Annotated in this window: 134 protein-coding genes, 1 tRNA gene, 1 other RNA gene and 1 pseudogene (1 of these 137 cut by a window edge); 24 read left to right on the top strand and 113 right to left on the bottom strand. The window is 37.6% G+C overall.

From position 1 onward, the window contains the following. Window positions 1-655 carry the 5' portion of an SLATT domain-containing protein gene (locus ACQKII_RS09860; protein ID WP_427458727.1) on the bottom strand. Its footprint begins 14 nt before the window's first position, so 655 of the gene's 669 nt are visible here — the first part of the coding sequence; its start codon is at window positions 653-655; its stop codon lies beyond the left edge, outside the window. A 318-nt stretch (window positions 656-973) separates the two neighbouring features. On the opposite strand from ACQKII_RS09860, the gene ACQKII_RS09855 reads away from it, so the two are divergent. After that, the gene (locus ACQKII_RS09855; protein ID WP_427458746.1) at window positions 974-1,528 is read left to right on the top strand and encodes a recombinase family protein; all 555 of its coding nucleotides are present in this window, start codon (window positions 974-976) and stop codon (window positions 1,526-1,528) included. A 258-nt stretch (window positions 1,529-1,786) separates the two neighbouring features. Here ACQKII_RS09855 and ACQKII_RS09850 read toward each other — a convergent pair whose 3' ends face one another. The 10 genes from ACQKII_RS09850 to secG all read right to left on the bottom strand — a co-directional run bounded on the left by ACQKII_RS09850 (window position 1,787) and on the right by secG (window position 10,118). Then, complete coding sequence (locus tag ACQKII_RS09850; RefSeq protein ID WP_427458725.1) at window positions 1,787-1,918, bottom strand: hypothetical protein; 132 nt, start codon at window positions 1,916-1,918, stop codon at window positions 1,787-1,789. A 262-nt stretch (window positions 1,919-2,180) separates the two neighbouring features. Continuing rightward, on the bottom strand, window positions 2,181-2,639 hold the full coding sequence (locus ACQKII_RS09845) for a hypothetical protein (RefSeq protein ID WP_427458723.1): 459 nt from the start codon (window positions 2,637-2,639) through the stop codon (window positions 2,181-2,183). Between the two features lie 280 nt (window positions 2,640-2,919). Then, a complete protein-coding gene (locus ACQKII_RS09840; RefSeq protein ID WP_427458721.1) occupies window positions 2,920-3,585 on the bottom strand; it encodes a tyrosine-type recombinase/integrase in 666 nt (221 codons plus the stop codon). A gap of 179 nt (window positions 3,586-3,764) precedes the next feature. Continuing rightward, window positions 3,765-4,120: a transfer-messenger RNA gene (gene ssrA, locus ACQKII_RS09835) on the bottom strand. 276 nt (window positions 4,121-4,396) lie between these two features. Continuing rightward, window positions 4,397-5,113 (bottom strand): hypothetical protein, encoded by a 717-nt coding sequence (locus ACQKII_RS09830; protein WP_427458719.1) that lies wholly within the window; start codon window positions 5,111-5,113, stop codon window positions 4,397-4,399. 225 nt (window positions 5,114-5,338) lie between these two features. Then, entirely contained in the window at window positions 5,339-5,530 is a 192-nt protein-coding gene (locus ACQKII_RS09825) for a hypothetical protein (RefSeq protein ID WP_427458717.1), read from the bottom strand. Between the two features lie 151 nt (window positions 5,531-5,681). Next, window positions 5,682-6,149 (bottom strand): SsrA-binding protein SmpB, encoded by a 468-nt coding sequence (gene smpB, locus ACQKII_RS09820; RefSeq protein ID WP_427458715.1) that lies wholly within the window; start codon window positions 6,147-6,149, stop codon window positions 5,682-5,684. A 183-nt stretch (window positions 6,150-6,332) separates the two neighbouring features. Then, window positions 6,333-8,828 carry a ribonuclease R gene (gene rnr / locus ACQKII_RS09815; protein WP_427458713.1) on the bottom strand — a complete coding sequence of 832 codons (2,496 nt, stop codon included), beginning with the start codon at window positions 8,826-8,828 and terminating at the stop codon, window positions 6,333-6,335. A 40-nt stretch (window positions 8,829-8,868) separates the two neighbouring features. Next, window positions 8,869-9,615, bottom strand: coding sequence for an alpha/beta hydrolase (locus tag ACQKII_RS09810; RefSeq protein ID WP_427458711.1), 747 nt, complete (start codon window positions 9,613-9,615; stop codon window positions 8,869-8,871). Between the two features lie 275 nt (window positions 9,616-9,890). Next, the gene (gene secG / locus ACQKII_RS09805; RefSeq protein WP_427458709.1) at window positions 9,891-10,118 is read right to left on the bottom strand and encodes a preprotein translocase subunit SecG; all 228 of its coding nucleotides are present in this window, start codon (window positions 10,116-10,118) and stop codon (window positions 9,891-9,893) included. Between the two features lie 178 nt (window positions 10,119-10,296). On the opposite strand from secG, the gene ACQKII_RS09800 reads away from it, so the two are divergent. The 7 genes from ACQKII_RS09800 to dltD all read left to right on the top strand — a co-directional run bounded on the left by ACQKII_RS09800 (window position 10,297) and on the right by dltD (window position 18,126). After that, window positions 10,297-11,544: a transglutaminase domain-containing protein gene (locus ACQKII_RS09800; RefSeq protein ID WP_427458707.1), complete on the top strand. Its 1,248-nt coding sequence runs from the start codon at window positions 10,297-10,299 to the stop codon at window positions 11,542-11,544. Window positions 11,545-11,674: 130 nt separating this feature from the next. Further along, complete coding sequence (locus ACQKII_RS09795; protein ID WP_427458705.1) at window positions 11,675-13,330, top strand: alkaline phosphatase; 1,656 nt, start codon at window positions 11,675-11,677, stop codon at window positions 13,328-13,330. A gap of 580 nt (window positions 13,331-13,910) precedes the next feature. Beyond that, on the top strand, window positions 13,911-14,048 hold the full coding sequence (locus ACQKII_RS09790; RefSeq protein ID WP_143996056.1) for a teichoic acid D-Ala incorporation-associated protein DltX: 138 nt from the start codon (window positions 13,911-13,913) through the stop codon (window positions 14,046-14,048). A 17-nt stretch (window positions 14,049-14,065) separates the two neighbouring features. Next, a complete protein-coding gene (dltA, locus tag ACQKII_RS09785) occupies window positions 14,066-15,538 on the top strand; it encodes a D-alanine--poly(phosphoribitol) ligase subunit DltA (RefSeq protein ID WP_427458703.1) in 1,473 nt (490 codons plus the stop codon). Then, window positions 15,535-16,698, top strand: a complete 1,164-nt coding sequence (dltB, locus tag ACQKII_RS09780; RefSeq protein ID WP_427458701.1) for a D-alanyl-lipoteichoic acid biosynthesis protein DltB — start codon at window positions 15,535-15,537, stop codon at window positions 16,696-16,698. The genes dltA and dltB overlap by 4 nt, the downstream gene beginning before the upstream one ends. A 22-nt stretch (window positions 16,699-16,720) precedes the next feature. Continuing rightward, the gene (gene dltC, locus ACQKII_RS09775; protein WP_427458699.1) at window positions 16,721-16,954 is read left to right on the top strand and encodes a D-alanine--poly(phosphoribitol) ligase subunit 2; all 234 of its coding nucleotides are present in this window, start codon (window positions 16,721-16,723) and stop codon (window positions 16,952-16,954) included. Beyond that, window positions 16,951-18,126, top strand: a complete 1,176-nt coding sequence (gene dltD / locus ACQKII_RS09770; protein WP_427458697.1) for a D-alanyl-lipoteichoic acid biosynthesis protein DltD — start codon at window positions 16,951-16,953, stop codon at window positions 18,124-18,126. The genes dltC and dltD overlap by 4 nt, the downstream gene beginning before the upstream one ends. A 279-nt stretch (window positions 18,127-18,405) precedes the next feature. Here the strand turns inward: dltD and eno are convergent, their stop codons facing one another. The 12 genes from eno to ACQKII_RS09710 all read right to left on the bottom strand — a co-directional run bounded on the left by eno (window position 18,406) and on the right by ACQKII_RS09710 (window position 31,581). Beyond that, on the bottom strand, window positions 18,406-19,698 hold the full coding sequence (gene eno / locus ACQKII_RS09765; protein WP_427458695.1) for a phosphopyruvate hydratase: 1,293 nt from the start codon (window positions 19,696-19,698) through the stop codon (window positions 18,406-18,408). 2 nt (window positions 19,699-19,700) lie between these two features. Further along, on the bottom strand, window positions 19,701-21,242 hold the full coding sequence (gpmI, locus tag ACQKII_RS09760; RefSeq protein ID WP_427458693.1) for a 2,3-bisphosphoglycerate-independent phosphoglycerate mutase: 1,542 nt from the start codon (window positions 21,240-21,242) through the stop codon (window positions 19,701-19,703). Next, window positions 21,235-21,996, bottom strand: coding sequence for a triose-phosphate isomerase (gene tpiA / locus ACQKII_RS09755; protein WP_427458691.1), 762 nt, complete (start codon window positions 21,994-21,996; stop codon window positions 21,235-21,237). The genes gpmI and tpiA overlap by 8 nt, the downstream gene beginning before the upstream one ends. Before the next feature lie 69 nt (window positions 21,997-22,065). Continuing rightward, window positions 22,066-23,259, bottom strand: coding sequence for a phosphoglycerate kinase (locus ACQKII_RS09750; protein ID WP_427458689.1), 1,194 nt, complete (start codon window positions 23,257-23,259; stop codon window positions 22,066-22,068). A 303-nt stretch (window positions 23,260-23,562) separates the two neighbouring features. Beyond that, the gene (gene gap, locus ACQKII_RS09745; protein ID WP_427458687.1) at window positions 23,563-24,579 is read right to left on the bottom strand and encodes a type I glyceraldehyde-3-phosphate dehydrogenase; all 1,017 of its coding nucleotides are present in this window, start codon (window positions 24,577-24,579) and stop codon (window positions 23,563-23,565) included. Window positions 24,580-24,612: 33 nt separating this feature from the next. Continuing rightward, complete coding sequence (locus ACQKII_RS09740; protein WP_427458685.1) at window positions 24,613-25,641, bottom strand: sugar-binding transcriptional regulator; 1,029 nt, start codon at window positions 25,639-25,641, stop codon at window positions 24,613-24,615. A gap of 388 nt (window positions 25,642-26,029) precedes the next feature. Continuing rightward, window positions 26,030-26,152: a hypothetical protein gene (locus tag ACQKII_RS09735; protein WP_427458683.1), complete on the bottom strand. Its 123-nt coding sequence runs from the start codon at window positions 26,150-26,152 to the stop codon at window positions 26,030-26,032. A gap of 263 nt (window positions 26,153-26,415) precedes the next feature. Then, window positions 26,416-27,024, bottom strand: a complete 609-nt coding sequence (locus tag ACQKII_RS09730) for an FMN-binding negative transcriptional regulator (protein WP_427458681.1) — start codon at window positions 27,022-27,024, stop codon at window positions 26,416-26,418. A gap of 43 nt (window positions 27,025-27,067) precedes the next feature. Continuing rightward, complete coding sequence (locus ACQKII_RS09725; protein ID WP_427458679.1) at window positions 27,068-27,298, bottom strand: glutaredoxin family protein; 231 nt, start codon at window positions 27,296-27,298, stop codon at window positions 27,068-27,070. A 426-nt stretch (window positions 27,299-27,724) separates the two neighbouring features. Beyond that, window positions 27,725-29,995 carry a prolyl oligopeptidase family serine peptidase gene (locus ACQKII_RS09720; RefSeq protein ID WP_427458677.1) on the bottom strand — a complete coding sequence of 757 codons (2,271 nt, stop codon included), beginning with the start codon at window positions 29,993-29,995 and terminating at the stop codon, window positions 27,725-27,727. A gap of 237 nt (window positions 29,996-30,232) precedes the next feature. After that, a complete protein-coding gene (locus ACQKII_RS09715; protein ID WP_427458675.1) occupies window positions 30,233-31,000 on the bottom strand; it encodes a TPM domain-containing protein in 768 nt (255 codons plus the stop codon). Next, entirely contained in the window at window positions 31,000-31,581 is a 582-nt protein-coding gene (locus tag ACQKII_RS09710; protein ID WP_427458674.1) for a LemA family protein, read from the bottom strand. The genes ACQKII_RS09715 and ACQKII_RS09710 overlap by 1 nt, the downstream gene beginning before the upstream one ends. A gap of 160 nt (window positions 31,582-31,741) precedes the next feature. Here ACQKII_RS09710 and ACQKII_RS09705 point away from each other — a divergent pair, with 160 nt between their 5' ends. Continuing rightward, window positions 31,742-32,356 (top strand): spore coat protein, encoded by a 615-nt coding sequence (locus ACQKII_RS09705; protein ID WP_427458672.1) that lies wholly within the window; start codon window positions 31,742-31,744, stop codon window positions 32,354-32,356. A gap of 430 nt (window positions 32,357-32,786) precedes the next feature. Here the strand turns inward: ACQKII_RS09705 and ACQKII_RS09700 are convergent, their stop codons facing one another. The 3 genes from ACQKII_RS09700 to ACQKII_RS09690 all read right to left on the bottom strand — a co-directional run bounded on the left by ACQKII_RS09700 (window position 32,787) and on the right by ACQKII_RS09690 (window position 35,101). Next, entirely contained in the window at window positions 32,787-33,509 is a 723-nt protein-coding gene (locus ACQKII_RS09700; RefSeq protein ID WP_427458670.1) for an amino acid ABC transporter ATP-binding protein, read from the bottom strand. Then, a complete protein-coding gene (locus ACQKII_RS09695; RefSeq protein ID WP_427458668.1) occupies window positions 33,506-34,210 on the bottom strand; it encodes an amino acid ABC transporter permease in 705 nt (234 codons plus the stop codon). The genes ACQKII_RS09700 and ACQKII_RS09695 overlap by 4 nt, the downstream gene beginning before the upstream one ends. A 96-nt stretch (window positions 34,211-34,306) precedes the next feature. Beyond that, complete coding sequence (locus ACQKII_RS09690) at window positions 34,307-35,101, bottom strand: basic amino acid ABC transporter substrate-binding protein (RefSeq protein ID WP_427458666.1); 795 nt, start codon at window positions 35,099-35,101, stop codon at window positions 34,307-34,309. A gap of 1,526 nt (window positions 35,102-36,627) precedes the next feature. On the opposite strand from ACQKII_RS09690, the gene ACQKII_RS09685 reads away from it, so the two are divergent. The 3 genes from ACQKII_RS09685 to ACQKII_RS09675 are packed head-to-tail and all read left to right on the top strand — an operon-like array spanning window position 36,628 to window position 37,593. Next, complete coding sequence (locus ACQKII_RS09685; RefSeq protein ID WP_427458744.1) at window positions 36,628-36,972, top strand: ImmA/IrrE family metallo-endopeptidase; 345 nt, start codon at window positions 36,628-36,630, stop codon at window positions 36,970-36,972. 26 nt (window positions 36,973-36,998) lie between these two features. After that, complete coding sequence (locus tag ACQKII_RS09680; protein WP_427458664.1) at window positions 36,999-37,253, top strand: hypothetical protein; 255 nt, start codon at window positions 36,999-37,001, stop codon at window positions 37,251-37,253. Continuing rightward, the gene (locus ACQKII_RS09675) at window positions 37,240-37,593 is read left to right on the top strand and encodes a tyrosine-type recombinase/integrase (protein WP_427458662.1); all 354 of its coding nucleotides are present in this window, start codon (window positions 37,240-37,242) and stop codon (window positions 37,591-37,593) included. Before ACQKII_RS09680 ends, ACQKII_RS09675 begins: the two co-directional genes overlap by 14 nt. Before the next feature lie 379 nt (window positions 37,594-37,972). Here ACQKII_RS09675 and ACQKII_RS09670 read toward each other — a convergent pair whose 3' ends face one another. From ACQKII_RS09670 to ACQKII_RS09660, 3 genes are read right to left on the bottom strand one after another with little or no spacing between them, the layout of a single operon-like run. After that, on the bottom strand, window positions 37,973-38,506 hold the full coding sequence (locus tag ACQKII_RS09670; protein WP_427458660.1) for a hypothetical protein: 534 nt from the start codon (window positions 38,504-38,506) through the stop codon (window positions 37,973-37,975). 14 nt (window positions 38,507-38,520) lie between these two features. Next, window positions 38,521-39,117 (bottom strand): replication-relaxation family protein, encoded by a 597-nt coding sequence (locus ACQKII_RS09665; protein ID WP_427458658.1) that lies wholly within the window; start codon window positions 39,115-39,117, stop codon window positions 38,521-38,523. Next, complete coding sequence (locus ACQKII_RS09660; RefSeq protein WP_427458656.1) at window positions 39,056-40,354, bottom strand: FtsK/SpoIIIE domain-containing protein; 1,299 nt, start codon at window positions 40,352-40,354, stop codon at window positions 39,056-39,058. Before ACQKII_RS09660 ends, ACQKII_RS09665 begins: the two co-directional genes overlap by 62 nt. Window positions 40,355-40,619: 265 nt before the next feature. On the opposite strand from ACQKII_RS09660, the gene ACQKII_RS09655 reads away from it, so the two are divergent. The 4 genes from ACQKII_RS09655 to ACQKII_RS09640 all read left to right on the top strand — a co-directional run bounded on the left by ACQKII_RS09655 (window position 40,620) and on the right by ACQKII_RS09640 (window position 42,212). Beyond that, complete coding sequence (locus tag ACQKII_RS09655; RefSeq protein ID WP_427458654.1) at window positions 40,620-40,838, top strand: helix-turn-helix domain-containing protein; 219 nt, start codon at window positions 40,620-40,622, stop codon at window positions 40,836-40,838. A gap of 85 nt (window positions 40,839-40,923) precedes the next feature. Beyond that, window positions 40,924-41,460 carry a hypothetical protein gene (locus tag ACQKII_RS09650; RefSeq protein WP_427458652.1) on the top strand — a complete coding sequence of 179 codons (537 nt, stop codon included), beginning with the start codon at window positions 40,924-40,926 and terminating at the stop codon, window positions 41,458-41,460. Between the two features lie 123 nt (window positions 41,461-41,583). Beyond that, on the top strand, window positions 41,584-41,730 hold the full coding sequence (locus tag ACQKII_RS09645) for a hypothetical protein (protein ID WP_369436200.1): 147 nt from the start codon (window positions 41,584-41,586) through the stop codon (window positions 41,728-41,730). A gap of 233 nt (window positions 41,731-41,963) precedes the next feature. Continuing rightward, the gene (locus tag ACQKII_RS09640) at window positions 41,964-42,212 is read left to right on the top strand and encodes a DNA-binding protein (protein WP_427458650.1); all 249 of its coding nucleotides are present in this window, start codon (window positions 41,964-41,966) and stop codon (window positions 42,210-42,212) included. Window positions 42,213-42,253: 41 nt separating this feature from the next. Here ACQKII_RS09640 and ACQKII_RS09635 read toward each other — a convergent pair whose 3' ends face one another. From ACQKII_RS09635 to ACQKII_RS09625, 3 genes are all read right to left on the bottom strand, one after another. Further along, window positions 42,254-42,595, bottom strand: a complete 342-nt coding sequence (locus tag ACQKII_RS09635) for an aconitate hydratase (RefSeq protein WP_427458649.1) — start codon at window positions 42,593-42,595, stop codon at window positions 42,254-42,256. Next, complete coding sequence (locus ACQKII_RS09630; protein WP_427458647.1) at window positions 42,592-42,813, bottom strand: transcriptional regulator; 222 nt, start codon at window positions 42,811-42,813, stop codon at window positions 42,592-42,594. Before ACQKII_RS09630 ends, ACQKII_RS09635 begins: the two co-directional genes overlap by 4 nt. 135 nt (window positions 42,814-42,948) lie before the next feature. Next, window positions 42,949-43,221, bottom strand: a complete 273-nt coding sequence (locus ACQKII_RS09625) for a hypothetical protein (RefSeq protein ID WP_427458645.1) — start codon at window positions 43,219-43,221, stop codon at window positions 42,949-42,951. Window positions 43,222-43,302: 81 nt separating this feature from the next. Here ACQKII_RS09625 and ACQKII_RS09620 point away from each other — a divergent pair, with 81 nt between their 5' ends. Then, entirely contained in the window at window positions 43,303-43,890 is a 588-nt protein-coding gene (locus tag ACQKII_RS09620) for a hypothetical protein (RefSeq protein ID WP_427458644.1), read from the top strand. A gap of 135 nt (window positions 43,891-44,025) precedes the next feature. Here the strand turns inward: ACQKII_RS09620 and ACQKII_RS09615 are convergent, their stop codons facing one another. From ACQKII_RS09615 to ACQKII_RS09395, 45 genes are all read right to left on the bottom strand, one after another. Further along, a complete protein-coding gene (locus ACQKII_RS09615) occupies window positions 44,026-44,694 on the bottom strand; it encodes a M15 family metallopeptidase (protein WP_427458642.1) in 669 nt (222 codons plus the stop codon). Continuing rightward, entirely contained in the window at window positions 44,691-44,951 is a 261-nt protein-coding gene (locus tag ACQKII_RS09610; RefSeq protein WP_427458640.1) for a phage holin, read from the bottom strand. The genes ACQKII_RS09615 and ACQKII_RS09610 overlap by 4 nt, the downstream gene beginning before the upstream one ends. Then, window positions 44,941-45,228 carry a hypothetical protein gene (locus ACQKII_RS09605; protein ID WP_427458638.1) on the bottom strand — a complete coding sequence of 96 codons (288 nt, stop codon included), beginning with the start codon at window positions 45,226-45,228 and terminating at the stop codon, window positions 44,941-44,943. The genes ACQKII_RS09610 and ACQKII_RS09605 overlap by 11 nt, the downstream gene beginning before the upstream one ends. Before the next feature lie 117 nt (window positions 45,229-45,345). Continuing rightward, window positions 45,346-46,704 carry a polysaccharide deacetylase family protein gene (locus ACQKII_RS09600; RefSeq protein WP_427458637.1) on the bottom strand — a complete coding sequence of 453 codons (1,359 nt, stop codon included), beginning with the start codon at window positions 46,702-46,704 and terminating at the stop codon, window positions 45,346-45,348. Between the two features lie 4 nt (window positions 46,705-46,708). Beyond that, window positions 46,709-47,842 carry a GLUG motif-containing protein gene (locus tag ACQKII_RS09595; protein ID WP_427458635.1) on the bottom strand — a complete coding sequence of 378 codons (1,134 nt, stop codon included), beginning with the start codon at window positions 47,840-47,842 and terminating at the stop codon, window positions 46,709-46,711. After that, window positions 47,835-50,129, bottom strand: coding sequence for a hypothetical protein (locus ACQKII_RS09590; protein WP_427458633.1), 2,295 nt, complete (start codon window positions 50,127-50,129; stop codon window positions 47,835-47,837). The genes ACQKII_RS09595 and ACQKII_RS09590 overlap by 8 nt, the downstream gene beginning before the upstream one ends. Next, on the bottom strand, window positions 50,126-50,518 hold the full coding sequence (locus tag ACQKII_RS09585; RefSeq protein WP_427458631.1) for a distal tail protein Dit: 393 nt from the start codon (window positions 50,516-50,518) through the stop codon (window positions 50,126-50,128). Before ACQKII_RS09585 ends, ACQKII_RS09590 begins: the two co-directional genes overlap by 4 nt. A gap of 1 nt (window position 50,519) precedes the next feature. Beyond that, on the bottom strand, window positions 50,520-54,755 hold the full coding sequence (locus ACQKII_RS09580) for a tape measure protein (RefSeq protein WP_427458629.1): 4,236 nt from the start codon (window positions 54,753-54,755) through the stop codon (window positions 50,520-50,522). Between the two features lie 159 nt (window positions 54,756-54,914). Further along, window positions 54,915-55,385 (bottom strand): hypothetical protein, encoded by a 471-nt coding sequence (locus ACQKII_RS09575; protein WP_427458627.1) that lies wholly within the window; start codon window positions 55,383-55,385, stop codon window positions 54,915-54,917. Between the two features lie 55 nt (window positions 55,386-55,440). Then, entirely contained in the window at window positions 55,441-56,034 is a 594-nt protein-coding gene (locus ACQKII_RS09570) for a phage tail protein (protein ID WP_427458625.1), read from the bottom strand. After that, a complete protein-coding gene (locus ACQKII_RS09565; RefSeq protein ID WP_427458623.1) occupies window positions 56,034-56,447 on the bottom strand; it encodes a hypothetical protein in 414 nt (137 codons plus the stop codon). Before ACQKII_RS09565 ends, ACQKII_RS09570 begins: the two co-directional genes overlap by 1 nt. Further along, on the bottom strand, window positions 56,444-56,845 hold the full coding sequence (locus tag ACQKII_RS09560) for a hypothetical protein (RefSeq protein ID WP_427458621.1): 402 nt from the start codon (window positions 56,843-56,845) through the stop codon (window positions 56,444-56,446). The genes ACQKII_RS09565 and ACQKII_RS09560 overlap by 4 nt, the downstream gene beginning before the upstream one ends. Further along, window positions 56,808-57,191 (bottom strand): phage head closure protein, encoded by a 384-nt coding sequence (locus ACQKII_RS09555; protein ID WP_427458619.1) that lies wholly within the window; start codon window positions 57,189-57,191, stop codon window positions 56,808-56,810. The genes ACQKII_RS09560 and ACQKII_RS09555 overlap by 38 nt, the downstream gene beginning before the upstream one ends. Further along, window positions 57,169-57,465: a phage head-tail connector protein gene (locus ACQKII_RS09550; RefSeq protein ID WP_427458617.1), complete on the bottom strand. Its 297-nt coding sequence runs from the start codon at window positions 57,463-57,465 to the stop codon at window positions 57,169-57,171. The genes ACQKII_RS09555 and ACQKII_RS09550 overlap by 23 nt, the downstream gene beginning before the upstream one ends. Before the next feature lie 2 nt (window positions 57,466-57,467). Continuing rightward, window positions 57,468-57,785 carry a hypothetical protein gene (locus tag ACQKII_RS09545; protein ID WP_427458615.1) on the bottom strand — a complete coding sequence of 106 codons (318 nt, stop codon included), beginning with the start codon at window positions 57,783-57,785 and terminating at the stop codon, window positions 57,468-57,470. A gap of 12 nt (window positions 57,786-57,797) precedes the next feature. Beyond that, window positions 57,798-58,985, bottom strand: a complete 1,188-nt coding sequence (locus tag ACQKII_RS09540) for a phage major capsid protein (RefSeq protein ID WP_427458613.1) — start codon at window positions 58,983-58,985, stop codon at window positions 57,798-57,800. Between the two features lie 37 nt (window positions 58,986-59,022). Next, window positions 59,023-59,760 carry a head maturation protease, ClpP-related gene (locus ACQKII_RS09535; protein WP_427458611.1) on the bottom strand — a complete coding sequence of 246 codons (738 nt, stop codon included), beginning with the start codon at window positions 59,758-59,760 and terminating at the stop codon, window positions 59,023-59,025. Then, window positions 59,757-60,911 carry a phage portal protein gene (locus tag ACQKII_RS09530; protein WP_427458609.1) on the bottom strand — a complete coding sequence of 385 codons (1,155 nt, stop codon included), beginning with the start codon at window positions 60,909-60,911 and terminating at the stop codon, window positions 59,757-59,759. The genes ACQKII_RS09535 and ACQKII_RS09530 overlap by 4 nt, the downstream gene beginning before the upstream one ends. Window positions 60,912-60,923: 12 nt before the next feature. Then, window positions 60,924-62,573, bottom strand: a complete 1,650-nt coding sequence (locus ACQKII_RS09525) for a terminase large subunit domain-containing protein (RefSeq protein ID WP_427458607.1) — start codon at window positions 62,571-62,573, stop codon at window positions 60,924-60,926. Next, window positions 62,560-63,063: a P27 family phage terminase small subunit gene (locus ACQKII_RS09520; protein WP_427458605.1), complete on the bottom strand. Its 504-nt coding sequence runs from the start codon at window positions 63,061-63,063 to the stop codon at window positions 62,560-62,562. The genes ACQKII_RS09525 and ACQKII_RS09520 overlap by 14 nt, the downstream gene beginning before the upstream one ends. 149 nt (window positions 63,064-63,212) lie before the next feature. Next, window positions 63,213-63,521 (bottom strand): hypothetical protein, encoded by a 309-nt coding sequence (locus ACQKII_RS09515; protein WP_427458603.1) that lies wholly within the window; start codon window positions 63,519-63,521, stop codon window positions 63,213-63,215. Next, on the bottom strand, window positions 63,522-63,857 hold the full coding sequence (locus ACQKII_RS09510) for a hypothetical protein (RefSeq protein ID WP_427458602.1): 336 nt from the start codon (window positions 63,855-63,857) through the stop codon (window positions 63,522-63,524). 3 nt (window positions 63,858-63,860) lie between these two features. Further along, window positions 63,861-64,190: an HNH endonuclease gene (locus tag ACQKII_RS09505; RefSeq protein WP_427458600.1), complete on the bottom strand. Its 330-nt coding sequence runs from the start codon at window positions 64,188-64,190 to the stop codon at window positions 63,861-63,863. Next, window positions 64,174-64,746, bottom strand: coding sequence for a hypothetical protein (locus ACQKII_RS09500; RefSeq protein ID WP_427458598.1), 573 nt, complete (start codon window positions 64,744-64,746; stop codon window positions 64,174-64,176). The genes ACQKII_RS09505 and ACQKII_RS09500 overlap by 17 nt, the downstream gene beginning before the upstream one ends. Beyond that, on the bottom strand, window positions 64,734-65,036 hold the full coding sequence (locus ACQKII_RS09495) for a hypothetical protein (RefSeq protein WP_427458596.1): 303 nt from the start codon (window positions 65,034-65,036) through the stop codon (window positions 64,734-64,736). The genes ACQKII_RS09500 and ACQKII_RS09495 overlap by 13 nt, the downstream gene beginning before the upstream one ends. Before the next feature lie 18 nt (window positions 65,037-65,054). Then, window positions 65,055-65,339, bottom strand: a complete 285-nt coding sequence (locus ACQKII_RS09490) for a hypothetical protein (RefSeq protein ID WP_427458594.1) — start codon at window positions 65,337-65,339, stop codon at window positions 65,055-65,057. A 211-nt stretch (window positions 65,340-65,550) separates the two neighbouring features. Further along, window positions 65,551-65,949: a hypothetical protein gene (locus tag ACQKII_RS09485; protein ID WP_427458592.1), complete on the bottom strand. Its 399-nt coding sequence runs from the start codon at window positions 65,947-65,949 to the stop codon at window positions 65,551-65,553. A gap of 52 nt (window positions 65,950-66,001) precedes the next feature. After that, entirely contained in the window at window positions 66,002-66,145 is a 144-nt protein-coding gene (locus ACQKII_RS09480) for a hypothetical protein (protein WP_427458590.1), read from the bottom strand. Between the two features lie 63 nt (window positions 66,146-66,208). Further along, window positions 66,209-66,433: a hypothetical protein gene (locus ACQKII_RS09475; protein ID WP_427458588.1), complete on the bottom strand. Its 225-nt coding sequence runs from the start codon at window positions 66,431-66,433 to the stop codon at window positions 66,209-66,211. A 53-nt stretch (window positions 66,434-66,486) separates the two neighbouring features. Next, window positions 66,487-66,666 carry a hypothetical protein gene (locus ACQKII_RS09470; RefSeq protein WP_427458586.1) on the bottom strand — a complete coding sequence of 60 codons (180 nt, stop codon included), beginning with the start codon at window positions 66,664-66,666 and terminating at the stop codon, window positions 66,487-66,489. Window positions 66,667-66,704: 38 nt separating this feature from the next. Beyond that, entirely contained in the window at window positions 66,705-67,001 is a 297-nt protein-coding gene (locus tag ACQKII_RS09465; RefSeq protein WP_427458584.1) for a hypothetical protein, read from the bottom strand. Window positions 67,002-67,035: 34 nt separating this feature from the next. Next, window positions 67,036-67,317, bottom strand: coding sequence for a hypothetical protein (locus ACQKII_RS09460; RefSeq protein WP_427458582.1), 282 nt, complete (start codon window positions 67,315-67,317; stop codon window positions 67,036-67,038). Window positions 67,318-67,350: 33 nt separating this feature from the next. Next, window positions 67,351-67,707, bottom strand: a complete 357-nt coding sequence (locus ACQKII_RS09455; protein ID WP_427458580.1) for a hypothetical protein — start codon at window positions 67,705-67,707, stop codon at window positions 67,351-67,353. Between the two features lie 44 nt (window positions 67,708-67,751). Continuing rightward, the gene (locus tag ACQKII_RS09450; protein ID WP_427458579.1) at window positions 67,752-67,934 is read right to left on the bottom strand and encodes a hypothetical protein; all 183 of its coding nucleotides are present in this window, start codon (window positions 67,932-67,934) and stop codon (window positions 67,752-67,754) included. Window positions 67,935-67,964: 30 nt separating this feature from the next. Next, window positions 67,965-68,267 (bottom strand): hypothetical protein, encoded by a 303-nt coding sequence (locus tag ACQKII_RS09445; RefSeq protein ID WP_427458577.1) that lies wholly within the window; start codon window positions 68,265-68,267, stop codon window positions 67,965-67,967. 16 nt (window positions 68,268-68,283) lie between these two features. Further along, window positions 68,284-68,490 (bottom strand): hypothetical protein, encoded by a 207-nt coding sequence (locus tag ACQKII_RS09440; protein WP_427458575.1) that lies wholly within the window; start codon window positions 68,488-68,490, stop codon window positions 68,284-68,286. Then, on the bottom strand, window positions 68,490-69,026 hold the full coding sequence (locus tag ACQKII_RS09435) for a Holliday junction resolvase RecU (RefSeq protein WP_427458573.1): 537 nt from the start codon (window positions 69,024-69,026) through the stop codon (window positions 68,490-68,492). Before ACQKII_RS09435 ends, ACQKII_RS09440 begins: the two co-directional genes overlap by 1 nt. A 22-nt stretch (window positions 69,027-69,048) precedes the next feature. Next, window positions 69,049-69,306: a hypothetical protein gene (locus tag ACQKII_RS09430; protein ID WP_427458571.1), complete on the bottom strand. Its 258-nt coding sequence runs from the start codon at window positions 69,304-69,306 to the stop codon at window positions 69,049-69,051. A gap of 27 nt (window positions 69,307-69,333) precedes the next feature. Then, window positions 69,334-70,308, bottom strand: a complete 975-nt coding sequence (locus ACQKII_RS09425) for a ParB/RepB/Spo0J family partition protein (RefSeq protein WP_427458569.1) — start codon at window positions 70,306-70,308, stop codon at window positions 69,334-69,336. A gap of 35 nt (window positions 70,309-70,343) precedes the next feature. Beyond that, window positions 70,344-71,105 (bottom strand): ParA family protein, encoded by a 762-nt coding sequence (locus ACQKII_RS09420; protein ID WP_427458567.1) that lies wholly within the window; start codon window positions 71,103-71,105, stop codon window positions 70,344-70,346. Then, complete coding sequence (locus ACQKII_RS09415; protein WP_427458565.1) at window positions 71,077-72,006, bottom strand: rolling circle replication-associated protein; 930 nt, start codon at window positions 72,004-72,006, stop codon at window positions 71,077-71,079. Before ACQKII_RS09415 ends, ACQKII_RS09420 begins: the two co-directional genes overlap by 29 nt. 234 nt (window positions 72,007-72,240) lie before the next feature. Further along, window positions 72,241-72,396 (bottom strand): DUF6906 family protein, encoded by a 156-nt coding sequence (locus ACQKII_RS09410; protein WP_427458563.1) that lies wholly within the window; start codon window positions 72,394-72,396, stop codon window positions 72,241-72,243. A 134-nt stretch (window positions 72,397-72,530) separates the two neighbouring features. Further along, a complete protein-coding gene (locus ACQKII_RS09405) occupies window positions 72,531-72,866 on the bottom strand; it encodes a hypothetical protein (RefSeq protein ID WP_427458561.1) in 336 nt (111 codons plus the stop codon). 495 nt (window positions 72,867-73,361) lie between these two features. Further along, window positions 73,362-73,667, bottom strand: a complete 306-nt coding sequence (locus tag ACQKII_RS09400; protein ID WP_427458559.1) for a DUF771 domain-containing protein — start codon at window positions 73,665-73,667, stop codon at window positions 73,362-73,364. 15 nt (window positions 73,668-73,682) lie between these two features. After that, entirely contained in the window at window positions 73,683-73,844 is a 162-nt protein-coding gene (locus tag ACQKII_RS09395; RefSeq protein WP_427458557.1) for a hypothetical protein, read from the bottom strand. Window positions 73,845-73,982: 138 nt separating this feature from the next. Here ACQKII_RS09395 and ACQKII_RS09390 point away from each other — a divergent pair, with 138 nt between their 5' ends. Together ACQKII_RS09390 and ACQKII_RS09385 are read left to right on the top strand one after the other, a co-directional pair. After that, the gene (locus ACQKII_RS09390; protein ID WP_427458555.1) at window positions 73,983-74,360 is read left to right on the top strand and encodes a helix-turn-helix domain-containing protein; all 378 of its coding nucleotides are present in this window, start codon (window positions 73,983-73,985) and stop codon (window positions 74,358-74,360) included. Window positions 74,361-74,897: 537 nt separating this feature from the next. Next, window positions 74,898-76,019 carry a tyrosine-type recombinase/integrase gene (locus tag ACQKII_RS09385; RefSeq protein ID WP_427458553.1) on the top strand — a complete coding sequence of 374 codons (1,122 nt, stop codon included), beginning with the start codon at window positions 74,898-74,900 and terminating at the stop codon, window positions 76,017-76,019. A gap of 144 nt (window positions 76,020-76,163) precedes the next feature. On the opposite strand, the gene ACQKII_RS09380 is transcribed toward ACQKII_RS09385, so the two are convergent. Further along, window positions 76,164-76,235, bottom strand: a tRNA-Arg gene (locus ACQKII_RS09380). 318 nt (window positions 76,236-76,553) lie between these two features. On the opposite strand from ACQKII_RS09380, the gene clpP reads away from it, so the two are divergent. Next, a complete protein-coding gene (gene clpP, locus ACQKII_RS09375; protein WP_219364984.1) occupies window positions 76,554-77,144 on the top strand; it encodes an ATP-dependent Clp endopeptidase proteolytic subunit ClpP in 591 nt (196 codons plus the stop codon). Between the two features lie 86 nt (window positions 77,145-77,230). Here clpP and ACQKII_RS09370 read toward each other — a convergent pair whose 3' ends face one another. The 29 genes from ACQKII_RS09370 to ACQKII_RS09230 all read right to left on the bottom strand — a co-directional run bounded on the left by ACQKII_RS09370 (window position 77,231) and on the right by ACQKII_RS09230 (window position 105,438). Next, window positions 77,231-77,488, bottom strand: a complete 258-nt coding sequence (locus ACQKII_RS09370; protein WP_427458551.1) for an HPr family phosphocarrier protein — start codon at window positions 77,486-77,488, stop codon at window positions 77,231-77,233. 113 nt (window positions 77,489-77,601) lie between these two features. Beyond that, a complete protein-coding gene (gene whiA / locus ACQKII_RS09365) occupies window positions 77,602-78,549 on the bottom strand; it encodes a DNA-binding protein WhiA (protein ID WP_427458549.1) in 948 nt (315 codons plus the stop codon). A 79-nt stretch (window positions 78,550-78,628) separates the two neighbouring features. Beyond that, complete coding sequence (locus ACQKII_RS09360; protein WP_427458547.1) at window positions 78,629-79,612, bottom strand: gluconeogenesis factor YvcK family protein; 984 nt, start codon at window positions 79,610-79,612, stop codon at window positions 78,629-78,631. Between the two features lie 4 nt (window positions 79,613-79,616). Further along, window positions 79,617-80,510 (bottom strand): RNase adapter RapZ, encoded by an 894-nt coding sequence (gene rapZ, locus ACQKII_RS09355; RefSeq protein ID WP_427458545.1) that lies wholly within the window; start codon window positions 80,508-80,510, stop codon window positions 79,617-79,619. Window positions 80,511-80,519: 9 nt separating this feature from the next. Further along, complete coding sequence (locus ACQKII_RS09350; RefSeq protein ID WP_427458543.1) at window positions 80,520-80,987, bottom strand: NUDIX domain-containing protein; 468 nt, start codon at window positions 80,985-80,987, stop codon at window positions 80,520-80,522. 483 nt (window positions 80,988-81,470) lie between these two features. Then, complete coding sequence (gene trxB, locus ACQKII_RS09345; protein ID WP_427458541.1) at window positions 81,471-82,415, bottom strand: thioredoxin-disulfide reductase; 945 nt, start codon at window positions 82,413-82,415, stop codon at window positions 81,471-81,473. Between the two features lie 236 nt (window positions 82,416-82,651). Further along, entirely contained in the window at window positions 82,652-84,175 is a 1,524-nt protein-coding gene (locus ACQKII_RS09340) for a tetratricopeptide repeat protein (protein WP_427458539.1), read from the bottom strand. Between the two features lie 90 nt (window positions 84,176-84,265). Beyond that, window positions 84,266-84,883: a bifunctional phosphoribosyl-AMP cyclohydrolase/phosphoribosyl-ATP diphosphatase HisIE gene (hisIE, locus tag ACQKII_RS09335; protein ID WP_427458537.1), complete on the bottom strand. Its 618-nt coding sequence runs from the start codon at window positions 84,881-84,883 to the stop codon at window positions 84,266-84,268. Then, on the bottom strand, window positions 84,880-85,641 hold the full coding sequence (gene hisF / locus ACQKII_RS09330; RefSeq protein WP_427458535.1) for an imidazole glycerol phosphate synthase subunit HisF: 762 nt from the start codon (window positions 85,639-85,641) through the stop codon (window positions 84,880-84,882). The genes hisIE and hisF overlap by 4 nt, the downstream gene beginning before the upstream one ends. Then, window positions 85,635-86,267 carry an imidazole glycerol phosphate synthase subunit HisH gene (hisH, locus tag ACQKII_RS09325; RefSeq protein ID WP_427458533.1) on the bottom strand — a complete coding sequence of 211 codons (633 nt, stop codon included), beginning with the start codon at window positions 86,265-86,267 and terminating at the stop codon, window positions 85,635-85,637. Before hisH ends, hisF begins: the two co-directional genes overlap by 7 nt. Then, window positions 86,264-86,863, bottom strand: coding sequence for an imidazoleglycerol-phosphate dehydratase HisB (hisB, locus tag ACQKII_RS09320; RefSeq protein ID WP_427458531.1), 600 nt, complete (start codon window positions 86,861-86,863; stop codon window positions 86,264-86,266). The genes hisH and hisB overlap by 4 nt, the downstream gene beginning before the upstream one ends. Window positions 86,864-86,867: 4 nt before the next feature. Continuing rightward, the gene (hisD, locus tag ACQKII_RS09315) at window positions 86,868-88,142 is read right to left on the bottom strand and encodes a histidinol dehydrogenase (protein ID WP_427458529.1); all 1,275 of its coding nucleotides are present in this window, start codon (window positions 88,140-88,142) and stop codon (window positions 86,868-86,870) included. A 14-nt stretch (window positions 88,143-88,156) separates the two neighbouring features. Continuing rightward, the gene (gene hisG / locus ACQKII_RS09310) at window positions 88,157-88,780 is read right to left on the bottom strand and encodes an ATP phosphoribosyltransferase (protein ID WP_427458527.1); all 624 of its coding nucleotides are present in this window, start codon (window positions 88,778-88,780) and stop codon (window positions 88,157-88,159) included. After that, a complete protein-coding gene (locus ACQKII_RS09305) occupies window positions 88,773-89,945 on the bottom strand; it encodes an ATP phosphoribosyltransferase regulatory subunit (protein WP_427458525.1) in 1,173 nt (390 codons plus the stop codon). The genes hisG and ACQKII_RS09305 overlap by 8 nt, the downstream gene beginning before the upstream one ends. Window positions 89,946-90,217: 272 nt before the next feature. Then, window positions 90,218-90,760, bottom strand: a complete 543-nt coding sequence (locus ACQKII_RS09300; protein ID WP_427458523.1) for an acyltransferase — start codon at window positions 90,758-90,760, stop codon at window positions 90,218-90,220. A 4-nt stretch (window positions 90,761-90,764) separates the two neighbouring features. Then, entirely contained in the window at window positions 90,765-91,406 is a 642-nt protein-coding gene (ppaX, locus tag ACQKII_RS09295; protein WP_427458521.1) for a pyrophosphatase PpaX, read from the bottom strand. A 12-nt stretch (window positions 91,407-91,418) separates the two neighbouring features. Further along, the gene (gene lgt / locus ACQKII_RS09290; RefSeq protein WP_427458519.1) at window positions 91,419-92,240 is read right to left on the bottom strand and encodes a prolipoprotein diacylglyceryl transferase; all 822 of its coding nucleotides are present in this window, start codon (window positions 92,238-92,240) and stop codon (window positions 91,419-91,421) included. Between the two features lie 58 nt (window positions 92,241-92,298). Continuing rightward, a complete protein-coding gene (hprK, locus tag ACQKII_RS09285; RefSeq protein ID WP_143996093.1) occupies window positions 92,299-93,234 on the bottom strand; it encodes an HPr(Ser) kinase/phosphatase in 936 nt (311 codons plus the stop codon). 217 nt (window positions 93,235-93,451) lie between these two features. Beyond that, window positions 93,452-93,775, bottom strand: coding sequence for a cytochrome c551 (gene cccB, locus ACQKII_RS09280; protein WP_427458517.1), 324 nt, complete (start codon window positions 93,773-93,775; stop codon window positions 93,452-93,454). A gap of 52 nt (window positions 93,776-93,827) precedes the next feature. Next, window positions 93,828-94,676, bottom strand: a complete 849-nt coding sequence (locus tag ACQKII_RS09275) for a YitT family protein (protein WP_427458515.1) — start codon at window positions 94,674-94,676, stop codon at window positions 93,828-93,830. A 223-nt stretch (window positions 94,677-94,899) separates the two neighbouring features. Beyond that, on the bottom strand, window positions 94,900-96,129 hold the full coding sequence (locus tag ACQKII_RS09270) for an EAL and HDOD domain-containing protein (protein WP_427458513.1): 1,230 nt from the start codon (window positions 96,127-96,129) through the stop codon (window positions 94,900-94,902). Between the two features lie 464 nt (window positions 96,130-96,593). Beyond that, the gene (locus tag ACQKII_RS09265; RefSeq protein WP_427458742.1) at window positions 96,594-97,241 is read right to left on the bottom strand and encodes a VTT domain-containing protein; all 648 of its coding nucleotides are present in this window, start codon (window positions 97,239-97,241) and stop codon (window positions 96,594-96,596) included. A 432-nt stretch (window positions 97,242-97,673) separates the two neighbouring features. Then, the gene (locus ACQKII_RS09260) at window positions 97,674-99,221 is read right to left on the bottom strand and encodes a fatty acid--CoA ligase family protein (protein WP_427458511.1); all 1,548 of its coding nucleotides are present in this window, start codon (window positions 99,219-99,221) and stop codon (window positions 97,674-97,676) included. Between the two features lie 142 nt (window positions 99,222-99,363). Then, window positions 99,364-101,298, bottom strand: a complete 1,935-nt coding sequence (locus ACQKII_RS09255; protein WP_427458509.1) for an FtsX-like permease family protein — start codon at window positions 101,296-101,298, stop codon at window positions 99,364-99,366. Continuing rightward, window positions 101,270-102,046 (bottom strand): ABC transporter ATP-binding protein, encoded by a 777-nt coding sequence (locus tag ACQKII_RS09250; RefSeq protein WP_143996104.1) that lies wholly within the window; start codon window positions 102,044-102,046, stop codon window positions 101,270-101,272. The genes ACQKII_RS09255 and ACQKII_RS09250 overlap by 29 nt, the downstream gene beginning before the upstream one ends. A 12-nt stretch (window positions 102,047-102,058) precedes the next feature. After that, the gene (locus ACQKII_RS09245) at window positions 102,059-102,490 is read right to left on the bottom strand and encodes a hypothetical protein (protein ID WP_427458507.1); all 432 of its coding nucleotides are present in this window, start codon (window positions 102,488-102,490) and stop codon (window positions 102,059-102,061) included. After that, the gene (locus tag ACQKII_RS09240; RefSeq protein ID WP_427458505.1) at window positions 102,487-103,485 is read right to left on the bottom strand and encodes a sensor histidine kinase; all 999 of its coding nucleotides are present in this window, start codon (window positions 103,483-103,485) and stop codon (window positions 102,487-102,489) included. Before ACQKII_RS09240 ends, ACQKII_RS09245 begins: the two co-directional genes overlap by 4 nt. Further along, entirely contained in the window at window positions 103,485-104,189 is a 705-nt protein-coding gene (locus ACQKII_RS09235; protein WP_427458503.1) for a response regulator, read from the bottom strand. The genes ACQKII_RS09240 and ACQKII_RS09235 overlap by 1 nt, the downstream gene beginning before the upstream one ends. A 256-nt stretch (window positions 104,190-104,445) precedes the next feature. Next, window positions 104,446-105,438, bottom strand: a complete 993-nt coding sequence (locus tag ACQKII_RS09230) for a lipoate--protein ligase (protein WP_427458501.1) — start codon at window positions 105,436-105,438, stop codon at window positions 104,446-104,448. Between the two features lie 142 nt (window positions 105,439-105,580). On the opposite strand from ACQKII_RS09230, the gene yhfH reads away from it, so the two are divergent. Together yhfH and ACQKII_RS09220 are read left to right on the top strand one after the other, a co-directional pair. After that, a complete protein-coding gene (yhfH, locus tag ACQKII_RS09225; protein WP_069514604.1) occupies window positions 105,581-105,706 on the top strand; it encodes a protein YhfH in 126 nt (41 codons plus the stop codon). A 487-nt stretch (window positions 105,707-106,193) separates the two neighbouring features. Then, the gene (locus ACQKII_RS09220; protein WP_427458499.1) at window positions 106,194-106,322 is read left to right on the top strand and encodes a hypothetical protein; all 129 of its coding nucleotides are present in this window, start codon (window positions 106,194-106,196) and stop codon (window positions 106,320-106,322) included. 26 nt (window positions 106,323-106,348) lie between these two features. On the opposite strand, the gene ACQKII_RS09215 is transcribed toward ACQKII_RS09220, so the two are convergent. From ACQKII_RS09215 to ACQKII_RS09190, 6 genes are all read right to left on the bottom strand, one after another. Further along, window positions 106,349-108,538: a YhgE/Pip family protein gene (locus ACQKII_RS09215; protein WP_427458497.1), complete on the bottom strand. Its 2,190-nt coding sequence runs from the start codon at window positions 108,536-108,538 to the stop codon at window positions 106,349-106,351. 103 nt (window positions 108,539-108,641) lie between these two features. After that, the gene (locus ACQKII_RS09210) at window positions 108,642-109,211 is read right to left on the bottom strand and encodes a TetR/AcrR family transcriptional regulator (protein WP_010857357.1); all 570 of its coding nucleotides are present in this window, start codon (window positions 109,209-109,211) and stop codon (window positions 108,642-108,644) included. Window positions 109,212-109,332: 121 nt separating this feature from the next. Then, window positions 109,333-109,851 carry a FixH family protein gene (locus ACQKII_RS09205; RefSeq protein WP_427458495.1) on the bottom strand — a complete coding sequence of 173 codons (519 nt, stop codon included), beginning with the start codon at window positions 109,849-109,851 and terminating at the stop codon, window positions 109,333-109,335. 3 nt (window positions 109,852-109,854) lie between these two features. Beyond that, window positions 109,855-111,243 carry a sensor histidine kinase gene (locus ACQKII_RS09200; RefSeq protein ID WP_427458493.1) on the bottom strand — a complete coding sequence of 463 codons (1,389 nt, stop codon included), beginning with the start codon at window positions 111,241-111,243 and terminating at the stop codon, window positions 109,855-109,857. Then, window positions 111,240-111,923: a response regulator transcription factor gene (locus ACQKII_RS09195; RefSeq protein WP_427458491.1), complete on the bottom strand. Its 684-nt coding sequence runs from the start codon at window positions 111,921-111,923 to the stop codon at window positions 111,240-111,242. Before ACQKII_RS09195 ends, ACQKII_RS09200 begins: the two co-directional genes overlap by 4 nt. Further along, entirely contained in the window at window positions 111,920-112,888 is a 969-nt protein-coding gene (locus ACQKII_RS09190; protein ID WP_427458489.1) for a YncE family protein, read from the bottom strand. Before ACQKII_RS09190 ends, ACQKII_RS09195 begins: the two co-directional genes overlap by 4 nt. 187 nt (window positions 112,889-113,075) lie before the next feature. Between ACQKII_RS09190 and ACQKII_RS09185 the strand changes: the two genes are divergently transcribed. Then, window positions 113,076-114,152, top strand: coding sequence for a glycosyltransferase (locus ACQKII_RS09185; protein WP_427458485.1), 1,077 nt, complete (start codon window positions 113,076-113,078; stop codon window positions 114,150-114,152). A gap of 495 nt (window positions 114,153-114,647) precedes the next feature. Next, window positions 114,648-115,041: pseudogene (locus ACQKII_RS09180) on the top strand (collagen-like protein); the annotation flags it as partial.

Genomic DNA, 115,041 nt, shown 5'->3' with positions numbered 1-115,041 from the left:
ATATGTCTTTAACTATTATTAAGATCCCTAATATAGGAATTATGTATAGTATAGCCATAGAACAATAATAAGGATAAACATGGAAAATACGATACTTTAGTTTCATCTCTCCCGACGCCTTTTTAGCAACCACCAAGTGTTTTAATAAATCAACATTTGAATGATTTTCTGTTTTTGAGATTACATCTGTATAATTATCTCTACACTTTTTGTAATTTAATATTAAATCCGCATCAGTTATTTTTTCATCTAGTAATAGAATGTCTAATTTATTCTCTATACTATCTAATTCAATATGAGATAATTTGAATGCCAATGCTTTTTCTCTGTAACCATACAAACTAACAAATAAAGATACTCCAAATAAACCTATTGAAACTATTACACTCATTATCGAAATCACTTCACCTATACCGTATTTCAATCCCAATATAGAATAACAAAGAATAAAGAAAGTATAGTAGTTTACAAGTATTATTGAGTTTAAATTCTTTTTATTCATTCTTTCTTCAGCCATCATACGGATTTTTTTAGTAACCCAAAGTCGATTATATTTAAATTCAAAGATTTCATTTTTTATGGGGTTTATATACTTAGAAGGGGGGATTCTTTTACTAGCTGTATTCTTTTTATTTTTAAAGAAACAATAAAGCATATATTTTTCTCCTTGACCAAAGATTGGAGATACCGATGCTTAGGTAGGAATCTGCATATAGCAGCTAAAACGATACTTATGTATCCTTGATTAGGTTACTCCAAAAAGGAATCATTTGAATGAATCAAAAGGTATCTCCACCTTAACTATCTCATTTATTTCTAGGTTTTTCAATACTCACCATATTATCGTGATAAAATACATATCTTCAAAACTTATAAGAATTGACACCGTTTACTATATCCCTGTATTATCAAGGCATTAAAAGGTGTCATAACTTAGTATCATAAACAAGACACCAAAAGGGGCTAATACATAATAAAATATGGCTATGCAAGGGTATCAACAGCTTCACAAGATTTAGAAATACAATTACAAGCATTAGAAGGTGCTGGTTGTGACAAGATTTATCAAGAGAAATTTACAGGTACTAAGACAGATAGACCTCAATTCAATGAGTTACTACAGGTATTAAAAGAAGGTGGCACATTGGTTGTAACTAAACTAGACCGTATCGCACGTTCAGCCTCACAAGGAAGTGAATTAGTAAAACAGCTAATTGAAAGAGGGATAGCTGTTCACATCTTAAATATGGGTTACATGGATAACACCCCAGCGTCTAAGCTTATTAAGAATATCTTTTTTGCTTTTGCAGAGTTTGAAAGAGATATGATTGTAGAACGTACACAAGAAGGAAAAGCCATCGCTAGGCAACGTGACGATTTTAGAGAAGGTAGACCGAATAAGTATAGCCAAAAACAAATAGAACATGCTTTAGGATTACTGGAAAGCTACTCATACAAAGAAGTAGAGAACATGACAGGGATCTCCAAAAGTACACTGATACGTGCTAAACGAAGGGCTACACTCTAATTGGTGATAGCTTTTTTTAGTTCCTTTTTAGCATCTTCTATGTAACGTCCCTAAAAAGGGGTATTGTTCATCGGTCTTCTAATGTCTAGTGGATAGTGTTTAATCCATAATCCTGTGCAAAAAAAGTATGTAGGGGGACGTGTATATTGTGCATCTACTTGTTGTAGTATAGCTTAATTGCCCGCCACACTTGGTATCCACCAATTCTATAACTTTTTATTTGCATATTTTTACACAGCTTTTTCCGATTACCTTTTCTTATTTTACCATCAAATCACGCACCGCTATTGCTATTACATCATCTCTAGTTACTTGTTTACCTTCGATAACTGATTGATTTCTCATTGCTAATCTAATCATATTATCAAATACACCACTATTATATGTCATTCAATTACCCCTTTCTCTGTACTTCGATTCGCTACGTATGTGGACGTTTCACGCCCACACGCTTTTAAAGCTAATAGTATTAGTTATTTATTATCTAGTAGTAGAAGGACACGCTAGTGTTCTTCCTGAATAACTGGGGTAGATTTTTCTACCGCAGTTATTTAGCGAATTACTTATTACTTTTTTCTTTCTTTAAGAGAATGTTTTTAAAACCTTGATATATCAACGTTCGTAGAGTTATTTGCTACTTTTTTTATGCAAACTAAATCTCATTATTTAAGTACATTTCTAATAAAGTCCTCATTCTTTCAGATGGAATATAAACATAGATAGGTTCATCATTACGAATAGCACTACGGAATAACCATTGAAGTAATTCAGACAGTGCAAATAATGCATCATTTACTTTAATATCATGTGAATGAAAGAATTTTCTAATCATTGGATTCATATATCTATTCGCTAAATAAATACAGGTAGTAGCCGATGCATATTCATTTGTAGCCCTAGCATTTATAGGAACAAACCTTTTCTTTAGTCCCCTTGGTGTTAATACCTTTTGATGATCTTTAAATGTTGTCCAAATAACATATTTTGTAGAACAGTTCATTTTGTGACGGTAAAAGTTATAGCTATTCTTCTTAATCATATCTTTATAGTACTTATTTTTCAGATTGTCGTTTAAATAGGTTTTGCTAAAGGCATTACGTTTTTCGCCCACTTTGTTTATATCTCGATTATCACTTGGAGAGGAATAGTAAATGTTTATTAGTGATTTAAAACGCTTACGGTCTTCACCTTTTCTCCCTTATATTCTGTTAGATAATAACCGAGTTTAGTATCGTATCCTACGGATCGGCACGTAAACTTCATGTTAAATAAACGGTAATAGTAACACTGAATTTGTCCCTCAAACATATACGTTAAAATAAATACCTCGTTGAACGCTTTAAATATTTCTTTGGGGAATAACCAATACAGTTTACTTTCATCAAATAAAACTAAATTACCCGCATTAGCCAAGTTACGAATTGTTTGATAGTTACCTGAATCATATTCACTAGCAGCTTTAAAAACTTGTGATTTTTTAATGTTGAACCATCTAAATTTAGGCACTGGTGTTCAAAGTCAATATGCCTTTCCTTCAACTCACAAAGTGTATGGATACGGATTCCAGTTCTGTACATCAGCAAAATAGCAGTAACGTCTCTAAATCCGATAAAGGTCGATTTATCTATGAAGTGAACCAGTTTGAGAATATCGCCTTCTTTAGCTGCTGCTTTTACCTCTGTATCAACCTTAATTTGAATCTTTAGCCAGAACTTATCTTTCAGCCAATCATTGAAATGGAATTTTCCTAACACGGCTTTAATGGTCTTTAAACGTATTTTCTTCGTTTGCTGTGAAACATCTAGACCTTCTAAATAGCTATAAATTGTATCAATCGTAATTTCTTCTACATAGAGAATCTTGTTAGCTTCACAAAATCCCCGAAAAATATAATCATAGCTATCAATAGTACGAGGTCTATTGCCAGCGATGTTCATTTGCTTAAATACTATTTCTAATGCGTAATCAATTGGTATCCAATGATTGTTACTAGCTTTAAGATTAACTTGACGTGCATTTCCCATCGAAAACACACCATGCTTTCTGCTTTTATCCAAACAAAAAAACCCCCTATTCATTGTGTGAATTAGAAGGTTTATAAACGCAAGTATTCAATTAAATGTACCCTTAAAAACGAAAAAAGTTAGGGAGTCTTTTTGAAAGTTTAACACCTTCATCAAGTTACCCTAACTCTTATAAACGTTGATTTAACAGTATTTCTACTGCTAAATACTATGTATGGAGACGGCGGGAGTCGAACCCGCGTCCAAAGACTCCAATACTTTAGCTTCTACGCGTGTAGTTTGCCTATTCGCAATTCACGTAGCATTATGCCGACAAACAGGCGTCCTGTACGCTAACCTGGAAATCTCTTGCCGGTGACTCAGGTGGTACCACCGACCGTATCCCACTAAAGTTGGGCCCTACGTTATGCACATGGGCGATGCATAGGCAGAGCGCTTACGAGCTTACGCTGCGAAAGCTAAGTTTTGTTGTTTGCCAGTTATTATATAACTTCCGTTGATGACGGAGCCGAGACCTCCGACGCGCGACCAAAGCTTGAACCATCCCTGTCGAATCCGTAACGTCCCCTTGATTTGGCTTACAATACACATCATATGTCTTCGTCCATTTCACTCACTAGCATCCTCATGTACAGATGTACGCTGTGGCGCATGCTCGTTCATTTCCTTGAACTACTCGTGTCTTGAAACCTTTATAACTTTTCAAAAGAAAAGCTTTCAAGTAGGCTAGAATTTCTTCTAGTACGGTGGGAGCCAAAAGTACGCTTCCATTAAATCTGGCAATCAATAATTCATATTATAGAACAAAACGAGCGACACTTCAAGTGTGCCGCCTTGGAGTACTTTATTTCACTACTTTAAATTTCAGCTTTCTTAATTGTAAAAATAACTTTCCTATCATGGAGTCTGTGAGATAGCCAAAATAGACATCCACTTCTTGTCCACCGAAACCTAGTTTAAATTCTTTGATTTCTTCTTTGTTTGTCAAAGCACCGAAATCATAGCGCGCAAAGCCTCTGTTTCGGAACATCATAATGTTTTCCCAGAGTAAATAACGATTGGCAAATCGAATTTGTTGCTTTAAATCCGGTCGGTCTTTTATCCATGCAGCAGTACCTGTGTATAAATTTAGCACCATATCACCATCCACAATGTAAATACGATAGCAAAGTGCATCGCCTTCATTATTTTGCAACTTTGTATAGACCAATGCACCTTTTTCTCGGAGAAGTTTTAAAGTTTGCATATGAAACTTACGGACGCGGTTAGTATCCTTCATTTTTGCAAATGTATTGTAAAATTGCTGAAATTCCTGTAGCTCTAAATCTGTTGGATTTTCTTTAACAATCACTTGGTAAGGTTCCTTTTTTGCACGTCGAAGCATGTAGCGATTCATTTTAGATAAATCCGCTAATAACACGTCCTCATCTTGTTGCAAGATGATTTGTAATGTCGTATGGCCTTCAAGCTTGTGCTCTGGTCGCTTCGTTTGTGTATAGCAAACTAGCTTTTTTCTTTCTTTTACATCGTCACATTGTTCCGCAAAGTAAATATGCTCCATTTCCACAAACAACAGTTTACGCTTTATTGTAAGTATCGCTTCTCCTCCTTAGATCGCTATCTGCATTTTCGATTGTTCACGTTCTTTATTGTATTTTCCAGCCCTACTTATTTAGAACTTAAATGCGGAGCAATAAATTCGTCTATCTTCAAGTTCTATCCGTCAGTTACAGCTTTCTATCCATCAATTCTCTTATTCTATCCATCAGTTGCGGCTTTCTATCCGTCAGTTACAGCTTCTATCCATCACTTCTCTTATTCTATCCGTCAGTTGCGGCCTTCTATCCGTCACTTCTCTTATTCTATCCGTCAGTTGCGACCTTCTATCCGTCACTTCTCCTGTGCTATCCATCAGTTGCGGCTTTCTATCCGTCACTTCTCTTGTGCTATCCGTCAGTTGCGACCTTCTATCCGTCACTTCTCCTATTCTATCCGTCAGTTACAGCTTTCTATCCATCACTTCTCTTATTCTATCCGTCAGTTGCGGCCTTCTATCCGCCCCATCCACATTGCCATCGCCTCATCCAAACAAAAAAACTCACCACATCGTGTGGTGAGCTGTGATTCTATTAAACTTGATTTTTTGCCTTGAAAACACGTTCCATTTCGCGTTTTGCTTCTTTTTTGCGCATGTCGTTACGCTTATCGTAGTCTTTTTTCCCTTTACCAACGCCAATTAGGAGCTTGGCATAGCCGTCCTTAATATACATTTTTAGAGGGACAATCGTGTAGCCGTCACGCTTTACTGCACCGACTAGCTCGCCGATTTGCTTTTTATGTAGGAGCAATTTCCGGGAGCGCAGTGGGTCGTGGTTGAAACGGTTCCCTTGGTCAAATGGACTGACATGCATATTGCTAATCCATGCTTCGCCACCACTGATACGTACGTAGGAATCCTTTAATTGGACTTTGCCCGTACGAATTGATTTAATCTCTGTCCCAGTTAGGACCATACCCGCTTCAATTGTTTCTTCAATGAAGTAGTCATGCCCTGCCTTTTTGTTTTGTGCTAATACTTTTCCAGAACCTTTTGCCATATGATTCACCCTCTATTCAAAGGTGGAGCAGGTTGACCCTGCCCACTCAGGATTATAATCACACAAGCGAAATTGCCGTTTTGCGGGCACTTTCGCCTTGTGTTATTTTATCTTGCTTCGAGCACCCACCCGCGATGTTCATCATCCATTTCAAGTGAACGAGGTACTCTTCGCCTTTAGTTATCATCGTTTTGATTTTTTCTTTTTACCTTTTTTAGCGACGCCTTCGTAGAACTTTTGCTTTTGTTTTACGCCTTTTTTAGGACCTGGACTTGAGCCATCTTTGCGACGACCACGTGGATCGCGATCACTTTCGCGTCGCTCTCCAGGTTTCGATGCGTCGCTACGTTTAGATGAATCGCCACGTTTGCCTGAGTCTCCGCGTTTGCTTGAGTCTCCACGTCTTGAAGCATCACCACGTCCAGATTTATCATCCTCACGACGCCCTTTGCGGCTACTGCGTCCATCTTTGTTATCGTTATAATTTTTACGTGCATGAATAACGGTCGGTGTTGTTTTACGAGTACGTCCATATGACGTGACCATCCCGACGATTTCGAAGTCGATCGATGATTCCTCAATGATAACATTCGCTACACGTACTGTGACTTCATCGCCAATACGGAATTGACGGTTTGTACGTTCACCGATCATAATCATTTGACGATCATCGAAGCGGTAATAATCATCGGTCATATTGCTGATGTGTACGAGTCCTTCAATGGTGTTTGGTAGCTCAATGAACATCCCAAAGTTCGTAATGGAAGAAACAATGCCCTCAAACTCTTCACCGATTTTATCGGACATATATTGTGCTTTCTTCAATGCATCTGTATCGCGTTCTGCATCAACAGCACGACGTTCACGCTCAGAAGTATGGTCAGCAATTTCATCCATAGCCATGCCCCATTGTGCAACTGTCTCTCTTGACGTATCTTTATTAATTAAATACGTACGGATTAAACGATGTACCACTAAGTCCGGATAACGACGAATCGGCGAAGTGAAATGTGTATAGAAATCCGTCGATAGACCAAAGTGACCTATGCTTTCAGGATAGTATTTTGCCTGTTGCATCGAACGTAGGAGCATTGTCGAAATAACAGGCTCCTCTGGCATGCCTTCAATTGCCGATAAGACATCTTGTAATGCCTTTGGATGTACGGTATTGCCTGTACCTTTAATTAAGATACCGAAGTTCGTGACAAATTCAAAGAAGCGTTGTAGCTTTTCTGGCTTTGGATCTTCGTGTATACGATATAAGAACGGTACATTCATCCAATGGAAATGTTCGGCAACTGTTTCGTTGGCTGCCAACATGAAATCTTCAATTAATTTTTCTGCTACAGTACGTTCACGCAACTCAATATCGACTGGCCAACCATCCTCATCGACGATTACCTTCGACTCCTTAAAGTCAAAGTCGATTGCGCCACGCATTTCACGTTTATGGCGTAAAATTTTAGAAAGCTCGGCCATGTTTTTAAACATTGGCACAAGCGGTTCATAACGAGCAATAAGTGCTTCGTCCTGCTCCTCTAATATCTTGTAGACGTCTGTGTATGTCATACGTTCCGTAGTTTTAATAACACTTTGGAAAATTTCATGCGAAATCACATTACCATTTGCATCAATAATCATTTCACAGGACAGCGTTAAACGGTCTACCTGTGGATTTAATGAACAAATACCATTTGATAATCGATGTGGGATCATCGGAATAACGCGGTCTGTTAAATATACACTTGTCGCACGATCGTATGCTTCGATATCTAGTACGGAACCTTGTGTTACATAGTAGCTAACATCTGCAATATGTACACCAAGTTTGTAAGTACCGTCCACATTTTTCGTTACTGTCACCGCATCATCTAAGTCTTTTGCATCTGCTCCATCAATTGTGACAATCGTTTCATGACGTAAATCTCGGCGTCCTGCTAAATCCGCTTGTGAAATTTCATCTGGCACTCTTTGCGCAGCTGTAACCACTTCGTCTGGGAACTCAGGTGGAATGTCATGTTTATACAAAATCGATAGGATGTCCACACCTGGATCATTTTTATGCCCTAAAATTTTTGTAATAAAGCCTGTTGCTGATTTTAGATCTTCTGGCCATGTTGCAATTTCTACGACAACTTTATGCCCATCGACAGCTCCTAATGTGTCGCCCTTTGCGATGAAAATATCCATTGGTAGTTTTTTGTCGTCTAACACAACGAAGCCAAAACCTCGATTTGCTTGGAATGTACCAACAAATTTCGTTTGTCCACGTTCAACTACCTTGGTAATTGTTCCTTCACGGCGATCACCAAATGATTCCTTTAAAACACGAATAAGCACCGTATCTCCATTGATCGCACCATTTACTTCATGCGGTGGAATAAACACATCATCCATTCCTTCAAGATCAGGTGCCACAAAGCCAAATCCTTTTGCATGCCCGATAAATTTACCACGCATTAAATTCATACGCTCTGGTAAGCCATAACGATTTGAACGAGAGCGGACTACTAAACCTTGTCCTTCCAGACGCACAAGCGTTTTGACTAATTCTTTAAATTCTTCAGCATCCTCAAAGCCAAATTTGTCCTCGATTTCACCAACTGTTAATGGCTCATATTCTTCTTCACCAAAAAAATCGAGTAAACGACTTTGTAGTGAATCTTTATTTTCTGTCATACATATTCCCTCCTTCTTGTGAAAATCCTAACTCTTTATTTTAGTCTGCCCAATTTAAGCTTTCTAAAAAACAATAAATATCTTCATGTAATTGATCTTTTTCCTGGTCTAATGTAATAACATGTTTTGAGTTTTCATACCACTTGATGTGTTTTTCAAGTGACTCAGTTTGATTATATATAATGTTGGCAGATTCTGTCTCAATTACCTCATCATTTGTAGCTTGAACGACAAAAATTGGGGCATAAATCATATCGATTTCCTTACGTGTCTGCGCTATAAAGTCACGTAAATCTTGCAAAGAAGGCATTCCTTGCTCTGCAATTAAAGAAACTTCAGCATCAATTTGTGCTTCATTTTTTCCTTCAAATTTTTTATAGTCTTTTGCATATTTTAATACACCTTCGAACATAACATCGGTAGTCCGCATTGTCATGGGTGCACACATCGTAATTATGCCCTTTACAGGATGATTAAGGGCTACATTTAATGCCATTACTCCACCCAGTGAAAGTCCCGCTACAGCAATTTCTTGATAACCCGCTTCCTGTAATTGTTGATAGGCGGCTACAACATCCTGCCACCAGTCCGCTGGGCTTGTTAGGATGAGTTCCTCAGGTTCCACACCGTGACCTTTATAATGAGGTGCTAATGTAGTATACCCTTTTTTCTCTAAAAATCGTCCAAGCATACGCACATCTGCGGAGCTACCCGTAAATCCATGCAGTAATAGTACCGCACGCGATCCTGCTTGAAAGAAAAATGGCTGTGATAGTGATTTATTCATTGCAAGCTCTCCTTCATCATCAAACACCTATGTCTATTATACCCACATTCATTACGCATTTGCGTTATGCGACCGGATTTTGAATGGTGCAAGCTCCACTAACTCCTTTTCAAAATCCATGACATCCTCGGAGGGTTAACTTCACTTAACAAATTTATGTACACCCACCGGACAAGAATGACAATGACATACATCTCATCAGCGGGAGTCTTGTTCTGAAAGACTATAAAAGAAAACGCCCAACCATGCGAGGTTAGGCGATACATCTTCAACTATTAGATTTTTGTAATAGCGATTGCTAAAATAAAAAATAATACTGCTAACACAATTGTTACGCGGTGAAGAATTAAATCCATACCACGTGCTTTTTGTTTTCCAAATAGTTGTTCAGCTCCACCCGAGATGGCACCTGACAAGCCTGCACTTTTACTTGATTGAAGTAATACAACAACAACCAATGCTAATGATACGACAACTAATGATACTAATACTACTGTATGCATCTACTGCACCTCCCGAACTTTGAAACATCACAACACACCACATTATAACAAAAAAAGGGTACGATGACAATCTAAGAACGCAAAATCACAATATTTGTCTATGATTAGTAGATTTACATTACGCTACTCGCATTCTGGAATATAATGGATTTAACTGAAAAAAATAGGAGGTCCCTTGATGAAGAACAAAATATCGCTACTACTATTCCTTTGTATGATAAGCATACTTGTTGCTTGTGCAGATGATGTCGATACCACTCTAGCCGGAGAAATAGAAGTGGAAGATTTACCCGTTACTGATGAATCTACTGGAGAGCTAAAGCAACCTGAAAGTAAAGCATTATCCACAACGATTTCAACCACTGATCTTTTTTCTACCACATTATATGACGAAGATCCTGCACTGCTCCAATTCATCAAAAAAATAGAAAAGCATATTGCAAAATTTGATCAAAACTTTGAAGTAACATATACAGGTAAACTGAAGGGCGAAGATTTTGAGCAGCAACTTAATGATATGACGAGTTTACTCTCCTATGTTAACCCTTATACGGCAGGTTATTTCCTTGATTATGAGTGGACTTATTGGGAGGAAGATAAAAAATTTTCTGTTGAATTTAACATAACCTATTTAACCGATGCAAAAAAAGAAGCACAGATTGATGCGTATGTTAAAGAATTTGTGCATACATACATTTCAAATGATATGAACGATTTTGAACGAGCGAAGGCCGTGAATGATTACGTCGTTTTGCTCGCCACTTATACAGAAGACGGCGCTACAGAAGGTCAGACCGTTTATGAGCTCATTCAAGATGGCACTGGCGTTTGTCAAGCTTACGCATTATTAGCATATCGTTTATTTTTGGCAGCTGGTCTTGAAGCTGACTACGTATATGGCTATAGCGACGACGAATTACATGCCTGGAATTTAGTGAACGTCGATGGTGATTGGTACCATGTCGATACAACATGGAATGACGTTGATGCAAGTGAACCTTATACAGTTTCCTACGAATACTTTTTATTAAATGATGAAAAACTAAGGTCAGATCATCTTTGGCAAACTGAAAATTATCATGCTGCAACAAGTGATGCTTATGCTTTTATGCATGATATGTGGTATGCCGATACAGTAAATAACGTGATTTACTATAACGGTATTCAGGATGGCAAAGTTTATAAGTATGATTTAACAACGAGTGTCCATCAGCAAATTACAGAAACTTCTTGTTACTATTTAGCTGTCCATCATGATGCTATCTATTGTAGTGATTATGATAATGGAGGCTATTTAACAAAAATTCTTTCGAGTGATGGCAGTGAAGAAGTTTTGCTTGAACAGGAAGTACTTAATTTGCACACGAAAAATGATGTACTTTACTATGAAACAATAGATGGTGAGGTTATGGAACAAGGACTTTGATATGGAATCCTTTCTATTTAATAGCTATACTCTTTAACAAAATTACCATAATCTATTAACAAATATGTAATTATCTCTTCACATTACTCCTTTACAATTAACAATGAATTCACCTAAAAGGAGGCAAATTATGAAATACTCAAAAAAATGGGGCTCATTGTTTTTAGCAAGTGCTATTACCTTATCATCGCTTAGCATTACACAACCAGCAGTACAAGCAGCAGAGGTGAAGAAACCAACTAACGTTATTATGCTGGTGATGGATGGTAGTAGTAATAATGCCATCACTCTTTCCCGTTGGTATAAAGGTGAAGCCTTGGCAATGGACGAAATTTTAACGGGTGCTATGCGTACGTACTCAGCTGAATCAGCTATCACGGACTCAGCTCCTGCCGCAACGGCGTTAGCAACTGGACATAAATCCAATGATAAATATGTCGGTGTTTTACCATCTGTCATTAACTCTCCAGGGCTAGAACAGATTGCAAAAGAAGACGGCTTTAAACCTGTAGCCAATGTTTTAGAAGGAGCGAAGCAGCAGGGTAAATCAACTGGCTTAATTTCCACATCTGAAATTCAGCATGCAACACCAGCAGGCTTTTCTGCTCATGTTAACAATAGAAGTCAATACGGTGACATAGCTGAGCAACAGGTTTATCAAAACATTGATGTCGTATTAGGTGGAGGCTTAGAATCGCTCTCACCTGGAACGACTAAGAATGCTCGTAAAGATGGCGAAAATTTAGTGAACGTCTTACAAGAGAAGAATTACGCGATTGTTAAAACACGTGACGAGCTACTAAATAGCCATTCAGCTAAAATTTGGGGCAGCTTTGCACCAAGTGCTCTTGCTTATGATTTAGACCGCGCGAAAACAAGAGCCTCTGAGCCAACTCTTGCTGAAATGACAAACAAAGCAATAGATACGCTAAAAAAAGATGAGGACGGCTTCTTCTTATTTGTAGAAGGTAGTAAGGTAGACTGGGCAGCACATGCCAACGATACGATTGGCATGATTAGTGATATTTTATCGTTCGATGATGCTGTAAAAGAAGCAATTGACTTCGCTAAAGAAGATGGGAACACAATGGTCATCGCCGTAACAGACCACGGGAATAGCGGGATTACGATGGGCAATGCCAATACAACAAATACGTATTCAAGCATCCCTGTCTCTGCCTATATTGAGCCATTGAAAAAAGCAACGATGACAATTGAAGGTGCGCTTAGTCAATTAAAAGAAGACAAATCAAATCTGATAGAAGTCGCTGCATTATACGGTTTAGACAATTTAACAGAGGACGAGCTTTCAACGTTAAAATCAGCTAAAGACTTAAGCAGTGAAATGGTAAAAATGCTCGCTAACCGTGCAAACATCGGCTTTACAACTGGTGGACATACGGGCGAAGATGTATTCTTATACTCATTCGGTCCGTCAAAAGTGACTGGTCTAGTAGAAAATACTGATTTAGCTCATGCAATGGCTCAGTTTATGGACTTTGATTTAGCTAAGCTTACGGACAAGTTATATACACCTGCAACAAAAGAATTAACAGCAAAAGGCTTCACAACAAAAATTGACCTAGCTGATAAGGAAAACCCAAAATTTATTGCTAAAAAAGACGATATGACCGTAACCATTCCAGTTAACAAGAATATAGTGATTTATGATCAAATTTCAGCGAGTGGCGAAGTAACTTCAAAAACGCAAACTTTTGATACAATCAATGTTTACAATGGCTCAGAGTTCTACGTGTCAGAAAAAGTATTAACTACGATAAAGTGAAACTTCAATCCGTGGGGATTTTCTTCATCCCCACGGATTGTTAGTTGCACCAATCGGGCTTTTACGGTCAGTTGATTGACCACCGCGGGTATCTTACTGACCGTTAATGCGGGATAAAGTGAAGCTTCAATCAGTGTCCCACGGATTGTTAGTTGCACCAATCGGGCTTTTACGGTCAGTTGATTGACCACCGCGGGCATCTTACTGACCGTTAATGCCGGACAAATAAAAAATCATGCGCTATCATAAGTTGAGATAATCAACCGATGATAGCGCATTCTTTCTTCCCCATCTCATTGTCTTTCGTCGGATTTTCGTATAAAATGTAGCATAATATTTTCCCGAAAAAAACCCCTCATTCTCCTTCCTATCTATCTACTTCCAATGAACCTTAATTTAATCTTAATTTAATCTTATTATTTTATGAATTCGCTATTAATTAGCAACATTTTTCTACACATACCGTCAAAACAGTGTTAAAAAATAAATATACAAAAATAACTTGAAACCATAACAGGTAATCTAGTATATTTACACAAGTTGTTATAACTTACATTTATTAAAAATTGGAGGTGGATAGATGCAATCCATCAAAAAAAATGAGCATCTACGTTTTATCGGTTTGACACTGTTTTATTTCATCATCTTGGTATTGCTGTTTCTAATTCATGGCTTCCATGATATGAACGCTGGTCCATTTATATATACGGAATTTTAGAAAAAGGAGATTTTAATATGTTAAGTGTATTAGCCGCCATTCAAGATGTGGCCCTACAAAATCCTAATCATCCAGCTTACGAAACCAATAACGAGTCAATAACATATGGTGAACTTTGGGATTACTCGGATTGTTTAGCACATCATTTAATGGCTCTAGAAATAAAAAGACAACAACCTATTATTGTTTACGGACATATGTCCCCTTTACAGCTTGTTGCTTTTTTAGGCACTGTTAAATCAGGGCATCCTTATGTACCCGTCGATTCATCTACACCCGCGGAGCGCCTTCAAATCATTATAGAAGCATCTGAAGCTTGCCTGCTACTTACTACAGAGGAATTAAGTACGCCCCTATCAATTCCTGTAGCGGCTGTAAGCGACTTGTTGGCACAAAAAACAAACACGCTAACTCAGCCTACCACTTGGGTAAAAGATCAGGAAATTCATTACATCATTTACACATCAGGCTCTACAGGTAAGCCAAAAGGTGTCCAAATTACTGCACATAATTTAGCTCATTTTGTAGCTTGGATGAATGAGCACTTCCCTTTACAACAATCAGGTGTATTTCTAAATCAAGCGCCTTACTCTTTTGATCTGTCTGTGATGGATTTATATCCTGCATTAGTTGGAGGACACACGCTTTACGCCATTACGCATAATCAAATTTCAAATCCAAAATCATTATTCGATGATTTAGCGGGCTCTGGTATAGGTGTTTGGACTTCTACCCCGTCCTTTGCCAAAATGTGTTTGATGAATAAGGATTGGCATCAGGGATTAATGCCAGCTTTAAATACATTCTTGTTCTGTGGCGAGGTTTTACCTAAAACAGTCGTAAAAGAGTTAATGCTACGCTTCCCGCAAGCATCTATCTTCAATTTATATGGACCGACTGAAACAACAGTTGCAGTCTCATACGTTGAAGTAACAAAAGAACTTCTGCAACGATTTGAACAGTTACCGATTGCTCCTATGTCTGAGCCTAATTTATCTTTACACGAAAATGGTGAGATTATCATATCGGGGCCAACTGTGAGTGCAGGCTATCTTGGAGCACCCGAATTAACATCAAAGGCATTCCCTTCAATAGAGGGCTCTCGTGTTTATAAAACGGGGGATATTGGCTATGAAAAGGATGGTTACTTATTCTTTGCAGGCCGAAAAGATTTTCAGGTGAAATTGCATGGCTATCGATTAGAAATTGAAGAAATTGAAAAACAGGTTGGTGATTTATCGCCTGTTAATGGTTGTGTGGTCGTACCTATTTTAAAAAGTGATGAAATCGTCTCTCTAAGTGCTTATATCGTTCTCCGCGAACCGCTTCAAGAGTCAGCATTCCAGATGACGAAACAGCTTAAATCATTATTATCGGATCGTTTACCATCCTATATGATCCCAAAAAAATTCATATACATTGACACATTACCCTTAAATACAAACGGTAAGGTTGATCGTAAAGGATTGGCGGTTATGGAGAAAGTATGACGCCCTATGGAAATATAGTTTTTTTCATTCTAATTAGCTTTTTGCTAATGCCTACCATTCTGTTAGGATTAAGCGGAAAATCAGCCAAACGCTATAATATTTTTATTTCAATAATCATTTTAGCCATTATTTTTGGTCATTCAATCAATGGTACTGTATCACTTGTACTCTTCACATTATTTCAGTTAGTACTGATCATCACTTACCAAAAGTATCGATTGCAAAAAAACAGCGGTGTTGTCTTTGTCATAGCCGTAGTACTTTCTATTTTCCCACTGGTACTTGTGAAGGTGCTACCAATACTGGGGCTTCATCATTTATTCGGCTTTCTTGGCGTGTCTTACATTACCTTTAAAGCTGTGCAAATGATTTTAGAAACACGTGATGGCCTGATAAAAGACAAAATTTCTATGGTGGAACTTGCATACTTCTTATTGTTCTTTCCAACAGTATCATCTGGTCCAATTGATCGCTGGCGACGCTTTTATAAAGATATGCAAACAATGCCTTCTGCTAATGACTATCAAAAGCTACTGTTAAGTGGCATTAATTATATATTTGTAGGTTTTCTATATAAATTTATTTTAGCTTACCTCATTTATAATTATACGCTTATCTATTTACCCAACCATACGTATAACTATTTGACACCTTTTCAAGGACATATAGCGTATATGTATATGTATAGTTTTTATTTATTTTTCGATTTTGCAGGTTACAGTGCATTTGCTGTTGGTGTCAGCCGCATTATGGGCATTCAAACACCTATTAACTTTAACCGACCATTTACAAGTCGTAATATTAAAGATTTTTGGAATCGCTGGCATATGAGCCTTTCCTTCTGGTTTAGGGATTATGTCTATATGCGCTTTGTACTGTGGATGACGAAAAAAAAATGGATACAAAACAAGTACATCGTTTCATATATCGGCTTCTTTTTATTGTTCTTTTTAATGGGTATTTGGCACGGACTAGAATGGCACTATGTCGTGTACGGACTCTATCATGCCCTGTTAATTATTAGCTTCGATAAATTTGAACGCTGGAACAAAAAACATAAGCGCTGGCCGAAAAATAAATGGACACATGCAATTGGCGTATTTATCACGTTTAATGCGGTTTGTTTTGGTTTCTATATTTTTTCAGGTCAATTATTTTAAACACTAAAGGAGAATTATTAAAATGGAAAAACAACAAATACTAGAAATGCTCGTAGACTTATGTGAGGATGATGTAGTGTTAGAAAACCCTGACATTGATTTATTTGAAGAAGGGCTTCTTGATTCTTTTGGTACTATCAATCTATTAGTAGAAATTGAAAATCGCTTTGATATCTCTGTGCCAATCACAGATTTTGATCGTGAGGAATGGAACACGCCAAATCGTATTGCGGCGAAATTAGCTGAAAGACAATGATAAAAAAGGGTTTCTTATCACTTTTAGTAGCGTTTGTTCTATTTGCTGCCTTTGTTTTCTTCCCTAATTCTTGGATAAAGGCATGGATTTCAGATGCACGAATAGAGCAAGCGAAGACCAGTATGGCCCCCCTGATGTTTCAAGGCATGTATTTACAGGAGCGCATGTTACAAGCGTCTAATTCCATGCCATTATATGGCTCTTCGGAGTTAAATCGTTTTGATCCCTTTCATCCCTATAATTACGTGCGCGCTACGGATGCCCCATATTCCACATTTATGATTGGACGTGGAGGTATGCAATCCATTACACATTTTTTAAATTTTGCTACGCAAGAGAAAAATTTAAAGGATAAAAAAATCGTGTTTATCATTTCGCCACAATGGTTTACGGAAAAAGGGATGAGTGAGCTTCAATTCTCGCCTAACTATTCCATGCTACATGCCTATGATTTAGCATTTAACAAGGAAATTGATGCCACACTTCGAAATGATGCCATGGAGCGTTTACTACAATTCGATACGGTAAAGCGTGATCATCTTTTACAAGCGATGTACCAATATAAAATGTCTGATGGTAAGGAAAAACCAATTGTTGGACGTTTTGCAATGATGGCAGGACGTGTGCAAAAGGCTTTACTAGAAAAAAAGGATTTATATTACTCCCTTTTCTCTAGTAAGTCCCATAATTTAAAAAGTAATGACAAACTGATTACGAATCAAACATTTGAAGAGCAACTACAACATGCAGAGGCATATGGAGAGAAACGTGTATCCAATGAATTAATGATTGAAAATAAGTTTTACAAGCGACTTGAGCATTCTAACCTTAAAAAGTTAGAAGGCTTCCGTAAACATGAAGACTATACAGAATCACCTGAATATAAGGACTTTCAGTTGGTCATCGATGTGTTGAAAGATGCAGGTGCAAAGCCTCTGTTTGTATCTATTCCAGTCAATGGTCGCTGGTATGATTACGGACACTATCCACAAGATCGTCGTCAGGAATATTATAAAAAAATGGAGCAGGTTTTAACAGCGGCTGATGTACCTTATGTCGATTTCACTGACCATGAGTATGATCCATATTTTATTATGGATACGATTCATATTGCGTGGAAGGGCTGGGTATATCTAGATCAGGAACTAGACAAATATTGGCAACAATCTTAAACACAAACAGGGTCAGTCCTAAGTGATTTTTTATCACATAGGACTGACCCTTTCTTGTACAAATGAATGTGCCTCTTTATCTTTAGCGTAATACGGCTTTCACATAATGCGCCATTTGCCCACTGACATCACATAAGAGCTTGTGTATTACTTGTGTAAGACCTTATACGCTAAAAAAATTGCCTCAAAAGCATTGATATACTTTTGAGACAATTTATTTCGTGAATTTGCTCGACAATCGATATTACCGAGCAATTGTGTATTCACCTATACTTAAAGTTATTTTAAATTATAGAAAGAATTTAAACCAAGATACTCTGCTGTTACACCAAGTTGATCTTCGATGCGAAGAAGCTGGTTGTATTTAGCTACACGGTCTGTACGAGATGGAGCACCTGTTTTAATTTGACCAGCATTTGTTGCCACTGCGATATCAGCAATTGTAGCATCTTCAGATTCACCTGAACGGTGAGAGATAACAGCTGTATAACCAGCACGTTTTGCCATTTCAATTGCTTCAAATGTTTCTGTTAATGTACCGATTTGGTTTACCTTAATTAGGATGGCATTCCCTACACCTTGCTCAATACCAGCAGCTAATTTTTTTGTATTTGTTACGAATAGGTCATCACCTACTAATTGTACGCGAGAGCCAATACGATCTGTTAATAACTTATGACCAGCCCAGTCATTTTCGTCTAAGCCGTCTTCGATAGAGATAATTGGATACTTAGCAGTTAACTCATCGTACCAATCAACCATTTCCTCAGAAGTTTTCACAACGCCTTCACCATCTAAGTGGTATTTGCCATCTTCTTTGTTGAATAATTCAGATGAAGCAACATCCATTGCAAGTTTCACTTCTTCACCTGCTTTATAGCCAGCTTTTTCGATTGCTTCAAGAATTACTGTAATGGCTTCCTCGTTTGAACCAAGGTTTGGTGCAAAACCGCCTTCATCACCGACAGCTGTATTGTAGCCTTTGTCTTTTAATACGGCTTTTAAGTTATGGAAAATTTCAGCGCCCATGCGTAGTGCATGACGGAAACTTTCAGCGCCTACAGGCATTACCATGAATTCTTGAATATCTACGTTGTTGTCAGCGTGAGCGCCTCCATTTATGATGTTCATCATTGGAACTGGTAATTGTTTTGAGTTGAACCCACCAAGATATTGATAAAGAGGTACATCTAAATAATCTGCCGCAGCATGTGCAACTGCCATTGAAACGCCTAAAATTGCGTTAGCGCCTAGCTTTCCTTTGTTTTCTGTGCCATCAAGCTCGATTAAAGCTTTGTCGATCACAACTTGGTCAAGAACTGAGAAGTTACCTTCTAATTCTTGTGCAATTATTGTGTTTACATTTTCAACTGCTTTTAATACACCTTTGCCTAGGTAACGTGAGTTGTCACCGTCGCGTAATTCTACTGCTTCGTATTCACCTGTAGATGCACCTGATGGCACGATTGCACGGCCGAAAGCGCCTGATTCCGTAAATACTTCTACTTCTACTGTTGGGTTCCCACGTGAGTCTAATACTTCGCGCGCATAAACTTGTGTAATAAATGGCATAATTAATTCTCCTCTTTTTCAATTAATGATTTACCTGTCATTTCAATAGGTTGTGACACCTCTAATAATTCTAACATGGTTGGCGCCAAATCGGCTAAAATGCCACCATTTCTTAACAATAAATTTGGCTTTGTCACAGTCACTGGAACAGGGTTTGTTGTATGAGCTGTCATCGGCTGTCCTTCTAAAGTCATCACTTCATCAGAATTACCATGGTCAGCTGTAATAATAGCTGCGCCTCCTTTTGCAAGCAGGGCATCTACTACTTTACCTAGACATTCATCTACTGCTTCGATTGCTTTAATTGTTGGTTCTAACATCCCACTATGCCCAACCATATCTGGGTTAGCAAAATTTAATAGAATACCATCGAATTTATCAGCTGCAATCTCTGCAAGTAATGCTTCTGTTACTTCATAAGCACTCATTTCAGGTTTTAGATCATATGTCGCTACTTTCGGAGAAGCAATCAAAATACGTTCTTCGCCAGCGAATTTGTCCTCACGTCCACCACTCATAAAGAATGTAACATGTGGATACTTTTCAGTTTCTGCAATACGAAGCTGCGTTTTGCCATTAGAGGCTAGCACTTCCCCAATCGTATTTTTTAAGTTGTCATTTTCATAAGCAACTTGTGCATTCACTTCATCGCTATAATGAGTGAAAGATACCAATTTTAAATTTTTCGGATGTTTTGTCGATAAAGCGAAGCCATCGAAATCACTATTCGTAAACACTTTAGACAATTGAATCGCTCGGTCAGGACGGAAATTGAAGAAAATAACAGCGTCATTATCACCAATTGTGGCCACCGCTTCTCCATGCTCTTGAACACTAAAAGGTATAACAAATTCATCTGTTACCTCGCGTTCATAGGATTCTGTTACGCCACCTTTTGCACTCTCTGCTGATTGACCAACGCCATCCACTAATACGTTGTAAGTAAGTGCTACACGGTCCCAACGTTTGTCGCGATCCATTGCATAGTAACGTCCATGAATCGAGGCAAATTGACCAATGCCGATTTCAGTCATTTGCTTTTCTGTTTCTTCGATATAGGAGATGGCTGTTGTTGGACCAACATCACGACCATCTAAGAAACCATGAACTAACACATCCTCTAAACCTTGCTCTTTCGCCAATTTCAATAAGGCAAATAGATGCTGATAATGGCTGTGTACCCCACCATCTGATAGCAAGCCCATGAGATGTAGTTTCGAGTGATGTGCTTTGGCATGTGCCACCGCATCTAAAAACGCTTGGTTCGTAAAGAAATCACCTTCACGAATTGATTTATTTAGACGTGTTAAACTTTGGTACACAATACGGCCAGCCCCGATATTTAAGTGTCCAACTTCAGAATTCCCCATTTGACCTTCTGGTAACCCTACTGCTTCACCAGACGCGGTTAATGTTGCATGTGGGAACTGGTTCCAATAACGATCAAAATTTGGTTTTTTTGCTTGGGCCACTGCATTTCCGAATGTTTCATCACGAAATGCAAAGCCATCTAAAATAATTAATGCTACTGGCTTTTTAGGCATTTGCTGCCGCCTCCAATAATTTCAAATATGAATCTGGTTGTAAGCTCGCGCCACCAACTAGAGCACCATCGATATGTTCTTTCGTTAATAATTCTTTAATATTCTCAGGTTTCACACTACCGCCGTATTGAATGCGCACTGCCTCTGCTGTTTCAACGTCATAAAGTTCTTTCACAACTGCACGAATCGCTCCACATACTTGGTTGGCATCGTCCGCTGTTGCTGTTTTGCCTGTACCAATTGCCCAAATAGGTTCATAGGCGATGACCATATGCTCTACTTCTTGTGCAGAAAAACCGGCAAGTGCTGCTGTAATTTGACCAGCTACCTTTTGTTCTGTGATACCTGCCTCTCGTTCCTCAAGCGTTTCACCACAACATATAATTGGAACAATGCTATGCGTAAGAGCTGCTACGACTTTTTTATTGATCGCTTCATCTGTTTCATTATAAAATTCACGTCGTTCAGAGTGTCCTAAAATCACATAGTCTACTTCAACACTGGCAAGTTGCACTGGGCTAATTTCCCCGGTAAATGCACCTTCGTTTTCGTAATGCATCGTTTGTGCACCGATTGCTAGCTCTGATTCACTAGCTACCTGTACAAGTGTTGGCAAAAATAGCGCCGGTGCGCAAATAACAGCATCTACTTTGTCATTTGAAGGAAGTTTGTCCTGTACGGCATCGACAAACTGTATCGCCTCATCAAATGTTTTATACATTTTCCAGTTTCCTGCAATAATTGGTTTACGCATCGTTGGTGTCCCCTATCTTTTATTTTTCCCGCATTAACGGGTATTCAGTTTATGTGAAATCCTCACCGATTAAAATGCCACTTTATCACTTAAGGCAACAATACCAGGAAGTTCTTTACCTTCCATTAATTCAAGTGAAGCACCGCCACCAGTTGAAATATGATCCATGTTGTTTGCTACTTCAAATTTTTCCACAGCCGCAGCAGAATCACCGCCACCGATGACTGTATAGCCATCTGTTGTTGCCATTGCCTGTGCGACAGTTTTTGTACCATTCGCAAATTTGTCCATTTCAAAGACACCCATAGGGCCATTCCAGATGATTAACTTAGAATTTTTGATAACCTCAGCGTAGTTTTCAGCTGTTTTTGGACCTATATCTAGACCCATCCAATCTGATGAAATCGCATTTACATCTACAATCTGCGTATCAGCATCTTTTGAAAATTCGTTTGCTACTACTGCATCAATCGGCATATGTAATTGCACGCCTTTTGCGTTCGCTTTTTCAATGAAAGATTTTGCTAACTCAACTTTATCTTCTTCTAATAGAGACTTACCGATATCATGTCCCTGTGCTTTGATGAAAGTGAATGACAGACCACCACCGATAATTAAGTGATCTACCTTTTCTAATAAGCTTTCTATCACACCAATTTTATCTTTTACTTTGGCACCACCAATAATCGCTGTAAATGGACGTTCTGGATTAGATAATGCTTTACCAAGAACCTCTAATTCCTTTTCCATTAAGAAGCCGGATACAGCTGGTATATGCTTCGCAATTCCTTCTGTTGAAGCGTGTGCACGGTGTGCCGCTCCAAAGGCATCATTCACATAAATGTCCGCCACACTTGCAAATTGTTCTGCTAGTGCAGGATCATTTTTCTCTTCACCTGCGTGGAAGCGAACGTTTTCAAGTAGTATGATATCGCCATTTTGCATGTTCGCAACTGCTGCTTCTACTACTTCACCAATGGACTCATCTAATTTTGCAATTGGCTTGCCCATCAACATAGCTAGGCGAATACCCACTGCAGTTAAACGCATATCTTCCTTTACTTCACCTTTTGGACGACCTAAATGAGACGCTAAAATTACTTTAGCACCTTGCTCTACTAAGTACTCAATTGTTGGAATAGCTGCACGAATACGTGTTTCGTCTGTAATAGCACCTTCAGCCATTGGTACATTAAAATCCACACGTACGAAAACGCGCTTCCCTTTTACATCGATATCTTTCATTGTTTTCTTATTTAACATGAAGAAACCCCCTTCAAAGTTTTTTGGCTCGTGTGTCATGTGCTTCACCCATCTTGGTTCTGCACACTTTCTACTTACCCTTATTTTTGAAAATTAACTTTTACTAAATAGTAGCAAAAGTTACGTAGTATGTCTTATAAATGCTGTATTATTTTTTTATCTAAAAAAGGAGTAAGGGTAAACGTCCCCTACTCCCATTTCCCTTGTATATTATATCTTTTAGATATTATAAAGGCTATACTTTTTATGCGTAAAAAGCGGTATTATGTCACACTTTTTACTTCAAATTGCTAATTATGACACTTATTTATGATTTAAACCTTGTTCTGCAATATATAACGCTAAGTCCATTAAGCGAGTAGAGTAACCAATTTCGTTATCATACCACGCAAGAACCTTAACCATACTATTTTCTAATACCATCGTAGAAAGACCGTCAACAGTTGAAGAATTATGGTTACCATTATAGTCAATTGATACGAGTGGTAACTCATTATAGCCTAAAATATTTTTCAGCTCATTTTCAGAAGCTTCTTTTAAAGCAGCGTTGATAGCATCTTTTGTAACTTCTGCTTTTAATTCTACTACTAAATCCACACACGAAACATTCGGTGTAGGTACACGCATAGAGAAGCCATCTAATTTACCTTTTAACTGTGGTAATACTTTAGAAACTGCTACAGCTGCTCCGGTAGTTGTTGGAATCATTGATACAGCTCCTGCACGTGCTCGACGAGGATCAGAGTGCGGGAAGTCTAAAATACGTTGGTCATTTGTGTATGAGTGAATTGTTGTCATCATACCACGCTCAATACCAAACTTTTCATCCAATATTTTGGCTACAGGTGCGAGACAGTTTGTTGTACAAGAAGCATTAGAAATGACATCATCTGTTTTTGGATTGTAATCCTGGTGGTTTACACCCATTACAAATGTTGGCATGTCACCTTTCGCTGGTGCTGAAAGGATCGCTTTTTTTGCACCTGCTTCAATATGCTTACCTACTTCTTCCATTGAGCGGAATTTACCTGTACACTCAAGCACCACATCAACACCAAGTTCGCCCCAAGGCAATTGGACAGGATCCTTCTCAGCAAATACTTTAACTTTTTTACCATTTACTACGAAAGAATCGCCTTCTGCATGCACTTCAGCATCATAGACACCGTGTACAGAATCATATGTTAATAAATGCGCGAGCTGACCAGCATCTGTTAAATCATTTACTGCAACTACTTCAAATTCTTCATGCTTCATTGCTTCACGAAATACTAAACGACCAATACGTCCAAATCCATTAATTGCTAATTTTAATACCATTGTTAATTCCTCCAATAATGTTTGTATTTATGTTTACAGATAACGTTCAGCAATTGCTTTTGCTGCCGCTTCATCCGTTATAAAAATAGTCTGCTTCGGCGCTACCTTAAAATAAGAAAGCATCGCGTTCACTTTTTGTTTACCTGCAGCAACCGCAATTATGCGCTGACATTTCTCTACTTGTTCCAGCTGAATACCAATCGTGCGAATTCGATGCACAATTTCTCCTTCAGCATTAAAGTAATAGCCAAACGCTTCACTGACAGCTCCTTTTTCCTCGAGAATTCGTAAATCCTCCGGCGACGAATTACGGCGAATAGCCATTTCCTCCGCAGAGCCGATACCATGGATCACACAGTCAGCCTGATCATAATAAGCCATCATTTCAATAACCATTGGCTCTTTAAGCATCGCTTGATATGCTTGCTCACTTAAATGTTCCGGTAAAAACAAAGTTCGATGCTGGGCATTCATCTGCATCGCAAATGTTGCGACAAGTGTATTGGCTTGCATTTGCATTTCATGCCCAATCCCCCCACGTGCTGCAACAAATGTTATGTCCTGCTGGGCATCTATTGGTTGTAAAAATTGCGCAAGCGAAGCCACCGATTTGCCACCTGTGACAGCGACAACACGTTCACCAATAATGGTTGATAGGAATTGCTGAGCGGCCTCCTTACCAAGCAATGTTAATACCGTTTCATCGTCCTTATAATCACCTGGTACAACGATCACATGTTGCAATCCAAATCGTTTTTCGAGCGATTTAGCAAGCTGCGTAAGACCAGACCATTCGTAAACTAATGCGCGTAGCTGTTCAATAACTGCTATGCCATCACTCGTACATACCATACCCGACTTTTGAGTATCTAATAACCCTTGCTCACGTAAAATATCCGTTTCTTTTCGTATTTCACGCTCTGTCACTTTCAGTGATTCTGCAAGTGTACGTCGTCCAATGGGTTGCATTAGCTGAATCGATTGCAAGATGCGATATCTTGATTGAAGAAGCGGATACATTTCCGGAAGTAGTCTTTGTTGTGCCTCAGGTATGGTTAACATACGCATCTACTACCTTTCAATTATAATGGGACTGTTTTTATCCCACTATATAAAATTGTGTCCCACTTGTGATTTTATTATAATATGGATTTTAAAAAAGGGCAAGTAAATAATGGTATACCATTATTTATTGCCTTAGCAGAAAGGTGCAAATTATAATACAGCGTTTTTTATGGTTCTAACATTTTAAGAGCTGTAAATCATTATTAAGCTGTACGATATTGCTTATTCCTATGCATCAATCTGTTTTTTGCTCGTTCTCATCCTTCCACTTGAGATGGGCGTCTTGTACCTGACGCTTCGCTTTCGGAACAGATAAATTACTGACCGTTCATGCGGGAAAAAAAATCCCGTAACCTTCAAGTACGGTTACGAGATTCTGGTTTTATTAATTTGTAAAAGATAATACAGCGTTTTTCTTAAATCCTGCTAAAGCTTTTGTAGCCTCATTTTTGTTAGTGTATTCAAAAATACGAATATCCTTTTTCTCAAATACTGTAATAACCCACATTGTAAAATCTCCCTTCAAATTGTTTTTGTAATATAACAAACACTATAATGTGATATTTTCATATAAACTGTCTTATAACAACTTCTTGCTGATTCCTATTCTACTCCGATTTTTTAAAAAATAAAGCTTTATGTGAAGGTCTTCACAAACTGTTCATATTCAAAACGCTTTCATTGAACAAATTGTGAAAACTGCTATTTTGTGAGCATAAATAATAAAACACTCAGTTAAAAGATTGCTCCTCTAAACTGAGTGTTTATCGTTTACTTAATATTTTTCTTCATTAAATGGGCGATTTGTTGCTCGTTTGATTGCTCTATTTCTTCTAGCTGCTTAATGACTAATTGTTGGCGTTCCATTGAATGATTTTGACTTAATTTCTTTTTCCCTTCCATATGTGAAATCTTTACTTTAAAACCTTGAACCCCATTATTTAGATTTGTTATAAGTTTTGAGTTCACTTCAGCCAAGCGATACGGGCTATCGTTCCCTTCGTATTTTGCAATCATCTTGTTAAAGGACTTGACTAATTCCTCTTCATTTTCCATAAGCTCAATTTCTCCGTAAACATGTACCGCTACATAGTTCCATGTAGGGACAGCTTGATTTGTTTCATACCATGACGGAGATATGTAGCAATGAGGACCTTGGAAGACCGCTAAAACATCTTGCTGCTCGATGTTCTTCCATTGCGGATTGCCTTTTGCAAAATGGCCAATCAAACAATCCTGCGTTTCATTGAACAATAAAGGAAGATGAGTCGCATATGGCATGCCTTCATAAGTAGAAAACAATGTAGCAAAACTGTTCGTTTGTATCACCTCGATCATCTCAGCTCTATCTTTTATTTTAAATGCCGCTGGTATATACATGAGCAGAGCCCCTTCCTTATTATCATTTAGTATAAAATTTGAGTTATAAAAGCCCTTCAGTGAGGGTTGCATAATCTAAATTGCCATATTGTATTATATGGCCATCCTTTTCTACTACAGGAATCATCAGCATATATTTTTCATGGATCATTTCGTCCGTTTCGATGTCGATAATTTCTATATTAAATGCTATATCTTCTTGTACAAGCTTCAAAGTACGTAAGCCTTCTACACATAGTTCACAATTAGATCGACTAAAAAATTTCACGTTCATTCACTCCCCACCTCCTAAGGCTATTATAAAGTGAAACTTCAATCAGTGGGGGTTTTCTTCATCCCCACATTAAATAGAGGAACACAAGCTAAAACCTTCACATCCTGTGAAAAAGCTTGTGTGACCAACATCCTGTTGCTGCCGCTTCGCTTTCGCACATAAAACATCCTGTCGCTGCCGCTGCGCTTTCGCACATAAAACATTTGTTGCCCCGAACCAATCGGGCTTTTACGGTCAGTTGATCGCCCACTTAGCTAACTCGTTTTCATCCTTCCACTTGAGGTGGGCGGCTTGTACCTGACGCTTCGCTTTCGGAACAGATAAATTACTGACCGTTCATGCGGGATAAAACGCCATCATCTATTCTGTACTTGCTACCAAAAAAGACTGTGCAAGAAAATTACTTCCCGCACAGTCTAGCTATTGTTATTTTAAATGACTATCTAAGAATTTAACCATTGCATTATAGAATTCAATGCGATTTTCTTCGTTGTGGAAACCATGTCCTTCATTTTCCTTCAACATGTACTCCACATCGACGCCTCTTTCACGTAACGCTTTAACGATTTGATCAGACTCTGCCTGATTTACACGTGGGTCATTAGCCCCTTGAGCTACAAATAAAGGTGTTTTAATTTTATCAACGTGGAACACTGGTGAAGCTTCTGTTAATAACTCTTTATCTTTTTCAGGATGCCCAACTCGCTCATAGAACATGTTACGCATTGTTTCCCAATATGGTGGAATTGTATCTAACAATGTGAAGATATTTGATACACCTACATAGTCAACTGCGGCTGCATATAAATCAGGTGTCTTCGTAATACCTGCTAATGTTGCATAACCACCGAATGATGCACCGTATATACCGACACGCTCAGGATCTGCTATACCTTGATCAATAGCCCATTGTACGCCATCTGTAATATCGTCTTGAATTTTCAGACCCCATTGCTTATTACCAGCATCTAGGAATTCTTTACCATAACCTGTAGAAGAGCGGAAATTCACTTGTAGTACCGCGTAGCCACGGTTTGCAAGTAACTGAACTTCTGGGTTAAAGCCCCATACATCACGTGCCCATGGACCTCCATGTGGATTCACGATAAGTGGTAGGTTTTTAGCATCTTTGTTTTTCGGTAATGTTAAATAACCGTTAATAGTTAGTCCATCTCGGCTTTTATATGAAATAGGGTGCATTTCTGCTAACTCTTCTGGGTTTAACCACAGGCTCAAAGTTGCCAGCTCTGTTAATTCATCTGTTGTTGAATCGTAGTAATAATATTTACCGTACACAGTGTCACTTGACACACTGACAATGAATTTTGTCATTTCTTTATTGTAATCGTTGATGCCTAATTCGCTTTCTTCAACATTTAATTTAGTTTGTATCTTACGGAATAGTTCCTCAAAGCTTTTATCGAAGAATTGATAATGCGGTTTATCTGTTAAATAAGCGCCATATAGTAATTTATCCTGCTCAGCACTATACAATACCCCCGCTACATCTACCTCTGCGTTAGACATAATGACTTCTTCCTTGCCTTCTAAATCATATTTTACGAATTCTACTTTGTCTCTTCCTTTATTAGTAGTTGCGTAAATATGCTTATTATCTTTAGAGAATGCAAGTGGTGTTACTTCATCTCCTGCTGCCATTTCAATAAATGGTTTGAATTCATCTTTTTCTGTCTCACGATATAAAACAGTACCCTCTACACCATCTGAAGCAACAGCAATTCGAATATTGCCATCGCGATCAGCTAGCCAGCTCGCAATATTACCTGGGTTTTTAGCAACATGTTTTGTCTCGCCAGTTTTTACATTTAGTTTGTACACATCAAACACTTTTGCATCTTCTTTGTTCATCATAATTAGAATTTCATCTTTAACGCCTTGTAAATCACTTAATAATCCAACTGTTACATTTGGATATGGTGTTAAATCCTTTTCTTCATTGCCATTAAATGATGTTGAATAAATGTGGAAGTTTTCATCGCCACCTTTATCCTTTAAATATAGTAAATTATTATCTTTCCAGAAGGATCCAGCAATATCACGATCCGTTGCGCTAGATACACGTACTGGCTCGCTATCATCATTCATTTTTTTCACGAAAACATTTGAACGATTTTCCCATGCAGCGGAATAAGTAATATAATTACCGTCTGGTGAAAGTGAATAGCCAAAGCTTCCTGGATTTTTCATGAAATCTTCTACGGAAATTTCTTTCACGCCTTCATTACTAACACCGTTTTTCACATTTTTAGCATTGTTTAAAATTTTGACTGCATCTTGTTTAGAAATCGATTCACTATTTGAAAGACCGTTAAATAAACCAAGCTTATTGGCTTTTTCTTGATACTCAGCAAGTGTAGCTTCTTTTTCCTCTTTATTTAAAGCTCTTACTAAAATACGTGCTGCTTCATCACGTTTAATATGAAGACTTAAATCTTTTAATTCTTCGCCTTTTACCCACTTATCAATGGTTTGCTGACGCATTGTCTCTGAACCATGTTGGAATGTTAGAGCTGTTACCGTTAAACCTAGAAAATCCTTAGCAGATAGACTTTCCTCTTTTACTTCTACTTGACTACTAGTTTCATTGGCAGCGCGTACTTCCTGCATCGAAACAGGATAGACAGCAGATGCTGTTAAAATGACCGCTAATGAAGCTGTTAAAAATCTTTTTTTCAAAATAACTCCTCCTTATATCAGTTCGCGTTATATCGTTTATCGATATATTAAAATTATAACAATTTCAGCATTTTTGTCAATAAATGATAATAATTAAAGAAAATTTCCTTTTTAACCAATTTAAAAAGTGACCTGCCTTTAGACAAGTCACTTTTAAATAATGATGAAAAAACAGGTAGTTGGATCTACTATTAGAATTAAATTAATGGCATCTCAACGTAAATGATGCTAGCTCATTTAAAATTTCCTACTTGCTCCGCCACCTGCGGATGAGCCACCTCCAAAACCACCAAAGCCACCGCCGCCGCGTGAACCACCACTACCAAAACCTCCACCGAATCCACCTGGATAACCTCCACGTCCTCTTGAACGCGGGCCACCACCGCCACCATTAGATGAAAACGTAATGACAATGAGCACAATAATAATAAGTAATATCAAGACCCATGTGGGCATCGATTCATCCGCTTCCTGTTGGTCTGGCTTATCGCCCTCCCAATTATATTCTTCTGCCACGCTTTGAAATACTTCTGCGTAGGTTGCTTGAAAGGCTTTACCGATTTCTCCAGCACTTGCATATGGATAAAAAGCCGAATCCAAAATTCGTCCTAATTTACCGTCTGGTAAAGCACCTTCTAGGCCTTGCCCCACACCAATAACAACATCATTATTTCCTTCTCCTTGACCAAATGTGGCTAATATAAGGACACCGTTATTTTTAACTTCATCACCAATGCCCCATTCTCTAATCATCTTTGTTGCGTACATTTTAGCCTCTTGCCCATTTAAGGAATCTAATGTCACGACCATTATTTCCGCTCCTGTGTCATTGTCTAACTGCTCAGAATAATGGTTCAGCTCATCTTCTACTGGAGTTGAAAGTACATTCGCAAAATCATGGATGTACGTATTGTTCATTGGTTTTGGCATCGCTGCTTGTGTGATGTCTACGTTCACTGTAAAGGCAAAAAAAACGATTGCAAGTAACAATGTACAACGTGTCATTATTGTTTACCTGATTCACTAAAATCTACTGATGGAGCAATTTCAGCTCCCGCAGCTGCTTTAAAATATTCCTTTTGTTCAAAGCCAAACATACCCGCAATTAAATTTCCTGGGAATCGCTTAACAATTTTATTAAACCCTTGCACTTCATTATTGTAATCTTCACGTGCTACTGCTAAACGATTTTCTGTTCCGGCTAATTCGTCCATTAGTTGACGGAAATTTGCATCTGCTTTTAAATTCGGATAATTTTCCACAACTACTAACAATCGGCTCAACGCTCCATTTAACGCATCATTTGCTGCTGCCTGTTCTTCTGGCGTGTTAGCGCTACCCATCTGTGCACGTGCAAGAGTAATACTTGCAATGACTTCTTGTTCATGGTTGGCATAACCTTTTACTGATTCCACTAAATTCGGGATTAAATCATAGCGACGCTGTAACTGATTTTCGACCTGCGCCCATTTCGAATCAACATTTTCTTCTGCTGTCACAAGGCTATTGTATTTTGGTATAAATAATAACGCTACTACAACAAGCACTATAATAATAATTCCCACGGGTCCAAGGTATTTTTTCATTTGTATACCCTCCTCTACTTTCTTATCTTTACCACTAATGTGTTGCTAAAAAAACATCACTATTCTCTATATATGCAAAAGTATTTATTTCGTATGAAATATATCTAAATAGACATACTAAATACTGCAAAACAAAATATGACTTAGAGGAGGAATTTTTTTGTCACAATCATTTTATAATGAGTCATCTGACCCAACATCATTCAACCAACAACAAAGCCTAAATCATGGTGGACACGAAGTAATGGACATGCATGAAACAATTGGTGAAATCATTGCAGGACTAAATCAATGCATTATTCTACGTCCACAGGTTCAAGATCCTGAACTATTAAGCATTTTGGATCGCCAATATAATTTCACCCTAGGTATGTACAACACGATTGTTGAATCCTTTAAAACAGGACATGATCCATCTGTTCCTACGGGGCGCTATCAAATGGAGACCGGAAATGATTTTAAATATGGCTTAACACCTTCACAACCGAAGAAACCCATGCAAAATGCGAATGAAATTAATGATGAAACAATTTCTGGCTTTTTACTTGGCGCACAAAAAGGTGCAGCAAAGTGTATGACTGCTGCAGCAACGGAAACAACAAACCCTGTTGTGCGACGTGTTGTTGCTGATAGTATTCCCAACTGCATTGAGATGGCATACGAATTATCCATTTACCAAAATAAGCATGGCTACTATCAAGTGCCTCAATACTCACAACAAGATATGCGTGCTATGCTTGATTCCTTTGCTACTACCACAAATCCCCTTCATTAAATACAAAAAAGTGCAGTCCCAAAAGGTGATGAAAAATCACTAGGGACTGCCTTCTTTGCATGAATGAAACAACCGTAACGTGTACAATTAAAATTTATAGAAACACTTTTCGATTTTATTATCCTATTTTTTAGATTTATCGCCCACCTTTTTGAAATTATCGATATCTTCCTTACAAAGCACAAAAAAACGAACGATAATGTTCGTTTCAGATTGAAGACAAAAGGTTTCGGGAATGCTAGGCATTCCCGAAACCTTTTGATTTTTTCTGTGATTTTCATTCAGCATGTTCGTTTGTAAGGTCAGTGTCACTTCCGAGCACTGCTTACACTGCTTACTTCTATTTTAAAAGAAAAAAGACTGTAGACAAACTCGAAATTTTTTGAGTTTGTCTACATTCTGAACGAACGATAATCATTCTTTTTTATTATTAAAGAACTTTTCCCAAAAAGGCTTTTGTACGTTCATTCTGTGGATTACCGAAAAGCTCTTCGGGTGTCCCTTCCTCTACAATATAACCACCGTCCATGAACACAACTCGATCACCCACTTCACGTGCAAAGCCCATCTCATGTGTCACGACAATCATTGTCATTCCTTCAGCAGCTAGATTTTTCATAACATCTAACACTTCTTTTACCATCTCTGGGTCAAGAGCTGAAGTTGGTTCATCAAATAGAATTGCTTTTGGCTTCATTGCTAATGCACGAGCAATCGCAACACGTTGCTGTTGGCCACCTGAAAGTTGTTCAGGATAATTGTATGCCTTGCTATCTAGACCCACTTTTTTCAAAAGCTCATGTCCCAGTGCCTCAGCTTCTGGACGCTTTAAATTGCGAATTTGCATGGGCGCCATTGTCACATTATCTAGCACTGTCATATGAGGGAACAGATTGAATTGTTGAAATACCATCCCAACTTCTGCTCGAATTGCATTAATATCCGTTTTTGGATCGTTAATTTTTACATTCTCTACATATATTGCACCGTCTGTCACTTGCTCTAGCATATTGATGCAACGTAAAAAGGTACTTTTCCCCGAACCTGATGGCCCAATTACACATACAACCTGCTTCTCCTGTATTTCATAATCAATGCCCTTGAGTACCTCTAGCTTACCAAAATATTTGTGTAAGTTTTCAATTTTAATCATCTTGCTTCCCGCCCTTCTACTTTACGAGGGACATAGCTATTACTGAAACGCTTCTCTATATAGGCTACAACCTTTGTTACACCATACGTTAAGATTAAATATAACAATGCGGCTACAATATAGGGCTCCCAGAAACGGAAGCTTGCACCTGCCACTACTTTACTAGCATATAAAATATCCGGTGCCGCAATAACTGTTACTAAAGATGAGTCTTTTAATAATGCAATGAATTCGTTGCCAAGTGGCGGTATCATACGTCTGAAAGCTTGTGGCAAAATCACTTTACGCATTGCTTGATTATGAGTTAGACCAAGTGAACGTGCCGCCTCCATTTGCCCCTTATCAATACTTTGAATACCTGCACGGAATATTTCTGCATTGTAAGCTGCACAGTTTAAAACCAGTGCGGTAATACCTGAAACCATATATCCTAATGAATGCCCAAAAATCGTTGGAATCACCGCTAAGTGAATTAACAAGATTTGCACAAGCATCGGTGTCCCACGGAATAAATCTACATAAAGTTTACTTGGCCAGTAAATCCATTTTTTCGTTGATAATTTCCCTAACCCTAACAGTAAACCTAAAATGATACCTCCAAAATAACCACTGAGCGTTAAAATGATTGTTACACCAATACCACGTACAAACATATCACGGTAGTTCCAGACTATGTCCCAGCGTAAGTCAAAGATGTCCATCCGAACCCCTACTTTCCCTTTCAAATTCCCCTAATGAATTACCTTAAAAAATCAAACGAGCCGCTAGCATGATTAGGCTAGCGGCATCATACTGCATTACTTAAATTCTGAACCAGTAATTTCTTTTAACTTACCGTTGTCTTTAATTTTTTGTAAACCTTCATTCAGTATTTTTAGTAATTCTTCATTACCTTTTTTCACCATGAAGCCATAGTATTCTTTTTCAAATGCATTATCTTTAATTACTTTTAGTTTCGCTTTTGGATTTGCCTCCATGTATTCATATATAACCGCATTATCACCAATTGTTGCATCTACGTTCCCATTTAACATTTCTTGAATGGCAACAGGTTGATTTTCAAATGCCATGATGTTGGTACTTGCATCACCTTGTAATTTTTTCGCAGCCATATGACCAGTTGCATTAATTTGTACTGAAATCTTTTTATCTTTTAAATCAGCTAATGACTTAATTTTCGAATCTTCTTTTACCACGATTAATAATTGAGATTCATAATACGGCTCTGTAAAGTCAAATGATTCTTTACGTTCTTCATTAATCGTAATACCTGATGCACCGATATCCGTTTCACCATTTTTAATTGTTTGGAATACTGGTTCCCAACCGATATTTTGCCAATCTACTTCAAAGTCCATTTCATCAGCAATTGCTTGCAGTACATCTACGTCAATCCCAACAATGTTTCCTTTATCGTCTACTGATTCAAATGGTGCAAAGGTAGCTTCTGTACCTACCTTATATACTTTCTTACCTGAATCATCACTAGACGCACCATCACTTGACGATGTATTATCTTTTGCGCCACAGCCCGCTAGTACTAGCGTAAATGCTGCCACGACCATTAGTAACGTCCATATACGTTTTTTCATAGTTGTTCCCCCTAATAGTATTAAATAATATTCCGAACACTTCATTTTTCTCAATTCTGAAATGTTAGACTATTAGGTCAATTATATTAATAATAGACTCTATATACAATACATTAATGCATAAAAGTAATAATAATTTCATAATAATAAATTTAATATTCCTCTTTTAGAAAAATAATGCACAAAGTAGTGATTTAACAACATTAAATGAATACCCATACATTATCGAGATACTATTTATCCAAAAATAAGATAATTTTGGACACAAAAAAAGAATCCCCCTCAGAAAAGGATTCTTCTTTTGGACTAGCGTGCTAGCCTCACGTTCAGTTATGTTCACTAAAAAAATAATTTGGAGTTGTTGCTTTTTTGAAGGTTTGAAAGGAATAAATACGGGAATAATGCCAAATAGGCGATAGTCCCATTATTTCCCTCTCGTTCTCCGCTAAGCAGGCTGCTAAGCTACTTATTAGAGAGTCGAGCTATAAAAATCATGATATAAGTGCGTTACATCAAGGTTTTATAATACAATTGTGTAGTATAGAAAAATCAGTGATTATTTATTGCACTTAATAACACCTCTAATACTTTACTAATAATCTTTAGCTTTAGCAATAGGAAAATGCATTTTGTTTTTAAAACTTAAAGTGGGTTTTATAGAAATATAATATTTACACTTTTAATAAATAGAAGAAAGCCACTCATTATTTATCGAACGATACAAAAACAAACATTCCCTAGCACCCTCCTTATATCCATTTTTTTCATAAAGTACCAATCTTCACTGCATTCTGAATTGCATTAAATTTGTAACGTAACGAAAACAATCTCTTGATAAAGATAAAAATCAAAGGCAATAAAAATTTTTCACTAAGTAAAAGATAGATTTTTATTGCCTTTCAGATTGTTTACGTATTATTGATACTGCGTTTCCCCCCCAGAATTCATTAAAAAGGGGGCTTGGTTAAAGTATTATTAAGATCCTGCTAATATTCCTGTATTCATTATTGCGTTCTCTGAAGCCCAACTAAGACTTTGTGAAGATCTAATAGATTGTTTAGCATTATTTGAGTTGTAGTATTTAACATCAACTTGGTGTTGGATTTATAGTTAAAGAATGTAAAAATATAATATTTACAAATAGGAGGTGTAACATGAATTTGTTGAAATTAAACATGAAGCAGTCTATTTTCACAAGTATTATTATGATAGCTTCGGTAATACTAGCTTTAATAATATTGCCCTGGAAGGAATATGAATATTTAGATGTAGTATTGTATACTTGCATTATTTCAGTTTTAGCAGCATTCATTGGTGGAATTATATCCAAAATCTTTTTTAAATAGTCAAAATTATTTATGAATTACACTACGCACACTGAAGATTTTGTTAAAAAATTGTATACCCGTATGGGGATTTTGAAACCCAATCAACTGGATTATATGTACATTGCTAATGAGCTCGGCATAAAGGTTTTTCCTGTTCCCTATGAAAATGGTACAAGCTAGGCATTATTTGCTTACGAAATACCTTTTATTTTTTTAGCACAAAACTTTACCGTTGCACAAAAGTGGCAGGAATTTTGCCATGTACTACAGCACACTGGCAATCACAGCGTAATGCCACCCTCTGGGATCGGGCATCAAGAAAACAAAGCAAATAATTTTATGTATCATGCTTGTATACCAACATTTATGTTGAATAGGTTAGAAATCTATAGTGGCAATGTAATTACCGTGCTACATATACAACATCTTTTTAATGTCGAATACGATTTTGCAGAAAAACGTCTCGAACAATACATAAGCAACAAATATAATATGCTGAATTGGTATAAAACTACACATGACCACGTGTCACTATATGAATAACAATCGAATTGGAGGTTTATAAAGATATGGCCAGTGTGACGAAGTATGGGGAAAAGTGGCAGTATACAGCATATAGATATACGAATGGCAAGTTTAATTCAGTGACGTTTACAACAAAAAAAGAAGCACAAGTTGCTGCTCCAGCAATAAAAATGCGTTTACAAAAAGGTACAAATATCTTAACGCGAGACAGGGTATTTGTGGAGTATTTTGAGTCCTGGATAGAAAAATATAAAACCAATAAGTATAAAAACACTTATCGTCATTATGAGGACTCTTGAGGATTTTATAAATCAGTCTGAAGACAATGAAAATGGTTTAATTTTCTATACAGATGGGAACGTTAAAGTAGTAAGCAACGAAGATGCCAATAAAAGGTTGAAAGAAATATTAATTGATTTAGGTATTCAAGAAATTACCTGCCACGGCTTAAGGCATACTCATGCTAGCGTATTATTATATGAAGGCGTAAATACGCAGTATGTCTCTGAACGATTAGGTCATGAGTCCATTTTTACTACAATGCATACCTATGCACATGTTTTGCGAGAATTACGTACTAGAGAAGAACAAAAAGCGTTAAGTATTTATGAGAATATGTTGGATAAAGAAGATGTGTAGTGTGTAGTATTTGTGTAGTGTGTAGTATTTGTGTAGTGCAGTTTCTTTTTCTATCGTTTTTTAACGACTTCTTGATTGTTACGATAAAATAGAAAAACCTCACAAACGTTGGTACAATAACGTTTACAAGGTTTCCCTTTTATATCACAAGGTTTCTTAAAAAGTAAAATGGCGCCCTCGGAGGGAATCTAATTACCCTCACAAAAGCATGATAGTATGGGATTTCGCGACATCCATGTGTAACATTTGTGCAAAGTTTTATTTTTTACTCAAAAATTATAGATGAAGTTCAATCAACGTTAGTCATTCTAGCATAGTTACATTCAATAATACAACCCTTAATTTGACCGCCTCTAACAAGGTGGTCTTTCTTCCTTTGTTAAATAGCTTCGCCAATGGATTTTAAAATTTCTAAAAATAATGGTGACATCTGAATTAATACATAACCTAGCCCCGCATTCATAATCATGCTCCAAGCTTTCTCGTTATTTCCAAACATAAAGAAGAAACATGCACCCACCATAATCACGCTTGCAATCGGGAATGAAATTGCGACTAATACCTGGACGACAGGATCTAAAATAGTGGCCAACATTTCTAACGACTTATCTGCAATCACTCCTACAGGTTGCGCTATTGCATTAGTAGGCAATACAGAAGGTATTTGGGCTATTACTGGCTCTGAAATCGGCTGTTGAACTGGAACATTAACAGGAAGAATTGTGGAGGAATAAGCATTCTTGAAATTGTTATACATAAACAATCCTGTACCAACAGCTGTAACGGCAGGGACCGAAGCAGCTATTACCACATGCATTAAAGTCGCATATTTTTCATCACCCATAAATCGGTCTGAAAAATCCGTGTACTCATTCGCTGATACAACCTCTGTTTTAATACGCTTTTTAAACATTTTCATTCCTCCTCTTATTTAATATCATCAATCGTGTAAACTTTAAAATTCGGTAATCCATTACACGCTTCTGTTAACTGTTTTCTTCTTAACTCTGTTGTGGTCATCCACAATAACACAGGGTAATGCCCTAACTGCAACGCAATGTTCGGCATCAACTCCTTGTACCTAGATACCTTCGAACGATTTTCTTGCATGGTTTGCAAGTGATCCACCTCTAATAAATAAGCAAATCCATCCTTATTAAACATTGCATCAGCAATAACAAATGTATTTTTATTTTCTATTTTCAATTCATTTTTCCACTCTGACGGGCATCCCTGATACAGCCACATGTCATTACGCATCACCGTATGTTCAACGTGACTTCCCTTTTTGCGTATTTTTTCGCAACCAACATATAATCTTCCTTCACGGTTTAAATAATAAATACTTTGATACCCATTTCTAACGCATTGAAGGAATTCTGATAAATTGTTAAGCACTCTGTTTGTATTGCGAATAGTTCCTAATCTAAGGTACTTATTTAATTGATCGCGAGTAAGGAAATCAAACTTCTGTAAAAGTAACAATATCTGTTCTTCCCTGTTTGACAAAGGTTTCTTTTTCATTGATTTCCTCCTCTTTTAATACGTGCGGAAGGATAGTGGATTGAATAACATCTGAGGTAATAAGTGGCGTTTGTAGAATCTCACGTTTATCTGCTGTTTGGTAAATGGCTCTCCCTTTTATTTGTGGAAGTGATTCTGCTCCTGTTTCGTCCAAAACTACTCTGGAAGCTGTTGCTGATTGTACTCTAAAGGATAATTTTGCATCTGAATTTTGTTTACATTGTCTTGGAATTACATCACCTGTCGGATATTGTGTTGCAAGAATTTGCCGGAAACCAAGTCCAGCTCCTAGACGCGCAATTTGCGACATAATTGTTTGGCACTGCTGCTTTATTAGTTTTTCCTCTTTAGTAACCGCTTCTAATGGGTTTAACTCTCCTACTTCATCCACAATGATGAAATAACGATTTTTCATTCTACCCTCTTGCACATTCTTTTTGCCCTTCCGCCTTAATTCCGACTGAATTTCTCGCATACGATTATAAGCTAATTGCAAAGTCTTTAAAGCCTCATCGGACTCATATGCAATTGATACAGTTTGCTTAATGTTTTCAAAGTCACACAGTTCCACGCCACCTTTTAAATCAATCAGAAATAATTTAACGTTATCAGGATTGCTTTGTAACAAACTACATACAGTTGAATTAATGAAGTTGCTCTTCCCGTACCTTGTAGCGCCACCAAGAACCAAGTGAGGTATCAATTCAAAGTCATGGTATCTAAATTCATTCATGGCTCTTGAAACGCCTACAGGCACTTTCCAGCCCTCCCCTGCTACAAACTGCACCTTTTTAGCCATCGGTTTATCATAAACTCTTACAATTAATAATCCATCGTAATCAAGCTCTATTTCTTTTTGTTCGGTCAATTTGGTCTGCCGTAACTTCTTTATATTGTAAAAAAAATCGTCTTGCCAATTTATCTCTAATAAATCATTAAGACTAATCCGCTTCCTTCGATTGTTTAAACCATCTTCTAAGATTCTAATTTTTGCTATATAATCATCAAAGCTTCGTCCAAGTGGAATCCGATACTTATACTCCCATCCCCATTCATGTTTTCTCTTTTTGATTAACTGAGTTGTCAATGTATCTTTTCCGTCTTTCACATTTAGTCCACTCAATGACATAATGCGTTGTATTTTCCCACTTTCATTCGAGACCAAATTCTGTTTTTTTCTAAAGGCATGAAATGCAATCCCACCAAAAATTGAACTTGTGACTATTTCAAAAAGCATTCAGCATCCCCTTTTTAAGATAATAAGCTTCACGGTTATCTTACATAGTAAGAGTTGCGGCAATCGGGAATAAAATATTCTGAGGTAAGATGAGTGTTCTCTTGTAAGGACAACTTACCTATTTAAGAATTAGACTAGAAGGAAAACGAGTACTGTATCGAGAACTACATTAAGAAGAATTAATTTTTGTTTATATATCGGTATGCACAAATTTCTGTATTGATTCCTAAATGTCGGTATTTAATTATTTTTAGTTGAGGTGAAAATGTTGGAAATACAATTGAACTTGAAGAAGATTTTGTCAGAACGAGGTATTACTCAGAAAGAATTAGCTGAGAAAACCGGTTTACGACAAAATATAATTAGCGAAATAGCAAATAATCAACGTCAAATAATATACAGAGAACATGTAGCAAAAATAATTGAATACCTTGAAATCTCGGACATGAATGAAATATTTGAGCTTAAAAAAACAGATAACTAACTTTTAGTTGTCTGTTTTTTATTATGTACTTTTTCCAATTATAAACTTAAAATGGAAATCATAAGGAAGGATAAGGGTGATACATATGAATGCTAGAACGAAGAAAGGTTGTTCAATTGGTTGTTTTGGCGTAATAGTTTTAATAGTCATCGTATTAATAATTGCTGGATCAATAGACTCAAGTAACAGAGGCGATAAAAAAGGTGCGTCTAAAAAAGCCTTAGATACTTCACTTCCAATTGAGGAACGCATAGAGTATGCCATTTTAGGGGCTTTAGGAGAAAAGAACAACATGAGCGACTCAAGAGCCGTAAGTGTGATTACAAACAACAACAATGCAACAATTAACTTTATTGCAGATGAATCAACCAGCTATACATCTTTAGAGTCAGATATAATAGATGTATTGGAAAGTCTTAAAGTAATTGACAATCTAAATATTGTTACAATTAATGCACAAGCTATGTTCGTTGACAAATACGGCAATAAATCTGTTGATAATGGATTAACGGTAAGTATTGATAAATCCGAAATTGATAAAATAAATTTTGATAATTTTTATAACGAGCAATTAAAGTTAGTTGTAAGTTCGTACTCATTACATCCTGTTTATAGAAATTAAGTCACTCAACGAGTGGCTTTTTTCATTAATTTTTTTACATAACAAGAAAATAAATCAATAATATCTGTTGACTTATGTAAATAGATATTATATAATAAGAGTATAAGAAAGGAGGTGAACAAAGTGGATTACGATAAGATTCTAGCTTACCTAGTAGCTATCGCAACAATCGCAAACTTACTTACAAGTTCAGCGAAAAACATAAGCGATATGAAAAGTAAGAAAAAAGAAAAGCGACGCCCCTCTCGCAAAGGAAAACGTCGCAAGTAACCATATGAAGGAGGTTAACCCCTCCTTTCTATAATCTTATCACATCCATTTCATTATGAAAAATATTGGATATGTTGCAGCATTAGCATTTGCCCTTTATGTATTAACAGATATGGTTAACTGGCAAGAACCAAAGTTTTTTGATTACTTCATGATTGTCACTTACTCAATCTGTCTTTTATTAGTTATATTTAATATTGTCCTGTATTTTAAGAAGAAAAGAGGTTAGCCAATTGACGGCATACAAAGTAGATAATAAAGATGAATTTATTAAGTTGGTACAATCTGAAATATTAACAACCTCAGAAGTTTTGGAGGAACTACAAATAACTCGGCAAGCATTAAACTCACTTGTAAAGCGTGGTAAGTTAGTTCCTGTAAAAGAATTAAGTCGAGATAAATTATATTTGAGAGAAGATATAAAAAGTAGGAAAGAAGCAGCTAAGGAGCTTCATACAAAATATAGACCGTATGATGAATAACCAAAAAAGACCAGGTACTCACTATATAAATGAGCGCCTGGTTATTTATTTTGGTGACTTAATAATAATTTTTCCACCTGCGTTTTCAAGGCATGATTAGCATATGTCAACACTAAATCCTCGCCTGCTGTAGCAACCCTTAAATCACTAAAGTATTCATCAATCTTTTCCCACTTCACGACTCTAATTTTATCTTTGGCCAACAATCTTTTAGCGTTGTAACATTCTTGCGATATGTCGTCTAAAAGCTTATCAAGTATCGGCAAATAGACTTTGCTCATTTTTAAGGTTTCAATCACCTTGTAGTCACGCTGTAATGATTGAACAGCCATATCATAAACCACAAATTTATGAAGTAGTCGCCTTTGCTCAAAGCTAATCATACCACCGAACGCTCTTTATGAAGGACTGGAACAACCGCTAAAACATTATTGATAATAAATGTACGCTTTGCATTTCTTGTAAAACAGAACGCTTGAAACGAATCACCAACAATCTTAATGATTTTGATACGTCTTTTCGTTACAATACCTGACTTTGATACATACATCATATTTACAAATTGATTACGTTGCATTGCTTTAATAAGTTGCTCTTTCATCCTCTACACTCCCTCAACTAGAACGTTTGTTTGTAATTATAATAGAACGAACGTTCTTGTTTTAGCAAGTGAAAATTAATGGAAATAAAAAAGCCCAGGCTCAAAATTAATTTGAGTACCTGGGCTTTGTTTGTGTTAACTAACATTTTGACTATTACTATTTAGTTTTAACAATATAAAAATAACTAAAAAAATAATAGAGAGTCCTAATGGAGCAAATGTCACGAAATTAATTAATGCATTATTCATCTCAAACCATTTTTGAATAGGTTCTTCTTGTTCAAATACAAAATTTGGATTCTCCAATATAAAAGCAATTCTATTTAATAAAACTAAAAAACAAAACATGAAAAAAGATAAAACACTGCAAATTAACATAAAAAACTCTTTTAAATTCATTTTATTCATAAAAACACCCTTTTACTTTTAAATTATTATGATATACTAATATTTGTAAGCATTAGAAAATATTAGGAGGAATTAGTAGAAATGAGAAAAATTTCTTTACTGCTTTTTGGAATTATACTTACATTATTGGTTTATGTTCCTAGTTTAGCAGAAGCAACCGAGGTAATTCAAGATGTAGATTATGAAGTTGGTAATACACCTGCAGCAGATTTATCTGAGGATAGTACAATGTACGAAGAAGAGTCTGTTGATGAAATAACGCCTAGATTTGGTCCAACAAACCTTACTTATAAAATTACTAAAAAGGAAGTTGTAGGTAGAGGCTGGGGAGATTTCAGAAATGGACCTACAGGTACAGGACCAGGAACATTAAGTATCAATCATTCAACTACTCTTAATCGTGAATTTACAAACACAATATCAGGAGAGTTCCCAATAGGAGAGGCTAAAATTGGAACATCACTAGGTGTAACAATTGGTAAAGCAAAAACTTACGGGACAACCTATACAATTAATCTTGCAAAGGGCGAGAAAAAAACAATTCAATTTCAGCCCAAATATGTAATATATGAAGTAACACAAAGAATGTACGCAAATGGAATAGCTACGAACACTTACAAAAAGGCTGAAGTTAAAGTATTTGAAGACTGGGATTACAGCTGGTATTAAATATTAGTCACACATTGAGCCGTCTGATTAGATGTGATTGATAGTATTATTTAAAAATGACCAAGACGGCAATTAAGCTATCTTGGTCTTTAGTATTTTTATGATAAAGCTCAACAAGTACTGTGCTGATTTTGACTATTTTTTATTATTTCTTCGTTGCTGAATTGTAATATACAACCCCATTAAACGATCCGTAGTCATCACACCATTCTGTAAATCCTTCAAATGCGATTCCTGAATAATTCCATCCTTAACAGCCTGTGCAATAAAGTTTTCTGTTTCAGTTTTCATAGCTGGCGAACCTGGATTCCAATTTGTCACTTTAATTTCCTCCTTTTTGTCTTCCACAATTAATTGAACTTTATATTTGCTGTTACTTGGAACGATTACAGTACCTTCTAACTTATAGCCCTTTGGCATTAACCAATTCGTCTTCACTTCAAAGTGTGGACGATCAATAGCATTCGTCCATGTACCTCCCCATTCAATACCTAACTTCTTGGCAATAGCTCCTACTCGATTTAGCGTAGTCACATCATATAAAGATTGTGGAGGACCAACGGCAATGTCCCATGCTAAACGTGATTTGTGGTTACTGTTTAGTGTCCATGTAACAATCTGCCCTGGTCTAGTGCGCCCCTGTGCATAGAGATACTTTTGCCGTTCCTGAGAGCGATATGTTTCAGTGATGAAGATGTTCTTAATTCCTGCCTTGTAACACTCCTGAAACAGCAATCGACATGCTGTTTGTGCGGCATGTAATAGCTCAGATAAGTCTCGGCATGTAGTCGTTACGCTTGTCATTTCACATCATCCTTTGGTTTGTCATAATCCATTGCCTGTGCGCTATCAGATGCCCCTTGCGTTGTTGGGTCGATGATAATACCAAGTAAACCTAAAATGCTTAGAACCGTCTCAGAAATTGCTGTAACTTGGTCATTGTAAATTGTTATATCAACATGAAAAATGCCCGCTATTTGATTAGCGAGCACGATAAGTAATGCTATTAATGACACCCAAAATTGCTTATGTTGTAAACGTACTTTCCAGTTAATTTTCATCTGTAATTCCCTCCAGTTTGTTTAATCGTTTATGTGCTGATTTTGTGGATTCTTCTACGCGAATCAAACGTTCATTTTGTGATTCAATTTTTCGCGCCTGGTCTTTAAAATCAAGTTTTATATCATCTACACCACGCGCTATATAATCAACCTTAGAAGAAATACTCGCTTCCGATGCACCTTGATCTTTGCTATCTTTTTTCATTGCGATAATTGCACCAAGCACGCCTAATACAGTACCGATTGCACCAAAAAGCAATGACATTTCAATACTCATATAACACCTACTCTCACCAATATAAAAGCCCTCCGCAATTATCTGTGGAAGGCAAATTCCCAAACGCTTGGGATTTTAGACAATAAAAATAACGCTAAGCCAATGCTTGCGTTTCATTTAGCTTTTATTTTCAGATACCCATTCTGAAATAGTTTTGACATCAATCAAATCTTTTTTCTCATAAATATAGTCCAATAGCGTTGAGAAATCATTTTGATTATAGGTAGTTCCCCATTCATCTTGTTCGGTGCCGATTTTATGCAAACAAAAAACTAACGTGCTTTGTGTAGTAATCGCTTGATCCACATAGCTCATTAGTATTGCAGCTGGGAGTGTGAGCACATTTTTTGTTTTGCCTATCAGTGCCTCTAATGGGAAGGTAGGTTCTAATCCTTCGACGAGTGTTCTTGCATACTGTAAATGTGGCTGTAAGGCACTTGTGACTTCCTTATTATGCCCCCCGTATGGGTAAGCTAAGATATTGGAAGCTCTGTGATAACCTCGCACGTTTAACCAATTCTTGCATGTCAATACTTCATTAATGGCAGTCGTAACAGAAACATTTGCAAGGTTTGGATGATTCGCTGTGTGATTGAACATATCCCAGCCATGCCGATGCATTTCTTCAATTTGGCTTTCTGACATGATTTCATCCTCTACGCCAATCCAGTTGGATATAACACCTATATTTCCTTTAAAACCTCGCTCAAGCATCATCGGAAATGCTATTTCATATTGACTCGTCCATGCGTCATCAAATGTGAATATCACAGACGGCTTCTTAGTTGCTTCCCCTACAAAAATCGAATCAAATGTTACTTTAACGATAGAGTATTCTACAGAAGCTACCAATAGCTGAACAGATTTAATACTCGAATCAAAGGGGCCTTCGCTTTCAGTAGGACTGTTTAAATCGATGCGAAGCTCATTCCATCCCTCCACCAGTGTATTAGCGCCAAATTCATAACTTCGATACGAGGTGTAATCAATGTCGTTTGCTAGATAGATGGCAAGCCCTGTCAAGTTATCACGGTTTTCTACATACACAAACATGGTCATCGTCTTTCTTTTGGTTAAACTAAATGGTCTAATGTTGTTATTTCTAATAGCTGTTGCGGTACCGTTGCTGATAGTGGTAATACCTTGTTTAGCATGTAATATATGAGTGTTGTCTGCACGTATTTCATAGCCGTAGCGCTTTACCCAATCAACCACATATGATCCGTCTAACACCATTGCTCCTTTTTGTTCTGTCGTCATATTTTTTCCTGTTGTAGGTACAAATGTTCCAAACGCAGCATTATAATATTGCGGAATAGGATAACCCAAAGCGTCTCGTATAAGCTTTAATTTTGTAAAGTCTTTTCCCTGGCCATTGGGTACTACAAAGGTTTGCAGTGATTCATCCCAGTACTGACCAGGTATCGGACTTCCTAGTGCATCACGTTGTAGTTTTTCTTGATTAAAAATAGTCATTTATTCACCGCCTGTAATTTGTTAGTGGTACCCGTGTGCATTTTTTAATAGCTCGTTTTAATTTGAAAATCGGATAAGATTTACCTTCTTCAATAGTCCAAATGTTATCAAAATCCCAATCTACATAATTTGATTTTGTTTGCATTTGCGCTGTATTTCTTGCTTCATGGATATCAGCTAGTTGCCAATATGTAGCCCAATTCTGACCGCTTATAGGTTGTGCTGGATAATTAGGTGGGAATGGATATCCTGCATTATAATCTTTAGCATCTTGCATTCTTATACATCTATAAAGCTCATCGTCAGTGCCTTTTGCGATTGTATTTTCAGAATAACTAAACAGAGGCTTCCAATATTCGACGCCTTTGTTCTCAATGTCACTGTAACAAGATGTTATAGTGCCTCCCTGATTGTTTGCGAATGGTGATTGTAGCGCAGCATATTCATTAGCGTGTTCAAAAGTTAATTCTGCGGACACATAGCAGTTAACGATATCACCATAACGCATATTTTCTGCAAATCCGCTGACTTGGCTGGAGCCATTATCACTATAACCAGTTACCTTACCTGTAACATAGCAATTTTCAATTAACTTACCTGTAAAGTTACCTACAAATCCACCTACATATTTACCTTTGATTTCTGAATTTATTACAGCGGATTGTTTAATGACTGACGTACCAGTTATAACCCCTGCCAAACCACCAACTGTATTAAAAAAACCTAATACTTGTACCTTCCCACTCACTGTGCATTCTGTAATTTGTGTGTTTGTTAACGTGCCTGCCAATACCCCCACTTCTTGAAAATTAGCAGCGCTGATATTAGCATTTTTTATATTTACATTTTTAATTTTTCCGCTATGACAATTATTAAATAATCCGAGCGAGCCTGATGTAGATGAAATAGTTAAATTATCAATCGTTAAATCAGAGCCATCATAAGATCCACTAAACTTATTGTTATTATTTATATCACCTAGAGGAATCCAATTGGGATATACAGACAAATCAATACTTTTAGTTTGTTTATAGCTTGCTGATGAGTTGTTTCTAACAGCATCTAAATCTTGAGCATCTTCCACAATAAAAGGAGATAGCTCTGTACCATCTCCACCCCCAAATAATCCATTAGCCAATAGGTTCACCTTCTTCCTCTAGAAGACCTTCTTGGCATACTGCTTGTATGCTAACATCAACCTCCCCACTGGATAGCCCTTTGACATCCACTGAGATGCCTGTATACATTTCCTCAGCGTCTTGTATATATGACCAATACGCCGTTACAGGTTCATCCTGTTCGATTTTTCCAATGCCTAATGTGACACTAACGACTTGGTTATAGGGCACTGTAAAATCAAATTGTGCGCCTGTACTTGTCGCTTTAACTGTTTCAGACTCGATATAATAACCATCGTTATTTTCGATTGGTTCATCACTCTGCTCTGTAAATTTAAAGCCATAACATGCTTGTTTATGCTTCGTCGGATTAAATACACTGGGTGGCTTTTCAAATGCTTCAATCACCATATACATGATAGTTAGACGAGGGAAATTCCAATCCATAATATCTTCATATTGCCTGACCGTTGCTACACCTTTACGACTGTAAGTGGTCACACGTACGTAATAATTACGATATTCACGCTGTAACGTTATTCGCAAGCCTTCAAATTGTTGTAAGTCTTGATAAAATATTTCTGCTTGTATCTCATTTAAAGCTGGTGAAGGTGGTAACATCACATTACTTAACTGCAAACAATTAATGTCACCTACTCGAATTTGATAAAACGGCTCAAACGGAATCTTTTCGAATGCAACGCCGTATACCACATTTTTATGAACAGCTGGATCATATTGTGAAAAGGGCACTTCTGAAACAACTATTAATAAGTATTCTGCATCCTCACGAGGTAGTTTCCAGTTGGGTAATTGGTCTTTTATCGACTCGTAATCATGTACAAATGGAATACCATCGGCGCTAAACGTCATAATGGACACTGTATAATGATTAAATTCACGCCTCAATGATAATTTAACACCCTCGTATTCTTGCATCAGATGATAATTTAATTTGGTCGAAAAATCATCTAGCTCTAAATCTTCCCCTTCGGTATCTATCAATAGTCCACTTTCACCAAGCATATTTTTCTTTCCGATTTTAAATTCACGTAACGGATCAATATAGGCTTTATTAAATTTAACGGCATAGTCTCTATATTTATGGATCTCAGGATTCAAATTTTCAAGTGGTACTTCGCTTATTGTGATACTGATTGCTTCCATTTTAGGTTTTGGAAATGTCCAGGTATTCATAACACCGGCTACACTTGCGAGTTTGTATTCTTCATATTTGTTATCCTCATACCATTCACCAATATATACATGGTATTTGCTATATTGGGGCTTAACAGCTAAAGACATCCCTTTGAATTCACCCTCGATATAATAATCAATAGAGGCTGAAATATCGTCTGGTAAGATGTCCTCCTCATCAAGCTCAATACCACTTAGTGCCATACAATTAATCTTTCCGATTTGCCAACTCTGCAAAAAGTAATTTACTGACGGATCTTCTTCTTTCCCTTCTTCTTTTTCATCGTTATTAATGATATTCACGATGTCACGTATAACCTGTCCTACGTCTAATTGTGGCACTTCTTTAAATAACGGGTTGTAACGCTTGCCTACGATGCGTTCAGATGCGTATATGTCCAAATCTGTATCTATCATCGTAACCGTATCTCCAAGCTCTGCTGACGCTATAGCTTGCTGCTGCGAGCCTGTCATTTTGCTAAAATCGACAATATCAACTTCGTGAGCATATTCGGTATAAAAAGAATCATTTAATTCTATTTTCTCTGTGATGGAACGAATATTTTTCCCGACTTCGAGGACAAGACCTTTATTGGCTCCGCGTCTATTCCGGACTATAATAGCAAACTTGTTGTACTCAATTTCTAAACCATTCTGGCGAGCAAATTCATTAATGCGACTGCGCCCACCTTTTGCGCTCGGGCGGTAGTAATAGTACCCACCTGCTAGATCATCAATATAAAAAGCACCAATTCCCCAACATTGAGAAATGATGTTTCCTGGTGACCCCTCATAAAATTCCTCTTCGTCTTCTGCAACAAATGGTGCAGCCGAAGGATTGTTTAATTCATAGCTAACATGTTCAAGCATCAATCTGATTTCTTTACTTCGATCACGCTGCTTGTCTACGCCAGCAATAATAAAGTAATCCCCATCAACCTCTAATAAATTTGGATAATGTAAGTACGATGGAAATGTATTTTCAGCTAGCTGCACATCAGCTGTAAATTGGTCGTTAATCACTTCGTAAAGCTCAACATTTATGACGTTTGTTAGTGTGCCAATTACCGATAAATTGCCGTTATTTAAAACTCTTATACCGTAATTCATACGGCCACCATATCAGGCGAACAACGAAAAGTTGCCCAAAACAGCCCTTCATTCACGATTTGCTCAATATTCTCACTTGAAATAAACTTGGCCATGTACGCCCATTTTGGATCGTTATCAAATATCAATCGTTCTTTATTTGTAGACTTAAAATACACACGTAAAGCACGGCAAGCATCATAATACGTTTGATTTAGCAACGGCGTAAGGAGAAATTGTATGCGGATTTCAATATCCCCGTCGCTGTTATCTGCTATCACTACACTGCCATTCATTTTAGGGAGCTTAATAAATGAATCGCTAAACTCACCAAAAAGGGGCCTTTCGGTATCCATCACCTCTAGACCCACCCGCGAACAATGGATATTTTTAAATGTTACATCGCACATACTATTTCCCCTTTCTGTCACGTTGTTGTTGTTCATAAATTTGGCGTGATATTTTTTTAACATCAGCTTCTTCACGGATGACAAACGTAGCACCTTCAAGCATACGTTCATAATTATTGTGAATGACCTGCGTCTCACCTCGTCCGCCACCGGCAGCATCGAATATCGCTTTACCAATTGCACCTAATACTCGCTCATTAAGTGGCAAGACTGCTTCTGGGCCAGCTTCTCCTACACCATGTAAGCCAGAGTTTGTATTGAATAATGTCGGCTTATTGAAGACGCCACCTTTTGCGTGCCACTGAATATCGATTTTGGGTAATCCTTCGCCAAACCAATCTAACGGATTAATCGAACCTTTAATTTTGAATTTCGGGACTTTCAGTTTGGGCCATTCAAAATCGAATTTAAAGAAGCCTTTTATGGCATCAATTGCTTTTTTAACTGCATCTTTTGCTTTTTCGATAGGTGTTTTGATGGCAGTTAAAATATTGTTCCATATTTCTTTTGTCTTCTTCCATGTTTCACTAAAATCCGTAAATTTCTTAATTTTATCCCAGCTATCTTTTACGAATTTTACGGCTAGACCCACTGGTTCACTTATAACTTTCAAAATCCATTGCCAGATTTTTTTTAGGAAGTCGCCAATCCAGCCAAATATTTTCTTTGTGGCTGCCCATATCTCATCCCAATATGCAATAACGGCAATAACTACAGCGGCCACTACAGCAACGATAGCTAAAACAGGCGCCGAAATAGTACCGACAGCCGCAACAATAGCGCCAGATGCCACGCTAAACGCTGTAGACAATGCAGGCCATAACATCATCAATCCGTTTATAATCGGCATTAAGGCGACGACAGCTCCGCCAAGTGTGCCAATCACGCCTATAATTCCGACTATGGTGGAGACTAAGACGGGATTTTCTTTTGCAAAACTAGCGACTCCACCGACTACTTTAGCAATAACATCTAATAACGGATGAAGTGCCTCTTTTACATCTGATACAGCTTGTTTAAGCTCTGTCATTGGATCTGCATCGAGTTGATCGGTCATTTCTTGAATTTTTTCTTGGCCTTCTGCTACAGTCACTTGGCCACTTGCTACATCCTTTAACACACTAACAATGGAGTCGCCCTGGTCTTCCCACATCGTTCCGAAAATTTCAACGCCTATCGCTTCGCGTAAAGTAGCATCTTCAATTTGTGACAACCATTGTGCCATGTCAGAAAAAGCTTTAGAACCCTCTTCTCCACCTTTTGCAATAGCTTTTCCCCAACCTTCCAGTTGAGAAAATAAAGCTTGTACAGCTGCACTGTCAGGTGGATCTTTAGCTATGGCCATCTTTTCGGCATTCATCGCTTTAAATGAATCTAGTTCGGCTTTATGTGCTTCTCGCACAGCATCCATTTCGTTCGTCAGTCGTTCGCTTAACGCTTGCTTGCGATTATTATGTTCTTCTTTTAACGCATCTAATTTAACTTTATTTACTTCTCTAGCTGCTTCAATCTGCGCTTTATTCGATTCGCTAAGTGCTTTTAATTCCTCTTGTTTCTGTTGTTGAAAAGCTTCTTTCTGGGCATTTTGACGTTCTTTTAAAGCTTCTTTTTCAACATTTGTTTGCTCTTTTAGCTGCTCTTTACGTTCATCAATCTCTGTTTTAAGGGCTTCTTTTTTTGCATCAGATGCTTCTTTCACGCTGTCCTTCTGTTCTTTTAAAGAATCAATTTGTCCTTTACGTTCTTCTCGTACCTTATCGATACGTAATTTCTCTTCGAAGTCCCGTAAAGCCCGCATAGCTTCTTGTCGTTCCGCACCTGTTTTTGCATTATTTACCCTCAAAGACAACTCCGAACGTTTTTGAGCGTTTTCTTGTTGTTTAATCGCTTTGTCTTCGGCTTCGGTTTTTGCGTTAAGTGCATTGATTTGAGCATCTAAAGCTTTTAACTGATTATATTTTTCTTCATCGATCAACTTCATGCGCTCTTTATATTCGTTATCGATGATTTTGATTTTTTCTTCGGATGCTTTTTCAAACTCGCGCACTTCGACTTCTAACGATTTCTCTAAGGCTCTTTGTTGCTTCTCGTAATTTTTAACAACTGCCTCATATTCGGCACTGAGTTTTTTTTCCAAACCACGTATTTGATACTCATAATTTTTAGATACAGCACTATACTCTTGATCTAATTTTTTAGACAATGCAGTTTGTTGTTGGGCATGGCTTTTAGATAGCGCTTTTTCTTGATTACTTAATGATCTTGAAAGCGCATCTTCTTGCTTTGTAAATCCGGCTTGCATCGTCGATAGCTGTTCGTCCGACATTTTTTGCGTATTGCCGACAACATCTCGAATGGCATCTTTCATGGATTCACTTACTCCACGGCCCATTTCAACCGCACGAATACGTCCTTCTTTTAAACCGTCCAGTAAATTATCAATATTCCAAGATTTTTCTTGAGACGCTCTTGTTAAAATATTTTCGATTTCTTGCGCATTGTAGCCGGCTCTTTTTAGTTGGACACCGTATTCTGAAATAATATCTAGCTGTTCAGGTGGAAAACCGATTTTAAGTAAACGATTAATTAAATTGGTTGCTTCGATGTTCGAAATGCCAAGCGCTTTTCCAACCTCGTTCGTTTCCTGAATCAATTCAGTAAAATCAATGCCACTATAAGCCTTGGTAATCACAGCTGAACCATTTACGACCTCTTGGTTTGCTTTGTCTGTTGCATCCTTATTAAGCGCCCATTGTCTGCGTACGCCCTCTAATGCAGCCTCTCCATCAACTCCATACGCTTCTACATCTTTAACAGCTTGTCGCACGGTATCCTTTGAAGATTCAGGTACATCAAAGGATATTTTAATAGATGTATCTAAACTCGCACTATCTAGCGCCTCTGACACTGCTGTCCCAATGCCGACAGCTGCAACCGCCGCGCCTGCCATAGACTTTAAACTATCCGTAAGCCCGTTTACTTCTTGTTCGGCTTCGTTTGCGTCTTCTCCAAGTCGTTCTAAATCACGACGGATTTCTTCGATATTGGAACCGTCTAATCTGGATAATGCCCGTCTAATCTCATCTATATTTGTGGATGTGCCTTGTGTAGCGCGTGAAATTTGTTCAAATGCTCTATCCAAGTCTTGTGCACTTGCTCGCCCCTGGTTAATCGCATTCACCATATCTGAACCAATAACATCCGCAAAGTCGTCTATGGAACGCCCTGTTACTTGCATTAAAGATCGTAGTTGATTAAAAGCTCTTTCTTGCGTCTCGATGGCTTGACGAGTCTCTGTAATTGTATTAGCCATCTGCTGTTGTGCTATACGGTTACGTTGTAACTGTTCTTCTAGCCTTTGTGCAGCTTGTGAATTTGCACCGTAAGCTGTTCGCGCAGCTTCTAACTGTTGTGCTGTCTCTTGTGTCTCTCTCTGCATAGCGCTATAAATTGCTTCTAAGCTACTTAATTTAGCGCCTAACTTTTGAGACTCCGAAGCTGTATGTTTCATTCCTTCTTGCTGTAGTCGCATGGCTTGCTGTAAGCTTTTTATCTCATCTGCCGTTGTTCGTGTCACATTATTTAAAGCACGTAAATTATTTTGTACGCTCTCGACACTTGCACCGTTATCTAATTGAGATAATGCTTGTCTTACCTCATTAACATTTGCCGATGTGCCTTGTGTAGCTTGGGTAATTTGAGTAAATGCACGATCTAATTGATTTGCGCTTGCTGACCCATTTTGAATAGCTCTGGTAAGATCACGGCCCAATAAATCAGAAAAATCACTGACCGATTGACCAGTGACTGTAAATAAATTTTCTAATTGTCGTAAAGATTGCGTTTGGTCTGCTTGCGCTTGCTCCGCACGCTGTAATGCTTGCTGTGTAGCTGTTATAGCGTTCGCCGCTTGTTGTTCGGCAATTTGATTTCTACGTAATTGCGTTTCAAGCTTTTTCGCCTCTTCTGAATTTTCACCCCACAGCGATCGTACCTCTTCTAACTGCCTTGCGGTTGCTTCTGTTTTTCTGCGTGCCACTTCATATATTTGTTGCAAGCTATCTAATTTTGATTCCAGCTTTTCAGAATCAGTAGCGTTGTGCTTCATCTGCTCTTGTTGGAGCTTCATCTGTTGACGTAATGACGCTGTTTCTTTATTCATTTCCGTCATAGACTTATTAAATTCTTGATTATAAGCCTTAAAGGTTATTTGTACTTCATTACTGTTATTCGCCACATCATCACTCTCCTATCAAGCTGTTGCTCCACCCGTCGAACGCTAGTTTGTTTGCATATATACGCTCTACCGTTGCAATTGGGCTATGCCAAAAGGTTTCGTGGTCGATGCCAGCTATTAATACATAGAGTGCATAAAAGTCCTCCACATGCTTGATAACTAGCTTTGGTGGCGGTGTTTTTTTTTAGATTTCTTTGTTTGCTTGTGTAATGCTTGAGCAAATTCATTCGAGTCAGAAAGTAATCCCGTTATTAAAGTGGCATAAAGTTTAATGGTTTCAGGTAAGGGGTGGTGATACATTTCTAAAAATTCATCGAATGATAAGCCTAAATTTTTATTTGCTCCAAGCACTGCTAAATAAATAACAGCTATTAATTTTTGTTCATCGAATGCATTCAATAATTCAAGTGAATTTTCCTCATCAGCTTGAGAAATAAGTGTTTCAAGTCCTTTTATTTTCAATAAATCCTCAAATAAACTAGACGCTAACAAACCCATGTCATAGCCTTTTTTTACTGCGGCATTCGTTAAAAATGCAGGGTGTACTTTTGCATTAATAAAGCGTTTTTCAAATTCACCTTCAACTTCCACGATTTCGACTTCTTTTAATTCCACCTTTTGAATTTTCATTGCCTTATCCTCCTATTTAGTCAAAATAAAACACCCCCGTATAGGAGGTGTCATGTTAAGGTGTATCAGGTGTTGATTTCTCAACCAATGCACGTGTGAAATTTGTATGCCATTTTTCGGCGACTGTCTCATCTTCTAATTCAGCCGTGATAGCTTCGTAATAAAATTGACCATTGGCATCCGAAACAGCTGAGAAAGTTAGTTCTAACATAGCTAATTCTTCTTGTGATGTATCAATGTTAATGGTAAAGCCTCCTGCATTAGACGCTTTCGGGAATGCAATTAATTTTGTTAGGTCCTCAAATTCATCCAAAACGTCAGCTGTAAATACAAAATCTTTGCCTAGTGAATTTGAGCCATAGCTATAGATACCTGGTTTTAAATTTTCATTGGTTAAACCAAAATAATCACGCAAAACTTGGACAGGAACGTGGGCACTTACCGTTACATTTAATTTGGTTGTCACTGTTTTCTCACCGATTGTTGCACGACCGCACTTCTTCGATAAAACAACCGTTTCTGGTTCAGATGAAATTGTACCTACACAACCAAATTTTGTACCTGGTTGTTGTTCGCTCCCTTTGATAAATTGGATAGATGCGTTTTGAATATTCCACGCATCGAATTGTTCAATAACTTGTGCTGGCATTATAAGCCCTCCTCTATTAATTCTTGTAGTGCATCGTCTAACTCTGCTAAAATTTTTGGCGCTGATTTTTGTAAAGATCGGTCACTAAAATGTTGCGCCCACGGATTAGAAGGACCTCGTCCCTCATCAGGGAATACGAGATAGCCGAAGCTTCCTTTTTTGTTAGCCGCGCCGCCTTTCGACTTCACAACAAATTCTAAATTGGCTATTTCACTTGTGGACCATTTACTTTCCTTTGCGTGCTTTTTATTACTGACACGTGAAACTGGCAATAGATTGGTCATTTCTCTTGTTGCTATTTCAATACCACGTGTATGCAACACGCTATTAATCGCCTTTTCTGCACGATTCGGAAGCATTCTAATTTTTTCTTCAAGCGCCATGACATCGTTAAATTCAACTTGTGCTCTCATAGCTTCGTGCACCCTGTAACGATTTTACGGCCATATAAGACGATGATTCGATCAACATAACTGTCAGTATCTTTTCTTCGCAAACGCTGTTTCTGTGTACGTTCGAGCGTCATCATTGGTACATCAGATAACGCAGTAATAATATCAATCGTTCGTTCATCCAAATCGTCTCGATTTTCCGAGTAATAGTAGATCACGACATCTTGACTGATTGTTTTATTGTCATCATTTTTAATCATGTCCCCTGTCTCATAGACAAAGAAATGATAATCATTTTTCTTAAATTGTGCTTCTTCATCCTCTGCTAGATCATCCTCAAAAACAGGAAGACTAAAGGAGTCTAGCGCCGCAATCAATTTATCAATCTGTTCCTGCATCTTGCTTTTTGTCTTGCTCATACACACCCACCTCCTGCAAGTAAAAATAGAGATACATTTTTTCACGGTCGTGATCTACTTTGATAACATCGTATTCTGTACCATCCTTAATCACTTTCAATTTACTCTTATTAAACCTTTGTAATTGTGGAGGATAATGTGTACGAATCTTTAAATCCAATACAGCACTCAAAACTTTGGCCATTTCATAATCTGCCTCGCGACATGACATTTCTTGATAAGCAAGCCGCCCCATTGGTACATATTTTTCACCAATACGCTTCCCCTTTGGAGATCGTTCTGTTTCCTTTGTACCGTACTGGATAAAGCCATCATTTAGCACATCACGGATTTTCTTGTTCGCCATCAGCATCCCTCATTTCCAATGCAACGTGTAAGATAAGGCGTTTAAGTTCATCTGCAAAGTTCTTCTCAAATTCATCAGCTGCGTTATTGTAAACATAGCGACAACGTTCCAATAGGAGTTCCGTTTCCCATGCCTCTAATTCAAAAGAAAAAGCCTTACTCGTCAATTTCTTGAAGTAAGACTTTGCTCTATTAATGATTCGATTTAATTCCGCATCTTCGTCATCCCAGGTAATACGTAACCGATGTTTTAATTCTGTAAGTAATTCAGACATGGTTATTCGTCACTTTTCAGTGCATTTTCAGCCTTAATAGCTTCGTCCTTACCTTTTACCTTTTCACCGTTAGAAAGCTCATAATAGCCTCCTCCTGTATGCTTAGGATGCTCTGAAACATGTTCTTCTGACTCTCCCTGTTCATCAATCGTTACCTCTGCAAGATAGATTTTTTCGTATTTTGGATGAACGCCTGTTAAAAAATAGACACGTTCTTCTGTAGCTTCAAAACCTTCTGCTGGGTACGTGTCTCCTGCATTGTACATATGGCCTTTGTGTTGCAGTTCTTTAAATGGATTAACTACTTTTGCTGTAATCATATGTTACCCTCCTTAAGGTGTATCTGGTGTTTGTGTCGCACCAGTTGATGCATTATTAATAGCTGTATTTGTAATATCAAATACTGTAAATGCTTCGTTATCTAGTGGTTGTCCATTTATTAATTGACGAGTTAAATAAAGACGTTGGTCTTGAATCATTCGCACATGATCCGATGATTCTAACGTTGCCTTGCCTGCGCCCATCCAGTAGTCTTTTGGTTTACCTGAAACCATTTTGTTTAGCGGTACAGCTGAACATTTAATGATGTCAAGCTCTGGTACTGGGAAATTGCCAAAAGTCCAAACACCATCCTCACGTTGTTTAGCACCATACGCAAATAATTTAGAGTAGTAGTCAAATGGGTTGATAATTAAAACAACATCTTGCGCATCACGTTTACCATTTTTTGTTGAGGGTGCTAGAATTTTTGTGCCAATCTCGTGAGGTGTAAATGACACTAATTCTACTGTCGCTTTTTCAGGATATACGCCACCAACTACCGCACCATCCAGATTTCGCATCATACCAATCGGTTGTTTGTTCCCTGTTCCGTTGACGATTACTTTTTCTAATTCTGCTGATACAACTTCTGCCATGATTGCTCGCACATATCGATCTAACCATTCAGGGCCAAGTTCAAACATTGCTTTACATACAACTAAGAAGCCTGATAATTTGTATGCTTTTGCTTCAATTGTTTTGAAACCACTATCCATCATTTCTTGAATTTCGTCGCATACATCGCCCCAATATGCTGTTGTAGCACCTTCTTTACGTACAACCCATTGTGTAGTAGCACCAAGTTGCGTAAAGTTTACGAGTGATAACAAAGGATGATCCAGGGCTAAATCTTCAAATACACGATCATATACTGTCGGAGGCATAAGCGCTAATACCTCATCGAAAGATTCCACTTCAATCGCTTGTGAATAAAATTTCTTTTCTTCATTTGTTAATTGACGTACTCCGCGGGAAGCCAAGACTGTCGCATCCCATTGTTGTTCATTTGCGCGTTTTGCTTCACGGATGGTTGTGTTCATCACATCCTGATAATGAGTAAAATTCTCTTCATATTGCTGTACAATACGGGCCGCAACTTCTGCTGCATCGCCATTTTCAAAAGCAGCTTTCAAACCATCAATTTGTGCTTGTTTGTCAATGCCTTTTGGCTCTTTATCTAAATTTTTTATACCTGTCATGTAAATGACCTCCTATTTTTAAATAAAATAAAAACGCCTACTCAGTTGAGTTGCGTTGTAATTTGTTTAAAATATTATTTTGTTGTTGTGTGGGTTCCTGCGTAAAACGAGCGAGGACACTTTTTTTAAATGCTTCTGCATTCGCTTTGTCCGCTTCGTCATCTTTAGTGTCCTCTGTTACAGTAGCAAAGCCAATCGCCACCGCTTCGTCTGCCGTGAACCACGTTTCATTTATCACAAATTGCTTCATCTCATCGCGTGTGATTTGCGCTTTGGTCATATAAATATCTAAAAGTGATTCGTCTAGTTTTGCCATCATATCAATAGTCTTTTGCATTTCTGTTTTAGAACCGATAGCAATTGTCCATGCCTCATGTACCATTATCATAGCACCCGTATTCATGATTAATTCATCCGCGGCCATAGCAATAATAGATGCAGCTGAACAAGCCCAACCATCAACAATGATTTTCACCTTTGCTTGATGATCCTTCAATCGGTTGTAAATCGTAATGCCGTCAAAAGCATCGCCACCAGGTGAATTTAAGCGTACTGTAATATTGCTTGTTTTGACTTGTTTTAGTGCTCGATCAATATCGTTAGCCGATGTGGAATCATACCACCAGCTTTCACCGATGTCACCATAAATAGTTAAAACTGTTTCATCGTTATCCTCGTCCACTTCGACAGTGAAGTTTTTCGGGATTTCTGGCACTAGGTCCTCATACTGCGAATTTTTGAAACGTCTTCGTCTTTTATTTGCTTGAACTGTCAATTTTCCTCACCTCCTTTTAATGCCTCTTCTGCATCTTGATAGTTCTTTGTTACATGTCGCTTATTCGCTATTTCATCATCGACTATTTCATGGCCCAACTCGCTTAAAATATCATTTATTGTATAGACACCAATCGCAAACATTTTATCGAAAGCCGTTGCCAACTGTACGATGTCTGTGATTTTTATTTTCGATGTGTCTATCTTTACATAAGTACGATTTAGATAGTCTTCTTTGGAATACGCCTTGCGATTAAATTCGTCCTCCATCATCTCGGCTGGCGGATTCAAGGCAAACATAATAAAATTGTCGGTCTGTTTATCGATGTCAGCTAGGTCGCCTTTCAACAAGCCACGAGGCACGTGAAATGCCATTGCTACATAATTAAAAATGTCGTCTATTAGATTACTAATATCTCGGCTGTCAATGGTTAACCCGACTTTTGCATCTGACATATCCTCTAGTTCAAAACCGTCTTGTAATTGAAAGGCGACACTTTTTTTATCCGGATCAAACCAATTCTTCAATTGCGTTTCAAACATGTCATCAATTTTCTTTTGTGTCTCATCATCCTGCGCCCTTAAAAAATCACCTTTGACTAATACGCGCTTATTATTTTTTAGCTTGTAATAACTTTTAGCTGCTTCAATCATTTTCCCGTGAGATTCATATAAATCATTGATAACGGATAGAATTTTCGTGTCGGTTAACTTTAAACGAATGACTTCGGATTCTTCAAACGTCTTGTTCATCGCTAAGTTTCCAATTTGGATTCCTGAATATTTATTCTCCTGAAAAGCGAACTCTTCCACATTAAAACTGTCAGCTATGTAGAAGTTATCATTCTGCATGACTATTAAACATTCACCTTCATAGATAAATTTACGAATAGCTTTATGAAAGAAAGCCGTTGCATTTTGATTTTGATTCGGCTGCACGTTTAAAGCATAGTACATGTTCCCACGATGAGCCTTTCCTTCTTTAAATGTCTTTATTTCGCACCTTGATAGTGCATTTGCAATTAAATTCACGCAAGTTTCTACTGCAAGCTTTTTGTAATAATACTCTGCTGATAATTCGTAATAGCAGTCTTTTAAGCTATCTAATTGGCCGTTTTTAAAAAACCTCTTCACCCATTGCCACATACTCAAGTTTCTCACCTCCTAGTAGCTGTATGTTTTGAATGCTTTTGCTACATTTTCGGGCGTTATCGTCGATGTCTCAGCAATTTCTAATTCGAATTGCAAAGCGTGCAACAACGCAAAAAAGCCGTCAGTCTTTCGCATCTTCGGCTCGATTTTTTCATATGTGATGTTCCCTTTACCATCTGGCTGTACATAGGTATTTCTTGTATACCAACGCATCATTAAGTCATTGCCCCATATAATATTTTCGTAGGCAAACATTTCTTCTATGGTAGGTTGTAACTTTGTATGCGTTACTGTTCCACTGCGAGCGATGTCAAGAGCAAAACCATAGCTTTGAAATACTTCCCGCAAGTGATTGATTCGCATTAAATCACTCGCAATTTTTTTAATACGATAATATTTAGATTGCTCTGCAAACCACGCTGCAATGATTTCAGGTTTATTGGTTTCTTCATAAATGATTGTGACCAAACCTTGTTCTTTAGCAAGTTCAATATCGACTGCGTAATTAAATAATTTTAGTGACCGATGATTGATAAAGGTATGATGCTTCCAATATCTTTTACCATCCTTCTTAAACAGTAAGCCAACGCCAACGAAATCCCGCGTATCTGCGTAATCAATACCGCCTATGCATTCAGCACCTTTTAAATCTGGCAATGGGCGATTTGTTGCTACGATTTTATCCCAATCTGCCACACCATCGGCTGATAGTTGGGAAGGTTGATTCATACGCTTTGTCATAAATTCAATTTTTGCAGATGGTCGATTCTGCATACGATCATATTCTAATTCCATTTCAAGCATCAAATCGGGTAAATGCATAAGCGATGGATTTGCCTTTTCCCACATACGCTTGTTATCTGCTTCTTCTGGATCGTCTAATCGGCACATGAAAGGGAACAAACGAGAATTAGAAATCTCGCCTAGAAGCACTTGTTCTGCTTCTTCTTTCATCTGATCTAAAAATCCATCACGAACATTTCCGTCAGTTGTCAAATAAATACGACGAGCTCGTGGTACTTTACCTAGACCAGATGTAAACACTTTAATATTATCTTCCGTTTCATAAGCATGTATTTCATCAAATACCACAACGCCTGGACGGAAACCATCTTTCGTTTTAGCGTTATTTGTATAGAAGCTTACTTCCGATTTCGTTTTGATGTGGCGGATTACTTGCAAAGTTTTTTTGAAATGTTTTTTGAATGTTTTCCAGTGATCCTCTAAGACGTCATGTAAATCGTTAAATGACGTCTTAGCTTGTTTCTCCGATGTGGCCACAATATCAATGTTATAACCTCTGATACCTTGTTTGCCGCACATGTGAAATGCAAGTGCTGCTAAAAATGCATTCTTCCCTGCGCCTCGCCCCATATATAAAAGAAATTCATTGAAAACAAGTGAATTATCATCATAAAAAAGCCCGAACATACAAGCAATAACGAACTTCTGCCATATGAAAAGTTTAAATGGAAAGTATTTTTCAATGGATTCAATCGCTTCTTCAATAGCATTTTCATCAATCCACACATTTTCTTGCGCTAATTTCTGTTCTACTAATTCTATTAATGCAGTTACATCTTTACTAACAACAATTTCACCACTACATACAGCAGCAATGTAGTTTTCAATATGGACATTACTTTTTTTAGTAGTCATCATCCTCACCTTCTATTTTTATTTCACTCGTTTTAAGTCCTAATTCGCTTAATATTTTCAACATCTGGGCATTCGTTTTATTGAGCTCGCCAATACTATCATTTTTCTTTTCACCACGAGCACCTGGAACTATAACGCCTCGCTCCTGAATATCCTCAATAAGCAAATTTTTCACATCCCATAATGCAAGGTAATCATCTACGAGATTCATAAAGTGCGCCTGAGTGGCCCCTTTTTCAAAAAGCTGATCTCGAAGGTCTTTTTCAATCCTTCTTCGCAACTTTTTGTTATCTGGTACTAACTCAACGATTTCGGGTGCAATTATTACGGCTTCTTGCCCACTTTCCTGTGTGCGTTGTTCCCTTTTTTCCTTCCACTTGTATCGCTTGTACCAGGATTTCACCGTATTTTCTTTGACATTGTATTTTGCTGCAATGTCTTTATACTTCTTACCTTCTAGCCAATCCTCAAAAGCTAACTCATGATTTTGCACCCTCACCGCCCACCTTTCCTATTGTATATTTATACATTGTTGTTTAGTGTGCATGTTCTCACGTAGAAATCTGAAAAATTTATTCATTCCTGAACCCTTCCCGTTGAAAGAATCCCTTAAAAAAGGCGAAAGTTTTTGACCGGGGGTGTCTACTTGACGTACTGTAAATGCTTGTCAGCAAAGTCGACAATGTAATGGATCTCATCAGACGTAATGCGTAAAAGCTCACTAGTGAAGATGAGCTTACTTTCAATGGCCAACTGCTCACGTACTTTATCAATCGTCATGTGCTTACACTTACGCGAGTTAACACAGTCACGGATTTGTTTGTAACGATAGTATGCGTACCGAGTGAAAGCATTCAGCATATCACGCTCATACCATTCACGCTCATCTTTAGTTACAACAACATCAATAGCAACTGTGTCATATGTCCATCCACCGTTTTGTATAATCATTTACAAATCACCACTAGCATTATTTAATTCATTAACAATAAGGTTGTATTCTTCAATCCATTCAATTGGAATGTACTCTTTGTTATCAAAATATCTATTGGTAGCTTTTTCTATTTGATTCAATCTTTCTTCTAACCAGATGAATCTTGGTGTCAATCCTAATGCAGGTTTATTCCGTTTTCTTAATTCATCGTAAGTAGGTAATCCTCCTTCCACTACACAACCTACACGCTTTATAAAACCTTCACATATAGGACAACGTAAACCATCTCTATTGTCAGCAGCAATAAAGATATGATTCGCATCATTCATACAAATACAAATTACATTCCCCATAATCTACCACCTCTCGTCATTCATAAACTTATTTGCTCTTGTTGCCTCTAATCGATCATGCACATCGTTATGACACTTGATGCATAAGCATTGTAAGTTACCTAGATTCAATGACAGATGCGGATGCGTCTTTACTTCTTTCATGTGATGAACGTTCTCAGCTTTATGATAACGTCCGGCTGCTTTACATAACTGGCATTCATAGTTGTCACGCATTAATGCTTTCTGTCTTAATTGCATCCACTCACGACTCTTGTAAAACTTCATGAGTTGCCCTTTATCAATAAACCCTAGTAGCTCCTGCATTCGTTCTTGTTTAATGGTCGTTCTCATAGTCTTCCCAAGCTGTTCCAAACAATTTGACTTTTGTTTCATCATCTAGCAGATAGTATACTTTCATCGCTAAATCGAATGGTAAAACTGAATTGGACTTTAACCCATACTCTTTTTTCATACTATCGAGTATCTCTTTGTAATGTCCTGTATAGTAACTATCGATAAAAGCACCACTACATTTTGGACAATCTATTTTTCTTTTGTGATCTTCAATTGTTTGACATTGAATCACTTCTGAATGCCCACACCCTAAACATATAGCTTTGTATTGGGCTGACTGTTTACTCTTATACACATGTTCGTGAAGTGCATTGCCGATTTTTTTTAAATCAACTTCTCGAGTGACAACAAAGCAACCAGCATTAAGTATCTCCTTGCTTTCCAGTATTGCAATAGCTTCTTTCACTTGAGCAATTTCATCTTTAATACCACGTACACTTTCTTCCTCTTTTTCAATGTCTTTTTTGAAGTTATCAAGGTCCATTTCTTTCTCTACAACTCTCTCTTGTAAAGATTTTAATCTCTCATTCAATGCCTCAGTTACCTTTTCCATTTGCCCATCCCCCTCTTTCCTTGACATTCCGATTGTAAACGTTGAAACTCCTGTGCAATTTTCTTTGCATCAAAGTTTTTTCCGATAGCCGTTTCAATCTTGTCGTCTATATATTCAGAAGCTTTCATTACTTCGTATTGAATGCTTGTCCGTGCATTAATAAGTGTCTGACCTAACTCTCGAATTTCAGTTAAAGTGACATTACCAACATATCCATTTGGTTCAATGAACTGTTTACACACTTCTTCAAACACTTCCCCTAACTTTTCAATTACTTGCTCTTTATCCATTTGTTCATCCCTCCACAATTATTTTTTAGCTCTGACAGGTCTACTAGGCGGCGCTGGTGCTTTATGTAACCAAACACCATTCCCGTCATATATCTCTTTCGCTAAGTCCCCCAAGAATAAATAATAAATTTGTCGATGGTAATGTTCTGGTATGTCTTTTAATTTCCAGACTTCTTTTTTACGCTTTGTTATAACAGCATCATTACTAGCTATATCCCTAGCTTTACGTAACTTTTTAAGGCGTTTGCATATCCCGTTTCGACTTCTCCTTACATTTTTAGAAAGCGTTTTTTTACTTTTCACAGCTAACACCCTCTCAATGCATAATAAAAAGCCACACCTAGTTAGATGCGACTCTGTAGTGTTGACGATTCCGCAATCGTCTATTTAGTTGGAAGACTAAAAAGTAATTCTATTACTCTGCGCCGTTCTACACGCGAACTATTGCATTACCATCATATAACGGATATTCAATAGTTTCAGCCAACACTTAGTAAGGTACTATTTTAATACCTTACTTTGAAGAAACCTTTTGAGCATATTCCATCATACGCATAGCATTAGCATGTTTAATTTTTATATAGTTCGTACTATAATTTAATTCATTTGCAATTGTTTCGAGCGTCTTACCCTCTACGTGCTTACGATATAAGATTTTGTATTCCAGTCCGTCAAATGTGCTAATGAGCTTTTTTAAATCATGAAGATCATTCAGTCTATGAGCCAACTCGTATTCAATTAATTCGATTTTCCCTTCTACATTAGCCCCGAGTGATTCCGCTTCTAATCTGTATTTACCTAAGTCTTCTGGATTTTCCCAACGTCTTAACTCACGTTTTGTTTTATTAAGATTAAATTCAAGGTAAGCTATTTGTTCCTCGAGTTTACGATAATCCTTCAACCATTCGTGCATGATGTGCAGCACCTACCTTGTTTGTTTATTTAATCCTCAAAATGTGCAGTACTTACTGCCCTGTTTTATCTTTTAATTTTTTCAAGCAATCTTCGTGATACCAAAGTGAAAAACCATCATTCGTAGTGGCATTATCAACTAAATTTTCCTTACTGTCTTTTCGATTACACCATAAACAAGTTTCTTTTTTCTCCATTTTTACCTCTCCTTTTACTGTGCAATATCTTTCAAGTGCTACTTACTTAATTTCGATTGTTCCTTACTTAATTTCATGAATTTCTTTATTAAAAAGTCTTTTCATTTCTTCTTTATCTGCTTTTATCCACTCTCCGTAAGAAAAACCACAATCTCTACAATGGTAATCTACGTACCAATATCCCTTTTTACTGTTTATTCCTTCGCTACAACAACTCATATTAACAGGTCTATTATGCTTGCAAAGAAACTGTTTTAACCATTTTGAAAAGCTTACTTTTATTTTCAAATCTAAACTCCTCGCTACTTCGCATTTTTTATCAGCCACGACCCTCAGAATGTTTAGTCATCTACTTTTTCTTTCACAAGAGATAATAATGTTTCAAGCAATGGTTTTTCTAATCTTAAAAGAGTCCATTGTATGCTTGGTCTGACCTCAAACTCTGACAGCCCTTCTTTAATTTTATTTTGTAATATGTTCAGTCGAACTTTTTCTAAATCTGCAAATGAATTTTTTTCCACTGCCGTTTGCCCCTTCCTGAACAATCTTTATCAAGTGGTCATTCATCTTCATTACGAATTAAATGTGGTTGCACTCTGGATTTTGGCAATCGTAGCAAAGTAACTAATCCAAAATCATGTAATGCATTTTCTCCTTTAATCGCATCCTCTGGAATCCACACTTCTAATTTAATTCGATGATAGCCTTTGTGTTTACCCGATTTACTAGGTGCATGTACAGAGCAATTACCAGACATTGGCGCTAAAACTGCCATGCTATCAGGATTATTTTCAGTAATCTGTCCAGCTACCTTTTGAACAGTTTCTGGTGTTACGTCAAAAATTACATTTCTCATTTTAGTAGCTCCCTTACTTCGCATTTTTTATCGATTACTCTTGAAACTCAACTTCCACCTCTACCCATTCAAAGTGCTTCATCATGTGCGTATGACCTGCATTACAAATAGCATCTTTGCCATATTTATCGAAAATTGCTTTTTCCCAATTTTTCATCCATTTTTCTGCGGCTTCTTTGTCATAGATAATATTCGCTTGGTTTAAATCATCTGTAAGCCACTCAGTATCTTCATCCTCTGAATAATATTGAGGTACTGTACTATCGTTAAATTCATCTTTCAAACGCAGCACCCATGCTTCTTGTTTCTCTGCCATTTCCAGTCGCCCTTCCTGCGCCAAATTTATCGTTTAATCCCAACGACCATGCTTTTTCAATACATCAATAATTTCATTTATAAACGGTTCATCCGTATTAATCGTGATATAACTGTTAAATGGCTTTTTCCCGTCCTTTTCCCGTCCATCTTCGATATTGCCTGCAATCCTATCAAGCATTATCCACATTTCATTCTGAGTGAATGGATCAATGTATTTGTTTAAATCCTTATGGCTCAAAATAGTGTATTTGCGTGACTTACCTTCTAGTGCAGTTCCTTCGAACGCCTCTTCTGGCAGTTTAGCAATTGTCTCAAATACACCCTGTAAACGATTCTTTTCGATGATCTCTTTTACCTCATGGTTGATTCGCGTAAAGCTAGTATTCATGTTTACTTGCTCCTTTCTGTTGAACAATATCTTTCGATTAATCCTTAGAACGGATTATCTGTAAGAACCGATATTGTGTTTTCACATGATTTACATACAACTTCGACTACACTTTCGCCAGTAATGCGTAACTCAATTTCTGATTCTTTTTGCAGCCCATCTTGAACCGTTTCATTAGCCAAACAATTTTCGCATTGAATGTAAAAATTATTTCGAGAAACTGACATCTCTTCATCTCCATTCCTGAACAATATTTATCATATGTTCCTCATCAAAAATGGTATTTCTTCATTTGGAGTAAATTCAATGCTGTTCGAATCTTCTAACGCTTTCTCTGCTGCTTCTTTAATACAGCCGTAATACAATCCACTTCCCGAAAAACGTTTATCCTTTGCAATTATCTTGTTACAATCCTGGTGCAAATAAAATCGTGTGTGCTGCTCATCCTCTTTGGCTGTAACACAAATCGCACTCTTACCTTTGTCTATTGCATCCGTACAACCAAAACACGGATGCTCCTTTCGTGTCGTTACAATTTTCTTGCTTGTAATATCCAGCATTATCGAACTTCCCCCTTCACTTTCTTGTCATTTTTTCGATTTGTTTGCGATTGAGTTTTGACACACCTTTAGGAAACCCATATTGCTTGCGTACCTCTTCGCGAGTCATGCCATGCTCTAAACGACAGTGAGCTTTTGTAATGACAATACCGATGTGGTTACAATTCTTCACAGGACATTTGAGATAACCACCATGTTTAGCATTCCAATATGGTTCAGTCATCACGCACCCCCTACCGCTTCTAAATAATGCACAGTGTATATGCCCGATTTAATTCGGACGCAATGATCTCTGAAATATTGAAGTGGTATGGATTTAGCACCGCCATTAACCAGACCAAACCAAGCAGTTTCTAATTGCTCAAATTTTAGATAATAAATTTCAGGCTCGTTTTTTCCTTCAATCCAAAAGCAGATTAGTAAAAATGCATTTGCACCGTTGTAATGCCAAGAACGAAGTAATTTATATTGATCGTCAGTTAAATTTTTTAGCGGAAAGTTTTTTAATTTAGTTTCTTTGGCATCGAAAATAATTGCTTGTCCTTTATAAATGCCGCTATAATCCACCCATGTAGCCTTTTCTAGCTTTGCTTCTACCTCGTTTTTATTTACCTCTATGATTTTCAAAGGAGGCGGTACTTTTCGGACATCTGCAAAATTGTTGTTTCGATATTGATTATTTGTCATATCAATTAAATTTTCGAAAAGCTTCCCTCTGTTAGCATGACTTCGCGAATAATTTCGTTTACGTGTTCTCATTCTCTTTCAGCCCCTTTAGTTTTTAAGAAACCCATTGTAATTCCTGTGAATCAAAAATTATTGACTCATCACCAATTCGCACCAGCACCGATTGACCATCAACTTTTTGCACAATACCTTTTTTACCTATCACGTGACTAAAATAATATTTGCGATATTCATAGATTTCAGGATTATCCTTAACCTCAATGACCTTCACTGTCTCATGCACTCTAAAAAATGCACGAGACGATTGTGAAAAATCTTCAAATAAACTTAACTGGCGTAAACTACTTTTCAACTGCTTACCCTCCTTTGTCTAAACTGACTACCTTATTTTTTTAATGCTCATGATGATGTAGTCTTGCGGGATGTCGTTCTCCCCACCCTCTTGCAAGTAAATGACTTTCACTTCTACAAACCTACCTGTGTACAATATTTTGTCACGGTCAAATTCGTTTATTTTCAAAATGTCTCCCACTCGAAAACTCCGATTGTTGAAACCCCACATGAATGTTTTCAGCCCTTGTACTACCGCTTCAAACTGTTCAGGATAACTGTCTAATTCATGCGTCATCGGCTTTTCTTTTTGCTCAGACTCTATGACTTCCTGCCGCTTCTCTTTTGCGACAGATGGTGTTAGTGGTTTACCTTCCTCACGCTGCTCTACTAACACCTCTTGCTGTTTTTTTTCTGGCAAGCGTGACATTTCATAAGCCGTCGTAATATTGATGTTTCCCTCACTAAATTCCTCTTTTAATTCATGAGTTAATTTTTTATTTATGCTGTCCATCCGTTGCACTTGTGCCGATGAAACGCCCATTAGCTGCGCTACAATCTCACGTTTACGTCCTGCTAGTTGATAGCCGTTTTCTTGCAACTTTTGTAACAATTCATGTAGTCGCGCTGCCTGTTGCGTTTTTTCTGCATCTGTTAATACACGAGTTGTTGAATTCGCTAATATGAGCTGCAACTCTGCTTGTATGTCGTCTGTCGATTTAACAATTTTGCAAGGTGCTTTTTCAAAATCATTATTACCTTCGCTTTGTAGGTCCTGCATTGCTTTTAAACGTCTGTGTCCGCTAATCAACTCATACGTGCCATCGTCTTTAATACGCACTACTAAGTTTTGCTGTAGCCCCAATAACTCAATACTCGCTTTAAGGTCTTCTACATCATCTACACTGTAGTTGTTCTTTGACGAAGGCTGTATGCGGTCTAACGGTATGTGTTCAATCTTAAAGGCGACACTTTGCTTCTTTGACTCTGAGTTCATAAGTTGCGATAGATTGAATTTTGACATTCGCTTGCTCCTTTCTTAAAATGTGCCCGAAACTATCACAATCCCAAATATTCATATACTAACGCTACATAGTCCACGCAAGCAGTTGAACGCTTCGCATATTCTAGCAATGGCTTTCCTGTGAACGTCATTTCATCAACCTTCACTGTCTTTCTAATACGCGTTGCAAACATTGGATAACCTTGCTGCTCTAATAGTTCCGCTCCTTGTTGATTCACGCTACTCCGTTGATACATCGTGATAAAACACCCTGCAAAACGAATATCGCTATTAAACTCGCTTACATCGTCAATCTGCTCTATAATCTGCTTTAATCCATCGAAACTAAATTGATCTACTTTGATTGGTACTAGCACATCATCAGAAGCTACTAATGCATTTACTACCGTCATATTGATATCTGGCGCATTGTCGATGATGCAGTAATCGTATTGTTCTTTTACTTTTTCCAGTTTTTTACGTAGTCGTGTTTGTTGTGGTAGAGATACATCCATCAAGATTTCTTTATTCGCTCGCAACAAATTCATATTGGCGGTGATAATGTCTAGCCCTTCATAAGCTGTTTGTTGAATGACGTTATCCACATCCATCTTTTTATCTGTTAATAACTCTGATAATCCATCACTCTCAGGATCATACAAACCAAAGAACTTTGATGTGTTCCCTTGCTTGTCGTTATCAATGAGCAATACACGTTTCCCATGCAATGCCACTAGCGTATAAGCTATATTGATAGCCGAAACTGTTTTAGCTACCCCGCCTTTTAAATTAATTATGCTGATCGTCTTCATCGTCATTTATTGTTCTTCTCCTTTTACGATTTATTGGCGTGTCAATCCGCTTCATGTACACATTTATATATGCACCACTTACGTAATCCGAAAATGACACTGACATTTGTTTGAACTGATAATTTTTATACATTTTTTCAAAGATTTCTTGCGCACTATTTTCTTCTGTTGCTATTTTAGTAGCTTTTCTACGTGTTAACTTTGTATCTGAAACCGTCACTTTAGTATGCTGCTTTAAATTACGTGAAGGCGTATAACCTTTTGCTGTTTTCGGTCCCTTTTCCTTAACTAGGTACTCCCCTAATTTCTTAAACCCAAGATCGGAATCTTCCAAACGATCTGAACTTCCTCGCCCTCTATTCCACAGTATTTCCGCCACTTCTCTATCTGGGAAATTTGTTACCATGTGATGATGCGCACGGACTTTTTCACCGTTTCTCGTATGTTCCGTTGTATAAATATATTTCAACTCAAAATCTGCATACTTCTCCTGTTTCTTTAACCAATGTTTCATGCGTCTGATAAGATTGACCATATCTCTTTTTGCTTGCTCATAGTCTTTTGGTACATACTTGTCCGAATACGTGTACGTCATATATAAATCGTGGAATGGACGAAAATTCGTATTAATTAATCTGACTACATGTTTCTGCCTGTTCTTTTCATTTAATCTTTCTTGTGCCTTACTGCTGTTTTTATCACTCTTCACACGTTTCCCTTGAGGTATCTTCCAATACGGGTATGCTTCCACCTCTAAAACAGCACCACTCCAAATACTTTTTACACGATATCCTGCAATCACTTTATCTAGTAAGCTATCTTCGTGCATTCCCGTACGTTCTGACTCACCAAACGCTTCTTCGTATGCTGCTAATACATGTTTAACCTGGTGCTTTCTATTCTTCATGGCTTCTCTCTCCCAATGATGTTAATAATCTATAATCCTTGTTAATTTTGGAGCATGGTCGTAAACCTAATATCCAATACAAGGACGTAATTGACTGATTGCCATGAAGGTTGCTATACTAGCGTTAAGGAATTTGGCAATAGTCAAATGAGCCGTGCTTACTGGTCAGAGTGTGTACGGCGTTTTTTATTGTTTAAAATCAAAGCCTTTGCGACTTCTCACAAAGGCTTTTCTTTATGGCGCTGGAATTGTGCGTGGTCTACCTGTTAAACGGTGAATAATCAACCACTCATCAGCTAGCTTTTTACTAATTAGCCAGTTATCTGGATTTAAACGAAAACTCGCTATGTGTATCTTTTGCTGTCTTGTAAGATTGTGACCTTGTTTCATGAAATCATTCCCCCTCATTTTTGATGGATGATAGAAGCTAGACACTCGTGCCGCTTCTTGGTATAATCGCAGTAAGTCAAATTTCGTTAGATGCTGTTTAATCGTTCGCGCGATTAAGCAGTTTTTTTATGTCCTTAATTTGGTTTTGCATCTTTCGTTGATCTCCTTTGCATGTCTAGTTGACTAGCAATCTCAAATAATTTATTACGCCGTTGTTCTTTCATTTGACCTTCCAGGCGCTTGATGTAATCGATTCTATTTGTCAAAAAAGCTATACGCTCCTTCACTGAATCGAAATCACCTTTTTGAAAATGCCGATTAATCGCTATTATTAAGTCGTTACAGCAGGCTTTTTCTTTAGAAAGCTCCAATTCCAAGTTGTCACTGCCCCCTATAACTTTCTTATTTTCAAAATCTACGAAAACTAGATTTCTTAATGCTTGTCCGTAGGCTTGTTGTAGTTGTTCCATATCCTTTTTCCCCCTATGCAATTTTCAAATTATTTGACTACTCTTAGTTGCCAATCTAAATAAGAAGGAGCAACACGCTTATTTATTATCTTTTTGCATTTATCACAAAAGCATCTGTTTTCGTACCATGTGTAGTGAACTACTTCACCTTTTTCAAAGCCACTCAAGCACTCCGCACAATACTTGCTGATTGTTTCCTCCAATCGCTTCACCTCTTCTGAATTTAAATAATCAATTAACGTTGCTACCGTCATATAAGCTATAAGTTACGTCTATACCGTCATTGGCTCGGTATCACAGCGCTTTGTTTTTTTGTTATGTATAAAGATTTCACATCAAGCAGCTTGTAAATTCTCCACTTAGAGGACTAGGCTAACCAACCTTTACTTTTACAAACTGCTTGACATAAGCGAGCATTGTACTCGCAAACGTCTTTTGTGCTTGTACATTTATAGTGCTTTTTCTTCAAGTTCTTCACCAGCAAGCCACTTATCCTCATCCAAAAATCAAATAGAAATTATCATCTAGAAACTTAGCCATTCTAATTGCGTGAAACGACCATTTATCACCCTGTGAATTTGGATAATGAACGAATTTTTCAAGTTCCTTTTTGAATCTAGGTGCATACAACAAATTAGTTTTTAACCAAAGTTGTTTTCTAGCTGTTCGTTCTTCTAAGTCTTCCATGGACCAATAACGCCCACTTAATTTTTCTCTTTGTAGTTCTTCGAATTCGACTTTTTTCACAAGAACATGATCATCAGGTACTTGCACAGTCAAATTTATTTGTAGCTGTTGCATTTAACCACCTCGTTTTCAAGATACTTTATTATTATCATCTTTGATTTTCCGTTCCATTTTCATTCCAGCGATCACACCACTCACTATCGCTAATTGAATATCATCTAACGACAAAAATTCTTCTAGTGTTTGTTTCAACACATCTCTTTTTTTATTAGTAGGTTCTTGTAGCGTCATAAAATCACATCCTTTCAATTATTTCGTCACATTATGTTGCATCTGTTAACATTATAGTTACTTAAATTAATCAAGTCAATATATTTGTTGCTTAAAGTAACTTTTTTTGTTATCTTAATTTTAGAAAGGAGATATAAAATGAATAGTCGTATCGAAAAGTTAAGGAAAGAACTTGGTCTTAATCAAGAAAAATTCGGCGCAAGATTAGGTGTCACCAAAGCTGCTATCAGTAGAATGGAAAAGGGCGTAACCAACGTGACCGATACAATGCTCAAATTAATATGTAACGAGTTCCAAATTAATGAAGAGTGGATACGCGATGGAAAAGGCGAGATGTTTTTATCGCAAGACGAAATTTTTGCAGATATTGTTGTAGAAGCAATGAGACGTGGGAATGAAAAAATAAGGGATTTAATTGTCGAGGCCAGCGAGTTAGATGAGTTGCAATTAAAAACATTATTGGACTTCATCAAATCAATTAATGCAGGAAAACAAAAAGCAACTCCGTCAAAATGAGTTGCTTTTTTTATATATTGTTTTAGTTAAGGTGTGTAAAAGTTCTAAATCTCGTTGATTTTCAACCTTCAAAACTATTCTAATAATGTCTAGTCGCTCTTGCGTAAGGCTACTTTTATAGATGTTTGTTAATTCAATTAATTTTTCATGTATTTCTTCGCGGTCCGACATACAATCACCTCTTAATAAAAATTATATAAGAACACTCGTTCTTATCCGACGCTAATTATGTAATAAAAAGATTCACCCCATTATTTACAACATTCGACATTTTTGTTGTTAGTTATATTGTATACATAAATTTTAATTTTGTGAAAAAGTTTTACATGACGTGCATCGACATATAAAGAAAGTTTTTCCTCGTTATACAAATCCTCCGGGTAAAATGTCCCAATTAAAGTCGCTTTTTATCGAAATATACAGAAATACATCTAATTGTGTCGAAATGTAATTTATTCTACGTTGCTATAAGTTGATATAAAAAACGGTTTCATTTTGCTATAATCAGAATTGATTTGGCAGAAAGGAGAAATCATTATGGCCAGCTTCACAAAACGAGGGGATACTTGGCAATACGCAGTCAGCAACTATGTTGATGGTAAATCACGACCGATACGTAAAAGTGGATTTCGCACAAAAAAAGAAGCTCAAGTTGCTGCCGCAATTGTTGAGCAAAAATTAAACAAAGGACAACAAGTCGTTGTTAAAAATAAATCATTCAGTCAGTATTTTGAAGAATGGATTGAGATATTTAAAGATGGTAAACACAAGGATACAAAGAAGCGCTATAAGACATCATTAGATCATGTTAAAACTTATTTTAAAGATAAGCCCATGCAACAAATCACAAGAAGCGATTACCAGGAGTTTATTAATCAATTTGGAAAAGGTCATTCAAAGGAAACGGTTCGAAAATTAAATGTTCATGTTTCAGCTTGCGTGAAGAGCGCAATTGTGGACGGCTTTATAGGAAATGATTTTACTAACGGAATCGAATTACATTTTACAGTTAAGGCAAAAAGTGAAGACGAAAAATTTATTAGCTATAACGAAAGTGTAAAATTGTACGATGCACTTTTAGACCGATTGGCGTTAACTAATTTATCATCATATATTATTTTGTTAGCGCTTGTTACAGGCATGAGATACCAGGAGATAGTTGGACTTACACATGTTGACTTTGATTTTGATAATAATTCAATCGACATCAATAAAACTTGGGATTGGAAAGATGGTACAGGATTTGGGGATTTAAAAGCCGATGCGAAACCAAGAAAAATAAAAGTGGATGAAGCCTCAATGACGAAAATGAAAGAATTAATTGAATCACAATCACCAGATCGTTACGAAGGTTTAATTTTCTTCTCTCCTGGTAAATCTAAAGTTGTCAGCAACAACGCAGCAAACAAGACTCTTAGAAAAGTTTTGAAGGAATTGGGTATAGATGATATAACTATGCATGCATTACGTCATACGCACGCTTCTGCAATGTTATATGACGGAGCTACGATACAATCCGTGAGCAAGAGATTAGGACATGCTAGCATTGCAACAACACTAAGATATTACACCCACGTGTTAGAAGAATTAGAAGTGAAGGATGAAGAAATTGCATTTAATTTATACAGTAAAAAAGATAATGAAAATGAAGATGTGTAATGTGTAATATATGTGCAAAGTTTTTTAAAAACACGCGATTTCTTGTAACAACTCCAAAAATAAAAGAAACACTACAAACCCTTTTATATCAAGGATTCGAGCGTTTCTTCATCGATTATAAATTAACTTAAAATAACGTAGTAGCGCCCTCGGAGGGAATCGAACCCCCAGTGCAAGAACCGGAATCTTACGTGTTATCCATTACACCACGAGGGCAATTGAACACAAAAAAAAAGTACTCACTCTAGGCTTTATGGCAAAGCATCATGTAGATAAACTCTCATTTTTGAAGCATACCTGCAAAATAGTGTACTGTACTTTAACTTGCGACCTTTCTATTATACAAACGTATTGCTCACATTTCAACTAAAGAATGCAAATGTTTTAATATTTTTTTTATAGATTTAATTTCTTAATAGCAGTGTTAATATTTGACCTTCCCTGACTATAATGTGTATGATAAGGTTACAGCTGAAATTCAATGTATGATTTCAGTAAAAGTATTCGAATTTAGTTTTTTAAGGAGGATTTAACATGAATTTAATTCCTACAGTTATTGAACAAACAAGTCGTGGTGAGCGTGCATATGACATTTATTCACGACTACTAAAAGACCGTATTATCCTATTAGGAAGTGCGATTGATGACAACGTAGCTAACTCTATCGTTGCGCAGCTGCTTTTCTTAGAAGCCGAAGATCCAGATAAAGACATCTCTCTTTACATTAACTCACCTGGTGGTTCGATCACAGCAGGTATGGCGATCTATGATACCATGCAATTCATCAAACCAAAAGTACAAACAATTTGTATCGGTATGGCAGCATCAATGGGGGCATTCCTTCTAGCTGCTGGTGAGCCTGGTAAACGCTGTGCATTACCAAATGCAGAAGTGATGATTCACCAACCACTTGGCGGTGCACAAGGTCAAGCGACTGAAATTGAAATCGCTGCAAAACGTATTTTATTCCTACGTGAAAAATTAAACGGTATTTTATCTGAACGTACTGGTCAGCCACTTGAGGTCATTTCAAGAGATACTGATCGTGACAACTTCATGACAGCTGAACGTGCTAAAGAATATGGCTTAATCGATCATATCTTTGAACGTAGCGACCGTAAATAATAAAAAATCCTCTGAGTTAATTTGACTCAGGGGATTTTTTTGATTAGGCGTATTCAACTGAAAGATTCAAACACGCCATTTTTACTTTAATCTTCTTTTTCAATAAGTGAAGCTAATGATGTAACCGCTTGCTCCGAATCACTACCTTCACTACTTAAAACAACCTCTGTGCCTTTTGCTATGGCTAAACTCATGACACCCATAATAGATTTGGCATTTACCTTTTTCTGATCTTTTTCAAGAAAAATATCAGCGCTAAAGCGATTTGCTTCTTGTACAAATAGCGCTGCTTGTCTCGCTTGTAGTCCTAATTTTAACTTTACTTGGACTGTTCTCTCAGTCATTCGCAATACTCCCCTTCACTACCGTTCATCTTATTAGTTTTATCTTACCTCACTTAATAGGAAAAGAACAATAAGCTTATGCACATCACTTTCATACCTTTTTTATATGAAAGTTAACCGCCTATTTTTTCACCTCGTCTTAATGCATCTGCGATTTCATCAATTTTTCGTAGTCGATGATTAACACCTGACTTACTAACGGTGCCGCTTGATACCATCTCGCCGAGTTCTTTTAATGTCACATCTTGATATTCCACACGTAGGCGTGCAATTTCTCTAAGCTTTTCTGGCAACTGATCTAAACCAATTGCGTTTTCAATAAAACGAATATTCTCTACCTGCCGTAATGCTGCGCCTATTGTTTTATTCAAATTAGCGGTTTCACAGTTCACAATACGATTGACACTATTCCGCATGTCACGCAAGATACGAACGTCTTCGAATTTCATCATCGCTTGATGTGCACCAACAATATTTAGAAAATCAGAAATTTTTTCAGCTTCTTTTAAGTAGGTGACAAAGCCTTTTTTCCGCTCAATTGTTTTCGCATTTAACTCAAATTCATTCATCAAATCCATTAACGCCTCACCATGCTCTTTATACAAAGAATAAATTTCTAAGTGATAGGCTGACGTTTCTGGATTGTTTACCGAGCCACCTGCTAAAAAAGCGCCTCGTAAATAAGCTCTTTTTTGACCGCTCTTTTTAATAAGCTCTCTAGAAATCGTATGATTGAATTGAAAATCGTCTGAAATAATCGCCAAATCAATTAATAGCTCACGCGCACCATCTCGTACACGGCAAATATAAACGTTATTTTTCTTCAAACGCATTTTCTTCCTGACAAGAAGCTCCACATTATAAGGATATAATTTCTTCATAATCGTATAAAGCCTTCTTGCGATGGCAGCATTTTCAGTTTGCACATCTAAGCTAAGCTGTTTGTTAGCAAAGGATAATGAACCGTTCATTCGAATTAAGGCAGATACTTCCGCTTTCATACAATGATCGTCCGCTTCTACTTGCGTTAATTCTTTTTTTGTTTCAGAAGCAAAAGACATGTCACGCCCCCCCTTTCAACCTTTATTTCTATGTATATGTTCATCTTACCATATACAACAAGCATTCTTTATGATTCTATTAGAGGTTCACTTCTTTACGTTTATAGATATTTGCATAATCTACAAGCCATTCTGCAAAATTTGCAGCATTATGACGAACCGTTCCATCTGGTCGAATTGTTGCGATATCTCGTTTAATAACCTCTAACCCCATACTTTCAAGCTTCGCAACATCAAATGTTACTGGCTCCGCACATTCTTCCTTATAAAGTTCTTTGACAGGATAAGGTAGTTTTTCGTCATTTACTAAAATAGAATCGATAAAGGAATCCCCAACATGTTTATAAATAGCTTGAACATGATCGCCTGCTGTATAAGTAATCGTTTCACCTTTTTGCGTCATTAGATTACATACATAAATTTTACGCCCTTTCGCCTTTACAACAGCTTCTCCAATTTCCTTCACAAGCAGATTTGGAATAATACTTGTATATAAGCTTCCAGGACCTATTAAAATATAGTCTGCACGATTTATAGCACGAATTGCTTCTGGTAATGGTTGCACATTCTCTGGTACTAAAAAAACGCGATTAATGCGCTTTTTTGCTGATGGAATTTTAGATTCACCCTCAATAATTGAGCCGTCCTCTAGCTCTGCATGTAGGGAAATTTTCTTATTAGCAGCTGGAATTACACGACCATGCACCTTTAGCACCTTACCCATCTCACTAATTGCATGATTAAAATCTCCAGTTATATCTGTCAAAGCTGTTAACATTAAATTCCCTAAGGAATGCCCACTTAAGTCCTCTGATGCTGAAAAACGGTATTGAAACATTTGCTCTACAAGTGGCTCCACATCTGATAATGCAGCAATCACATTGCGTACATCACCAGGTGGGGGGATATCATAATCATCTCGTAAACGCCCAGAAGAGCCTCCATCATCTGCTACTGTGACAATAGCAGTGATATCAAACGGATGGTGCTTTAAACCACGGAGCAACGTAGAAAGCCCCGTTCCACCACCTATAACAACAAGCCTGGTTTGCTTTTTTCCCATTCACTCAATCCTTTCTTCGATTGATGTCACGGTGCGTAATAACAATATTTTCATTTTTGGTTAAATATTCACCAAAATATTCTGCTAACGTCACCGAGCGATGCTGTCCTCCTGTACAACCAAAAGCAATAACTAGTTGCGATTTACCCTCTTGTTTATAAAGCGGGATCATAAATTCAAACAAATCTGTTAGTTTTTGAATGAGTATTTGTGTATCCTCTAACGCAAGTACATAGGAAGAAACTTCTGTTTGCAGACCTGTTTTAGGACGTAATTCCTCTACATAATAAGGATTTTTTAAAAAGCGCACATCGAAAACTAAATCTGCATCAATTGGCATACCGTGCTTAAATCCAAAGGACATAATATTTACAGAAAAAATATTATCTGCATCACTTGCAAATTCTTTAACGATTTTTTCTCGTAATTGTCTAGGTTTCATATTCGATGTATTATAAACAAATTTAGCACGACCTTTTACTTCCGACAATAATTCCCGTTCTAGTTTTATGCCGTCTAATGGTAAGCCTGTTACCGCTAATGGATGCGCCCGTCTCGTTTCTTTATAACGTCTAACTAGCGTCTCGTCATTCGCATCTAAAAATAAAATCCGCACAACAATATCGCTTGCTTTTAGTATATGGTCAAGTGCGCCTATAAGCGAATCAAAAAAGTCGCCGCCACGCATATCCATGACAGCTGCAATACGTGTAATATTTTTACCTGAATCTTTTAGCAAGGTTAAAAAAGTTGTAAGTAATGCCGGTGGTAAATTATCAATACAGTAATACCCTAAATCCTCAAAGCTTTGAATAGCTACTGTTTTTCCAGCTCCAGACATTCCTGTAATAATGACCAATTCATGTGTACATTGTTGACTTTCAACCACCACTGTCATGCAGCTCCTTTATTGTTCTAATGATATTTGTATTTTCTCATGAAGCAACTCAAAATCTGACGTATATTCAAACGTACCATACTGAATACCTGATTGTGAAACAGCAAATTGTAAATTTGTTCGATCACCTTCAGCCATTGGCAGATACGTCAAATCCTCGACTGGGTGCCATGCAAGCTTACCTTCTCTCGTTTCTTCAAATGGTACACCTTCAATATCTTTAGCAACAAAGGTGTAAAGCATCCATTCGTCAACCATAACGTTATTATCTTTTATGACCATTGTATAAACACCCTTCAAATGTACATGTAATGGCGTAGCATTTGTTTCTTCTTGAAACTCACGTACAGCGGCTTCATATATCGACTCACCGCTTTCCATTTTCCCGCCTGGTGCTACATACCAGCCACGTCTAGGCTTTTGAAGTAATAATACTTGGCCGTCTTTTACGGCAATTAAGTTCGCAATTCTTTGCATAGGCACACCTCTAATCTCTTTGCATTCTACCTCTTATTATAGCAAGACCTGTCAGCGTTTGTCCTGATTTCACATCTATGTGCATCTTTCACTAGTAGATGCTGCTCGCGGCTGTTCACCGCTGACGTTTATCGCCTTCATGAGAACATAATATTGTTTGCTATTACTTTACTTTTTCATGGGTAATACGCAACACAAAACCTAGAACATTACGGAATGACACAATGCTTGGGTTTAATGAGAAAATAGCGCCTTTCGCTGCAGCGCATGTAAAGCACACACAATGCGTCCACATACGGATACCTAGACATCAAAAAATAGGTTGCCACCACCTAATTTAGGTGGAAACAACCTACTAAACAAAATAAAAGGGGGATTGCTAATTACACTTTTTATAATACACCTTTTATATGTCATTCAAGTTACAACAATATTAAAACCGTATTAAAAATTGTGTTTTTTTCCCGTATTACAGGGATTTAACTAAGCGTTAATTCTTTCTAGTAACTCTTCTACATAATGCTGTACTGCTTGTGCTGCAATACTACCATCACCAGTAGCAGTTACAATTTGGCGAAGCGATTTTTCTCGTACATCACCCGCTGCGAAAATTCCTGGTACAGTTGTTTCCATATTGTCGTTTGTCACAATATAACCTGCATCGTTTAAAATCCCTAGTGTTTCAAAAGGTTTTGTTAATGGTAGCATACCAATGTAAACAAATACGCCATCTGCAACAAATTCAGACTCAGTACCCTCAATCGTTGATTGCAATGTCACACTTCCTACTTTACCTTCAGCCTCATTAATCTCTTTGACAGTTGCATTCCAAATGAAATCAATTTTTTCGTTAGCAAAGGCACGATCCTGTAGAATTTTTTGGGCACGTAGTTTATCACGACGGTGTACAATCGTAACCTTATCTGCAAAACGTGTTAAATAAACACCTTCTTCAACTGCCGAATCTCCGCCACCTACAACAACAAGATTTTTCTGTTTGAAGAACGCCCCATCACATACTGCACAATAACTAACGCCACGACCACCAAGTTCTTTTTCACCTGGAACGCCCATTTTTTTATATTCTGCACCTGTAGAAAGAATAATGGCACGTGTTTTATATTCTTTAGCACCCGATTTAATTGTCTTGTATTCTTCACCGTTGATGATTTCTGTTACATCACCGTAAGCATACTCAGCACCAAACTTCTTCGCATGCTCGAACATTTTTGTCGAGAGCTCAGGGCCTAGAATTGTATCAAAACCGGGATAGTTTTCTACTTCTTCCGTATTTGCCATTTGACCACCTGGAATACCACGTTCAATCATTAACGTCGAAAGATTCGCACGTGACGTATATACTGCAGCAGTCATCCCTGCCGGACCTGCACCAATAATTACAACATCATAAATTTTTTCTTCTGACATAAATACTTCCCCCTAAACTTTTAATGCTTTTTCATTCCGTACAAACAGGTGCTACGACTTCCACTTTGAAATGAAGTATAAGTCGTACATCAAGCACCCATAAATACTCGATTGGTTCAACGAATAATCAGTAAAGATAAAGAAAAACCCCACCGATTAAAGCTTCACTTTAAAATAACGTTAGCATGTTCATCGTATGTGAAAGTATAAAGTTATTCAACTTTGTTGCTCACAGTCTAATTATGACTATTTGGTAAAAACATCAAAATTTCATCAATATATTTCGATAATGTTGACACAGATATCCCATATTGTTCAGCAATTTCTTTTTTTGTCACCTTTAACATGCGAGATGAACGGAATAAATAATCATTAGCTCCAGCAATCGCCACTGGGTTTGTAAAGCGATAGTTTTGCGTAAGTGCTTGTTCACATAGGACAAACCACATTTGGAACATCGGAGTGACAACCGTATTTAGCTTCCCATACTGTTCAAGCAGAATCTCTGGTACCTTTACTGCCCGTAAAAAGCTTGCCTCCACTTTGTTTTTCTCATCAAATTGATGGCCTAGTGCATAGGCTAAAAACAGTTTTTCAAAGGCATTGTACTGCTCAACATCAATCCATTTTGGATGAGCTATAATTTCCTGTTTATGCACTGTACAGCTTAATAAAAATAGGCCAAAGATTCGGTCGCTTGTATAACTACTTTCGAGTTTTTCCACGACAAAATCACGATCATGTTCTAACGCATCGAGCTCATAGGTATTTTCATGTTGACGCCAAGGTTCAAAGCCTTCTTTTTCTGGATCTTGTACAAGTAATTGTGCCCAAGCACTTTTGGAAATATCTTCATGCCCTGAGAAATAAGCCGCATGTGATAACCAAAAATAAAATCCAGCATCACCCAAATAACCACGTTTTTGCATACTACGTAGCCATTTAAAGGCTAAGTCATATTGTCCGATAAGCGCTAACGTTGCCCCTAGTTTATAACGATGCTCCCAGGCGTATGGCTGAATTTTTACAAGTACATCCAAAAGTGCCTTTAATTCCTCATCATTTTTTTCATAGTACGCTATCACTGTTAAATTACATAATGCATGTAAATTACCTTTATTTTCTCGCAATACATTATTCAATAGTGCTTTTGCCTGTTCAGGCTCACCAACATAAAAATAAGCCAATGCTAAATTGTTATAAGCCGACCAAAATTCAGGACTATCTTCAATCAAATCTTCCAAAATGCTTATAGCTTCAGGAAAATCGCCCTTCTCCATACAACGTCTGGCCTGTTCTTGACGATATAAATCCTCACCAGAACCTTCCTGCTCTTCATAATCATCCTGCTCAAAAGCGACAAAATCCAATATCTCAGCCGCTTCATCTGCATATGCACCCTCTGGCTCCATTTGTAAATATTGCTCTGCAAATCGTTTCGCATCCTGAATCATTCCGATGCACCCAGACACCTCTGCCATATAAAAAATAATCTCTGGCTCAACTGGGTCTAATTGATAGGCACGACGAAGTAGATCATACGCTTCTTCAAAACGTTGACCATCCAGCTCTACAATCGCTAACTGCAATAAAATCATCGGATCATCTGGGCTTAGATCCGCAGCACGCTGTAGATATTTATATGCTTTATTCATTTGCCCACTATTCATCGCTTGAATTGATTTTTTATAATAATAGTCGCCTGTTGGAATGAACGATACGACATTCGTTTGACTCTCTTTTTGACGTTTCTTTTCCAAAATATTTCCTCCGAAACAAGAAATAAGGAACGCATCACACGTTCCTTTTTACAGTAACTTTCATTATACCATACTATAAGCGATATGCTGTTATTTCTCCTCGTGACGTTTTTCTAACACATGTAATACGTCAAAAATACTTACCTTCTGCTCTTGTAATAATACCAATAAATGATAAATTAAATCTGCAGCTTCCCACTTAACTTCCTCTGTATCACGGTTTTTTGCACCGATGACAACTTCTGTAGCTTCTTCACCAACTTTTTTACAAATCTTATCGATACCTTTATCGAATAAATATGTAGTATATGCACCTTCTGGCATTTCTTGCTCACGTTTTTCAATAATTTTTACAAGTTCAGGAATAATGCCGACTGAGCCAACCTTTGTATTTTCTTGAAGAACTTCTGTAAAACAAGAAGTCGTTCCGTTATGACATGCAGGGCCAGCAGGCAGCACTTCAATGACTAATGCATCCCCGTCGCAATCTGCTTTAATGGATACTACCTTTTGTGTATGACCACTTGTAGCACCTTTATGCCAAAGTTCTTGACGAGAACGTGAGTAGAACCAAGTTTCGCCAGATTCAATTGTTTTTTCCAATGATTCTTTATTCATATATGCTACAGTTAATACTTCTTTTGTATTAGCATCTTGAACGACTGCTGTAACAAGGCCTTTATCGTCAAATTTAATGTTGTCAATCATCTTACTGCCACTCCTTTTTCACGTAAGTACTCTTTTACTTGCGCTACACTCGTTTCTTTATAGTGGAAGATGGACGCCGCAAGTGCTGCATCTGCATCAACATCTTCAGTTAATACTGCGTAAAAATGTTCGGCATTCCCTGCTCCGCCACTAGCAATCACAGGAACTGTCACGGCCTCACGTACCGCTTTTGTTAAGGCTAAGTCAAAACCAGACTTCTCTCCGTCTTGATTCATACTTGTTAATAAAATCTCGCCAGCACCTAAACGAACAGCTTCTTTTGCCCATTTTGTTACTTGCCAAGCTGTTTTGTTGCGGCCTCCATGTGTATAGACCATCCATGTGCCATCTTCTTCACTATAGCGCGCATCAATTGCTACAACAATACATTGTGCTCCGAAGAAATCAGAACCTTCTTTAATAAGCTCCGGGCGTTCTAAAGCAGAGGTATTGACGGATACTTTATCTGCTCCTGCACGCAAAATACGTTTCATATCGTCTAACGTACGAATACCACCACCGACCGTAAAGGGAATTGCAAGTGTCGCTGCTGTTTGGCGCACCACATCTACCATTGTTTCACGACCTTCATGTGATGCTGAAATATCAAGGAACACAAGCTCATCTGCACCTTGTGCATCATAAAACTTTGCAAGCTCTACAGGGTCCCCTGCATCACGTAATGACACAAACTGCACACCTTTTACAACACGGCCTTCTTTAACATCCAAACACGGAATAATACGCTTTGTTAGCACGCCGCCACCCCTTTTAACCACTGTTCTAATAAGTGCACACCAAGTTCTCCTGATTTTTCAGGATGGAACTGCATGCCCGTAATGGAGCCATTCGTGACAATGCCTGGTACCTGGATACCATGATAATCCGCATAGGCAACAAGCTCATTAGCATCCATGCCCGTTGCATAAAAAGAATGTACAAAATAGACATGTTTTGCCTGCGCTTCATCCTTTAACCAAGCTGGGCGGTTAGTCACAACTAGCTCATTCCAGCCCATATGTGGTACACGGTATAGCTTCCCCTCATGCACTCCGCTAAAACGTTGAATACTCCCCGTAAAGAAACCTAAACCCTTCGTCGGCGAAACTTCATCACTGTCATCGAATAGCAGTTGCATACCTAAGCAAATGCCAAGCAAAGGGCGTTTTTCTGCTTTCACTTTTTGTAAATAACTATCTAACTTTGTGTCAGCCAGTCGCTTCATTGCATCAGGAAACGCACCAACACCTGGTAATAAAAGCGCATCTGTAGCATCAAGCTCCTTTACATCTGCTGTAACTATAACATCACATCCAAGACGCTTTAGTGCTTGTTGGACACTGAATAAGTTGCCCATTCCATAATCAATTACACCAATTTTCACGTTAACAGCCCCTTTGTTGACGGTACGCCTTTGACGCGTGGATCAATCTCTACTGCCGCATCAATAGCACGTGCTAATGCTTTGAAAATTGCTTCGATAATGTGATGTGTATTAGAGCCATAAGGCACAATGACATGGACATTCATACGTGCTTCTAGCGCAAACTTCCATAAAAACTCATGCACTAACTCTGTATCAAATGTGCCTACCTTCTCTTTTAGTTCTGGTACGCGGTATTCTAAATGTGGACGATTTGAACAATCCACAACAACTTGTGCAAGGGCATCATCCATCGGTACAAAAGCGCTACCATAACGTTTAATTCCCTTTTTATCCCCTAGGGCTTCACGAATCGCTTGTCCTAATACAATCCCAAGATCTTCTGTCGTATGATGATCGTCAATATATGTATCACCATTGGCTTGAATCGTGCCGTCAAAAAGACCATGCTTAATAAATAAATCAAGCATATGATCCATAAAGCCAACACCTGTTTTAATGTCTGCTTTTCCTTCACCGTCTAAATTAATAGCCACAGAAATTTGCGTTTCATTTGTCTTACGTTCAACCTTTGCATACCGTTTTTTTTCTGTCATCGTGCTACTCCTTTTCCCATCCACGTGATTCTACTGCACGCGCATGGCCCTCTAAGCCTTCCATACGTGCTAAGCGTGCAATTTTCGGTGCATTTTCTGCCCATGTTTTTTCACTATAATAAACGATGCTTGATTTTTTTACGAAATCGTCGACATTTAAGCCACTTGCAAAGCGTGCTGTACTATTAGTTGGTAGTACGTGGTTTGTGCCAGCAAAATAATCCCCCACCGGCTCTGAACTATAACGCCCGATGAAAATACCTCCCGCATGACTGATTTGCTCTGCCACAGCTTCAGCATTCTTCGTGACAACTTCGAGATGTTCAGGCGCCAAGGAGTTAATAGCATCAATAGCATCTGCCATCGTTTCTGCAATATAAATCGCACCAAAGTTTTCAACAGATGCACGCGCTACTTCCTCACGCGGCAATGAGGCTAATTGCTTTTCCACTTCCATTGCGACCTTTTGTGCAAACTCTTCAGAAGTTGTGACTAAAATTGAACAAGCCAGTTTATCATGTTCCGCCTGCGATAAAAGATCCGCTGCTACTTCATCTGCAAAGGCTGTTTCGTCTGCAAGTACAGCAATTTCACTTGGTCCTGCAATCATATCAATCGCTACTTCACCAAATACTTCTCGTTTAGCAAGTGCTACAAAAATATTGCCTGGGCCAGTTATCTTGTCGACTGCCGCAATGGTTTCTGTGCCGTATGCAAGTGCCGCAATTGCCTGTGCACCACCGACTTTGTATACTTCCTCCACACCAAGAATATGCGCAGCTGCAAGCACCCCTACTGGTAAATGTCCATCTCGTCCTGCGGGTGATGTAATCACAATACGCTTTACACCTGCAACTTGTGCAGGAATAACATTCATTAAGACCGACGAAGGATAGGCTGCAGTACCTCCTGGGACGTAGAGACCCACTGCATCAAGTGCCGTTATACGCTGTCCAAGCCAAGAGCCATTCGCTAAGTCTAAACGGTAGCCTGTACGTGTTTGTTGCTCGTGATATTGGCGAATATTATTGGCCGCTTCTTTCAAATCAGCATATAGTTGCTCATCAAGCGCATTTGCACCCGCTTCAATTTCATCTTTTGTGACACGTAACTCGTCAGGTACGAAGCCATCCCATTTTTCTGTATAGGTACGTACAGCTGCATCACCTTGTGCCCGCACATCTGCTAATACCTGACGTACAACCTTTAGCTGTTCTTCATTTCCACCCTCAAGTGGACGTTTTAAAGAAATTCCTTTTGCCAGTTTGGTAATCTTCATTCACAAAGCCCCCTTTAATTGACGCATTGTTTTAAGCGTTTCACTAGGTCGATAATTCGATCGCCCTTCATGCGGTAGCTTACTGGATTGGCGATTAAACGAGATGAAACGTCTGTAATATATTCATACTCGACTAAGCCATTCTCTTTGAGCGTACGTCCTGTTGATACAATATCCACAATGCGATCAGCTAAACCAATCATCGGTGCCAATTCAATGGAGCCATTTAATTCAATAATTTCGACTTGCTCACCGATTCCCTTATAATATTTCATCGCAATATTTGGATACTTCGTAGCAATTCTTGGTGCAATTTCGTTCATCGTTGTATTGGGTAAGCCTGCGGATGCGATATAACATGCACTAATTTTCAAATCCAGTAATTCATGCACCTCTCGCTGTTGCTCCAGTAAGACGTCTTTTCCTGCAATGCCAATATCAGCTACGCCATGCTCCACATAGACAGGAACATCCATTGGTTTTGCTAAAATAAAACGAATTTTCTCTTCAGGAATTTCAATCATTAGTTTCCGTGACATCTCTACTTCTTCAGGTAAATTAAAACCTGCTTCAATAAGCATTTGGTATGCTTCTTCAAATATACGTCCTTTCGGCATTGCAATTATTAATTCATTCACCGTCATTCACCCCCTGCCCAACAACGACCACTTTTGTAAATTGCTCTTGAAAGGCAGCTTCATCGACTAAACTACTTCTCAATTGTAAAGTTGTCTGCTTACCAGCCACTCGTAAGGCTTGTACCATTTCAAGAGCTGCTTCAAAGTCTTCTTCCTCAAACAACACAACAATAGCTTCTTCCTTTTCCACTGTTTGTCCTGCTAACGTTTCTAGTAAGCGGTCCACCCGTATACTAAATCCTGTCGCACCTACTTTTGAGCCAAACACTTCAAGTAAACCGTCATAGCGACCGCCATTTCCAAGCGGAAAGCCACTGCCAGATGCAAATACTTCAAATAACATTCCTGTGTAATAACTCATATGGCTTGAAAGCGTAAAATCAAACGCTACATTATCAGCCAAATTCGCTACCTCGAGTAATTTTGCTAACTGTTGCATATATTCAAGTGCGTCATTTTTACGCACATACTTTTCAATATCTTTTATTTCATTTACATTCATTGCTTCTTCAATAAATTGCAACAATGCATCAGATTTAGTTTTTGGTAAATCAAATGATTCCACGGCTTCCTCAAATCCTACGTAGTTACGTTGCACAAGCAATGTGCGTAAAGTATCTTCTTGCTCAATGCTTTCTGTATAGTCCTGCAAAATGCAATGTAGTACACCTGCATGTCCAATTGTTACTTTGAATTCTTCTAATCCAAACTGCTTTAATAGCTCCATTGCCGTAACAATGACCTCAGCATCTGCAAATACTGAATTATCGCCAATTAGCTCAATACCCATTTGCTCAAATTCTGCTGGTCGGCCGCCTTCTGTTTCCTGTGCACGAAATACACTAGCAAAATATGCTAAGCGTAGTGGAATCATTTCTTTTAATAATTTTGAGGTAGCTACTCGAGCAATTGGTGTGGTCATATCCGGACGTAATACTAATGTGTTGCCTTGGCTGTCTACTAGCTTAAATAAATGCGCATCAGAAATTGCAGATGCTTTACCAACCGTATCAAAATATTCTACCGTTGGCGTTTTAATAAATTCATAGCCCCTTGAGCGTAAAAAATTTCGCCCTGTATGTCTTACAGCTTCTACCTTTTCGTAAATTTGCGGAAAGGTATCACGCATACCAAGTGGCTTTTCAAACATTTTAATCGATGACATTTTGACACTTCCTCACGCTTCACTTTAATTCACTAGAGTGTTAGAGAATTAGATTATGAAAGAATTTTAACGCATTCTATCTAATCAGTCAATGTAATTCCTATATGAATTCTCAAATAATTTCAACACTGATTATTCTGTTAATTATACACTTATTTATTTAAAGTGGAACTTTAATAAGTGGCTTTTCTAAGGCGTAGAACGTACACGCGCAAACGTTGTTACATGAAAAGAAAAAACTCACGATGCTTGACTTAGCATTGTGAGTTTTTTTACTTTTTAGGCGTACTCCATTCCACAGCTTCATGGCGTTTACGCTCCGCCATCTGTTCTGCTGTAAAAATAATTTGCATAGGATTACCGCCTGCTAGACAGCCAGCTGGTACGTCCTTATGTACAAGGGTTGCAGCTGAAACAATTGCTCCATCACCGATCGTTACACCTGGTAATATGGTTGAATTGGCACCAACCATGACTTCATTGCCAATATGCACATCCCCTAAACGATATTCCTCAATTAAATATTCATGTGCCAGTATAGTTGTATTAAAGCCTATAACTGTATTATTTCCGACATGAATACGCTCAGGGTACATTGTGTCTGGCATAACCATTAAAGCTAAAGATGTTTTATCACCAATTTCCATTTTTAAAAAAGTGCGATAGAGCCAGTTTTTCACACGCAAAGATGGTGTGAAGCGCCCAATTTGAATGACAATGAAACACTTCATCACCTTCCAAAAGGACACCGTATCATAAATATTCCATAGCGAGTTTGCTCCTTCGACACGGTAACGTTCTGTTTTACGGGCCATCAACTTACCCCTCTTTCACGATGTCAAGTAAATCCGGCATACCTTGCAACAGATATTCAGGATTAAATTGCTGTAAATATTCTGCACCTCTTATCGACCAAGCGACACCAGCGGCTCTTACACCCGCATTGTGTGCTGCCTCAATGTCATGACAATTATCACCAATCATAATGGCTTCTTCTTTCGTTAACCCAAGGCGTTCAAGAGCTAACAATACAGGTTCAGGGTCGGGCTTCACATTCTTTACATCATCGGTCCCAATACGTACCTCAAATAAATGAGATGCACCTAGTATCGAAAGTCCACGGTCAATCATTTCATTACGCTTTGTTGAGACAATCGCTAATTTAATGCCCATCGACTTTAATTGCTCTAAAGTTGACACAACATCTGGATATTCAGTCACAAGCTCATCGTGATGCAGCATATTCCAAGTCCGATAATTTGCAATCATTTCATCTTCTTCGCCCGGTGTTATGTCACTAAATGTCTGTTTTAATGACGGTCCAATGAATTTCAGGCAATCTTTTGGCGAATATTGCCCAGGAAATCTTTCTTCTAAAATATGCATAAATGTTTGAATGATTAACTCATTCGTATTGAGTAGTGTGCCATCAAAATCAAAAAGCAATGCCTTTATAGTCATGTGTTGCACCCCTTATTTATTGTCCAAGTATTTAACAGTAGGTTTTACCTTCCAACGTCGATATATTATCGCACCCAGACCAACTACGATGCCAATAATTGAGACAACCTGTGCCGAACGTAGATCTCCCACTAAATAGAGACTATCTGTGCGTAAACCTTCGATATAGAATCGACCAATTGAATACCAAATTAAATAACTAAAGAAAATTTCCCCACGATTTAAATTCACTTTACGCAATGCCAATAAGATTAATAAACCGATAAAATTCCATAAAGATTCATATAAAAAAGTCGGATGAACATATGTGCCTAATTCCTCAATGTACATTTGATTGATAATCCAATCAGGTAGCATCAGATTTTCTAGGAATCCACGTGTCACTGGACCACCGAACGCCTCTTGGTTCATAAAATTTCCCCAGCGCCCAATAATTTGTCCAATTAAAATACTTGGTGCCGCAATATCCGCCACTCGTAAAAAGCTTACCCCTTTTATACGCGTGAATATGTAAGCTGTCGCAAACGCACCTAACAGTGCACCATGAATAGCAATACCACCATTCCAAACTTCAATAATCTTGCTTGGATTTTGTCCGTAGTAGTCCCATCGCATTGATACATAGTAAATACGCGCACATATAATTGAAATAGGAACTGCCCATAATAATAAATCTGCTAGAAAATCCTCTGGCAGACCTCGTTTTACAGCCTCTCTTTGCCCTACAAAATACGCCAAAATAATGCCCGAAACTATTAATAAACCATACCAGCGAACAGGTATAGGTCCTAAATGAAAAGCAATCGGGTTAATATTTAATAGTAATAAGTCCATCTTATGCTCCTCTCCATATCCATCACACATAGATGTTTGTACATCGCATTGTCAAAAGCTAATCGTCTAGCTCATCTGTAGAGGTAATTACTTCATCTAAACGTCTTGAAAATTCCTCCGCTGCGTTGACGCCCATTTTTTTCAGACGGTAATTCATTGCAGCTACTTCGATAATAACGGACACATTTCGTCCAGGTCTTACTGGAATTGTTAACTTTGTCAGCTCTGTATCAATTATTTTCATTTTTTCTTCTTCTAAACCTAAACGATCATAGACTTTTTCTGGATCCCAAATCTCAAGCTCAATTATTAATGTAATACGCTTATAAGGTCGCACTGCACTTGCGCCAAAGAGGGTCATAATATCAATAATGCCAATACCTCTGATTTCAAGTAAATGTTCTAAAAGTGGCGGTGGACTACCTATTAAAAGGTTTTCTGATTCTTGGCGAATTTCCACGCAATCATCTGCTACTAATCGATGCCCTTTTTTCACTAGTTCGAGTGCTGTTTCACTTTTCCCAACACCACTTTTTCCGATAATCAGCACACCGATACCATACACATCGACTAAGACACCGTGCGCCGCAGTCATGGGTGCCAATCGACCCTCTAAATAATTCGTCAGTCTGCTCGAAAATTTCGTTGTTGTCATATGCGTTTTAAAAACTGGTACATGCTTTTCATTCGAGGCTTGTATTAGCTCCTCAGGCACCTCTAAGTCACGTGAGATAATTATTGCTGGTGTATCCTGAGAGCACAGCAAACGCATACGTTCAAGTTTAACATTTGCTGGTAACATTTCGAAAAAGGAAAGCTCCGTTTTACCAAGCAGTTGCACTCGGTTTGCTGGGTAGTGCGTAAAGTATCCCGCCATCTCAAGGCCCGGTCTTGAAATATCACTCGTCGCAATCGTTCTACCGATTCCTTCCTCGCCGCCCAATAGCTCTAACTTAAATTTCTCCATTACGTCCCTTGTTAATACTACGACCAATGTTGTTAGCCTCCATTCAAACCAATTGAATATTGTCTTATTTTAGCATGTCTATGTATAAAAGAAATGATTTTGCTCTTGTTAATAAGTGAAAATCTATGGAAATACCGCTCACATTGTTCAAATTAGCACTGTTATTCTCCAAGTAATACATGGTCATTTCTGTCTAAAACAAAAAACTAGCGGCTCTACAGCTCCGCTAGTTTTTACTTTATTACTATTTTTGTGACGCTAACCATTTTGCTACAGCTTCAGCATCTGCACCTTTAACAAGACCACCAGGCATGTTACCGCGACCGTTATTAATAATATCTAAAAGTTCTTCTTCAGATAAACGAGAACCTACATCATTTAGAGCAGGTGCATTTCCTTGACCTTGTAGTTCTCCGCCATGGCAGGAAATACATGATTTCATTGCAATTGCTTCACCATCTGGAGCTGTTGTACCTTCGTTGTTATTTGTTGCAGTTTTATCTCCGCCTCCACATGCAGCTAAGAAAATTGCCGAACCGAACACTAATGTTAACATTGCTTTTTTCATTAGTACCCCTCCTCATTGTAAATAAATATCTTACCCCGATAGTATACCAAATTTATGCACGTTTGAAACCTTCTCCTAATACCTCATAAGCATCAGAAACGATGACAAACGCTGATGGGTCAACGTTTTTTATGAGTTGTTTCAGCTTTGTGAATTCTGTTTGATAGACAACTACCATCAGTACTGGTCGTGCTTCCCCTGTATAACCACCAATGGCGGGTAATTTTGTTACACCACGATCAATTTCGGCATATATGGCATCACGAACTTCATCCTGTTTCATCGTAATAATATAAACCATTTTAGATTGACTAAAGCCGAGTTGAATAATATCAATCGTTTTTGTTGTCACATACAGTCCGATGAGGGCATATAAACCTTTCTCTAAGTCAAAAACAACTGCTGCACTAATAGCGATAACACCATCAATCAACAGTACACTGGTACCAAGCGTTAAGCCGGTATATTTTGTAATAATCTGCGCTAGTAAATCAGTGCCACCAGTTGAAGCATTCCCCTTAAAGACAAGTCCTATCCCTACGCCGACAATAATTCCCCCAAAAAGTGCACCTAGTAAAGGATTGTTTGTCCATGGGTCCCAGTTATTCGTTAACAATACGATAAATGGTAATATCACCGTACCGACAAAGGATTTCACACCAAACTTTTTTCCCAGTAACACAACACCAGCTAAAAATAACGGAATATTAAACGCATATTGTACAAGTCCCGGTTTCCAGCCAAATAAACCATGCAAAATGGTACTTATTCCACTAACACCACCAGAAGCCACTTGATTTGGTAATAAAAATACATTAAAGCCTATTGCCACAATTGCAGCACCAACAATAACATAAACATATTCCAAAATACTTGCTCTTACATCCTGTGTTTGATTCATTTCCCCACGCCCGCTTCAACTATCTGAATTTTTCTAAAGACGAGATGATTATAGCAAATAGTTTTCACGTTGAGAACTTCATCTTGATGAAGAGATGGTAAGCAATTAATAGATTTAGCAATTTGTCAAGGCATTATCCATTTATAAGAATTTTAAAGTCATGAACAAAAAAATAAGCTACCTTAAGTAATAGGTAACTTATTCTGTATAGATTCGTGCAATTTTAAAATGATGTTTCTGCCCATTCCATTGCTTCAATATATAAAAGCTCAATATTTGTCATATCAATTTCTAGTTGTGATGATAATTCTTCTAAGCGATCCCAATCCAATTTACCTAATGCAATGCTAAATTCTAGATAGGGTGTCATCTCTGTTTGACCACCTAAAAGCGTTTCTGTAATCCCTTCCGATAAAGGTAATTGCTGTAAAATAACATTCATTGGTCTTTGTAATAAAGCATCAATTAATGAAAACATCCCAATCAGGAAGTATTCAGAGAAATTTAGCTTATAGGAGCGCTTTGCCAGTTTTTCACAAACCTTTGCTCTGAAAAGTGATGTACGCATTATTTCCTTAAAGAGATCTGAATCCGCATTGACATCAATTTCACGCATAGCCAGTAAATAAATCCATTTGCGCAGATTTGCTGAACCGAGCAATAAGATTGCTTGTTTAATAGAGCGTACTTTAGATTTGGAGCGTCTTTTAGAATTATTAATCATTTGCAATAATTTATACGTTAACGAAATATCACGTTCAATATTTTCAGCCAACAAATCAAAGTTTGGTTCCTCTTCTTTTAATAATGAAATAATATGAAAATACTGTATAGCATTCCCTGGTATATCAGTTGCTTTAATAATTTGGGGTTGTTCAAAAAAATAACCCTGAAATAATTCGTAGCCAGAATGCTTTGCAACTTCAAACTGGTTCCTTGTTTCAACTTTTTCGGCAAGCAGTTTTATATGAGGAAAATGTTCCTTTACCTTATTTTCAATTTCCATACGCTTGAGTAAAGGTGACAATATGAAATCTACTTTTATAAAATCGATATGGACAAAAAGCTCATCATAAATTTGTACATCATCATCTAAAATAAAATCATCTAAAGCAATTTTAAATCCGTGTGATTTCAACTCAATCACACGCTCCACTAATTTCGGTGTAAGTGGAACATCCTCTAAAATCTCAATAACAACTTGTGAAGGATTTAAAAATTCATTTATTGAACTCATGAGTAAGTTTTCTGTAAAATTAACAAAACAGGGCTTACCTTTCGTTACTTCGTCGATACCTATTGTTAAGAATGAGTTTACTAAAACATCAACTGTTGCCGCATCGGAATCGACCATTGGAAATGAATTTATATTTTTACTTCGGTATAGTAATTCATATGCAACGACTTGTTCATGAAGGTTAAAGATTGGCTGTTTTCCGATAAATACTTCCATTTCGTTGCCCCCAATTCTCTATTTTTCTAATAATTATTATAGCACCTTTCATTACTTTACACTTATTTTTTTCAATGCTACAGTATTTTTTCCTTACGTTATAATTATTATTTACCTACATAATTGGATATTTTTACCTTTTATTGCTACAAATACGATTCGCAGGAGTCTAACGACTTTTTCACCTATATATCAGAAAATTACAAATCAGTCGTACATAGCATACTATTTCACTTGTGGATCAGCCCAAAAATTGTAATTTGAATATGAGTGCAACATGAATAAGCTCTGGTAGTGGTTCCTCTGGCTACCCTCTATAAGTCTTTTCCATTATTCAAGCGTTCTTCTGATCGACGTAGCGCGTAATACTAAGTTAGAAGACCTACAAGGACGTGTAACCTATATAAGATAAGCTATTTAACAAATAGAAGGTGCCTCAGAATCATCACTTCTGAGACACCTTGTTATTTTGTACTAAATTTTGATTTCATAGCACCGATAACTGCCGGTACAACAGAAATAAAAATAATTAAAATAAGTACTACTGAGAAATTGTCTTTAATAATTGGAATATTACCAAAGAAATAACCAAGTAATGTACAGCTGAATACCCATAGTAATGCACCTACAATATTATAAAACAAAAAATAGCTATAGTGCATTTTACTTGCACCGGCAACAAACGGAATAAACGTACGAATGAAAGGCATGAAGCGCGCAATGACAATCGTTTTTCCACCATGTGTATTAAAGAATTTCTCTGCTGCTTCCATACGTTCTTTTTTGATAATACGACCAAGGAAACTCTTTGGCGGAATAGATGTCCCTACTTTATGGCCAATATGATAGTTCATCGTATCCCCTAAAATAGCAGCTGCTAAAAATACAGGAATTAATATCCACAAATCAAACGCACCCATTGCAGCCGTCAATGTCCCACTTGCAAATAGTAATGAATCTCCAGGTAAGAATGGAAATATTACGACACCAGTTTCAACAAAAACTATGGCAAATAAAATGAGATAACTCCAATTACCAAAATCACGAATGATTTCTTCCAAATGCACATCGATATGCATAATAAAACTAATTAACTCTTGAACGAGTTCTATCATTTTTTTGTATGCTCTCTTTCAGTTAAATTTTACTTAAAAGCTTTGACGCTGCTATGCATCAAAGGGTTCCAGTTCTATAAACAGATGTTTACCTCTATTTGTGTTATTACTCCCCTCACTATATGACATGCTCTTTTAAAGTATGTAGAAGTTTTGCACATGACTGATTTTATCATTACCGTTCTAGGCGCTCAACTAATTTAATAAGCACATTCGTGGTTAATTTTCACTTTATGTCTTTTACGACATAAAAAAAAGAGCTATCAAAAAGCTCTTTTGTCTATTTTTTCCCTGGATTATACTAGTAAAATTTTGATGTAAAAAATTCGAGCCCTTTTTGCGCGCATTTCGCAAGATCCCACGTTGCTAAAGCAATGGTGGGGTCTTGCTTGACTCGCTGACCTACAGCATTGTCACCAAACTTACAATCTATACTTTTTCTTTTAACGAGCGACGTAAAATTTTACCTGTCGTATTTTTTGGTAGTTCTTCCATAACCTCAATTACTTTTGGCACTTTGTATTTCACCATATGTTTCGAGCAGTACGCTAAAATATCGTCTGACGTAGTTGCCGCTACTTCCTTTAGCACAACGTATGCATGAACGGCCTCACCAAAGTTAGGATCTGGGAAACCGACAACCGCTGCCTCAACAATATTATTATGTGCAAAAAGCACTTCCTCTACTTCTCTAGGATAAACATTGAAGCCACCAACAATAATCATATCTTTTTTTCGATCAACGATATAGAGATAGCCTTCTTCGTCAACTTTCGCTAAATCACCTGTGTATAGCCAGCCATCGCGAATGGCCCTCGCTGTTTCTTCAGGCATTTTGTAATAACCCTTCATGACATTTGGTCCTCGAACGATTAGCTCGCCTACTTCGCCAGTAGGTACCTCTTGTCCATTTGCATCGACGACTCTGTTTTCAACGTTGGTAATGGAGGTACCTATAGAACCTGCTTTACGATCACGATCTAAAGGGTTAAAACACGTTACAGGTGAGGCTTCCGATAAGCCATAACCTTCTGATACACGTACACTAAATTTCTCCTCGAAATTATGTAACAGTGCAACAGGTAATGATGAGCCACCTGAAATTGCTAAACGAATTGTCGAAAAGTCTTCTGGATTGCCTTCAGGTAATTGATATAAGAAATTATACATGGTTGGTACTCCCGCAAAGACAGTCGCTTTTTGCTGCTTCACTAATTCGAAGATTTCAGACGGGCTAAATCGTGGTGCTAGTAATACCGTTGCACCGCCAATTAATGGTGCATTTACAACAACTGTTAATGCAAACACATGGAAAACCGGTAATGTTGCAATAATACGATCATCTGCTTTGTAGCCTAAGTAATCCGCTACATCACGTGCATTTGAGTAGACATTTCCATGTGTTAACATCGCACCTTTTGGACTACCTGTTGTACCTGATGTGTATAAAATAATTGCATTTTCATCATCGTCTACTTCTACTGGTTCTAAAGAGCCTGAGGCAGTGGCAATCACTTGCGTAAATAAATGTGTTTTAGCTTGGGCCGCATCTGATAAAGCAGCTACCTTTTCAGCAGTATCTGCCACTGTCTCACAAATAATAAATACTTCGACTTGAGGTAAGGCTTGTACACCCACTTCAACTAATGGAAGTAATGCATCGAGTGCAATGACAGCCTTTACATCACCATTACGCAAAATATATGAAATTTCATCTGGCGTGTAGATTGGATTCATTGGAATTGCTGTTGCGCCTAAACGCATTGTTGCATATAAAGCAATTAAATAATGTGGCGTATTGCCGAGTAAAAATGCCACATGATCCCCTTTTTGTACACCTAAATCCTGTAACCCCTGTGCAAAACGACTAACTGTGTTTTCAAACTCGCCATAAGATGTATCTTTCCCCATAAAATGATACGCGACTTTTTCTGGCTGCTCGATTGCTTGCTGACGAACACATGAAACTAAATTCAATTACACCATCCCCTTATCGTATAAAATGAATCGTTATTCATTAATATTATATAAGAAATGTATCAAAAAGACAATGAATCTTTTTATTTCATGTCGTATTTTGCGTTAAAAAATTCACTTTCTTCTCTTTCAGGCGTATTTTTCAAGAACGGATATGTGAGATATATCGCCAACGAATTAAATAAAAATAAACAACTTGTATTAATACAAAAAAACCGAATGCAAAGAAAACTTCTTTAACAATAGAAATATTGGCAATGTCCTTTAATATCCTCTGAACCATAAGAAAAGCAAAAGCACTGTGCATCATTGCAACACCCCATGGCAAGAAAAATTGGGGAAATAAATGGCGATTGACAAGTTTTTTCAGCTCTGTATCCGTTAACCCCATTCGCTTTAACACATCAAATTTACGCTTTTCTCGTTCAAGAGAAGTATGCAATTTAAAGTAAACGAAGCTACCCGCCGCGAGTAAAAATACAGTTGCCACTAATACACCTACCAGAGTAAATAATGAGTAAGTAGCTAGTATATAAGAATAATTTAATCCTGCATTTTCGAAATAAAATGGGCTATGTTTATCCTTCTTAATAAAATAGTCGGTTGTCGCTAAATCATCAATGTCCTTGCCTATTTCCTTCGTTTCCATCCATTGGGGAATATAAAATGTAAATAGATGATAACTTGGCTGCACAATACCTAGATCTACAATGGGCTTAATAAGTTTCACAAAATCCTCATCGCTAATGACGATGGAATTTACGCTGACAATTGAGCCTGGAAACACAATTTCAGGATAGACACTATCAATCGTTAAAGAAATTGCGTTCTCTTCTAACACTGTATGAACTACTTTATTTTTAAGTTTTTTCAAAGACTCCTCCGAATAGGGTATGAAGACTGCTTCACCTGATGCTAGATTAAGCATCGGATAACTAAAGGACGAGAGCAAAACGTTCATATCTGATTCACGGAAAACTTCGACCTCATTATGTGTATATGAAGAAGTTTGCTTGACAACTACAAAGCGTGATAAATGATAAGATAGGCCTTTCTCCTCTAATTGTAGGCGGAGCGAATTAATATGCTTACCTTCATACGGATTATCTACATCACCCTTATAAATAAGCCCAAGTGGATTTAATCGATCATACTGAGTTGTATACGAGGACATCGTGGCCAATACCCCTACAGATAAAAACGCCATTGTTGACACCATCGTTACGACAAAGAACATCTTTACATTATCCATCATAACGTGTGTCTGTTCTGCAAGTGACAAAAGGCGATAACGTTGCCAATGATATTTACGTTTGCCCCGTGCTAAATCTAAAATGAATGGTACTGAATCACTAAAAAAATAATATGTGCCAAAGGTTGCTGAGAACGGTATTAATAATGTTAAACCAATCATTGATGTGTGCGAGACTATAAATGCCAGTGCATAGGTCGATAAGATTAACGCTACACCATATACCGCACGAACTTTTGAAAAGGTAGAAGTGCTATTTATATAAGCATCTCCTTTAATTAAATCACGCAATTTTCTCTCTCGTGAAAAGTACACGCTAATAAAAGAAATTACCACAAAAGCACTTGTGAAAACGCCAATAGTAAGTAAAAATGGCTCCCATGATACATAGAGCGGTAATTGCTCTAAATGTAAAATTTCTCGTACAATCATGAAAAAAAACTTGGAAAATGAAAAGCCAAAAATAATGCCCACGATGATCGAGCCTGCACCAATTATCATTGTCTCCAAAAAGATCAGCTTATTCATCTGACGCTTTTCCATACCTAAGTGCAATAAAATAGCAAACTCATGTGATCTTGCCTCTAAAAAGGCACTCATGGAATAATATAAAAAGAATAACGTAAAGAGGACGAGTACGATTTCTGCACCAATCATCCCTATGAGCGATACTTCTCCCAAAATTCCTCGTTCAATATCTGGATGAAACATGAGCATTGAATAGATAAAAAATACGGCTACCGAAAAAAAGCTTGCCATAAAAAAGGCACCATAAATACGGCTGTTCCGCACGACATTACGGTAAGCGAATTGTCGAAAGGTCACCTACTTGCCCTCCTCCTAGTAAGCTCAATACATTTAATATTCGTTGGAAAAACATTTGACGGCGATCATCCTTATAAATTTCGTTGAAAAACTCTCCGTCCTTTATGAATAACACGCGGTCACAATAACTTGCTGCAATTGGATCATGCGTCACCATCACAATCGTCGTTTGTTTCTCTTTATTAATCTTCGTTAATAGTTCAAGTACATCACGGGAAGAGTTAGAATCTAGATTCCCTGTTGGCTCATCTGCTAAAATGAGGCTTGGATTGTGGATAAGTGCACGGCCGATAGCTGTTCTCTGTGCCTGTCCTCCTGAAATTTCATTCGGTCGTTTATGCAGGAAGGAAGTCAGGTCAAGCTTTTCCACAATACTTGCAAGCCGCTCCTCCATTACCTCTAATGGTTGCTGATCCAGTGTCAACGGTAACACAATATTTTCTTCCACTGTCAGCATGTGCAATAGATTAAAGTCTTGGAAAATAAATCCAAGTTGACGCCGTCTAAAATATGCGAGTTCTGTTGCGTTTAACTTATGGGGATTCATACCATCTAAAATTATTTCTCCACTTGTTGGTTCATCAATAGTAGAGACAATATTTAATAATGTGGTTTTCCCACTTCCTGATGGCCCCATTACTGCTAAAAACTCACCATTCTCAACTTCAAAGTCTAATTGATTTAGCGCACGATGAGTTACCTTCCCCTCATACACCTTTGTAACATCTTTTATTTGTAAAATAGGCATACCTTATTCACCTTATTTCTCGATTAATTCTATAGACTCCGGTAATTGCCATTGCAATACAACTTCAAAGCCTATATGAATATGCGGCTCTGTACCTAATTTTGGCTTTTGGTCATTCTCTTCGATGAGACTAAAACAATGCGCTCCAACGACTTTATCCCAGGCTTCAAGTTCGCCAGCAATAATTTCACCACAAATCGTATAGTGACCACTATACATCACTTGCTCCCCTTCTACGGGAAAGGCATTAATGGCACTTGGCTTATGTAAATCTAAACCAAGCACATGACAAAAATGTAGCACCTCTTCATCAAGTGAAAGACTTGCCTTACGAAAATTTTCACAATATTGACAATCACAAACTTCTGTAACATCTTCGTACATAGCTGCGGTTTTTTCAACTTCAATATTTAATAACCAATCTTCCATGCGTACTTCTTTCATTCTTGCTCCCCCTTATTGGTAAATGTGACTGTAATAATCGTACCTTTTCCTACTTCGGACGTAATGTCTAGCTCATGACCGAGCTTTTCGCATATTTCATTGGCTAAATATAAGCCCATCCCTGTCGATTCCCCAGTCTTACGTCCGTTTTCACCAGTAAAAAAGGCTTTTGTCACACGAGATAGATCGGAAGCAGGAATACCAATGCCCTCATCACAGATTGCTAGCTGAATGTATTCATCTTTTTTTATGGCAGAAATCACTATTTTTTTATTAGCCTCAAATGTATACTTCACCGCATTTGTTACGAATTGTCCGATAATAAAACGAAGCCATTTAGAATCGCTCGCTACAATGATGTCATCCTCAATATGAATTTCAGGAAAAACTCGTTTCGTAATAAATAAACGTTTATTCTCATTAACAGTTGCAGTGACAATTGTTTTTAAAGCAATCTGTTCTACTTGCATGTCCTCTTCAAAGTTTTCCAATCTTGCATTGACAAGTACCATGTCCAAGCCTATGCGCAAACGATCAATTTCCTCTTGCACATTCTTTTTGTCTAGTGGGCGGTCATCTTGCAATAACAATTCAATAACAGAAATGGGTGTTTTCATTTGATGCACCCATTGATTCATAAACTGATCGTGTCGCTTTTGACTTGCATACAACGAATGAAGTTCATGCTGATACAATCGATAGAGTTCATGCATATATTTTTCCGTCTGCACAGCCTCAGGCGTTTTGGCATTTTTTTGAAGACCATCTTCCATTGTCTTTGGAAGTTGCGATATTTTCATCAAATAACTTTGCCGCATTAAATAGCGAACAAGTAAAAACGAGCACAACAACACCAAACTAATACTGACAGAATATATAGCAGTATCGACGTTTCGAAAGCCATCTAGCCAGTACAACACCATAATAAAACCAACTAATAGGAGCTGAAAGATAAAAAACGAGGCATAATCTCGCAAAAATAATTTCCAACCCATTACAGCTCACCCGCGCTTAAAATGAAGCGGTATCCAGCACCACGAACTGTTTCTATCGTAGACAAAATATGATAATCAGCTAATTTTTTACGTACTCGCGTCATATTTACATTCAATGTATTTTCATCTACAAACGCCTGATCGTCCCAAAGCTCCTCCAGCAATAGTTCACGTGTTACTACTTTTGGTGCCTGTCCCATTAAAAGCTCTAGAATGATACACTCTTTCTTTTGTAATGGAATTTCTAAATCATTTTTATGCAGCTCCATACGTTCCAAATGTAATACAAGCTGCCCTTGTTTTATCGTCCGTTCTTCTTGTCTTACAGCATATTCACCATATGTACGGCGCAAGTGACTTCGGATTTTAGCTAATACAATTTCATAATTGAATGGCTTTGTAATAAAATCATCACCGCCATTTTCAAGCGCAAAAATTTGGTCCATTTCGCCAGAACGCGCCGAAATGAAAATGATCGGACAAGTTGTATATTGACGCAACTGACGACACCAATAGTAGCCATCATATGCTGGTAAATTTATATCAAGCAATACCATATGTGGATTAAAAGCCGTAAACTCTTCAATGAGATGATCAAATTCCTGGATTGTTTCAACTTCGTATTGATATTTTCTAAGTGTTTCTGCAAGCAATGATGCAATCTTTACATCATCCTCGACAATAAATATCCGATGCTTCTCCATATCCACACTCCTTTCTCTCTATATATTGTACCAAAAAAAGGTTCGTCGACATAATTGCCGACGAACCTTTTTTCTGTTGCGTCTGTCATGTGACTGCTACATATTTCTACCAGGAGGAAAATGTGGACTCGCCTCAAATTTCTACACTGAAAGATGGTAGCTGTCAGCCACATACTTTTTGGAACGAAAGTCTACAGCTATAGCTATAAAATATTTTTGAGGTAAGGGCGTTAGTCAACGCCCTTTGTAGCTTTTCTTAATAAATTAATTGTAAAAACTCTTCTGTTGTGACACCACCAAAGTATTTTGGAATGTCAATGTCTGCTAACGCTTCAGCAATAGCTGTCCGATTATAGTTTGTACCAACTAAGCGTTGCTCAACATCTACCATATCACCTACACCGAAGAAATCACCAAAAATATGTACTTCTTCAATAATACCGTGATTCACGTCTAAGCGAATGTCGATGCCCCCTGTTGGGAAACGATGTGTTTTTTGAATATTAAAGCGTGGAGATTTCCCGTAATTCCAGTCCCACGTTTGATATCGTTCTGCTGATAATTTATGGATATTCGTCCAATCTTCCTCTGTCAGCTCATAATAGCGAATATTCTCTTCACCACCGAAGATGGATTTTAAGATCTCTAATCGGAATTCCTCAACTGTCATCTGTTCTTTTAAGAACTCAGAAATATTTGCTACACGTGAGCGAATCGATTTAATGCCCTTTGATTCAATTTTATCTTTTTTAACTTTTAACGCAGAAACCACAGCGTCAATTTCTGTATCAAACATTAATGTTCCATGACTAAACATACGACCTTTTGTAGAAAACTGCGCGTTTCCAGATACTTTGCGTCCTTCTGCTAAAATATCATTGCGACCCGATAATTCTGAAGTGACACCTAATTTTGCAAGTGCATCAACAACTGGCTGTGTGAATTTTTTATAATTCATAAAGCTATCGCCATCATCTTTCGTAATAAAACTGAAGTTTAGGTTGCCAAGATCATGATACACAGCACCACCACCTGAAAGACGGCGAACCACAATGATGCCATTCTCCTCCACATAATCTGTATTAATTTCTTCAATTGTATTTTGATTTTTTCCAATAATGATGGACGGCTGATTTATGTAAAATAGCAGCACTGGTTCCTTTTCAATGTCCATCGTCTTTAATAAATACTCCTCAATCGCAAGGTTAATGCGTGGGTCATGAATCCCTTTATTGTCAACGAAAATCATATCGCGTTTCCTCCTTCACAAAATATCCATATTTATTTTAACGTAAATTAAGCATTTTGTGTTGACGAAACGCTTCTGTTATAATACACTTAGAAATATCAAAACAGTAATAGTACAGATGAACTTAAAGGAGGAGTCCACAATGTTAGAAAACGTAGTTGAATTTTTCAAGAATTTACCCGCAAAGCAATGCACTGAATGTGGTGAAAAAATCGAAGAACAAAGCGAATGCTACAGCAACACTTGTGAAAAATGTAACTGCCTATAAGCATTTGCCTATTCTGTAATAGTCATATACGTGCCCCACACGTAATAATTATGACATCACTCATCATATTTTTGATGAACCCTTAATTAAATCTCTTACACTTACGAAACAGCAGCTGATACGCTCATATCAGATGCTGTTTTTTTGTATGGATTCTTTTTATCGTAAAATACTGGTTGGTGAGGTATTTTCGGTCAAACTTTATTTCAAAGCAACACCTTGATTTGACGCAGCATATTCTCTTTAGGCACAATTAAGTCGTAAAGCGTCATATAAGGGCTTAGCGTGAATGTATCTTGTTTGGAAATCATGGACAGCACCACCTTGCATTAGTCCTTTCATTAAAGGGTTAGGTTGAATCGGAAAGAATGAAAAACTCAGAGAAACGATAATATTAGTTGATTGGCGTGTAGGCGGCTACGCCTTGGAGGACTAGCGAACAGCTTGGGACCCCGCAGGAGCGTTCGCGACGAGGAGGCTCAAGGTTTTGGCTCCCAGGAAAGTGTCCGCCGAAACGGCAATCAACGGCATCGCAGAAAAGCCATGGCAGAAACGATTAATCGTTTCCGCCATGGCTAAAATTCATTTTATGGACTTTTTCAGTGCCCTCCCATAATCATGGTGAGTGCAATAACTCTATTTTTATTTCTCTTCGGCTACTTTTGAGTAACGTCTTGTGTGTAATAGCATGAAATAACCGAAAGTAATGGCTAAGAAAACAGCCATATATCCAAATAACATACCATAGTTTTGCCATAAGTAAGTCATATCACCAGTGGATATACTTGCCTTGAATGCCTGAACTGAATAAGTCATCGGTAATAATTTATTAAATATTTGTAGTGGTTCTGGAATCAATTCAAGTGGGAATGTACCTGCACTTGTTGTAAGTTGTAAAATTAATACAACAATTGCCATGAATCGTCCTGGATCACCGAAAATGGAAACAAGCATTTGAATTAAACCTAGGTAAACAAAGCTTGTTAATAGCGCTGAAAGTATGAAATATCCTAAGTTTTGCACTTCAAGACCTAAGCCCCATTTTACAATACCAACTGTTAATAAAGATTGAATCAATCCAACGACTGCTAATACAGTCACTTTACTTGTAAACCATGATACGCCGTTTTTCGGACGAATTGCTGGTTCAACAAGTGGGAACACAATTGAAATTAGTAATGCACCAACGAATAAACCAAGTGAGATAAAGTAAGGAGAGAATCCTGTACCATAGTTCGGTACATGGTTAACAGATTCTTTATCAACCTCTACTGGGCTACCGACCATATCATATGTGTCGTCATTAGCATGTACTTCATTTGCTTTTTCACTTGCTTCGCCTAATTTACTTGATAATGTGGCAGTACCATCAGCAAGTTCAGTTGAGCCTTCAGCTAATGTCGAAGAACCATCTGCTAACTCCCCAGATTTGGACGCAAGCGTTGTTGTACCTTCTTTCAATGTTGTTGTACCATTTGCTAATTCATTTAAACCAGATGCCAATGTTTTGGAACCAGACACCGCTGTATTTACGCCAGCATTTAGTTCACCTAGTTTATTGGCAAGTGTTGCGTTACCAGCCTGTAAATTTTTGGCACCTGCTATTAATGCATTACTTTTTGCTGATAATGAATTGGCACCTGCTAAGACATCTGCTTGACCTGCTGCAATTTGTGTTGCACCAGAATTTACTTGGTTCGCACCTGCCTGTAATTTTTCTGTACCGCTTGCTAAAGAATTTAAGCCGTTATGCACATTGGCACTACCAGCTTGTAACTCTGCAAGTGTTTGTTTTAATGCAGCCGCTTGCTCTTCTGGCATTGAAGCAATAGCACTTTGTAATTGAGCAGTTAAAGCCGTGAGACCTGCTTCTACTTTTGCTGAGCCCGTTGTTAACTGATTAGCTGCACCGTTTAATGTACCTGCACTCTCAGCAACAGATGCTGCACCAGTGATGATTTGTTGTTGTTTTTCATTTAACGTTGTTAGACCTGCTTCTACCTTTGCTACACCTTGTGTGTATTGTGATAGACCTTGTTCAAGATTCGTTGCACCCGTTGCCGCCTGTTGTGCACCTTTTTGTAGCTGTACTGTACCATCTTGTAATTTCACAAGACCTGTTGATAATTCAGTAGCACCAGTAGCTGCTTGACCAGCACCTTGTGTAATTTTGTCTGTACCATTAGAAAGTTCGATTGTACTTGATGCTAGTTGCTCCAGATAGCCTTTTAAATCTTTGGCACCATTCGCTACTTTTTTCGCACCTTCATCTAATTTAACGGAACCATCTGCTGCTTCTGTAAAGCCATCGCCTAACGTTGCAATAGAATCAAATAATTTTTCTGCATATGTAGCAGAAACTTGTGAATTTACTTCCGCACGTACACGATCCATTGCCGTTTCACCAATTTGTGCACCAAGGAAGTTTAAGCCTTCATTAGGAATATAGTTAATTACTAGTTTAGAAGGTTTGTTATCTAATAATGTTGTTGCATGCTCAGAAAAATTTGTTGGGAGTTCAAGGATCATGTAATAGTCACGACCATTTAAACCCTTTTCTGCTTCTTCTTTTGATACTTCGATAAAGTTAAATTGCTCACTATCGACAAGCTTATCGACTAAGGTATCCCCTAAATCTAACTTAACTCCATCCATTTCAGCACCAGTATCTTCATTGACGATTGCTACTGGTAAATTAGGTAAGCCTGCATACGGATCCCAAAACGCCCATAAAAACATTCCTGCATACATGACAGGGATGAATAATACAGCGATAATCGAAACAAGCATTTTTCTTGTTTTAAAGATTTTCAGCCATTCAGCTTTAATCATGTTTTTTCTCACTCCTATACTTTTTGACCGAAAACGTCATTTGGTCAATTTCCTGCAAAAAAAATCTCAAACCTCACAGTATGCAAAATTTGTAGATTCTTTCTTAAAGAATTAGTCCTCGGAAAATTGTTTCCTTGAAAAGATTCAGTATCTTTTCCTCCGGGATTTTGTCGTCATGTAACTCATGCCAGTCAACAATAAACGCCAAATACGCCTTTAACAACAGATAGCTTACTAATTCGGCATCACAATCTCGTATCTCACCTTTATCAATACGTCTTTGAATTAAAGCTGCTACGTATGATAATATTTCGGATTCGATGCGAATTAACACTTGTTTAACTGCTGGAGTGCGTAACTCTTTCTCTTCCTCTATTAACTTCGCAAATAAAAGATGTTTTTCACGGAACTGAAGCATTTTCATTAAAGCATTATGCGCATTGTCCATAAAGCTTACTGATGAATCCAACACCGCATCCGCTTCTGCCTTCATCTCTTGTACAAGTGACATAGCAATCTCTTGAAATAAAATCTCTTTATTCGCAAAGAATGTATAAATCGTTCCTTTACCGACATTCGCAATTTTCGCTACTTGCTCCATTGTTGTTGCTTTATAGCCAAACAACGTAAAGGATTTTGCAGCTGCTTCAAGAATTTCCTGCCTACGATCCATTTGTGACATCCTTTCCTGTTGGGTTATATACATCTTTTGTACATGGAAATTAAAGTGACCAGAAAACCATTTCGGTCATCTGGTCATTATCATATTCTTATTTTAAAAATAATGCAAGCATTTAATGATGATTTTTTTCATTTTTTTCATCGTCACCATGCTCTGCATCATCCGATGTATCATTGCCATGTTCCATCATGTTATTATTTGCTTTTTCATCCTCTGGTACTATCTGTGACATATCAGGTGTACCAGCAGTAATTTGTTGCTTCGGCATATTATGTATGCCATTAGCCGTTGTATGCGCAAACATATAATATACACTGTCATGGTCAAATGTTGTTGTTGCCTTGTAGACTCCATCTTTCTCTAAGGTTCCCTCAATCATTTGCCCTTCATCACGCTTACCTGATTCCCAAACTTCAAATTCTACGATTGCATCATCAATATTTTCTCCGCCTTGTTCAACATGAGCCGCCAATTCAATTGGTTCATTTATTGCGACTTCTTTAGGCGTTAAAATTTCAACTTCCAACATTGCAGGCATTTCTGGTTCCTTCAATGTTGTTGGTTCTTCCTTATCCCCACACCCCACTAGTAATGCCGGTACCGCTATTAATGCAAACAACCATTTCTTCATCTTCTATTCCTCCATTAATGGTATCTTAATTTTGATCTTTGTACCTTTTTCTACTTCACTTTTAATCTCTATTGTTCCGTGCAGTTGCTTTAATAACTGTTCGACAATTGACAAGCCGAGTCCACTACCCCCATCTACACGACTCCGTGCTTTGTTCACACGATAAAAACGCTCTGTGACATGAGATAAATCTGCCTGTGGAATTCCAATACCATAGTCCTTGATTGTAATGTGAGCGAATTCATTATTTTCAACTGCTGTGATTTCAACCTTCGATTGTTCATGCGAATAATTGATGGCATTTTCAATAATATTTATAAAAATTTGCTTAAGCTTCACTTCATCTGCTTTAACAATCAATGAATCATCCGCTGTAAGTTGTAATGTAATATCCTTTTTTTGTGCTTGATAAATCAAAATTTGCTGTACTTCACGTAAAGTTTCTGCTAAAGGGATTGGATATAAAATAATTTCTTTTTGTTCATTTTCCATTCGTGCAAGCTGCAGAAGTTCATTTGTTAATCGTTCCATACGATTTGCTTCACGCACGATCAGCTGAATTGTTTCTTCTTTTTGTGCGTCTGCAATAATTCCATTTTGCATCGCTTCACTATACCCTTTCACATAACTAATCGGTGTACGCAATTCATGTGAAACCGTTGCTAAAAAAGTTTTTTGCACCTCATCTTCGCGTTGTATCGCTTCTGCCATGTCATTAAAAGTACTTGATAGTTTGCCAATTTCATCACTTGAATTAACCGGTACTCGTGTTTCATAATTACCGTACGACATCTGTTCGACAGCTGTTTGCAGTTCACTTAATGGACGCATAATATGTCTCAAACCCTTATAGACAAAGAAGCTGATAACGATCAAAAAGATTAAGGCGCTGACAAATAGTAGGACCACCTCTTGACTAGCTAGTTCACTAATTTTCGCTAATGGAAAGTAAATATAAATAATGCCCTCTAATCTATTTTGATCTACTAGGGGTAAGACAACTGAAATAAGTTGACGATCGAACCTTGGCTCATAACCAATCTTTTGCACATACTCGCCTGCCAGTAATTGTTGACGTTCTTCTGCACCGATTAGTGTTTCATAATCAATATCAAATGGTACACAAGCACTAAGCTCACGTGGATTTCGCACAGCGAATATATTTAAGTTGGAATAATCATTGTAATGTTCAATATCCGCTATAAATTCATCTGTTACCTTCCCACTTGTATACATGGTTTGTAACTTGGTACCCACCTCAATCATCGTACTTTCTGTGTCTTCCACATATAGCTGCTCATATAAAAAATCAGTCAGCACATACATAAAAACAACTGTGATGATTAAAAATGCAAAAATTAATAACCATATGCGTGTAGAAATCTTTTTCATTCGCCCGGATCAAAACGGTAGCCGACTCCCCAGACGGTTTGAATATGCCCCGCTGTTTCCTTTCCAAGCTTTAAGCGTAAGGTTTTAATATGGGTATCAACTGTTCGTGTCCCCCCTACATAATCAATATCCCAAATACGCTCAAGCAATTGCTCCCGAGAATACGCATTTCCTGGATTTTTCATAAATAAATGCAATAATTCAAATTCCTTTAATGTGAGGGGAATTGCTTGACCATTTACCGATACTTTACGTGCAATTTCATCAAGTTTAATGGACCCAAACATAATATTTTTCTGTTGTAAATCTGCAATATTTGTACCACTTCTTCTCAGCACCGCATGCATTCGTGCTACAAGCTCGTCATTTGTAAATGGCTTTACAATATAGTCATCGCCACCAAGTGTAAGCCCTCTTACCTTGTCCTCATTCGCATCTCGTGCAGTAAGGAAAATAACCGGAACATCCGACATTGCACGAATACTTTGACATACAACAAAGCCATCCTCATGTGGCATCATTACATCAAGTAGTACCAAATCGATTTGTTCGCGCACGATAATATCATAGGCTTCTGTACCACTTGAGGCTGTAAAGGTCTCAAATTTAGAATTACCTAGCATCATCTCAATCAAATTTCGCATATCTTGCTCATCATCAACAATTAATACGGTAGTCACAATTTTTCCTCCCTTACTAACAGTTGAAATGCACCTTTCCCGACATCAACTGTTTTTTGAATCTGACCCTTTTTTATAAAGTATAAAGTATGGTCGTCGTAACCAGCGACAACAATGTAGTCGTTAAACTGATTCACGACAAAAGGGTTTGCGCCAACCTCTTGTTGCCATTTCACATTCCCATCGAAATCGGTTACATATAATTCATTGTGTCCATGACTAACAACCAATACATTGTCCTCTGTCTTTGTTAATCCGACAGGCATTAAAGGCATCTCAATTACCCCTTGCACTGCACCCGTTGTTAAATCATACCGCTTCACTGAACTATTTGGCTTACTGCCTTCTCCATGTCCACCGATCCATAGCTCATTTGTTTCTTCAACAATGGCTATGCCATGTGAGGATTTTTCAATTGGCCATTCTTGCTTCACCGATAAATCCTGGATTGCTAACACCGAGAGTTTCGTATCTTTATAGTTGACGACATATAGCTGGTCCTTATAAGAAGCCATCGACATTGGATAATTACCAAGCTGCTGTGATGCAAGCTCATTTCCTTCTTCATCAAAGCTTGTCACAGTATTCGTTTTGCTATTCGTAATAAAAAACTGGTTCACATTTTTAGCATAATAGACATTTGTCGTACCAATCTTCACCTTTTTTGAATAGAGCTTTTTCCCAGTCGATAATGTATAGACATCTATTTTGTCTAGCTGATGACCATATAGTAACACACGATCATCTCCAAGCAATAACGCCCCAGAATAGGCTTTTTCAAATGACCAAGTCGCAATGACATTACCCTGTTCATCTATAAAATCTAATGATGGTTCCTGTATATTTAATGACGCAATAAAGTTCCTTTCACGTTCAATCGGATCAAACGATTTTTCCGAACAGCCCGCTAGCCATACAATTTGCACTAAAGAAAAAATGAAGAACGCCCATTTTTTCAACGTCATCACCTCTGCCCTTTACTATACTTCACAATTGTGAAATCCACGTGAAACTTGAAAGATAAATTTATGACAAACATAACCAGCAGATCTTACAAATTTTTATGTGGCACAGTATAGAACAAGCACATATCTAAGCAAAAAATCTAAATGCACATATACTACAAAGATTATTGCAAGGAGGAATCACAAAATGGTGACCATTAGTTTATGTATGATTGTAAAAAATGAGGAAGATGTCATTGGCAGATGCCTAGAATCGGTAAAGGATTTAGTAGATGAGATTAATATAGTAGATACTGGCTCCACCGACAAGACAAAACAAATTGTCGAACAGTTCACGGATCGTATTTTTGATTTTGAATGGATTCAGCACTTTGCTGCTGCTCGAAACTATTCATTTCAGCAAGCAACTCAGGAATTCATTCTGTGGTTAGATGCAGATGATGTTTTCACAGCTGAAGATCAAAAAAAATTCAAAGCACTAAAAGAATCTTTTCCCGCTGATAGTGATGCAGTCTCTATGAACTATAATTTGAGTTTTGATGATGAGGGAAACGTAAGCTCCCTATTAAAAAGATATCGTTTAGTCAGGAAAGATAAACAATTTCAATGGATTGGTGCCGTACACGAATATTTAGAAGTTGACGGGATACTGTATGACAGTGATGTTGCAGTAAGCCATTTACCTCTCAGTCATGATCACACTCGGAATATTAGTATTTATAGACAACTTGTTCAATCCGGAGAATCTCTATCACCACGTGATACTTTCTATTACGCCAACGAGTTAATGGATCATGATTTTAATGAGGATGCAATATTTTACTATGAGCAATTTTTAACGTCTAAATTGGGATGGGTTGAAGATAATATTCGCGCCTGCTTTAAGTTAGCAGATTGTTACTCTATTTTAAATGACAAGGAAAATAACCTAACGTCCATCTTGAGGAGTTTTGAATACGACATCCCCCGTCCAGAAGCATGCTGTAGATTGGGCTATCATTTTATGGAACAAGCAAAAAATTACGAAGCAATTTTTTGGTATGAACAAGCGCTTGTAATCATACAAAAACCAAATGCACCCTTTCAAGATATAACCTTCACCTCCTGGTTACCGCATTTACAATTATGCGTCCTCTATGATCGATTACAGCAATACGAACTAGCGAATGCCCACAATGAATTAGCAAGAACTTTCTTACCAAATGACGAGAAAATTTTATATAACAAAAACTATTTTGAGCGTATTTTAAAAAAGGATAGTTAGGAATCCCAACTGTCTTCAAAAATTAAAAAACACGAGAAACAATACAAATTACTGATGAGATGGCTTCAGCTTCGCTGAGTCATCTTTTTACGTGCATCTCGCTATATATGCATAGCCTAGTTCATCGCTTACCAACATTTGTATTGCTTTTAAAATGACCTTTTCCACTATCATTCTTGCTTCTTGATTACTAAATTATCATCAATACATAAAGTGCTTCACTATTATCACTTTTGTATCCCATAATTCCTCTTATTTTAAAATACTTCAGTACTTTCATCTAACTTTTTTATTTAGGGTGATCTTTCAATAATTATTACTGTTATATCCACTCTTCCAGCTTTTACTTGAGAAGTAAGAAAGTAAAATAACTCTTCCATGATATATATGGAAGTACTAATATCCTTATTTGCATATTTAGAGATAACAAATAGTTAATCATCCATTTTCTCTATCATCTATGTGAATACGCTATTTGAGAGAGGAGGTGAGAAAATGAAATTTCAGGATTTTAATATAAATAATATTTGTGGCAAATGTCTTTCACATCCTTGTTGTTGTAATAATGGCCCAGTTCAAAGATGCCCAATTTGGCCAGTTAAACCCACTGGACCAACAGGAGGAGTTACGGGTCCTACTGGCAGTACAGGCTCTACTGGCGCTACTGGTGTTACGGGTACTACAGGGTCTACTGGTGTTACAGGCACAACGGGTGCTACTGGAGCCACAGGTGTAACTGGTACTACTGGCGCTACTGGCGTTACTGGGGCTACTGGGGCTACTGGAGCCACAGGTGTAACTGGTACTACTGGCGCTACTGGCGCTACTGGCGTTACTGGGGCTACTGGGCCTACTGGGGCTACTGGTGTTACTGGTACTACTGGTGACG

It is taken from the genome of Lysinibacillus sp. NPDC048646, assembly GCF_050272295.1.
Classification (GTDB): domain Bacteria; phylum Bacillota; class Bacilli; order Bacillales_A; family Planococcaceae; genus Lysinibacillus.
The sequence above is the reverse complement of the archived record's forward strand: the minus strand, read 5'-3'. Positions and strand labels throughout refer to the sequence as shown.

Bases quoted from the DNA above. Each gene is read 5' to 3' on its own strand.
- ACQKII_RS09850 (WP_427458725.1), bottom strand. From the start codon at position 1,918: ATGACATATAATAGTGGTGTATTTGATAATATGATTAGATTAGCAATG.
- ACQKII_RS09830 (WP_427458719.1), bottom strand. From the start codon at position 5,113: ATGGAGCATATTTACTTTGCGGAACAATGTGACGATGTAAAAGAAAGA.
- smpB (WP_427458715.1), bottom strand. From the start codon at position 6,149: ATGGCAAAAGGTTCTGGAAAAGTATTAGCACAAAACAAAAAGGCAGGG.
- rnr (WP_427458713.1), bottom strand. From the start codon at position 8,828: ATGACAGAAAATAAAGATTCACTACAAAGTCGTTTACTCGATTTTTTT.
- ACQKII_RS09810 (WP_427458711.1), bottom strand. From the start codon at position 9,615: ATGAATAAATCACTATCACAGCCATTTTTCTTTCAAGCAGGATCGCGT.
- secG (WP_427458709.1), bottom strand. From the start codon at position 10,118: ATGCATACAGTAGTATTAGTATCATTAGTTGTCGTATCATTAGCATTG.
- ACQKII_RS09800 (WP_427458707.1), top strand. From the start codon at position 10,297: ATGAAGAACAAAATATCGCTACTACTATTCCTTTGTATGATAAGCATA.
- ACQKII_RS09795 (WP_427458705.1), top strand. From the start codon at position 11,675: ATGAAATACTCAAAAAAATGGGGCTCATTGTTTTTAGCAAGTGCTATT.
- ACQKII_RS09790 (WP_143996056.1), top strand. From the start codon at position 13,911: ATGCAATCCATCAAAAAAAATGAGCATCTACGTTTTATCGGTTTGACA.
- dltA (WP_427458703.1), top strand. From the start codon at position 14,066: ATGTTAAGTGTATTAGCCGCCATTCAAGATGTGGCCCTACAAAATCCT.
- dltB (WP_427458701.1), top strand. From the start codon at position 15,535: ATGACGCCCTATGGAAATATAGTTTTTTTCATTCTAATTAGCTTTTTG.
- dltC (WP_427458699.1), top strand. From the start codon at position 16,721: ATGGAAAAACAACAAATACTAGAAATGCTCGTAGACTTATGTGAGGAT.
- dltD (WP_427458697.1), top strand. From the start codon at position 16,951: ATGATAAAAAAGGGTTTCTTATCACTTTTAGTAGCGTTTGTTCTATTT.
- eno (WP_427458695.1), bottom strand. From the start codon at position 19,698: ATGCCATTTATTACACAAGTTTATGCGCGCGAAGTATTAGACTCACGT.
- gpmI (WP_427458693.1), bottom strand. From the start codon at position 21,242: ATGCCTAAAAAGCCAGTAGCATTAATTATTTTAGATGGCTTTGCATTT.
- tpiA (WP_427458691.1), bottom strand. From the start codon at position 21,996: ATGCGTAAACCAATTATTGCAGGAAACTGGAAAATGTATAAAACATTT.
- ACQKII_RS09750 (WP_427458689.1), bottom strand. From the start codon at position 23,259: ATGTTAAATAAGAAAACAATGAAAGATATCGATGTAAAAGGGAAGCGC.
- gap (WP_427458687.1), bottom strand. From the start codon at position 24,579: ATGGTATTAAAATTAGCAATTAATGGATTTGGACGTATTGGTCGTTTA.
- ACQKII_RS09740 (WP_427458685.1), bottom strand. From the start codon at position 25,641: ATGTTAACCATACCTGAGGCACAACAAAGACTACTTCCGGAAATGTAT.
- ACQKII_RS09735 (WP_427458683.1), bottom strand. From the start codon at position 26,152: ATGTGGGTTATTACAGTATTTGAGAAAAAGGATATTCGTATTTTTGAA.
- ACQKII_RS09730 (WP_427458681.1), bottom strand. From the start codon at position 27,024: ATGTATATACCAGCGGCATTTAAAATAAAAGATAGAGCTGAGATGATC.
- ACQKII_RS09725 (WP_427458679.1), bottom strand. From the start codon at position 27,298: ATGAACGTGAAATTTTTTAGTCGATCTAATTGTGAACTATGTGTAGAA.
- ACQKII_RS09715 (WP_427458675.1), bottom strand. From the start codon at position 31,000: ATGACACGTTGTACATTGTTACTTGCAATCGTTTTTTTTGCCTTTACA.
- ACQKII_RS09710 (WP_427458674.1), bottom strand. From the start codon at position 31,581: ATGAAAAAATACCTTGGACCCGTGGGAATTATTATTATAGTGCTTGTT.
- ACQKII_RS09700 (WP_427458670.1), bottom strand. From the start codon at position 33,509: ATGATTAAAATTGAAAACTTACACAAATATTTTGGTAAGCTAGAGGTA.
- ACQKII_RS09695 (WP_427458668.1), bottom strand. From the start codon at position 34,210: ATGGACATCTTTGACTTACGCTGGGACATAGTCTGGAACTACCGTGAT.
- ACQKII_RS09690 (WP_427458666.1), bottom strand. From the start codon at position 35,101: ATGAAAAAACGTATATGGACGTTACTAATGGTCGTGGCAGCATTTACG.
- ACQKII_RS09680 (WP_427458664.1), top strand. From the start codon at position 36,999: ATGGCCAGTGTGACGAAGTATGGGGAAAAGTGGCAGTATACAGCATAT.
- ACQKII_RS09675 (WP_427458662.1), top strand. From the start codon at position 37,240: ATGAGGACTCTTGAGGATTTTATAAATCAGTCTGAAGACAATGAAAAT.
- ACQKII_RS09670 (WP_427458660.1), bottom strand. From the start codon at position 38,506: ATGTTTAAAAAGCGTATTAAAACAGAGGTTGTATCAGCGAATGAGTAC.
- ACQKII_RS09665 (WP_427458658.1), bottom strand. From the start codon at position 39,117: ATGAAAAAGAAACCTTTGTCAAACAGGGAAGAACAGATATTGTTACTT.
- ACQKII_RS09660 (WP_427458656.1), bottom strand. From the start codon at position 40,354: ATGCTTTTTGAAATAGTCACAAGTTCAATTTTTGGTGGGATTGCATTT.
- ACQKII_RS09655 (WP_427458654.1), top strand. From the start codon at position 40,620: ATGTTGGAAATACAATTGAACTTGAAGAAGATTTTGTCAGAACGAGGT.
- ACQKII_RS09650 (WP_427458652.1), top strand. From the start codon at position 40,924: ATGAATGCTAGAACGAAGAAAGGTTGTTCAATTGGTTGTTTTGGCGTA.
- ACQKII_RS09635 (WP_427458649.1), bottom strand. From the start codon at position 42,595: ATGATTAGCTTTGAGCAAAGGCGACTACTTCATAAATTTGTGGTTTAT.
- ACQKII_RS09630 (WP_427458647.1), bottom strand. From the start codon at position 42,813: ATGAAAGAGCAACTTATTAAAGCAATGCAACGTAATCAATTTGTAAAT.
- ACQKII_RS09625 (WP_427458645.1), bottom strand. From the start codon at position 43,221: ATGAATAAAATGAATTTAAAAGAGTTTTTTATGTTAATTTGCAGTGTT.
- ACQKII_RS09620 (WP_427458644.1), top strand. From the start codon at position 43,303: ATGAGAAAAATTTCTTTACTGCTTTTTGGAATTATACTTACATTATTG.
- ACQKII_RS09615 (WP_427458642.1), bottom strand. From the start codon at position 44,694: ATGACAAGCGTAACGACTACATGCCGAGACTTATCTGAGCTATTACAT.
- ACQKII_RS09610 (WP_427458640.1), bottom strand. From the start codon at position 44,951: ATGAAAATTAACTGGAAAGTACGTTTACAACATAAGCAATTTTGGGTG.
- ACQKII_RS09605 (WP_427458638.1), bottom strand. From the start codon at position 45,228: ATGAGTATTGAAATGTCATTGCTTTTTGGTGCAATCGGTACTGTATTA.
- ACQKII_RS09600 (WP_427458637.1), bottom strand. From the start codon at position 46,704: ATGACTATTTTTAATCAAGAAAAACTACAACGTGATGCACTAGGAAGT.
- ACQKII_RS09590 (WP_427458633.1), bottom strand. From the start codon at position 50,129: ATGAATTACGGTATAAGAGTTTTAAATAACGGCAATTTATCGGTAATT.
- ACQKII_RS09585 (WP_427458631.1), bottom strand. From the start codon at position 50,518: ATGTGCGATGTAACATTTAAAAATATCCATTGTTCGCGGGTGGGTCTA.
- ACQKII_RS09575 (WP_427458627.1), bottom strand. From the start codon at position 55,385: ATGAAAATTCAAAAGGTGGAATTAAAAGAAGTCGAAATCGTGGAAGTT.
- ACQKII_RS09570 (WP_427458625.1), bottom strand. From the start codon at position 56,034: ATGCCAGCACAAGTTATTGAACAATTCGATGCGTGGAATATTCAAAAC.
- ACQKII_RS09565 (WP_427458623.1), bottom strand. From the start codon at position 56,447: ATGAGAGCACAAGTTGAATTTAACGATGTCATGGCGCTTGAAGAAAAA.
- ACQKII_RS09560 (WP_427458621.1), bottom strand. From the start codon at position 56,845: ATGAGCAAGACAAAAAGCAAGATGCAGGAACAGATTGATAAATTGATT.
- ACQKII_RS09555 (WP_427458619.1), bottom strand. From the start codon at position 57,191: ATGGCGAACAAGAAAATCCGTGATGTGCTAAATGATGGCTTTATCCAG.
- ACQKII_RS09550 (WP_427458617.1), bottom strand. From the start codon at position 57,465: ATGTCTGAATTACTTACAGAATTAAAACATCGGTTACGTATTACCTGG.
- ACQKII_RS09545 (WP_427458615.1), bottom strand. From the start codon at position 57,785: ATGATTACAGCAAAAGTAGTTAATCCATTTAAAGAACTGCAACACAAA.
- ACQKII_RS09540 (WP_427458613.1), bottom strand. From the start codon at position 58,985: ATGACAGGTATAAAAAATTTAGATAAAGAGCCAAAAGGCATTGACAAA.
- ACQKII_RS09525 (WP_427458607.1), bottom strand. From the start codon at position 62,573: ATGATGACTACTAAAAAAAGTAATGTCCATATTGAAAACTACATTGCT.
- ACQKII_RS09515 (WP_427458603.1), bottom strand. From the start codon at position 63,521: ATGATTATACAAAACGGTGGATGGACATATGACACAGTTGCTATTGAT.
- ACQKII_RS09510 (WP_427458602.1), bottom strand. From the start codon at position 63,857: ATGGGGAATGTAATTTGTATTTGTATGAATGATGCGAATCATATCTTT.
- ACQKII_RS09505 (WP_427458600.1), bottom strand. From the start codon at position 64,190: ATGAGAACGACCATTAAACAAGAACGAATGCAGGAGCTACTAGGGTTT.
- ACQKII_RS09500 (WP_427458598.1), bottom strand. From the start codon at position 64,746: ATGGAAAAGGTAACTGAGGCATTGAATGAGAGATTAAAATCTTTACAA.
- ACQKII_RS09495 (WP_427458596.1), bottom strand. From the start codon at position 65,036: ATGGATAAAGAGCAAGTAATTGAAAAGTTAGGGGAAGTGTTTGAAGAA.
- ACQKII_RS09485 (WP_427458592.1), bottom strand. From the start codon at position 65,949: ATGCACGAATGGTTGAAGGATTATCGTAAACTCGAGGAACAAATAGCT.
- ACQKII_RS09480 (WP_427458590.1), bottom strand. From the start codon at position 66,145: ATGGAGAAAAAAGAAACTTGTTTATGGTGTAATCGAAAAGACAGTAAG.
- ACQKII_RS09465 (WP_427458584.1), bottom strand. From the start codon at position 67,001: ATGAGAAATGTAATTTTTGACGTAACACCAGAAACTGTTCAAAAGGTA.
- ACQKII_RS09460 (WP_427458582.1), bottom strand. From the start codon at position 67,317: ATGGCAGAGAAACAAGAAGCATGGGTGCTGCGTTTGAAAGATGAATTT.
- ACQKII_RS09455 (WP_427458580.1), bottom strand. From the start codon at position 67,707: ATGAATACTAGCTTTACGCGAATCAACCATGAGGTAAAAGAGATCATC.
- ACQKII_RS09450 (WP_427458579.1), bottom strand. From the start codon at position 67,934: ATGTCAGTTTCTCGAAATAATTTTTACATTCAATGCGAAAATTGTTTG.
- ACQKII_RS09445 (WP_427458577.1), bottom strand. From the start codon at position 68,267: ATGCTGGATATTACAAGCAAGAAAATTGTAACGACACGAAAGGAGCAT.
- ACQKII_RS09440 (WP_427458575.1), bottom strand. From the start codon at position 68,490: ATGACTGAACCATATTGGAATGCTAAACATGGTGGTTATCTCAAATGT.
- ACQKII_RS09435 (WP_427458573.1), bottom strand. From the start codon at position 69,026: ATGAGAACACGTAAACGAAATTATTCGCGAAGTCATGCTAACAGAGGG.
- ACQKII_RS09425 (WP_427458569.1), bottom strand. From the start codon at position 70,308: ATGTCAAAATTCAATCTATCGCAACTTATGAACTCAGAGTCAAAGAAG.
- ACQKII_RS09420 (WP_427458567.1), bottom strand. From the start codon at position 71,105: ATGACGATGAAGACGATCAGCATAATTAATTTAAAAGGCGGGGTAGCT.
- ACQKII_RS09415 (WP_427458565.1), bottom strand. From the start codon at position 72,006: ATGAAGAATAGAAAGCACCAGGTTAAACATGTATTAGCAGCATACGAA.
- ACQKII_RS09410 (WP_427458563.1), bottom strand. From the start codon at position 72,396: ATGAAACAAGGTCACAATCTTACAAGACAGCAAAAGATACACATAGCG.
- ACQKII_RS09405 (WP_427458561.1), bottom strand. From the start codon at position 72,866: ATGGAACAACTACAACAAGCCTACGGACAAGCATTAAGAAATCTAGTT.
- ACQKII_RS09400 (WP_427458559.1), bottom strand. From the start codon at position 73,667: ATGCAACAGCTACAAATAAATTTGACTGTGCAAGTACCTGATGATCAT.
- ACQKII_RS09395 (WP_427458557.1), bottom strand. From the start codon at position 73,844: ATGACGCTACAAGAACCTACTAATAAAAAAAGAGATGTGTTGAAACAA.
- ACQKII_RS09390 (WP_427458555.1), top strand. From the start codon at position 73,983: ATGAATAGTCGTATCGAAAAGTTAAGGAAAGAACTTGGTCTTAATCAA.
- ACQKII_RS09385 (WP_427458553.1), top strand. From the start codon at position 74,898: ATGGCCAGCTTCACAAAACGAGGGGATACTTGGCAATACGCAGTCAGC.
- clpP (WP_219364984.1), top strand. From the start codon at position 76,554: ATGAATTTAATTCCTACAGTTATTGAACAAACAAGTCGTGGTGAGCGT.
- ACQKII_RS09370 (WP_427458551.1), bottom strand. From the start codon at position 77,488: ATGACTGAGAGAACAGTCCAAGTAAAGTTAAAATTAGGACTACAAGCG.
- whiA (WP_427458549.1), bottom strand. From the start codon at position 78,549: ATGTCTTTTGCTTCTGAAACAAAAAAAGAATTAACGCAAGTAGAAGCG.
- ACQKII_RS09360 (WP_427458547.1), bottom strand. From the start codon at position 79,612: ATGGGAAAAAAGCAAACCAGGCTTGTTGTTATAGGTGGTGGAACGGGG.
- rapZ (WP_427458545.1), bottom strand. From the start codon at position 80,510: ATGACAGTGGTGGTTGAAAGTCAACAATGTACACATGAATTGGTCATT.
- ACQKII_RS09350 (WP_427458543.1), bottom strand. From the start codon at position 80,987: ATGCAAAGAATTGCGAACTTAATTGCCGTAAAAGACGGCCAAGTATTA.
- trxB (WP_427458541.1), bottom strand. From the start codon at position 82,415: ATGTCAGAAGAAAAAATTTATGATGTTGTAATTATTGGTGCAGGTCCG.
- hisIE (WP_427458537.1), bottom strand. From the start codon at position 84,883: ATGATTGACAACATTAAATTTGACGATAAAGGCCTTGTTACAGCAGTC.
- hisB (WP_427458531.1), bottom strand. From the start codon at position 86,863: ATGACAGAAAAAAAACGGTATGCAAAGGTTGAACGTAAGACAAATGAA.
- hisD (WP_427458529.1), bottom strand. From the start codon at position 88,142: ATGAAGATTACCAAACTGGCAAAAGGAATTTCTTTAAAACGTCCACTT.
- ACQKII_RS09305 (WP_427458525.1), bottom strand. From the start codon at position 89,945: ATGTCATCGATTAAAATGTTTGAAAAGCCACTTGGTATGCGTGATACC.
- ACQKII_RS09300 (WP_427458523.1), bottom strand. From the start codon at position 90,760: ATGGCCCGTAAAACAGAACGTTACCGTGTCGAAGGAGCAAACTCGCTA.
- ppaX (WP_427458521.1), bottom strand. From the start codon at position 91,406: ATGACTATAAAGGCATTGCTTTTTGATTTTGATGGCACACTACTCAAT.
- lgt (WP_427458519.1), bottom strand. From the start codon at position 92,240: ATGGACTTATTACTATTAAATATTAACCCGATTGCTTTTCATTTAGGA.
- cccB (WP_427458517.1), bottom strand. From the start codon at position 93,775: ATGAAAAAAGCAATGTTAACATTAGTGTTCGGTTCGGCAATTTTCTTA.
- ACQKII_RS09275 (WP_427458515.1), bottom strand. From the start codon at position 94,676: ATGAATCAAACACAGGATGTAAGAGCAAGTATTTTGGAATATGTTTAT.
- ACQKII_RS09270 (WP_427458513.1), bottom strand. From the start codon at position 96,129: ATGGAAGTATTTATCGGAAAACAGCCAATCTTTAACCTTCATGAACAA.
- ACQKII_RS09250 (WP_143996104.1), bottom strand. From the start codon at position 102,046: ATGCCTATTTTACAAATAAAAGATGTTACAAAGGTGTATGAGGGGAAG.
- ACQKII_RS09245 (WP_427458507.1), bottom strand. From the start codon at position 102,490: ATGAAAGAAGTACGCATGGAAGATTGGTTATTAAATATTGAAGTTGAA.
- ACQKII_RS09240 (WP_427458505.1), bottom strand. From the start codon at position 103,485: ATGGGTTGGAAATTATTTTTGCGAGATTATGCCTCGTTTTTTATCTTT.
- ACQKII_RS09235 (WP_427458503.1), bottom strand. From the start codon at position 104,189: ATGGAGAAGCATCGGATATTTATTGTCGAGGATGATGTAAAGATTGCA.
- ACQKII_RS09230 (WP_427458501.1), bottom strand. From the start codon at position 105,438: ATGATTTTCGTTGACAATAAAGGGATTCATGACCCACGCATTAACCTT.
- yhfH (WP_069514604.1), top strand. From the start codon at position 105,581: ATGTTAGAAAACGTAGTTGAATTTTTCAAGAATTTACCCGCAAAGCAA.
- ACQKII_RS09215 (WP_427458497.1), bottom strand. From the start codon at position 108,538: ATGATTAAAGCTGAATGGCTGAAAATCTTTAAAACAAGAAAAATGCTT.
- ACQKII_RS09210 (WP_010857357.1), bottom strand. From the start codon at position 109,211: ATGGATCGTAGGCAGGAAATTCTTGAAGCAGCTGCAAAATCCTTTACG.
- ACQKII_RS09205 (WP_427458495.1), bottom strand. From the start codon at position 109,851: ATGAAGAAATGGTTGTTTGCATTAATAGCGGTACCGGCATTACTAGTG.
- ACQKII_RS09200 (WP_427458493.1), bottom strand. From the start codon at position 111,243: ATGAAAAAGATTTCTACACGCATATGGTTATTAATTTTTGCATTTTTA.
- ACQKII_RS09190 (WP_427458489.1), bottom strand. From the start codon at position 112,888: ATGACGTTGAAAAAATGGGCGTTCTTCATTTTTTCTTTAGTGCAAATT.
- ACQKII_RS09185 (WP_427458485.1), top strand. From the start codon at position 113,076: ATGGTGACCATTAGTTTATGTATGATTGTAAAAAATGAGGAAGATGTC.